Raw genomic sequence first — 115,343 nt, 5'->3', positions numbered from 1 at the left:
GACGCCATTGATGAAAAAGTTGACCACTACGATGAGTGCTGCTGCTGCCCACGCACTTCCTGCCTGAGCCAACACGAAAAGGAACAGTACCTGGCCGCAGTAGAAGAGGAAGGCCACGGGCGGTCGGCGGGAGCCAAAGACTTTGTCCGAGAGAAAGCCGCTGGCGAACCCCCCTGCAATCCCCGCCAACGGAATGCCGGTTGCCACAAACCTGAAAATGGCGGTGTCCTTGCCCACTTGAAACACGTTGTCCAGGTACTTGGTCCACCACGCCAGCACGCCCGAGCGAACAAAACCCGTGCAAAACTCGGCCATGGCAATGGTGATGAGAATGGGGTTGGTGAAGATTTTCTTGACGATAAATCCCCAGTCCACCGGTGCGTCATCGCCATAGGAGGCATCGTGCGTCTCCAATTCCGGGAAGCCGGCCTCCTGTGGTGTGTCTTTTAGGGCAAAGATGTCGATCAGTGCCATGAAGGCGATCGCGGCTGAGGGGATGAGAAAGACGTACTGCAAAGGGAGGTGGACCAGGATAAAGCCACCAACGCCGTAGGCGAGGTAGTAGCCACCCTGGATCATTGCGCCGAAGATGGCGCCGAACACGCCCCGCTCGCGCACGTGGAACCAGTGCGCATTGACCTTGACGATGGAGATGGCGCCAAAGCTCTGAAAGTAGCTGTTCACCGCGAAGAGCATGGCCATCGTGACTAGGACCTTGAACGGCCAGCCGGACAGCCCCAACATCACTCCTATGGCCAAATTCATGGCTACCGTGCCCGCGGCGCCAATGAGCATTGCTCGCTTGCCACCGATCTTGTCCGTAAGAGGCCCATTGAAGATCAAGCTCAAGGCGTAGGTCCAGAAGCCGGCAGTGATGATCCACCCGATCTGTTCGTTGCTCCAGTTGAACTGCTTACACAGCTCCGGATTGGCGTTGTATAGGTTGTAGCGCCCCATGTAAAAGGTGGCGTAAGTCAACCCTAAGGGGAACCAATTGGCAAACCGCCGCAAGCGGAATGCCCTCGAATGACGTGGGGGACCCTGACGTACCTTGGCCTCACTCATCTGCTCATCCCTTTCCGCTGCTGGTGTACGCTGCAAGTCATCGTCCCAACCTGACTCTCATCCCCAAATCCTGCAAACATCAGTCGATCCCTGAGCCACCGCGGGTGGAAGTAGTAGGGACTCAAGCGCATGTTGATGGCGTGCTCTCATGCCAGCTTCCGTACCTACGACTTCTTCCCCTCGTGGATATCCTTCATCTCCTCCTCGGAGGAGGGGACAGTCGCGAAGGGGTTGATGGTGTTGAGCGCTCCCTGCTGTTTCTCCTCGTGAGTACTGTACTCTTCCACAATAGTGTCCCCCGCGAACACAACCTGTTTGAAAAACAACGGTTGGGGCCCACTCACGCTCACTGGTGGCCACCGAGCGCATAGGAGGGACAATTCCACGACACCCAATCATGGACGCAAAGGCGGAACCATTCTCGTGCGGCTCGGGGGACTGCCAATTGGACTGAGAGCATGCGACGCTGTTAAGGCAGAGCAGCAATTCTTGCGCCGCTCGGTGAGTTGGACCACACCAGAGCCTAAACCGAGAATCTCCCAAGAGACGAAGACGGGATCGGAAGACCACGCACTATCCCACTCTCCTAAACCTGCCCTCCACCTTGGAGGAGACCCGGCGGTGCTTACTGATATAGTCGATGACCACATCGGAAAGCAGCAAGCCGGTGTTTTCCACATGCCTCGGCTCGAATCCGAGGTATCGCTGGGCCTGGCCGTAAATGACAAAGTCTACGGTTACCCCGCGGTAAGTGGCGCTGGGGCTGATGGGCTTTCCGCGCACAGAGGCAGCGACCACTTGCGCTTTCCCATTCACCGCTCGGTAGGCACACGTGATCCCTGACACCTGCATGAGCCCCCCCTGTTGCGACGCTACGTTGGTTGCGTTGAGCTCCAAAAAAGTGAGAAGCTCTTTTCCGCTACACTCAAAGACCACGAGGGTGTTGGCGAAGGGGAGGAGTTCCACGATATCCAGCTTGCGCAAACGTCCGGCTTTAATGCTCTTGCGGATTCCGCCGCTGTTAATGGTCGCAAAATCGGCCCCCACTGCTTTGCGCATAACGTCGGCCACAAAGTTGCCCACGTTGCTCTCCCCGTACCGGGAGCCGCGCCAGTCAGTGAGCAACTCGCCGATGACCTGCCCGTAGTCCTCCTCTATGCGGCGTTGGCAGCTTTGGACTAGCTCTGCCATTTGCGCGTCCGGGTTCTTGACGCTGTCCACCAGCAGGGGGATGAGCCATCCACGGAAGCTGACCACTGAGTCGGCGGCGACTTGGAGATCAAGTCGGCCGAGGCTCTGCAGATTTGAGCCTGCTTGGGCGACGATGACCCCATTGACACGCTCCGGATGTGGGACGCGGGTGTGGCTGTGGCCGCCAATGATGACGTCTGCCCCGTGGATTACCTTCGCTAAGGCTTGATCCTCCTCGTACCCTTGGTGTGTGAGAAGCACGATGAGGTCAGTGATTGGATCCAGCGCGTCGATGGCCCTTTGCGCTGCCTGGGCCACATCTTCCACGCGCAGACCTTCCACTTGCCGGCGTGCCACCTCCTCGAACAGCTTTTCAAGAGTGAGGCCGATGATGCCCACGCGGAGGGGACCTACCTCGTAGACTTTGTACGGCAGGGGGGCGAACAGGGAATCGCCCCGCCAAAGGTTTGCGCTCAAGACATCAAAGTGAGCCAGGGCGATGAGTTTCTTAAGGTTCTCCTGCCCATTGTCAAACTCGTGGTTGCCGATCGTAGAAGCGTCGTAGCCCACAAGGTTCATCATCTCGACCATGCTTCCGCCCCGTGCCCCATTGTACTCCATGTTCGAGATAGGAGTGCCAGTCATAAAGTCGCCCGCATCCAGGAGGAGCACCGGTTTGCCCTCAGCCCGTACCTTTTGGACGAAGTACTGTAAGGCCACCATGCCGCCTACCTGGGGCCGGCCTTGTTCAGAGGAGGGCGGAATGAACTGTGCGTGCATGTCATTGGTATGGAGAAGAATGAGCTCCGCAGGCGACTGAGCGCCCACAGTACCGACTATGGCGAGGAGGATCAGGAGCACTGAGACGATTCTTGTTTTCATCCACCCTTCCTTTCAATATAGCGATGCGGTTCCATGCAAGATTGTCGCAGCGCGTACGTAAGCGAAGTTAGAAAAGTCGGCGTAATTTTGCAATGAAAAAGTGGGCTGGCACACAACCGGCGATTCTTTTGGCTTGATTTTCTTTGCGCATTTTGGTAACTTGACAAGCGTTCCACTGAGGGACCCTGGACTAGTTGAGGAGGGATCAGAATGCGTGGGCAGGTCGTGTTTGTCGCGGCGCTTGCACTGCTATTTGTCGCGTCGTGCGCCAGGAAGGAGAAGAAAGTGGAGTGTCCTACTTTAACTGCGCAACAGATCGAGGAGCTCAAGGGAGCAGTGAAGGCGATGCCTCTTGAGCCGGTGAACGCCAACGAGGTGGCGGTCATGAAGACCAACCTCGGCACGATGGTCATAGGTTTCTTCCCGGATAAAGCCCCGCTGCATTGCGCCGCGTTCAAACGCCTGGTGAATGCGGGGTTCTACAACTGTACCAAGTTCCACCGGCTCATCAAAGACTTTGTAGTGCAGGGGGGCGACATTTTATCGCGTGACGCGGACCCTGGCAACGACGGCACGGGCAACCCAGGTTACACGCTACCGGCGGAGTTCAACGATGTGCCGCACGATAAGGGAATCTTATCCATGGCGCGGACGCCGGACCCCAACAGCGCCGGAAGCCAATTCTTTATCTGCTTGACGCGTGAGCGCACTGCATTTCTGGACGGCCAATACACCGTCTTCGGCCGGGTCATCGAGGGGATGGAAGTGTTAGACAAAATTAACGCCCTAGAGACGGTACAGGTGAGCCCCCAGATGGCAGTGCCAAAGACGCCATTGGTCCTAGAGGAAATCCACATGGAGCAGCGATAGGTGCGGTCGAGGCTCCTGGTGTTGACAGTGCTGTTCGGGGGCGTGGTCTCCGCATGGTCGTACGCCGCGAGCGGTGGTCATGCGCAGGCACGTTACTGGATTTTTTTTGTGGACAAAGGGCCGATGCCCAAGTCAGTGCGCGAGACGGTTCAGTTACCTCCGCGTGTACTATGGCGACGGGCGAAAGTGCTTCCCCCAGGACAACTGGTCGACGAATGCGACCGGCCTCTCTATGAGCCCTACCTGGAAAGGCTGCACAGTTTGGGCGTGCGCCCTGTGCTCAGTTCAAGATGGCTCAATGCCGTAAGTGCCCCCCTTGATGAGGGACAGCTCGCGGCGGTACGAAAGCTGCCCTTCGTCAAGAAGGTGCAGCCCGTGGCCATGCGTCGCCGCCTGCCAGAACCGGAGGCTGCCCCAGGGTTTCAACCCGTGCCCAAGCCTGGCGTGCAAACTTATGAGTACGGCCCTTCGTTACAGCAGAACGCGCTGGTGAGGGTGCCGGAGGTGCACAACCTGGGCATTGACGGCACAGGTGTGCGCATCGGGATGTTAGACACGGGGTTTCGCTACCAGCTCAGCGAGGCCTTCCAACGCCTGCGTGTGGTTGCCGAGTTTGACTTCATCAACGGCGACAGCGTCACCCATAATGAGGAAGGCCAGGATGTCTCCAGCCAAGAGGTGCATGGTACCGGTACGCTCTCGGTCATAGGCGGTTTCTCCCCGGGTCGGCTCATTGGCCCGGCGTTTGGCGCCGAGTACGTGCTTGCCAAGACGGAGTATGTGCCGAGCGAAACACCAGTTGAAGAGGACTTTTGGGTGGCCGGCCTGGAATGGTTGGAGTCCATGGGTGTGGACGTGGTATCCAGCTCGCTGGGTTACTTGGATTGGTACACGTACCAGGATATGGACGGTAACACGGCGGTGACCACCAGGGCTGCAGACATTGCGGTGCGCAAGGGTGTGGTGGTGGTGAACAGCGCCGGCAACGAGGGAAACAGTTCCTGGCGTTACGTGATCGCGCCGGCGGATGGAGATAGTGTGATTGCCGTGGGGGCGGTCGACGACAACGGCGTACTTGCCCCCTTTAGCTCGCGGGGGCCCACTGCTGATGGGCGTGTCAAACCCGACGTGGTAGCGATGGGAGTGCGGGTATACATGGCTGGGCCGCTCCATGCCACGGATTTCCGTTTGGGCAGCGGCACATCTTTCTCGTGCCCAATGGTGGCCGGAGTTGCCGCGCTGATCTTGGCCGCTCACCCTTGGCTCACGCCGATGCAGGTGGGAGAAGCACTCCGGCAGACCGCAGACCGCGCGGGTCATCCGGATAACGAGTACGGCTGGGGTCTGGTCGATGCCTGGAGAGCCGTCCTGTACTATGGCCCTGCGTTCACTCCGTTTCCGACGGTGCGTGCAATTGGAGAGGAGGACTCGGTGGAGGTCCTCCTTGCTGTAGCCGGGGACCCGCCTATCCGCCCAGACGGGGTTATGGTGTACTGGGGGGAAGACAGCACTGCGCTAGAAATGCTGGTAAAGATGGGCCCAACAGAAAGGGAACATCACTATGTAGCAAAGCTTCCGGCACCCCGGGAAGGCCGGGTGCTCTACGTGTGCTTTGCGGCACAGGACGTGCGGGGGCGCATAGCCGTGCACCCGCACGATGCCCCCCAAAGCCTGTTTTGCGCCCAGGCGGGCGACTCGAGCCTGCGCCTGTTGCGCTTGCCTCAGGACTCCACAGCGCCGCCCGGGCAGAGGGTGCCCACCAGCTTCATTGTGCATCCCCTTTACCCAAATCCGTTTCCCGCTGCCGGACGCCCCTACACGACGGTGGAGATCGAATTGCCTGAACCGCGAGTTGTTTCTGCAGCCATCTACGACTTGCTAGGGCGGCGCGTGGCGTCCCTCTTGGATTCAAGGCCCCTGCTGCCCAGGGTACATAGATTCAGCTGGCACGGCAAGGACGACCAGGGGAGGGAACTGCCCTCGGGCGTGTATTTTTGTCGGGTGGAGGCGGGCCAGCACGCAACAGTGCGCAAGCTCGTCAAGGTGCGGTAGGGGGGATTGCCAGGGTTTTGCATTGCCACATGGCGCGTGCCGTGGCGGTTATTTGTGGCTTGAAAAAGTGGCGGAGAATTCGTACATTTTGTTCAGCGACAGCCTAGGAACGGGGTAAAGGGAAGGCGGATGTGGACAGGGAGGTTACTCATTACCAACGCGCAAAGCTGATGCTCGGATGCGCCGAGGTGGTGGTGAGTATAGCGCTGTGGCCCGCGTTGGTATGGAGTGGGATTTCGGCCCATCTGGAGAAGGTGGCAACTCGCGCAGCAGGCCCCCATCTTCTGTCTTTTTTGTTTTTCGCGTGCGTGATGGGATGCGTGCAGTTGGCTGCCATTTTTCCCTTTGCCGTGACGAGTGAGGTGCTCGTTGAACGGCGCTATGGTCTTTCACGGCAGAGCTGGCGTGGTTGGCTTTGGGATCAGGCGAAGGCGATGGCCGTTGTGGCGGTCATCGCAATACCCGCGTTAGTGGTTTTTTTCTACCTCTGGAACGCTCTGCCGCAGTGGTGGTGGATTCCCTTTGCAACAGTGGTGATAGGGGCCGGGGTAGCGCTTTCTGTTGCAGGGCCGCGCCTTGTGTTGCCCCTGTTTCACCGCCTCGAGCCAGTGCAAGACCCCGAGTTAGTGAGGCGGTTGGGGAGCCTGCTGCGGCCTCTGGGGTTAGAGGTTGAGGCCGTGCTGCGTATGGAGCTAAGCAGCAAGTCGCGCAAAGCAAACGCCGCCCTAGTGGGCGCAGGCCCGACACGGCGGATCGTCCTCAGTGACACACTGCTGGATGCCTTTCCGCCCGATGAGATCGAGTGCGTGGTGGCTCACGAGATTGGGCACCACTACCACAAGCACATGCGGAAGCTTGTGGCTGCAGGAGCGATGCAGGTGAGCCTGGGGCTGGCGGTGAGCGCCCTCTTGTATCCACGGCTGAGCGCGGTATGCGGAGTGCCACATAAAACGCTTGCCGCTTTGCCACTCATGCCGTTCCTATTTATGCTTTGGAGCGTAGTCACTTCACCGATTCTGAACGCTCTGTCCCGCCGCTTTGAGTGGGAGGCGGACCGGTTTGTGTTGGACGGGCGTGGCAAGGCCCAGGCATTTTCCTCTGCCCTGCGACGGCTGGGGGCCATGAACATGGCTGATCCCACGCCACACCCGTTGGTTGAGTTCCTTTTCCACAGTCACCCTTCGTTGGCGCGCCGCATCAAGATGGCGGAGTGCTACGAGGGTAGCACAGTCAATTGACGACCATGTTGAAGCAGTCCTCAAAAAGATACCCAATAGCGGCCGAGCTCCTGAGCCTGACGCACGAGCAGATTGCCCAGTTGGACCAAGAGTGCACTGGTGGACGAGGGTGGGAGTTCTACGCCAACGGCTTCGTGAGCGGCGCCACGGTGTTTCGCGACACGCTCATCGGCCAGGTGCGAGAGTTCACCATGGTCAACATCGTGGAGATCAAGGTGCGGGGAAGGGAGATTTACACCTCGTGCACCTGCTCCCACCGTGGCGGCGTCTGCAACCATGCCGTTGCCCTTCTCTACTCGTGGACCAACGACGGCGAAAGCTTCCTGGACGTGGGGGAGTCCATGGACGAGCTGGAGAAGCTGGACAAGGGCGACTTGCTGCGCATTGTGCGGCGAATTCTGGTGCGGGAGCCAAAGTTTTTGGCACTGGCCTTGGGACGGGACGCCGCCGATGACGACGATTCGCTCATCGAGGACGACCCCCTGTTCGGCGAAGACGTTGAAGGCTGACTCGGCTTGTGTGAGGGTGACTGGAAGTGAGGCGGGGTGAGAGAGCATCCCGCGCGGGCCAGATGCGCCCTCGGGGCACGGCCATTGATCTACAAAGACAGAGGCCAAAGAAAGGAGAGGATCGGTTGGGAAACGCCATGAGAGCACAGGTCATTGCACGCCAACTGCGACGAGTGGTAGGGGTGGTGATGTGGGGCATGTGGGTGGGCATGGCCCTGGCCATGGGAACAGCCGACAGCGAGGAACTGTTTCCCGTACCACCCGCTCTTAAGGCGAACGTGGACTTTTGGATAAAGGTCTATGCTGTCTATGGCCGCCGCCAGATGGTGTTGCACGACGCGGAGCGGTTGGACATCATTTATGAGGTGGTGGACCTAGACACGCTGTGGCGGAGCAGTGAGAGCTCGCGCTATGCGCGCGTCCGGCCCATCGAGAACGAGTACCGCGCGATCCTCACCCACTTTGCGCACAATCCACCCATCGACACCCTCGGCCTAAAGGGGCGCGAAAAGCGCGCCTACCTGCTGTGGAAGGACAGCCAGGACCCATTCAAGTACCGTCAGGCTGCGGCCAACTTGCGTTGGCAGCAGGGGCAGCGGGAAGCCGTCATCGAGGGCCTGCGCCGCTCCGGCCGCTTCATGGAGGAAATGCGGCGTATTCTTCGCAAGTATGACGTGCCGGAGGAGTTGTCGTATCTGCCGTTGGTGGAGTCTTTGTACCACCCGCGTGCCTATTCTAAGATGGGTGCTGCCGGTTTATGGCAATTCACGCGCAGCACCGGCCGTCTTTTCTTGAAAATCAATTACGATATAGACGAGCGATTTGACCCTATCAAAGCAACTGAGGCCGCGGCCAGGCTTCTGCGAAAGAGCTATGAGGAACTGGGCAGCTGGCCGCTGGCCATCACTGCCTATAACCATGGCCTCAATGGGGTGAAGCGCGCCCAGCAGGTGCTCGAATCCTCAGACATGGGGCACATCGCCACCAATTACCGCGGGCGTGCGTTTGGCTTTGCCTCCCGGAATTTCTACGCGGAGTTTCTCGCCGCAAAACACGTTGTGGAAAACAAGGAAAAGTACTTTGGCCCACTGCCGAGCGATCCACCGCTGCGCTTTGCCGTATTCGAAGTGCCCCACTATGTGAAGGCCTCCACCTTGATGAAGAAGTTTGGCTTGAGCAAAGAGGAGTTCGTAGCTTACAACCCGGCCTTGCGCGGGCCGGTCTTAGATGATCGCCGGTACGTGCCAAAGGGCTACGAGTTAAGGTTACCGCCGGACAAACAGGAGCTTGCCGATGCGCTCTACGCCCAGATCCCGGCGGAGGAACTGGCCACCACCCAGGTGCACGAAAAAACTGCTTCCGGCTACTACCGCGTGCGGGAGGGGGACAACATGTGGAGCATTTCGCGCAGGTTTGGGGTGAGTGTGCAGGAGCTCATGGCCATCAATGGCATCGATGATCCGCGCCGCCTGCGACCCGGGCAGCTGCTGCAAGTGGTAGCCGAAACTAAGCTGGCCGCCGCTCCTGCAGTGGGCGCGAAGGAGACTCAGGGTGGGGGCACGCCGGCAGTTTCCTCCCCGCCTCTCGTGATCGTGGATACGGTGGGCCAGCCCGCGGTGAGCCTTGGGGCCCTTGCTCCTACGAGCGCGCCACCGCCCGGACCCTACGGGCCCGCACTCAGGCCTGATACCTTCTACGTCGATATTCCTGACCCCGTGGGAAGGACCGTCGTGGTGCTCAGCGATGAAACGATCGGCCACTTTGCTGACTGGCTCAATCTGCCCGTGCATCGTCTGCGCAGCCTGAATGGGCTCCGCCCGCACGAGGATATCTACGTCGGCCAGCGCATCTTGGTGAACTTTAGCAAGGTCACCGTGGATGAGTTCCGCCGCCGCAGGATCGAGTACCACCAGGGTATCCGCGAGGACTTTTTCCAGCGGTTCCGCGTGGACAGCGTGCGGACGCATCAGATTGCCCCAGGCGAGAACGTCTACTCCTTGTGCAAAGAAGTGTACGATGTGCCTTATTGGCTGGTCGTGGACTATAATGTGGGCAAGAATCTCCAGAAGCTTCGTCCGGGCGACACCGTGCGGATTCCGGTGGTTTCTGCCATCAACGGAAGGAACGAAAAGAGTGACGCTCGCTCGGTTTTGTAGCTGCGCCATGCTTCTGTTGGCCGCTATGAGCTGCGGCCCTTCCCGGAAGCTCGATGCCCCGGTTGTCGAAAGCGGCCTGGATGTGTTGGTCGCCGAAGACTTTGCCTTGCTCAAAGGCAAGCGCGTGGGGGTGGTGACCAACCACACGGCTATCGACCGGCAGGGACGCCACATTGCGGACCTCCTGCATGAAGCACCGGGTGTGACGTTGAGCAAACTCTTTGCGCCAGAGCATGGCATCCGTGGCACTGCCGAGGCCGGGGCGCACATTTCTTCGGAAGTGGATACCAAGACCGGGGTGCCCGTAATGAGCCTTTACGGCCCGACAAAGAAGCCTACCCCTGAGATGTTGCGCGACCTCGACGTGCTTGTGTTCGACATTCAGGACGTGGGCGCACGTTTCTACACCTACATCAGCACCATGGCCCTGGCAATGGAGGCGGCTGCTGAGCAAGGTCTCCCATTCGTGGTGCTGGATAGGCCAAACCCCATTGGTGGCGCCATCGTCGAAGGGCCGGTGCTGGAGCCCGAGAACCGTTCTTTTGTAGGCATCCATCCCATTGCCCTGCGCCATGGCATGACCGTTGGTGAGCTCGCGCGGATGTTCAACGAGGAAGGGTGGCTGGCAGGAGGAATAAGGGCGGACCTGACCGTGGTGACGATGAAGAACTGGCGACGGGCCATGCCTTTTGCCGAGACAGGGCTTCCCTGGGTGAAACCCTCTCCAAACATCGTGTCGCCCACCACCGCTTTCCTCTACCCGGGCATCGGTTTGCTGGAGGCAACCAACGTGGCTGAGGGACGCGGCACGCCGACGCCGTTTGAGGTGTGCGGCGCCCCCTGGATCGACAGTGGTCGTTTGCTGGCGACGTTGCGCACTCACTCTTTTCCTGGACTCGAGTGCGACACCACTTCCTTCGTACCGATGGACATGCCCGGGATGGCGACTGACCCAAAGTACGAAGGCGAACGCTGCAAGGGGCTGCGGCTGCGGGTTAGTGATCCGACAGTATTCAGAGTAGTGGATTTTGGCATGTACCTGTTGGCTGCGGTGCGCGACATGCACGCCGACCGTTTTGTCATCCGCGAGCCGGGCATGCGCCTGATGACCGGCTCCACTGCCGTGACCGCGGCCATGATGAAGGGAGACAAGCCGGAGAACATCATTGCTTCCTGGCAAAAGGACCTCCAACGATTCCTGGAGCTGCGGAAGAAGTATTTGTTGTACGATTGAGCCCGACGCAGCATAGCTACTCATAGGAGCCCCTCCTCCCTTTGGCCGATCGCATCCCACAGTACCCCAAGCTCAGGCCCATCGAAGTCACACCAGTGTTGCACGAGGGGAAGAAAGCCCTTGCTGTCTATGACCCGACTCGCCTTTCTGATGGGGTGGTGGTAGTGACCCAGGACCTGGCCTACGCCCTGCAGCTCATGGATGGGCAGCACTCTCTGCTTGACATTCGCGCAGCCTATCTACGCAAGTTCGGCTCGTTCCTGTTCGAGGACCAGCTGGTCAGATTGGTCAGTCTCCTGGATGAGCACCTCCTTTTGGACAATGAGCGATCTGCTGCTCATCGCCTGCAAGTGGAGGCGGAGTTCCGCAACGCGCCGGTGCGAGACAGCACGCACGCCGGGCAGAGCTACCCGGAAGGAGCGGAGGAGCTGCGGCAGTTCCTGGGGCACTTCTTCCCACCGGAAGGGGCGCAAGAGCCCCCGTTTGCCCCGAGCCTCCTCAGGGGGTGCGTGGTCCCGCACATCGATCTGCGCGCTGGAGGGCCCTCCTACGGCCGCGCCTATCGCTTCCTTTCGGCAGCAGGGCCCGTCGACCTGTTCGTAATCCTCGGCACCTGTCACGTGCCGATACCCGCGCCCTTTGCGGGGACGAGCAAAAACTTCCGCACGCCTTTGGGTCTGGCGCACACGGACGGCGATTTCATGTACTCGCTTGGGCGCCTTTGGGACGGAGACTTGTTTGCCGGCGAGATTGCCCATCGCTACGAACATACCATTGAGTTCCAAGTTATCTTTTTGCAGCACGTGTTTGGCGAGATCCGCATCGCGCCCCTCTTATGCGCCTTTTCGCCGCTGGAGCTGACCGCGGACGCTCAGCTGAGAACTCAGGTAGACCGGTTCGCTGAGGCGTTGAGGCAGGCGTTGAGCGCCTATGGTGGGAGGGTGATAGTAATGGCCAGTGCCGATCTTTCCCACGTGGGGCCGCGCTACGGAGACCCATGGGCAGTGGACAACACACGTCTGGCGCTCGTGCGCAGCCACGACCAAGAGTTCATTCAGGCCGTGCTCTCAGGAGATGCTGAAAGGGGGGCCAGCGTACTTGCGACAGCCGGAAATCGATTCCGAGTTTGCGGATTTCCACCCATCTACACGATGCTTCGCGCTCTGGAGGCAAAAGGAGGGGTGGTGCTCGACTACCACCACGCGGTCGTAGACGGGAGCGGCTCTGTGGTCACCTTCGCGAGCATCGCCCTCTATTGACCTCCCTTCACGGGGGAATTGCCTCAGTCCTTCCGTCTGGCGCGGACCTGAAGTGACGAAGCGCCAGCACCCCTTCTCTTGTGCTGCTGCCCGTAAAGGAACCGTTTTCCTTGTCGCTTTTCCTTGACTTCCTCATCCGCACGTGTTATATTAGGCCGGTAAGCTTGACAAGCCTGGCTCGGTACGAGTGGCTGGGTGCCGTCTAGTCAACATCATCCACAGGAGGAGGCCATGACGTATGTTCTACCCGAGCTGAAAGCCGTGGCAATTGCAGGCCTCGGCACGATCATCCTCGGGGGACTGATGCTGTTGGGTGTACTCCGTGGGCGACAGAACCCCTTGTCTTACATGATTGGCGGGGCAGTGTGTATCGCCACAGGCTTGTGGGTCTATTATCTTCGCAGCCCTGGCCGGGTGTTGCTCGGTGATGGCAAACTCGTGCTCAAGGTGCCGATGTATCGCGAGCGCGTGCTTACAGGCGCAGACGTGGAGCGCGCGTGGGTGGAGGAACTAACCGCAGCAAACCCATGGCGTCCCGTGAAGAAGAAGAGCGGTACGGCCACGCGTACCGTGCGCAGCGGCCACTTTGTTCTTGCTAACGGGCGGCGCGCATTTGTGGCCAGCGAGGGGAACCGAGTGCTATGCATCGAAGCAAAGCGGGGAGAGCTTTACCAGGTGGGCATCCCGGAGTTTGAGCGGTTCGTCCAGCTGTTTTCGCAGGAGGTGCACCTCATTGAGCCGGAGCCTGCACCTCTGCACCAGGAGGCTGCACCGAAAGGCTGAGGATCTCATGGTCTCGCGTGCGTCAAGGGGAGACCGGGGCCTGACGTGACTGTGCCCACCAAGGGAGGCGCTGATGGAGCATGACTACCAGCAGATTTTGGTGGCGTTGACCGCGGCTTTGGGCCTTGCCTTTGCCATCGAGCGCGTCTTGCAGGTGGTAAAGACACTATTTGACAAGGTCCTTTTTCATGCTCAGGAGCTGACGCCGCAGCGCAGCGCTGTGCCGGAGCGATTGCTGAATGAGCTGATTTCTCGCCACCAGCAGGAGGATGGCAGCCTGCTGGCCGAGGAGCTGGAAGCAACCAGGGCGCGCCTTGCGCGCGAAGGAGAAGCTTTGCCCCGTAAGGAGCGAGAGGCACTGGCAACCCGCGTTGCGCAGCTCGAACAGATGGGCCTGGACACGAGCAAGGCAGAGTTAGAAGAGGTCTGCCCCGAGGGGACCGCCTTGGTCGATGAAATGCCACCCCCGGACCGCCTCAAGGTACTGCGCACGTTCTGGTTGCAGATGGTGGGCGCATTCGCTGGCGTGGTGGTCTGTTCCGTGAGCCATTTTGGGCTCCTGGCACGACTTATTGGCGGGACCTCAGGCGTGCCCGTTCGCCTCGATTGGGTGCTGAGCGGCATTCTGATCGGCGCAGGAGCTCAGCCCATTCATTTCCTCATCGAGTTTATCACCCGCCGGAAGATAACTGCCCTCAAATCCGCAACCGCCGAAGAGGAGGCCGGAGCCGAGGAGCTGCGGGCGCGATCGCCCGGTGCAGTGGGCTCGTTATCCGCGACGAGCATAGTTCGCGTACCCTACGACGGTGGCGTTGATGTCCAGGAGCTGGAGTACATCCATCGCCGTCCTGCTAACCCAGACCTCATCGTGTTCCATCATACCGGCATGCACAGCGACACCTCCTTCGCGGAGGTGAGGAGTCTTATCAAGCAGAAAGGCTGGGTGACCGGCTACCACTGTGTGGTGCTGGCGGACGGCACCATCTGCGGGTTTTGCCGCTGGGACCGCTACGGCAATCATGTGCGCGGCTACAACCTGCGCTCGCTGGGCATCGCATTGCACGGCAACTTTGAAACAGACCCCGCCCAGCCTTTTGCCAATTGGGATGGCAGATATGGTCTCCTGGCTCCTTCGGAGGCCCAACTTGATGCAGCGGCGCGCGTGGTTGCCCTCTGGACTTTCCTCTACAATATCCCCTTGGCGTTCGATAGTGCCATTGTCCCGCATAGCGCGCTGGTGGATACTGCATGCCCTGGTTCAAATTTCCCGATAGCCCTGTTCCAGGAGCTCATCGCTACCTACAGACGGCAATGGGAGAGCTCAGAGCAGGCCCGGCAGGAGATCGTCCTGTTCCAGAAAAAGCCCTTCTTGTACGTCTGAGCCGGAGGTGTGTGGCTATGGAGAATCAGACCGTGAGCGAGGTCATTCTGCACGTGACCTACCTCTACCTGTTGATTCTGGTGCTGGCTCTATTGGTGGAGCGCACCATGGAGGTGCTGATGTCCTGCTACGAACTGCTGGAGTACAAGTGTGGCTGGTACAGGTGGTGGCAAAACCGGGCTGAGAGGCTGAGAGAGCGCTTTGCGAGGCGCGCCGCTGGCGCTCGCTTCTACCAGGCGGTTGACACCTCTGCGCTGCTCTATCTCATCCGCGACGCCCTCCTGGGCAAGAAGGCTGGCTACTCCGGCCGCATCCCCATTATCAGCCCGCAGCTGTTGCGCCATTTGGCTATTGCCACTGCTGCGCGCGTTGTAGCTAGCGGTATCGGCATCGGCCTCTGCGCCGTGACCAGGGTCGACGTGGTACGCACGTTCAACATCGACCTGCAGATCGACTACCTTAACAGTTGGCCGCGGGCTGCCACACTTGTGATGAGCGGCATCATCGTGGGTTTGGGCTCCGAGCCGGTGCATAGCCTCATCCAAGCGGTAGAGCGCCGGCGTAAGCGCAAGGAGGCGCAGGCTGAGGCTGGCGCACCCGGCACCTCTGGAGGGAGGTAGCTCATGGACGTCTATACAATCGCTCTGGTGGCCATCGGGGTGATCCTTCTTGGTGGCCTGGTGTGGCAGCTGCGCCTAACTGCAAGGACCGGATTGCTGTTCGCGTTGGCCGCTCTCAGTGCGGTATTGGGACTCTCTTTGTGGGCCGATGCAAGACGCCGTCGCCTCCTGCGGGCTCTGAACGCACGAGAAGCTGAGCTGGCAGAGCTTGAACAGCAACTTGAGGAGCTGCGCAAGAAGTACGCGATCTCAGAGGAAGAGTTACGGCAGGCAAAGGAGGCGATGCGTAAGGAGCGAGCCGCCTACATGAGGCGCATATTGATGATAGACGCGGAAAAGGAAAGGCGGACGGCTGCCATCGAACGGATGAGCCCAGAAGAGGTCCTCGAGGCCTTTACCAGGGCCTACGGAGGGAGTACACGATGAGTGCCACCTTCTCGGTGCAGGAGAGGACTATGATGCGTCGCGTTCGGTCGACGATGAATATGCTCACGCTGGTCTGCCTTGGTGGAGTGACATTGTCCGCCTATGCGCAGCACTGCTCGGTGCTAGATACTAGCGGAGCCAACTACCTGGTGAACATCAACGGGCAGACGTATCTGGCCATCCCTCTGTCCACCGCCAAGCAGGTGCTCAAGGCGCGCGAGGAGCTGAGCGCGGCCCTGAGTCGGGCCCAGGCCGCAGACTCGCTGCTTGCCTCCTATGAGCGCATCACCGCTGCCTACGAGCGCCACTTCCGCCTGCAGTCTGAGCTCATGGAGCAGACCCAGCTCCTCTACTCCGGCTATCGCCAGCTGGCACAGGACTATCGGCGCATCAAAGGGGAGGCACTCGTGCGCTTCGAGGCGGGCGTCGGCGCGATACGCGACTCCCAGCGCGATGAGCTGCTGCCGGTGGTGCTGGTGGGAGCGTCAGGCGGCCGGTTGAGCGTGTGGGCCTTTCTGAACAGTCGCGACTCTGGGTTCATTTTTGGCGGCAATCTGCCTGTGAGGTGGGGGGCGCTTTTCTGAGTCCTGAAGAGGCTGCTCCGCACGCCTGGCTACCCCCTGGGAGACCTGGTCTTCTGCCCGAAATTCGCTTGCTGCTGGCCTCTTACCCCGGCCGACGGCTCGCGACGAAGGGCACGCTGTGCTCTGCTGCGGAGGACGTGGACGCGAGACTCTTCGCGCGGAGGGGCACGGCTCCCCGTCCCCCGGACAAAGTGCCCATCCATCGAGGCTGCAGCCGCCGCTGCCTTTCAAGTGCATACAACCCTAGTTTCAGCGTACAGCCACCACCTCTCTCGCTGCCGGGTACTTCCCAGCCTCCAGCAGGACACCCCAGACCCCAGAGCCCTTTTGTTGTCCGGCCTGATTGCGGTCGTCCCTGACAGCCAGGTGCTCACCCTGGTCTGTTTGCTCTGATAGAAGTGGCGGCCGGCGGAGTATTGCTCCGGCAGCAGGATATGCACAACAAAGGCCCACGCCTTCCTCGAATGAGACATCACCGGATGGAGGCGTGGGCCTGCGCGTGCTTTCCTAAGGTGCGCCGTGACCAGAGATAGCTGCCTTAGGCCTCAAAGCTCAGCGTGAATGGGTGCTATCTGCGGCCGGGAGAACTTCAGAATTCCAGCCCAAGGCTAAATCGCTGCACGTTGTCCAAAACCCCAAAGTCAAGGTAGGCGTAATCCACTTTGAGCCGGACTCGCCCTAGAAGTTCGTAAGCAAGCCCTCCGCCCAATGTGACGCCTTCCTCGCCATCCCGCAAGAAGAGCGACTTGTACCCAGCGCGCAGAAAGACATTCTCGTTGAAAGCGTACTCGGTGCCAACATTAAGGTACTCGGTGTTGTTGTTTGGGTGGATCGCGTCCACGGCGAGGGTCAGGCGATTGGGCCCACCTTTGAGGATCTCCATCGCCACGCCCGCCCGGAAGATCAGCGGTAGTGACCACTTATCGGTGGCCAGGTGAGCGATAATCTTGTTGTTGTTGCCGTACTTCACCGGGTCGATGTCGTGCGTAACCTGAGTATCTTTGCCCTCGAGCTGCATCTTGCCACCGAAGTTGGAGATGCTGGCCCCGATGCGCATGCCGTTCAATTGGGTCACAAACAGCGTGCCCACGTCGATAGCGAAGCTAGAAGCGCTCATGTGCCAGATGCGCTGTTGAATGTACTTGCCGGTGAAGCCGATCGAAAACCTATCGGTCAAGGCGCGGGCGTAAGAGAGGCCGAGCGCTACGTCGCTGGCCCCAAAACGCTCGCCGGTCCCCTCGGGGTAGAAGACCGTGCGGACTTCCATTTCGTCCATGCCCAGGGCACAGAGGCTTGCCCCTAAGGTGCCAAAGGACCCCAAGGGGAGGGCGATTCCGGCGAAATCGTAGCGCATGTCTGCCAGCCACTGCGTGTGGCCCAGGTGGAGCTCGCTGCGGGACAGGCGTGCGAGACCGGCCGCGTTCCAGTACAAGGCGCTCGCGTCGTTGGCCGTGGCCACGAATGCGCCTCCCATGGCCAACGCCCGTGCGCCCACCTCGATCTCCAAAAAGCAGGCGCTTGTCGTTCCCACCTTGGAGACGTTTTCCACGAACTGCGCGTACGCCAAGCTCCACGCGCAGAGAGCTGCTCCCACGATCAAAGTGCGTGCACGTCTCATATCGGCATGCTCTCCTTGCTTACTTGATCACCGCGAACTTGCCAACTGTGCTGCCAAGACCCGGCGCCTCGATGTGGTAAATGTAAATACCGTAGGCTATTTCCATGCCGTCCTTGGACAGAAGATTCCACGACTCGGCACCGTTGTCGATTGGGCTGTCATGGTGGATCTCTTTGACCAGGTAGCCGCGGGTGGTGAAAATCTTTATTGTACACTTAGCGGGCAAGTGGATAAAGTCGATCTTCCTCTCCCCGCGCCCAGATTGGTAGAAGTGCTGGGGCTCCCACGAGGCGGTTACCACGTAGGGGTTGGGGACCACCGCGATACGGCTCAACATGCTGTCGATCTTTGCCTTGGCCTTAGGAAGGACTATCTTACTGCCCTCTGCGGTGAAGGTATACCTGTCGGCGGCCCTGAATGGCTTGGTGGTGTGGAGTAACCACACGTCGCCCGGCTCTGGGTGATTGATCTGGACAAACGTCGTGTCATAAGCCCACACGCTGTCAATGAGGGCAATCACCGTATCGATGCCGCCGATGGTCGTGTGGATGTAGCGTGTGTCCACGCGCACCAGAGTGGAGTCCACCAACAGTGAGTCTGGTTTTTGCAGAATGACCTCGTAGGTGACCGCCGTACCTGTTGGTGCGGGCAGGAGCACGATCGACTCGCCGGGATTCCAGTACTTGTTGCCGTCTTTGTCCATCAGTACGAAGCGGCACTCACGCTGCTCGCACACATTCCAGATGACGAAGGGCGCATGGGTGCCAGCGAAAACCTGCCCGTCGCGCACGCGTTCGCCTATCCGCCCTTCAAAACGGAACTCAAAGTCGCTCTCGTAGAGCTTTCCACCGGTATACAGCCGTACGGTGTGGGTGTAATTGCAATCGCCCTTGATCCAGCCGCTGTTCTGTTGGTCGATGGCAAGCGGCTGGTCCTGTACCACCACGCGCAGCCCATCAAAAATGGGGTTGTCCAGCTGCCCTTGCACGTAGGGGCTTCTGAAGACAGGGTAGTACAGGTAGGAGTACTCGTACTGTTGGCCGATGCTCATGGCTCCGCCCGGGAGGATGGCCACCTGACCGTTTCTGGCGTCCAGGCGAAAATCGACGCCTGGCACAAACAAGCGGCCTCCGCCCACTGGCGTAATGAGCACCGAGTCAGCTACTAGCGGCGCGGCCTCCAACGGCACCCAGGCGGTGTCGGCCACAAAGCGGCCCGTGCGCCTGGTGAGGTCCATGATAGAGAAAGTCTTTGTGGTGTCCGAGCCCTTCGGGTAGTCGTCTTTGAAGCTCACGGCATATTGTCTACCATCGGGCACGCGCATCGGGTCCACAGGCACGATCTGGATGGTGCCCGTGGCAAAGCCGCTGACATGTTCTAGCGAGCCGCTGAGGGTAGAAAGCTGCGGAGCCTCGCGATAGCCAGCAGCAGGCGCATTGGGCCTGACCACCACAGTGTTGAGGTCGGTGCTGAGCACCCGACCAGCAGCATCGGTGCGAATGCGCTTGGAGCACTCGGCAGGTGCCATGTTGGGCAAATAGGGGATAGGGCTAATGCCTCGCTCATAAAAGTCGGAGTAATACCCCTTGTCGTAGGAGCACACCGCGTAGTAGTAGGTCTGCCCATTTTCCACATTGGTATCGGTCCAAAAATGGAGGAGCCCGCTGTCGTTGCCCATGTCCATCTGCACGCCGTTAAAGGCCACCGGATGTGGTCCTTTCAGCCCGTCCTTGAGGTCGATAATCGCCACCGGCTTGTTGAAGGTCGGGTTTCCGTAGGCGTCGGTGATGGTGTAAGACTCCAAGAACCCCGGATCCGTGCTCCGGTAGATGCGGTAGCCCTCAAAGTCAAAACCGTAGATGGGGTCCCACGACTTTTCCGCGGCGCGATCCCAGTAGAGAGTCACCTTGTGGTCTCCTGGGACAGCAGTCACCTTGGGCTTGAGAGGAGGTTTGGTGAAATTGTAGTCCCGGTCGTAGATGATCTGCATGATGCGGGCATTGCGGAAAATGTCGTCCTGATCTTCGCCGAAGAGCATGGCGATGGCGAATTTGCGCATCCTACCGGGCTTGAGGGGGAAGTAGCCCGAGCCGTAGAGGAAGGTAATATCGGTGGTCTGCTCCGGGTTGTCGATGAAGTGACCAGGCGTGGTCAGCTGCCACATCTCTTCGTCATTGGCCAGATTCAGCCCTTTGCGCCAGTCCTTTGAGTCGAAACTGGTTAAACCGATCTGGTCGGCCTCGTCGTTATCGGTGTACTCAAAGTTGGGCTCACCGGGATCAGGCTGGCCATTGCCCTCGGTCCCGTCGGCGTCCGGACCGATGTACTCCGGCATCAGTGGGCCCACGCCATCGCTGCCGATGTCATCGGTCTCTGGATTCCAGTCACCATCGTTGTCAATGCCATCGTCCTGGCTTTCGTCTACCATGCCATCGCCGTCATTGTCCTTGCCGTCGAATGGATCGCCGGGGGATTCCAAGTATTTGAAGCCAAAGTAGGCTACTGGCCCGCCCCAGGCACCCACGTTATCGTGGTCATACTGGTAGACGATGTCATCCTGCTGGTCGAACCAGCTGTCATCGTCGCGCTGGTCGCCGTCATCGCCCACGTCAGCGTCGCCGTACATACCGAAGACCATTTTCTGGTACTCGGTCAGGCCGGTGTTTTTCACCCAATAGGTCCAAATGAGAATGTCCTCGGCCGCGGGGTGTGCCCACTGGTACCCGCGCACTTGGACCTCGATGGCCAGGCCTCGTTTGGTGGAATCGAAGGGGTCAGGATAGAACTTGAACTCATCGTTCACATAATCATTCATCACAAAGTACGACTCCTGGTCGGCGCGCGCATAGGCGCCGTACTGGCCGTTCCACAAAGGGACGCGCGTGACGGGATTGACCCATTCCGGCCTGTCCGGCCACACCCATGGCCAACTGTCCGGCTTGCCGTCACCGTCGTTATCAAGGGCGTCGCTCATGGCTACGCTGCTCTGATTGGGATCGGCGTAGCCAGGGAGCGGCTCAAAGCCCCACTGGTAGCCCAGTGGCGAGCGGTCGTTACGACTGGCGTCGGCATAACCATCGCTGAAGATATGCCGAATGTGCCCTTCGGCATCTACCACTTCCGCGCCGATGATAGGGGTGAATTCGGCAATGTAGGAATGGCCGGAACCCTTCGGGTAGACACCCGAGAGGTAACGGTACCCCCCGTACCAGTTGCCAATGGAGCCGTAGTTGTAGAAAATGGTCATGATCTTGTTGCCATCGTGGATGCCGCTCTTGCGGTCCTCGTGGCCGGTCGGCTTGGGTAACTGGGTGGCCCGAGAGCCCGCCGGCCCGCCGGATGCAGCCGTGCTGGGGCGCACACTCATTAGTAAGCACAAAGTGCACAAGAGGACAGTCCCGGTCTTGCTTGTGGCGCTCACGCTTGTCAACCTCCTTCGACTAAGAGTTCGCTACTCAGGTCTTGTTGCCTTGCTCAGAAGCCAATACCCAGTCCGACTTTTACCTCGCGCGGAGATGAATAAAAGTCCGGCCGCACCAAGTACTCCTCCAAGGTATTGGGCCCGTGCACCTCGCCGGTGTAGGTGGGAATCAGGGTATAGGTGGCTCGACCCGTGTCGCTGTACACATAGTCCTCGTTTCGGCGGTCAAGCAGATTGTACACGTTGCAGAACAACGACAAGCGCAGCCCGCGCAGGTAAAAGTCGTAATTGGCGCGCAGGTCCAGATTGTACTGGGTAGGCTTGCGCTCGCTGTTCTCGATGGCTGTGCGGATACCGCGGAACATGGGCGTGTAGGGCAAGCCGCTCCCATATTGCCCAATGAGACTTACCGCCCAGCGACGACCATCGCCTATGGTCACGCTGGCGTTGAGCGTGTGGGGCTGGTCCCAGTCGAGGTAGACCATCTGTTTTTCCGGCTCGCGGTTGCTCGCCGCGTCCTGAAAAGCGGCCTCCGGGTCGGAGGCATTCCCTTCCGCCACCGAGTAGGTGTAGTCCAGCGTGGCAGCCACATAGTTACTGGGCCGCTTGGTCAGCGAGAAGGTGATGCCGCGTACGTTGCCATAGTCCCGGTTGATGTACAGGCCGTACATGTCGCCACGGCTGTAGGTCTCGATGATTTTGGTGCCCAGCAGATTGCGCACATCCTTGTAGAACCCCGTGATGTTAATGGCGATGTCATCGGAGAGCTGCTGTTGCAGACCCATCTCATAGCTGGTAGTACGCTGCGGCTCCAGGTTGGCATTGCCCACGTAGGTGCTGAAACCGCTGGTGACCTCAAACTCGGGATTCGCGTACAGGTACGAGTAAGCAGGGATCTGCAGGAAATGGCCATAGGAGAAGTGGATCACACCCCTATCGGTGATGGGATAAGCGATGCCAACTCGTGGACTGATCTGGTACTTCTTGCTCGCCTTCTTGAACCAAGGCATGCTCCCCTTCTGAATTGGCGCACCTGTGGCCGGGTCCACCAGTGTGGCAGTGCCAGGGATAAGCCGTGGGTTCTTGCTCACCACGTCCACCAGACGAATGTCCTTCACCGTCGCCCCAAGCGGTTCACCCGTGTTCGGATTGATGTAGGTGACCGCACCGGAGGCCGGATCGATGCGCACCGGTACCTTCACGCGAATGGTGCCCGACTCAGTGACCGCATCCAGCAGCGCATACTTGTTGGGCAACCACAAGTTCGGGTCCTGCGGGTCGGTGAGGACTCGCCCGTCCGGCTCAAAGAGTTCAAAACGCACCCCCACATTCACGATCATCTCCTTGAGCTCGATCTTGTCCTGGAGGTAGGCTGAAAACTCCTTCGGGTAATTCCGATATCGGTCGTGTGCCGGTGAAGTGATGTCCGGGATCTGTGGCAAATAGTTGGTGCTTTGGTCCAAAAGGATGGTGAAGGTATCCAGGAAGATTTTGTTCCAGCGGTACTCGAACCCTCCCTTCAACTGGTGCGCGCGGTGCACTTGGCTCACAACCTCACCTTTGTACACGTGGGTGGTGGTGTTCCGGTAGTAGTGGTTCATGTTCGTGCCGCCAGAATAGAACATGTAACCACTCGAGGCGCGGAACCGGTTGGGGTGCACATACCCAGGATGGTCAGGGTCTTGATACTTCTGCAGTGGGTTCTTGTAGACGTAGCTCTTGTAGTCGTTGAAAAAGTTCGAATACTTGAGGCTGTAGAATGTAGTAGGCGAAAGCGTGTGGGTCCAGGTCAGGATCTGACTGTAGCTCCAGGTGTAGTTTGTCGGCCGCCCATCAGGATTGAGCTTGTACGCGTGGCTGTAGGTCTGGTAAGTGATGTCGTCGCCAATTAGGTTATAGGTCAGCTTCATGGACGGCCGCAAGGTATAGGCCAGTTTGATCTGCCCCGATAGCTTCTCGTACGGGTTCATGGCCACGGGCTTGTTGTCGCCCGTTTGCTCTATGTGCCACTTGCTGGGGTCGGGATTGCTAAAGTCGTTGGAATCCGCCGGCATGTAGCGCCGGATTCCGTAGAGGTAACCGTCACTGTCGTAGTAACGACCGCTCAGGAAAAAGGTTGCCTTGCCACGTAGACCGGGGATGGGGCCACTGAGTGTGGCGCGGGCATCGACAATGGCCAGCGGGTCCACATCATCGATGTGGTAGAAGATGGATGTGTCGCGACTCACATAGTCGCCCAGGTACACGGAAGCCTCGCCGCTGTAGTGACTCGCACCCTCCTTGGTGACGATATTCACCACCCCGGACATGGCCTGTCCGTACTCCGCGTTGAAGGTGCCACTCACCAGCTCCAGCTCCTGGATGGCGTTGTTTTCCACCGACACAGCCATGCTGGAGTTGAACCCGTCGGTGACCGAAATGCCGTCCACCAGGTACGCCACTTCGCCGGCGCGGCCGCCGCGGATGTGGATTTCACCTCCGCTACCACGGACCACCCCGGCCTGCAACTCCAGGACCTGGAAAAAGTTGTCCACCGGCATCTGCTGGATCTGCTCGGCGGCCACCACAGCCCTACTGGAGGTCGCGTCCATCTGGATGAGCGGCCGCTCTGCGGTAACAGTCACGGTCTCGCCCAGAAGCACGGTAGCCTCAAGCTGGGCATTGACCTCGGTGGTATGGTCCACGCTCACCCGGACTTCTACCAGACGCATACTCTTGTACCCCATCATGGTCATCTGCACCACATAGGTGCCCGGGGGCACATTGAGGATCACGTAGCGGCCCTGCGCATCGGTGGCCGCGCCCATCGTGGTCCCTTCCAATACTACGTTTACACCGGGAAGGGGCTCGTTGGTCTGGGCGTCGGTCACCCTACCGGCGATCTTGCCGGTGGTGCCGGCCACCAGCGTACCAGCACAAGCCCCAAGTACGGCAAGAAGCATTGCAAGTTTTCGCGTCATCCCTGTTAGCCTCCTCATCCGTCTAACCTTGAAACACACCAATGGATTACCTGTTGTGACCTCTGTCTGTCAAAAGCTCACCACGATCGAATAACGATGGACGCCTGTGAGTCGGCCAAAGTCTGCATAGGCATAGTCCACTGCGAGGCTTGCGGCACCGGGGAATGTCCAGCGTACCCCGCCGCCCACGGTCAGCCCGCCTTCCATTTCATCCATCCCCGCGCCTCGATAGCCGGCGCGCACGAAGACAAGCTCCTTGAGCGCGTACTCAAAGCCGGCGTTCACGTACTCGAGGTTGTCGTTGGGATGCACCGCGTCGGCGGCCAAGGTCAGGCGGTTGAAGCCGCTCTGCAACACGTCCAGGCTAATGCCTATCTTCAGGCTGAGCGGCAGGTCCCAGCGATTTACTTCCAGCGCCGCCCTGATTTGGTCGTTGTTCCCCTCGATGGTTCGGTCCGGGTCTACGTAGAGCAAATTGGCCCTGCCTTCCATCCTCGACTTGGTGCCAAAGTTGGACATGCAGACGCCAATCTTGAGGTCGCGGAACTTGCTGCGGAAGAAGGTGCCGATATCGAGGGCCACGGCACTGGAGGACATGCTCCAGATGTTCTGTCGAATAAACTTGCCATTGAAGCCGATGGCAAAACGGTCTGTGAGGGAGCGGGCATAGGACAGGCCCAGCGCCAGGTCATTGGCACCAAAAAGCTCCCCTGTCCCTTCCGGCTCAAACACGGTGCGGACTTTGTCGTCGGGCACGGCCAGCGAGGTCACGAACATGCCAATAGTACCGGCGTTGCCCAGTGGTACCGCCACCGCGGCAAAGTCATAGCTGATGTCGGCTAGCCACTCCACATGCATGAAGGTGGCCTGATTCCCCTTTAGTTGTGTCAGCCCAGCGGGGTTCCAGTAGATGGCGTTTACGTCGTTTGCCGTAGCCACAAAGGCTTCGCCCATGGCAGTGGCGCGCGCGCCGACGCCGATTTTCAGAAATTGCGCGCAGGTGGTGCCCGCCTTGGTCACCTGCGCAGTCACCGCCATAGGCCAGGCACTTGCTATGGCAACCAGGAGCGCTACACACGATGACTTCTTCATATCAGCCCTCCACGGAGAAAGGACCGTTCGTAGGTGCCCGTGACCTACTTAATGACGGCCAGGCGGCCGATCTTCTGCCCCCAGCCGGGTGCCTCCACGTGGTAAATGTAGATGCCGGAGGCAATATCCAGTCCGTCCTTAGACAAAAGGTTCCAACTCTCGGAGCCGTCGAACACCGTGCTGTGGTGCTCGATGGTGGCCACGTGCTCGCCGACTACGGTGTAGATGCGAATGGTGCACTCTTGCGGCAGGTGGATAAAGTCCACCCTGCGTTCACCCCGTCCCACAGAGAAGACTTCGGGCGGCGGCACTTCAAAGCTGGAGGCCGACACATAGGGGTTAGGCACTACTGCGATCATGTCCAGCAGCCTCTTCTTGGCATCCGCCTCTTTTGGAATCTCGATGTGCGCCGGTTGTCCCTGGATGACGTAGCGGTCGATGCTTTCCAACGGCTTGGCGATGAACAAACGGATCACCGACCCTGGGGGCGGCGTATTGTAGCTGGACGGTTGGCTTGGCCGGAGGAAAGTGACCTCCCAGGTGCCTTTGAGTGTGGTCCCGTCACGCATTAATGCCACTATGCGGTCGCCTACCGTCGGCGACTTGCTGTTGTCGTTATCATAGAAGACCATGTCCATCTTTTTCCCTTCGCTGGCATTCCACACCTCAAAGGTCACCGGCTGCGGGTTGATGAACATGGAAGTGTCGCGTATGGTGTCGAAAAAGCGGATCTCGATGTCTCTGGGCAGCTTCTTGCCGCCGGCGAACTCGGCCGCGCGCAGGTCAAAAACCGCCGGTCCGGAGGTCCATCGTGCCGAGTCGATGGCTACCACTCGCACGTCCTTGATCTGTGCCTCGTAGGGCCCAAAGCGGAACAGACCATTCCAGATGGATTCGATGTCCCCGACCGTGATCTGCGGCACCACCACATCGCCTGCTGCCGTGTGCACGCTGACGCGCGTGGGCTGATTTGTCGCCGCAGCAAAACCGACGACATAGGTGGTGGTGTCCACCATACCTCGGTCTAGCACTCTTACGTTGAAGGTGGCCGTGCTGTAACCAGCAGCGTGACGCAGAGTACATGAGGCGTCCACCAGACCGGCAGCCGGGGCAGTGGGCACAGCCGCCTTCACATTCGGCCCGTCTACGATGCGCGGGCATTCCAGCGGCGGCACATTGCCCTCCACGCTGCCCCGATCATACGCCGTCACCGCGTAGTAGTAGGTGAGGCCGTTGACCAGGCCGGTGTCGGTGTATGAGTGGACCAAACCGGTGTTCTTCCCAAGATAGAAGTGAAGACCGCTCTCGAACTCCACCGGGTGCGTCCCCTCGACATTGTTTATCAAGTCGTACTGTGCCAAGGGCACGAATGCCACCTGCACGCCCCGGTTGTTGGTGATCGGGTCTCCCCATTTGATCCTGTCGTTGCTTCGATAGATCTTGTAGCCCTCAAAGTCGGTGCCGAACACCGGATCCACAGACTTTTCCGCGGTGTCATCCCAGTAGATGGTCACACGGCGGTCGCCCGGCACGACCCATACGTTCGGCGGGTCAGGTGGCTTGGTGAACTGGAAATTGAGTTTGTAGATCCAGTCGGCCACGGCAGCATTTGCCAAAAGGTCTTCCTTGTTCTGCCCCAGGAGGATGGCAATCGACATCCGTTCGGTCTGTCCTGGCTTAAGGGAGAAGTAGCCGGAGCCGAAGATGAAGATGTTGTCCTGGTTCTGCTGGATGCCCGTGGGGTTGAAGGTGCCCGGGGTCATGCGCTGCCACATCTTGTCATCCATCGAGGCGGTCTCAGTGGCGTAGACTGGGGCGGCGAAGCTAGTCAGACCCAACTGGTCGCTCTCATCGGGGTCCAGATGTTCAAAGTCGGGTTCACCGGGGTCGGGTCGCCCGTTTCCCTCGGTGCCATCGGGATCCGGACCAGGGTAGGCTGGATGCCACCACCCCAGGCCGTCAGAACCCACGTCATCGGATTTGCCGTCCAGGTCGCCCAGGTCGTCGATGCGACCGTCGTGGTCGTCGTCGATGCCATTCCACCAATTCGTCTCGGGTACATCAGCCTTGGCCTGCTCATCGGTGGCCTGCCAGTCACCGTCATCGTCGATTCTGTTGCGCTGGGACTCGTCCACAAAGCCGTCCCTGTCGTTGTCGATGCCGTCGGTATCCACCCCCGGGCTTTCTAGGAACTTGAAGCCCAGCATACCCAGCTCCGACCACGGGATGCCAAAGTCGTTGCTGGAACCGGGATTGTCCCAGGAGTAGACCATGTTCCGCACGCGATGCGTCTCCCCAGTGAAGCTGTCTTTGCCCTCCGTGTCGATGAACCCGGCCCAGTCGTCGGAAAAGTCGCCCGCCCCACCGATGTGCGGGTCACCGATCATGCCCACCACGACCTTGTCCAGCGTCTTATCGCTGACGTTAGTGATTTCGAACTGGAAGAAGATAATGTCCTCGGCCACCGAGGCGGCGTACTGATAGCCGCGCGCGGTTACCTGAATCCCCAGTCCCCGGCGCGTCGGGTCGCTAACAAACGGGTAGTACTCAAACTCGGCATTCCAGCGGTCATCCATTACGTAGTAGCTTTCCAGGTCGGCAATGATGATGTTATTGCCGTATTGGCCTGGCCACATGAGCTTGCCATTCGCGTCTTTGGGGAAGAGCTCGCCCCAGGTCTCGGGTCGGTTGCTCATGGCGATGCCGCCCTTGTCGCGTTGGGCCTTGGGCCAGGTGGCGTAAACCTCTGGGGAGACGCTGTAGCCGGGCAGGGGCTCCCAGCCCCAGGCATTGATGCCGCCGGTGATGTCGTCGTCGCCGCCGTCCAACATGCCGTCGCTGAAAATCTGCACCGTGGCACCCTTGGCGTCCACTACCTCTGCCCCAACGAGAAGCCCAAACTCGTAGCCATACCCCCGGCCGCTGTAAATAGGCCATTCGACTGACGGCTCGGTGTTCGGGGCTCCTACAGAGCCATAATTGTAGAACAGCGTCCGCACTTTGTTGCCGTCATGGAGGCCGAACATGCGCTCATGGTGCGAGGTGGGCTTGGCCAGCGCTGCGGCTCGTGTCCGTTCCTCCTGCCATTGCCGAAACTCCTCTTTGCTCCAGTATTTCATGGGCTTGGCCCGCGACTGCCCGCTTGGCTGCTGCGCCATCGCCACCATGGCCAGAAGAAGTATCACCCCTACGACGAGTTGTGCGTGTGCTTTCCTCATAGTCACTCCCGCCTTTTGCAGGATTTGGCCGACAGCCTCTAAAACTCCATCGCAACGCCCATGAACAGCTCGCGCGGCTTGGAGTACCAGTGGGGCCGGTTTTCCCACGCGTCGGTCATCACGCCTCCGTAGCGTGCCAACCCGTACCCGGTACGTCCGGTGCTGTCCCACACGATATTCTCATTCTTCCGGTCCAGGAGATTGTAGGCCTTCACATAAAGCGTGAGGTACAGCCGCGTGGCGCTCACGCGCAACGGGAAGGTCTTGTAAGCATGGAGGTCAAACTTAACGATGGGGATCTTGCGGCCACTGTTTTCGGTGGCCACGCGCACGATCTCGTTTGCCCCCTTGGGCGTGTAGGGGTAGCCGCTCTCAAACCTTCCGATCACATTCACCCCCCAGTTGCGCGGCCTGGCAATGTTGCCGTTGATGCGCAAGGTGTGCGGCTGATCCCAATCCAGGTAGACCACCTGCTTCAGCGGCTCGATAGACAGCCGATAGTCGCGGCGCGTGCGCGTAGGGTCGGACTCGTTCCCCTCCGCCACCTGGTAGGTGTAATCCACCGAGGCGGAGAAAAAGTTGGAGAAGCGCTTGTCCAGCGTCAGCGTCACGCCCTTGACATGACCAAAGTCACGGTTGATGTAGAAAGCGTAGGCGTCGCCGCTGGCGAAACGATAGATGCGCTGACCAAGGAGGTTGCGAATATCGCGGAAATAGGCTTTCACGTAGACGGCCACGTCTTCGGCGAGCTGCTGCTCAAAGCCGAGCTCGTAGCTCACGGTCTTTTGCGGCTTCAAGTCTGCATTGCCGATGTCTGTTTCTATGACGCCCGGCTTGACCTCGAAATCCGGGTTGTGATACAAGCGGAAATAAGGCGGAATCTGAAAGAAATGGCCGTAAGAGAAGAAGAGCTTGCCTTTGTCGGTGATGGGATGTGCCAGTGAAAACCGCGGACTAAGCTGGGTCTTGACCGATGCCGGCTTGAGGATGGGCTGACCCTGGACCTCCCAGCCGGCGAGGTAGTCAGCCGCCGGGTCAAAGTAGTCAAAGCGCAGCCCCACGTTCAGCACCATGTCCGCCAGCTCGATCTTGTCCTGCACATAGGCTGCAAGCTCTAAGGGGAAGTGGTGGTACTTGTTATTGAACCGACCGGCAGCGTCGATAATGTCGCCGCGGATGCCGTTGCCGTTGTCGTCGCCGGCGTCAGTCCACGCGCCGTCTAAGTTGATATCGGTGAACGGCTCGCCAGGGGTGTACACCCCATCACCGTTTTGGTCCACAAATGGCTCGGCGCGTTGATCCACCAGCACATCGTAGTCGTGCTGATAAAGGTCGTGGCGCCTCACTTCCAAGCCGGCTTTCACTTCGTGGGCACTTCCCAGCTGAGCGGTGAGATCAAACTTGCCGGAGAGAGTGATGGCGTTTTGCACCAGGCGGCTGTTCACCGTGCCGCCGGTGTAGAATTCGTAGTTGGAGTCCTCTTTGTAATAGCCGCTCCACACGTAGCGGGGGTCCCTGGGGTCTTCGTAGGCGTAGTACCAGTAGCGATTCCAGAAGTAAGAGCCTACCACCGTGTAAAAGGTCCTGCTGGAAAGTTGGTGGGTGAGCTTCAAACTGTGGCGTTCGCCTCGTTCAAAGTGCTGCAATTGTCCTTCGACGATGAACTTGCGCGCGTGGTCATAGTTGCGCCAGTGGTCGTGCTGGTAGAGCCCGGTGTATTCCAGCTTAAGACCAGGAGACATAAAGTAGGACAACTTTCCCTGCAAGTTCCTACGCAGCGCCGGATTCATAGCTACGATCTTGCCGTCACCGGTGCGAATGGAATCGGCAAAATCGGTAGGGCTGTGCAGGCGGATGCCGTAGAGGTAACCGTCGTCGTCAAGGTAGCGGCCTGACAGGAAGAACGACAGCTTCCTGCCTGCACCCGGTACAGGGCCACCAAAGCTGAGCTCGAGCTCCTTGGTATTGAGCGGGCGATAGGCGTAATGGTCGCGGATCTGCCGATTGTATTCGATGGCATAGTCGGTCAGAATGTCCCCGCTTTGGAAGGAAAGGGCACCCGTGTAGTTTTGTCTGCCCTCTTTGGTTTGAATGTTGATCACGCCGGAAAGCGCTTGCCCGTACTCGGCGTTGAATGAGCCGCTGATGATGGAAAGCTCTTCGATGGCATTGGTGGCCACTTGGAGACCCAGGGTATTGTCGAACGGGTTGACGTTGGCCACGCCATCGACCAGGTAGACGATTTCGTCGGCGCGGCCACCGCGAATGTGAATGGCGCCGTCACGATCCACCGACACGCCAGCCTTGGTCTCTACCATCTGCTGGAAAGTCTCAATTGGCGCCGAGGCGATTTCATCGGCCGTGACCACCGCTGCGCTGGCCGTGGCATCCCGCTGGATCAGGGGGCGCTCGGCGACCACGGTCACCGTCTGCCCGAGGTCCAGGACGGTGAGCGAGAGCTGGAAGTTCACCTCCGTGGTCAGGTCGGTCTTGACGCGCACGTTCTCCACCACCGAGGTGGTATAACCCATCATGCTGGCGCGCAGCTGGTAGGTCCCTGGCGGCACGTTGAGGATGAAGTAGCGCCCTTGCACATCTGTGGCGGCACCCAATGTCGTGCCCTGTACGACCACATTGACCCCGGGGAGGGGTTCGCCTGTCTGGGTGTCGCGCACGATACCGCTGATCTTACCCGTGGTGCCTGGGTAGGCAAAAGGGAGAGAAGCGAGGAGCACCACTGCTACCACGAGAGCCGTAGTAGTTCTCATGACCCAATCTCCTCTTGATAGTGAGCCGGGGTGGGTTGCGCCCGTCCCACCTCTGCTGTAGATCTGAGCCGCTTTGCCCGGGGGGACCGCCAGGACAAGGCGACCACATACATGAAACGTTTGCAATATACGGAACGGAGGCGTTTTTGTCAAGACAAAAGTGCGCGTGGTAGACCTCGGTTTTTGGTGGGCTAGCTATGGTCTTGTGTCCCACCCCTTTGCGCGGTGCGGCGTGAGCCTTCTCGGCTGAGTGCTAGGATGTCCGCCTCCTCATCTTGAGCACGCTCGCACCCGCCGGTGGTGCACCCCGGCCATGGGACCAAAAGTCCCTTCCTGGGACTGGGAAAAAAAAGCGGAGCCCCCATTGCCAGAGGGCTCCGCTGCAAGCGGGACTAGCCCATTCTCACCGGACTAACGTCATGTGCCGAGTGAGGCTCAGCGACCCCATCTTCACGTGGCACAGGTACAGGCCGCTCGGCAGGCTCTGGCCCGTGTCATCGGTCGCGTCCCACACGACCTCATGGGAACCGGCAGGCATGAGCTTGTTCTCCACCAGCGTGCGCACCAGGCGGCCCATGCTGTCGTAGATCCGCACCGTGACATACTCCGCCCTGGGCATCTCGTAGACAATCGCCGTGGTCGGATTGAAGGGGTTGGGGTGATTCTGGTAGAGCTTAAAGCTCTTGAGCACCTGGGCGCCGGGGATGATCTCGACGGCAGTCACGCCCTTGCCCTCGATGATCATCAGCCAGTCCTGCGTGTCGGGGTCGCCGGTCTCGTGGGCGATCAGAAGCTCGGGCTCTCCGTCACCATCCATATCATGCACAGTGTTGTTCCCGGTTTCCCAGAGGTTCTTGTTGTCGCCAGGGAATGAGACGCAATACACGCGCGCCTCTGCCGTGTCCGGCGGGTACTGGTAGATCATCTCCCAAGTGTAGCTGGTGGAGTCGGCCTTGTCCCCGCTCACATACTCGATGCGGAACACCTTGCCACTCCAGTTGCCGCCCACAAAGATGTCGGTCTTGCCGTCGCCGTCGTAGTCACCGGCTGTCAGGCCACGCGTTCCGTTAGGCGAGGCCATGCCCACCTGGAAGAGATTGTCGGCGCCGATGGTTGCCAAATTGGTGACGTCACCAATAAAGCCGAAGTAGCCGCGGTTGTCGCCGCTCACCACTTCGTTCTTCCCGTCGCCGTCCAGGTCAACATTGACCGTGCCGTGGATGGCTGCCCACACGAGATCGCCTCCCAGGACAGTGTGGTAGGTGTAATTGTCCGGGCCATTGCCCTCGTAGAAGACAAAGAGGTCCTTGGAATAGGACGGAAAGAGTGCCTCCAACTTGCCGTCATTGTCGATGTCGGCGATGGCGGCGTCGTAGATGGAGTTGACGTCGGTGGTGGTGTCCATCACCTCGATCTTGAACTGGGTGAAGGGACCTGCGAACTCGCCCAACAGGGAAAAGATCATAAGGGCATCGTTCTTGGTGGCGCTGCTAAAGTTGCGGAAGGCACAGGCCACCTCGGCCACGCCGTCGCCGTCGATGTCAGCGGCCGCCATACCCGCAGGACGGGTATTCGTCCCCGGTTTGGCTTCGAAATTCCAGGTGGCAGTGGGCGAGTCCCAAGAAGGCAGACCGGAGGGCGATCCCTCGAAGACGTATAGACGCGCAGGGTTACCGTCGGGCGTCGGATACCCCGCACCGTAGGGAATCCCGATGAGCAACTCGTGCCAGCCGTCGCCGTCCATGTCCGTAACACCACAGGTGGGGAAGCTAGCAGCGCCAGTGGCAAGAGAGGTGTCCCGGAATGCCCAAATCAGTTCGTAGGTATCTTTGCCCGTAGCCTCATAGAGGTATACACAGGCACCATCGTCCAGCTCAGCGTAAGGGCCATTGGGTTGCGACTCGTCGGTCAGGACGAAGAACTCCAGCTTCCCGTCGTGGTCAAAGTCATAGGTGGCGTGCACTTCGTCCAGGCACGTCTGATGGTCCGGATCGAACTGGTGAACGCCCAGTTCTTTGTGAAAGCCCTGAGCAATGAACTGTTGCGCCCCCGCCGAGCCCATAAGCAGGAGCATGAAGCATCCCACCATTGCCGCGATAGTAGATGTTTTTTTCATCGTGCTACCTCCTCGCTACTTGGTACCGAACAGCAGCCCGCCACTCAACTGTAAGCCTGCGCTCTGGCTATCACCTCCTTCGCACAATATTCCCGCCTTCTATCTTTGACCTATTCAGGGAACAAGATAACGAAATCCTGCATATTTGTCAAGAATAAAATTCAAGGCCACAGAAAAATTCCCGCTCACTGCCACGTGTCCGCCCCGTGGGGGGGCGACTCGCCTAGCTGACCGCACCTCCCTCGCCCCCAGCTTTTTCTTCGCGGTTCTGGGGATCGTGATTGTCAATATGAAGGCCCCTCGTAGGCCTTTTGCACTGGCAGATTTCCGTGCAACTTGGTCGTTTTCTATCCAGCAAATCTCACAGATTCGTCACAGTTGTTGCAGTGGTGCAAGGTTCTACCGGCACAGGGTCTTTGCCCAGACTTTACATTCTCCTAACACGCAGAAAACCAATCGCGTAGCAGACAGAAAGCGGAGCCTTCTTCGCTACTCGATTTCATGGGCGACAGACTGGCCGTCGCCCTGGCACGCGAGTTGCGCACCAGGTTGCGAACACGTTCAAAGTAAGACGACTGTTTGCGGTACATGGAATCGCAGTACCAGGAGGAAGTGAGCTATGAGGACGCGGAGCGTGTTATTCTACGACCCCGCGAACGGCAAACCGAGTTCCTTTGGGAGTGAGTTCAGCGCAGCAGGGTATCGGTGCCACTACGCCACTACGCGCACCGCGGCGATGCAAATCGTCGAAGAGCACCGACCTGACGCGGTGGTGGTCTTCATCGACCACTGCGGGGAGGACGGTTATGCATTCTGCCGCCTGGTCAGACACCAACTCAACCTGCGGCGAGTGGCCCTGATCATGGTGTCGTCCCAGTGTGGCGAGGAGGACATCATCCGTGGCTATGAGGCCGGCGCCGACGAGTATGTGAGTAGCCTGAAGGGGCCCAGGGAGCTGGTGGCTCGGGTGGGTGCGGTCATCCGCCGCATCTCCGACTTTGACGCGGCTAAGATCAAGGTCAAGGACATCGAAATCGACTTGGACCAACAGCAGGTGCGAAAATCGGGCAAGCCCCTGGACCTCACTTACATTCAGTTCAAGCTTCTGTACCTATTGGCCTCACGGCGGGACAAGACCTTTTCGCGGGAAGAGATTCTCAATCGCGTGTGGGGCAGAAACGTGTGCGTGACTACGCGCACCGTGGACGTGCATGTGAAGCGCCTGCGGGAAAAATTGGGGGAACGAAAATATCCCTCTCGCTACATCGAAACCGTTCACGGCACTGGCTACCGCTTTATGCAGTAACCGTGCTTTTCCTCCCTCCAAAGAACCCCTGGCATCGTGCCAGGGGTTCTCCTTTTTCAGCCATCTTTGCTCGCGAGTTGGCTACCGAAGCAGGTATCTGAAAGTGATAATGCCGGTCACCTCATTTTGCGGCGCATGAGGGGGCAGAGGGTTAAAGCGCCATTGGCGAAGGGCTTCCAAAGTGAGGCGTTCCAGGGTCGCATCGCCTTTGAGCAGCGGCACCATTCCCCCTACAGTTCCGTCAGGAAGGACCACAAAGCGCACCCTGACCACCGCCTCCCGCTGCAGACCCGGTGGGTACTCCGGGATGACCTTGTAGAGGATCTTGCGCTGCGCCGCCTCGCCCTCGATCCTAAAGCTCTCCTGCGCACCGGCACTCGGGCCCGTCAAGGTAGGTGGGGTTTCCTTCTGCCCCACGCCGGCATTGCTCGGCGCACTTGCCTTGCCCTCTTGTCCTGTGCTGATTGTGTGCAGCCCACGCTCCTGGAGGCCAGGGGCAGGGACCTCCAGCTGGGGCATGGTTTGGGCTACATCGACCTTCTCCCCGCTCCTGGGGAGTTGTTCTGCAGGCTCGCGTTCGAGCATGCGGCGTGGTGGTAGTGTCACGGTCTCCTGTTGCGCTGGTTGCTGCTGGGTCGTTTGCTGCGGTGGCGGCGCCTGGCGACCTACTGGCGCCACAGCGGGACCTGCTGGGGGCGGTAGTACGCCGCGCTCCCCGGAAATGAAGGTGACCTCTGCGAACTCCGGAGGGAAAAACTCAATCTGCAGGGTCACCGATGCCAGGAGCAGGAAGACAAGGGCGTGCAGCAGGAGTGAGAGCACCGCGCTCCGACCCATTTCCCCCCGCAAGAACTGGCTTGTGCGTACGGCAATGTTCATCTCATATCCCCGGTTGCGTGGCGATCACGAATTGCTCCCCGCCGGCCAACTTGGCTATGTCCACAATCTGTATGGTACGCTCCAGCGTCAGGTCCTTGTCGGCACGGATGACCACCACGCGGTTGGGCCTCTCGTCAAGGAGCCTCTTCAGCTCTGCGCCCAACTCGGCCAGTGATACCTGGCGGGTGTTGAGAAAAATGCGCTCATCGCGCGTCACGGTGAGAAAGATGCGATCGGATTGTTCCGGCTGCCCGCTCACCGCTTTCGGCAGGCGCACCTTGATTCCTGGCTGGACCACGTACGAGGAGGACAGGAGGAAGAAGATGAGCAAAAGCAGCACGATGTCGGTCAGCGAAATGGCCGAAAAGAGCACCATCGGCTTACGCGTCGTGCGAAAGTCCATCGGTGGCCTCCTTTGGCTGCAGAAGCAAATCCATTAGCTCTGTTGAGGTTTCTGACATCTCGAACACAAAGCGCTCCACCTTGCCTTGCAGCCAGTTGTAAAAGATCAGGGCGGGAATGCCCACGCTTAGCCCCGCGGCAGTGGTAATCAGCGCCTCCCAGATGCCGCCTGCCAGCACGCTGGCGTCCACGTTGCCCCCGTGCACCTGGACTTGCATGAAGGCGCGGATCATGCCGGTGACCGTTCCAAGGAAGCCCAGAAGAGGCGCAACTGCGGCAATGGTGCCCAGCACTCCCAGGTACTTTTCCAAGAAGTAGATCTCCCGTCTCCCTGCGCTCTCAATCGCCTCCTTGATCTCCTGGCGGGGCCGGTCGATTTTCTCCAGGCCGGCTTTAGTGATACCAGCGATGGGCCCGGGCGTCTTCTTACACAAGGCGAGCGCTCCTTCCACATCCTTTCGCAACAGCAGGTACTTAATCTGCAGGACAAAGGTACTACTCTTCACGCGGATCTTGCGCAGGGCCACCAGCCGCTCGATGAGAATCGCCACGGCAATGATGGAGCAGAGCACGATGGGGATCATCAATACCCCGCCCTTGACTACGATGTCCAAAAGCGTCATGTCACCTCCACCAATCTGTTCAACTCGCTGCTCAACCTCTCTCTCACCAGGACGCAAATCCCCCTGCAAGAATACTCAGGCCCATTTCGCGATACCCCTGCCAGCGCTGGTAGCGGCGGTTGGTAAGGTTCTCACCCTGAAGGAACAAGGAGACTTGTCTGCCCAGGCGATGGGTCACCGTGCAGCCGAAAAGGGCGAACGGCCGAAGCGTGGTCTGTGAAAGCATGTCGGCCGCACGGCTGCTCATAACGTCGCTGCGGAACTCGACTCTGGTACGCCCACCCAGCCGATAGGGAACGCTTACAGCCAAACGGCGATGCGCAAGGTAAGGTACGTCTCCGTCCTGCGGCAACTGCGGCAAGTCGAAGAAATCATCACACAGGACGAATTGCGCGTCGAGGCCCAGCCGACTACTGGGTTCGCCGCGAAGAGTAAGCACGGCCCGGTTGAGCGCAAGAGTTGGCACCACCCCTGCGGTGAACAAACCGGTGGCAGGATCGCGCTGCCAGTACCACTGGTTCTGGAGCCACGAGCGGCTCACCTGGGCCCCTAGGACCAGGCGTGTGGCCAGGCGCCACTCCGCGCCGAGTGCCAGAGCGCACTTTGTAAACACTGGCCTCACTTGCATTCCAGGGTCAAAGTAGGGGTTTTCCTCCCAGCAATCGGACATCTGGCGGTAGTCGTGACCGCGCCGCACCTGCAACGTGAGGCCCACTTCCGGCGCCAGGGGAACCGCCATGCGCCCCACGACAATCAACGCGGTTTTGTGCGTCTGGTGGGAGGAAAACTCCTCCAGCCCCAGCCCGAGGTAAGCACGAGCTTTCTTCATGACTGCCCTGCTCGCGCCAAACTCAACCTTTGCCCATGAATTTCGCACGTCCCTGCCAGAGCCAGGGCTGTAACCTTCGCGCAAGTAGCTGGCTTGACCCGACACGTCGGTGGTGCCCAGGCGCTGGGAGAACCTCAAGGCAGCACGATGCGTTCCGCCGCTAATGCGGCTGAGCTGGGCCTGCAAGGTGTCGTCGCTGCTGCGTAGCGACAAGAAATCGTAGGAGGCGAACAACTGGCCGTGGGCGCCAGATCGAAGGTCTAACTCTGCACCAATGCCCACTGCGGACGTGTGCCGTTCCGCCTTCCTCGGTCTACTGCTGTCCGGGAGGGTGGCGCCTGAGAGACCATAGCCTTTTTGGGACAGGGAAAGATACCCGCGTACCGTGCCGCTAGGTGAGAACTGATAGCCGGAGCGCCCCACAAGGTCAAGCATGGCGTAGTGGCCGTTGATGACGGCGCCGTCGCTCCGACGGAAGGCCATCTCACCGCCGTACGTGAGACGGCGGCGCGCCTGACGGAACAGGGCCTCCACGTCGGTGGTCCAATAGCTTCCGACTCGCGAGCGGAGCAGCAGGGAACGCGGCCCCACCGGTTGACCACCGGGCGCTTCTTCACGGGCAGCCAGTACCGCGGTATCGGCAAGTACTTGCTCCCGGCGCGAAAGCTCTCGCGGTATTGGTGAAGGGGGCGTCACATCAAACTTGCGTCCGTCCAAACGCAGGCTCACATCTCGACCGTATACCAGCACCTCCGGAAGCTCCAATTGGGGGCGTTCTTGTCGCTCCGGTGCCGGCACGCGCACAGAATCTTGAGAAACAAAGGGACGCACCGGCGGCGTCTCCTTTTGTCCCTGGGCGGATGCAGTGACCGAGGCGCTTCCCACCAGCGCCATGCAAACGATCACACGGCCCACAACGGTTAGAAGAACCTTGACTTCCATGGACTGGCTCACCTGCACTCGGTTCCGCACGGCTACCTCCCTCGCAGCTCTTCTATGCGCTCCCTGGCCTTTGCCACGAGAGGGTGATCGGGGTAGGTGTTGAGCAAGTCCTGATAGAGCTTACGTGCCTCACTGTAGCGGGCTTGGGCCTCATAGGCTTGTGCTGCGCCGAACAGCCCGCGTGCGACATACTCCCGTTCCGCCGGGTAGAGATACTTGACTTTCAGAAACTCGGTGGCAGCCTGCAATGGACTCCCCATGCGGAGGTAGATCTCGCCTGTGAGGTATTGCGCCTCTGCGGCTACCGCAGAAGGAGCCGTGCTCGGCACGCCTTGTAGTTCCTGCAAGGCATTGGGGTAACGTTTCAGTTCCAAGTAGGCTCTGGCCAATCCAATCCGGGCATGTGCCTCGCCCTCGGTGCCGGCGAACCGTTTCTTCGCCTCCTCAAACTGCACTTGCGCCGCTTGCAGGTTGCCCGCTTCGAGGTGGCACATCCCTAATTGCGCGGCTGCCTGTGCAGCGAACTGACTCTGGGGGAATGCGCCCAGGAGTTTCTGCAAATAGGGGATGGCCTCGGATGGCCTGTTCTTTTTCCGCAGGTGCTCGGCGGCGCGGAACAAGGCCTCAGGCGCACGGGGGCTCTTTGGATAGTCCTCCCACTGGCGGCGCAAGGCCTCAAGCGCCGCACGCTCATCCCCCTGCTGCAGGTAACACATGCCCACCCAATACCAGCTCTCCTGCGCCTGCTCCGAGGAGGGGAACCGGTCCCGCAATCGCGCGAACTCTGTGGCTGCCGCTGCATAGTTCTTCATGTTGTAGTAGAGCTCGCCCTTTCGGAACTGGATGGCCGCCGCGGCCGCCGGGTCTTTGATCTGCCGCAAATAGAGGTCGGCTATGGCTATGGCCTCCTCGCTCTTGCCTTGCTGCAACAAGGCCCATTGGATCCCGCTCACGGCATCGTCCACAAAACGACTGTTGGGATAGCGTTCGATCAACACTTTGTACTGCGCAATCGCTTCGTCGTAGCGGCCCTGGTTGTAGTACGAGTCGCCCGCGGCATATGCGGCCTCCTCTGCCCAAGGGCTCGTGGGGAATCGCGTACCAACGGCGTGAAAGGAGGCGATGGCCTGCTGATAGTCACCGGCGCGGAACTGGGCGCGGCCGACCATGAACTGGGCCTCCGGCGCAGAAGGGCTCTGCGGCCACTGTCGGACCACGCGGTCGAATGCCGCCACCGCCGCGGCAAAGTCTCCGCTCCGATAGTAACAGTGGCCCACCTGGAGCTGCGCCTCCGCGGCAACATTCTCCTGTGCGCATTGTTCCACCACCCAGGCGTAGCTGCGGATTGCTGACTTGTAGTCCCTGAGGTTGAAATAGGCGTCTCCCTGGCGGAGCTTGGTGTCGCAGCGTAACTTGCCTGGCAGGGCTGCGGCGTGGGCCCGTTCAAACTGCCGGGCGGCCTCTGCATACTGTCCCAATTTGAAAGAAGACCATGCGCTACCATAGAGTGCCTCGGCGGCATGCGGCCCCTGAGGTTGCTCCCGGAGCAGGCGGCTATACAACGCGTTGGCCTGCAAATAGTCTCCGGCAGCGTAGACAGCCTCCGCCTTCCAGAAGAGAGCCTCATAAGCCAGAGGCGTATCCCGCTGGGCCACCAACACGGAATCAAATGCCGCCGCTGCTTGAATGTACCTTCCCGCGCGATGGTGCACCCAGCCAATGCGCAGCTGCGTCCGCGCGCGGAGATCCACACTTGCCGCAGAAGCGAGCGCGTCCTGATAGGCGCGCAGGGCATTGTCCAGCAGCCCTTCGGCCAGGTAGCATTCGCCAATCATGTAGGAGGCTTCGGGGGCCACATCGGATTGGGGATATGAGCTTCGGACCCGTTCGTACTGGGCGCGCGCCTCTGCTACTCGCTTTCCTACGAATGTTATGCCTGCCAGTTCGAATAGCGCTCGCGGTGCATGCTCGCTTTTCGGGTGTCGGTCCGCCACCAAGGCAAAGAGCTCACGTGCGCCTGTCGTGTCCTTCATTGCCAGACGGCATTTGCCGGCCTGGTACGCTGCGGCTGGCACTATGGGGCTCTGCGGGAATTGGGACATGACGCGCCGGAACGCTTCCTCGGCCTGCGTGTAGGCTTGCTGTTCGAAGTGGACCAGGCCCAGGCCGTAGTAGGCGCGGTCGGTGATATCGGCGCCCACGGCAGGGTCCAGCAGCGCGGTAAAGGCGGCAATGGCCTCTCGTCGTCTGCCGAGGCGCGCCAACGCATCCGCCACCGTCAGACGAGCCTGGCCGCTGAGCTTGTGTGCCGGGTGCTCCCTGAGGGCGGCGGAGAGTGCCGAAATGGCCTCTTCGTACTCACCTGCGCCAAAGGCCACAAAGCCGAGGCGATACCTGCTCGTGGCCGCCAGCTCCGAGCGGGGGTAGTCGCGGAGCAGCTTCTGGTAGGCCTTGCGCGCGTTCTCCCATTGGCTCCTTTCCTCCTCAAGCCAGGCGATTGAGTAGAGGGCGTAGGGGGCCAGAGGACTTTCGGGGTCCGCGTTGTAGGTACGACCGTATTGCTCGATGGCCTCCTGGTGGCGTCCCATGCGGTAGAAGGTCTCGCCGAGCCAGTAGCGTCCGTCGGCCGCAAGCCGGTCGCCAGGGAAGCGTTCGATGAAGGTGCGCAGCGTGCGCTCTGCAGCGGGGTAGTCGCCCGCGTGATAGTAGGCTTGGCCCATGCGGAGCGTGCTCTGCGCTGCGAACTGAGGGGGAGCCGATTGCGCGCTGAGCACCGTGTACTCTCTGATGGCCTGGCGGTACTGGCCTCGCATGAAGTAGCACTCGCCCAAGAGAAAGCGCGCTTCCGCAGCTCGCTCGCTTTGAGGATAGGCACGCAGGAACTTCGCCAATTCACCTGCGGCAAGCTCATAAAGACCATCGTTGAATAAACCCTTGGCTACGGCAAAGATCGCCTGTTCCTCAGCAAGGGGGACTTGTGCTAGTACCGGCCATGCCACCCACAGGCATAACAATACCTGCACACCCAGATGAAGAGGCGGTCGCTTTCTACCCTGCCTGTTCATGATCCTCCCGGACGTTCCTCATCTGACGCTGCCACGAGGCACTTTGCAAGGGCTACGCCACTTTTACGCAATCCTCGACCGCGTGTTCCAGTTGCTTGCGGCAAACTCCCCTGGGTGGCGTGAGCTTTCGCAAATATAGACAATTGCCGTCATCGGAGCAAAGGTTTTCGCGCGGGAAACCATTTCCCTTGTCCGGTGTTGGCTGCACAGGTCATAGCTTGTTCTGTCCGGAAGCGATGATTCGCATTGGGGGCGTAGGGGACAGTGAGTGTACGGCCCCTTTCTGAACTAGCCTGGCGCAACCCGGCCAGGGTGGAGAAGGGCCGGCGCCGCCATCAGTCCTAAGGAAGGCCGACCTTGCTACGGAGACTGCTCGCTGAGGCCCTTGCCAGGGGTGAGGCAGCAAATGCTTGCTGGTGACTGGGGCAAGGAAGCTTGCGCAGGGCCAGAGGTCATGACTCCGCGGGTATTGCTCATCGGCCAGGGCTTTTTGTGAGATGTGCTGACCTTGTAACCGCTTCCAGCTTGCGCCTGAAGCTTAGCCGACTTCCGTGAGACAAGTCGTCTGGAGACAGAGGGTTAATGTTGCTCCATAGAGCTGCCCGTGGGCCCGGCAGGGGCTGGAGTTCGTGGAAAGAGGGGGCGTCGGGCACCTCTCCGCTCAATAAGGTCTTGCCACCTGGATGAACAGCCAACCCCCAAGAATCCATTCCGGGGGTGCACTCCCGCTGCGGAGCGCTCTGCATCCGGCCACTTGCCTGGCTCTTTTCCAGGTCCCGGGGAGTACTTTGGTCCTGGGCCTTAGCCTAAGTCCTCGCGTGCCTCGGAGCTTGGCCTGAGGTGCCCCACGCGAAGCTGGCAACCACCTGAGGGGAGGCCTATAGCGGTGAAGGAGTGAGGTTAACGTGGTGGGCTCAAGCGCATATCGGGCAGAGGTCTTGATTGCGTGGAGCGATGTCAACAGATCACTGCCGCCCGGCCGTGCTTGTGGTAGGATGTCGTCAAGGCAGGTCACGTGGGCAGACGAGGGACTCGCACTGTTGCCTTTGGTGGTTGGCTTTGCGCGCCGCCCCAGAGTGTGAAAAGACCTCGCCCGGAATAGGGGCTCGCTGCCCGGCGACCCGCGGCAAAAGTAACTCTCGGACAAAAAAAACTTGACTTTTCCGCCTGGTGTTCTTAAATTGGGTCAGGCTCGGGGGAAGAGCTACGCCATGGGCGGCGAACCTAACTCCCACCCAGTGGACCGCGGGTCGTTCCACTACTGACTTACGGACCTCCCAACTGGTTCAGCCGGGCGGAGGGCGAGGGCCTGAACGCCCGAGGTGAAGAAGCAGTGAGGCCTGCGTTCACAAAGAACCGTGGGGCGATCCTGCGGTGCCTGGTGTCTGGACGGTTAGGGCAGCACAGCAGGCGCGGGGCGTGGCGACTGCTGAGGCAGAGGCCTGAGTGTATGATGCCAAAGGGTATCTTACACCCAGGCCTTTGCTTTTCTGAGCGAAGCCCTCCAGGAGGTGTTGGCGGGCTAACCGGAAGCGGCCATTGAGGATTTGTGGCACCGGAATTGATGGGCTTCGGAATCAAACTGCGAAAAGTGTTGAGGAGGAATTTGCCGATGAAGAGCACATCTAAGAGTCCGCCGCGAAGCTGGCGGAAGACAAGGAATGGACCTGGGGCCATGGGCGCCATGGTTATGGCTTTGGCCACCGCTCTGATCTTGCAGCACGATGCTGCCGCACAGTATCAAGTGGCGCAGAGCGTGGTGGGCAGTGGGGGTGGCGCCATTGGCAACGCCAGCTACCGCATCGTTAGCACGGTGGGTCAGCCGGCCATCGGCGTGCTGAGCGGCGTGAGCCACATCAACGGGGCGGGGTTCTGGTACGCCTCGGGCGGCCTCATCACCAGCGTGGAGCAAGCGGCAGAGACTCTGCCCAAGGAGTACCGGCTGGAGCAGAACTATCCCAATCCCTTCAATCCCGCCACCACCATTTGCTTTGCGCTTCCCAAGCGCTCGGCGGTGAGCTTGGTGCTAGTGGACGTGCTGGGCAGAGAGGTGGCAACCCTGGTGGACAAGGAGCTTGAGCCAGGCGAGTACAAGGTGGTCTTCAATGCCGAGGGACTGTCTACCGGGGTCTACTTCTACCGCCTTCACGCGAAGGATCCTTCGCCTGATTCGGGTGGAGGATTTTCTCAAACAAAGAGGCTCCTGTTGCTGAGGTAACGGGGCCAGAAGTGCGGCGAAAAAAGTTTGACCTTTTTCGGCTGGGAAGCGCAAGCGCGAATGGAGGAGAATGTCATGAGACGGACACTCTTTCTCTGGACACCTTGTGTGGCGTTGGTCGCGATTTCGACGGGGGGAATCGCTTGGGGACAGATTCCCCGGACCGTCAGTTACCAAGGGGTCTTGACCGATGCCACGGGTGCTGTGCTGCCTGACGGCAACTACTATCTTACTTTCAGGCTCTACGATGTGGCCACAGCAGGGAGTGTGCTATGGTGGGAGGGGCAATCGGTCGCGGTGAGCAAGGGAATCTTCAATGTGATTCTCGGCAGTTTCAGCCCCCTAACGCTTCCTTTTGACAGGCCCTATTGGCTTGGGGTGACGGTGGGGGGTGATTCGGAGCTCACTCCAAGGATAGCATTGACAGGTGTTCCATATAGCTTGCGGAGTGCGAACGCTGAGAGAGTCAACGGCATTGCGGCCAGCGCTACACCGACCGCCAACTCGCTCTTTCCCTTAGGGGCGGACGGAAAGTTTCCTGCGACAGTGCTGCCGCCGGGTCTGCCTCCGGGGCCGCATTCAAGCACCCACAACCAGGGCGGGTCAGATGTCATTACCGTGACCAGTGCAATGATCCAGGATGGCACAATCAAGGGTAACGACATCGACACCTCAACGACGATAACTGCCCTCAAGCTCCAAGGTGGTGGAACAACAACGGCGGCTTGTGGGGTGTACGGCTATGGGGAAAACACCTCATCTGGCCTTGCCCGCGGTGGCATATTTGAAACTTCTTTGGAGGGCACGGGCGATCACTACGGTGTGGAGGGGAGAGCGGGTAGTGCCTCGAGCGCCGGTGCGTTTGGCGTCAGGGGCATCGGCCATAACACCTCCTCGGGCCGCGCCTTCGGTGGCTTTTTTCAGACTACTCCAGAGGGCACGGGTATCCACTGCGGTGTGGAGGGGGGAGGGCTTGGTGCCTCAAACGCCTATGTCTTCGGGGTTTACGGCTATGGCAGCAACGTCTCCTCGGGCGAGGCCCACGGTGGCTATTTCGTCACTTCGGAGGAGGGCACGGGTATGCACTATGGTGTAAGGGCGGAAGGGTACGGTGCCTCAACCGGCCGGGTCTGCGGAGTCCACGGCTTCGGCACAAACTACGGCTCGGCACGGGTTTACGGTGGCAGATTTTTGGCTTCTTCAGAGGGCACGGGTGACCACTACGGTGTGGTAGGGGTGGCGTATGGTGCCGCAAGCGCCCCGGTCTACGGGGCCTATGCCTATGGCGAGAACACCTCCTCGGGCGACGTCTACGGTGCCTACTTTACTGCTTTGCCTGCGGGCACCGGCGTGCACTATGGCGTGTATGCTCAAGAGGCCGCCGGCGGCAGCGGTGCTGCGGTATACGCGGCGGGCGATCTCGTTGCCTCCGGTAACAAGAGCGCCGTGTTGAGGACCTCCCGCGGGCACAGGCTCATGAGCGTCATCGAGAGCCCGGAGGTGTGGTTTGAGGACTTTGGCGAGGGACAGCTGGTCAATGGGAGGGCCCACGTGGAACTTGACCCGCTCTTTTTGGAGACGGTAACCATCAATGCTGAGCATCCGATGAAGGTCTTCATCCAGCTCAGGGATGACTGCAGAGGGACTTACGTGAAGACCTCCACCACCGGGTTCGACGTCTTTGAGCTGCAGGGTGGGACGAGCAATGCCTCTTTTTCCTACCGGGTCGTGGCAAAGAGGAAAGGTTATGAGGGGCAACGGCTGGAGGAGACGGCAGTGGGCGAGGAGGACCCCACCCTGTATCCGGAGCTGCGGGAGAACATAGAGAGGATGTTTGAGGAGGAAAGACTGAAGGTGCAGCTGCATCAAGATGGGCTGATGCAGCCGGGGCAATGGTCGCATCCGGAGGGACAAAACAGCCAGGGCGAGGGGCGCCGGTTGGGGCAAGATGAAGTGCGAAAGTCCTCCAGGGAGGAGTGAGACAGGGTAAACTTTCAGGGCCCGTCTCGGTCCGGGGAGCGGGACGGGCCTTTGCAAGAGGAGCTAGTGCTCCATGCTTTGTGTGGTAGGCGGCGGCCTGGGTTGCTGTACGAGGGAGCGAGGACACTTTGTCCCTCCGTGCTATTATGGCCACGGGGGATGGAGGCTGCCGGTGGTGAGGCCAATCGGCCCGTGCTCAGGCACGATGGCTATGTGCTGGGGCTGAGCCGAGTCCCGACCGGGGCCAGGACAAGAGCGGTTCAGTTTCTGCCCTTTTGGCTACGGGCTTGCTCAGGCTCACAATAGCCGGCAGCCGCCGAGGCCGTTGGTACAAGACAAGCGCAGCGCTCCCCCTTTTGCTACACGAAAGGGGGAGCTTTTGTTCTAGGGCTTTTGGCCAGAAGCAGTCGGCTCGTCTCTTGGGGTCTGAGGCAGGGGCGGGTCCTGTCCGGCCTTATCGCGGGGATGATAGACGGGGGCGTCCATTTGCCGCGCTGCGGCCCATCCACGGTAGAGGCGAGGGGTTCCTTTGACCGGGAATTATGCTTCCCTTGATCGGTGATTGGAGCGTGGGCAGGTATGCGGGTTCATGTCACTGCTTGCTGCGCCAGGTAGGAAAAAGACCAACGTCTTGAGTGACTCCTTTCCTCCGTCGCACCGGGGGCAGTGCTCCTGGGCGAGGCGGAGGGCTTGTCATGTGTTGGCGGGTCCGTGGTGGGGGTTGACTCTTGTGGCGAGATGAGCTATGGTTCCCTGGCGATATCGGTTTGCTGTAGGGCACCCGGCCTGCTCGTTGGCACGGGCGGGAGAGACAATTGTGTCCCACGGATAAAGACGTTGTCTCGCAATTGTTCGCGGATTGGAATAAAAAGTGAGTAGGACACCGGCTCCAGTAGGGAACGAGCATCACATTTCCCTCCGCCAGAGCGTACCCGGCGTTTGTCTGAAAAGGTATGGGTCAGTGAGACTCCAAAGAGTCTCGGGTGCCACTACTCGGGGGGTGGTCGTATTTTTCACTGCGCCTGGTGAAAAGTGTCTGCTCTCTTGCAGGAATGAGAAGCCAGAACGGTGTCGGCAAGGGGCATGCCTCGTCTTCCTCGTGAGAGTTTCTTTCCCCAGCGGAAGACTTATCCTTCGATTCAAGCACTCGCTGAAAACTGCCTATTGAGGCGAGAAATGCGACCGCTGCCTTAAGCCGGCACACTTTGGTGTCAAAGCGGCCAAGTCGACCTGCCGCTGTCCGCTGGGGACCTTCCACATATCTGGGTGCCTTGGCAACTTCTGCTGCCGAAGAAAAAGCCCTTGACGGCTTCACCGGATTGTGCTATATTTGCGATACTGACCGGTCAGTCATTAGCTGAACGGTCAGTCACGATAGTGTTTGTTGTCATCTCAGACACAGGAGAAAGCTACGTGGGAGTCGAAGACCGTAAAGAGCGCGAGCGACAGGCGCGCCGCGCCGAAATCATGTGCGCTGCCGAGGCGCTCTTCTCGGAACGAGGTTATCATGAAGTCACCATGGAGGCCATTGCGGAGAGGGCGGAGCTCTCAAAAGGCGCCGTTTACCTCTACTTCGCAAGTAAGGAAGAGCTCTTCTTCAGCCTCCTCCGCGACAGGGCGCTAGCCTTCCTAGGCACCTTGGAAAGCGCCATGCAGGAACCAGGCTCCTTCATTGAGCGCCTCACCTGCATGGTTCAGCGCTACTTCGCCTTTTTTGAGAAGCACCGCCCGTTCTTTAAGCTCATCCACGCGGAAAAGTCGCGCATGGACGCCCAGGTTGCCGATGAGTTCCGTCGTGAAGTGACCGAGCTGTTCGCTCGCTTCATCGACTTCTGGGAGCGGGTGATGGAGACGGGGAAGAGAGAGGGAGTTCTGCGCGACCTCCCTGCCATCCATTTGGTCCACTGCCTAGCAGGGATGCTCGATTCCTTCGTGTTTCACTGGGTGCATGTGGGGACCGAGCCCAGCCTCGTGTCGGAGAGTGAAGCGGTGGTGGACCTATTTCTTCACGGAGGGGGCAAGTGAGACGCGGCGAAACCTTGCCGAGGTAGTCCGGTCTTGTGGGTATGACGGAGGTTCAAATGCGGAAAGCAATGTTTTTGGTTGTGGCTATTGGGACAATTGGCAGTACGGCCTCTTTTGCCGGCGGGCCAGGATTCGGGGTGCGCAGCGGGGGACTCGCCTCGCTGGCCGGCACGTACAACGAGTCGACCAGCACTGCCGAGCTGCTGCAACCCGGCTCGATCGCGGGTGTGTTCCTCCAGCAGCAGGTGGCACGGCACTATGGTATTGAGGCGGGGGTGGACCTAGGGTGGGCGCCCTTTGCCGATGCCTATCGTGAGGAGCCGGGAAAGAAGCCGATGTTTGTGGTGCCCGCGGTTACCTTCTGCAATCGGGTGAGCCTGCCCATGGGGCCGCTGGCGCCTTATGCGGTGGCAGGAGTGGGTGTGTTCCCGTGGCGCTTCACTCGTGACGGCCTGCGGGGCGACCCGGTGACCGTCGAGGGCGAGGCTCTGAAAAAGATGAGCGCCGGCCTGGTGGGTGGCGTCGGCCTTGAACTTCGATTCTCCCGGTGGGCAGCCGTCTTCGGCGAGGCGAGGGTAGCCTACGTCCTTTCCCGGGACCGTTTCTTATTCGGGAGCGGGTTCAGTGAGCAAACCCTTCTCTCCATTGGTGGGGGGGTGAGTGTTTTCCCTTGGGGCCGATGAGTGATGAACGCAAAGCAGAGTAGCAGAGGTGAGGTGCTCATGAGCAAAGTTCGGTTGTGGTGGGTTGCGGGTATTGGCTCCGTGCTCTTAGGCGTTGCCGCAGCGCTAGCGCAAGAGCGCGTTGCACTTGACCTGCAGAAGAGCGTGGAATTGGCGCTAACCCAGAACGAACGGCTGGTGGTGGCTCGCGAAAAAGTAGGCGAAGCCGCAGCACGGGTTGGAGAAGCCCGGACAGGCTTCTTCCCTCAGCTCCGCGGTTCGGCCAGCTATAGCCGGCTTGATGTCGCTCCCTTCATGCCGGGTCGCATCTTTGAGGGCTTTTCCAAGAACTTACCCCAAATCCCGGGCATGCCGCCGCAGACGTTTCCCAAACGTATCCCGATAGGTCGGGACGAGATCGTCGGCATCGGCATCACCTTACAGCAGCCTCTGTTCACCGGCGGGCGTCTGTTCAACGGCTACCGCATGGCGCAGGAGGGCGAGAAAATTGCCGAGGCGGGTCTGGAGAAGGACGAGGGCGATCTCATCTTAGAGGTGAAGAAGGCCTACTGGGGGGCAGTGAAGGCCGAGAAGATGGTAGAAGTGGCACACCAGGGGGTGCAGCGCATGGAGGCCTATCTCCAGGACTTGCAGAATATGTACGATGTGGGCATGCTCACCAAGAATGACCTGCTGAAGGCCAAGGTCCAGCTCGCTAATGTGCGCCTAATGGAAATCCAGGTGCAGCATGGCCGCCGTCTGGCCATGGAGGCTCTGTGCATGCTCCTGGGCCTCCCGTTGGACACTGAGCTCGAATTGACTGAACGGTTGGAGCATGTACCGCCTGTGGAGGTAGATCTTGCCGAGGCGCGGGAAATAGCCCTTCGGCAGCGCCCGGAGGTACGCATGATGGAGCACAACCAACGCATGAGCCAAAAGGCGGTACAGATGGCTTCTGCCGGTTGGCTACCTTCGGTCGCACTGGTGCTGGATTACGGGTACAAGCGCCCCGACCGTGAATACAACCCCGACTTTTACGCCACATGGACGGCCACGGTGGCGGCCCAGATTAACCTCTTTGACTGGGGCGCCACACGCTACAAGCAGGAGCAGGCCGAACGCCAGCTCCGCCAGGTACGGGCCAGTCTCAGCGCCCTTAAGGACGGCATCGCCCTGGAGGTGACGCAGGCGATTCTTGCCATCAACGAGGCCAAACAGAGCTTGGCAATCGCCGAAGAAAACGTGGCCCAGGCTGAAGAGAACTACAAGGTGACGCTGGACAAGTTTCACGAAGGGATGGTGACCAATACAGAGGTCCTGGACGCTAACTCGCTGTTGGTCAAGGCCAGGACCGACCATGTATCCGCGTTGGCCGATTATCAGATTGCCCTCGCGCGGCTGGACCGCGCCTTGGGGCGGACTGTGACGGAAAGAACAGCTAACTGACGTGATTTGTATGATGGAGGAACCGATGAGATCTGTCTGTCTTGTAGGGTGTGCCGCAGCGCTGTGTCTGGTGGCAATTGCCGGCTGTGGTTCAAAAGGGGACGGCCGGAGCGCCGAGACGGCGATAGTGCCGGTAAAAGTCGCCGCAGTGGCGCGAGGGCCGATTCGGGAGGTATTCACCTATACCGGAACTGTTGAGCCTTATCGCGAGATGCGCATCGTGCCGAGCGTTGGGGGCAAGATTGCCAGGATCAACGTGGAGATCGGCGATCGAGTGGCAGAGGGGCAGGTCCTGGCCGAGCTTGACAACGAGACCTTCTCGTTGCAATTGCGGCAGGCGCAGGCGGGGTTAGCCGTGGCCCAGGCCAACTTTGATGACGCCGAGCGCAATTGGAACCGCATGCAGGAGCTGAAACAGAAGGGCTCGGTCAGCGACCAGCAATATGAGAAGGTGCAGCTGGCTTATCAAGCTGCACAGGCGCAATTGCAGCAGGCGCAGGCAGCCCTGGCCTTGGCCGAGTGGCAGCTCCGCCACGCGGTGATGAAAGCCCCCTTTTCCGGCGTTGTGACAGGCAAGTACCTCAACGAGGGCGATATGATCAACCCGCAGATGCCGGGGGCGCAGGGCGTGGTCAGCCTGATGGACCTCTCGCGCGTCAAGATTCGCATCAATGCCTCGGACCGAGAAGTGACCAAGCTGCGCCAGGGGCTGCCCGTGGAGGTGCGCGCCGATGTCTACTCTGAGCAGGTCTTTGCCGGGCAGGTAATGGCGGTCAATGCCGCAGCAAACCCTGCGACCCGCACCTTCGAAGTGCAGGTGGTGGTCCCGAATCCGCGCGGCGAGCTCAAGCCAGGGATGTTCGCACGGGTGACCGTGGTGGTAGCCGCCAAAGAAGATGCAATCGTAGTGCCCACCGACGCGCTGCTGGGCAGCGAGACGGACCGCTACGTGTATGTGGTCGAGGGTGGGATTGCGGTGCGCAGAGCGGTGCGGACTGGCATTAGCCAGAATGGTTTGGCGGAGATAGTCAGCGGCTTGACCGAAGGTGAGCAGCTGGTAGTGACGGGCCAGCAGATGCTGCAGCAGGGCTCGCGGGTCATCGTGGAAGGAGGCGAGTAGTATGAACCTTCCGGAACTGGGCGTACGCAGACCTGTTACCACGATCGCGGTCTTTGTCGTCATTCTAATCTTGGGGCTCGTCAGCCTTTCCCAGCTCGGCATTGACCTGATGCCGGACATCACGCTGCCGGCAATCTCCATCACCACCACCTATCCCGGCGCGGGCCCGGAGGATGTGGAAACCCGCGTGACGCGGGTCATCGAGGACGCGGTCAGCACCGTGCCCAACGTGGATAAAGTGACGTCGACCAGCCAGGAGAACATTTCGGCAACGGTCGTCTACTTCAAGTGGGGTACGAACATCGATGCGGCGGCGATGGACGTGCGCGACAAGCTGGGCTTTTACGCCCCGTTCTTGCCGGAAGACGCAACTGACCCGCTCATTTTCAAGTTCGACGCCTCGCTCATGCCCATCCTCTTCTTGGGCATCAGCGCGGAGGAGAGTTTTCCTGACCTGCTCAAGCTCGTTGATGATCGGGTATGTGATCCGATACGCCGCGTGCCAGGGGTAGGCTCGGCCACCGCGTTCGGTGGGCTGGAGCGGCAGATCAACGTTAAGGTGGATGCCGCGGCGCTCCAGGCACGGGGTCTTTCCATCGACATGGTGACGCGCATGCTGCAGGCGTCCAACGTGAATCTTCCGGCGGGCTCCTTGAAGATGGGGACCAAGGAGTACATTGTTCGCCTGCCGGGGGAGTTCAGGAGCGTGCAAGAGATTGGCGACGTGGCCATTGGCAACGTGCGGGGCGTGCCCATCTACTTGCGCGACGTGGCGACTATTGAAGACGGCTACGCCGAGCCCACGCGCATCAGCCGCATGGATGGCAAGCGCAGCGTCATGGTCATCGTGCAGAAGCAGTCCGGCGCCAACACGGTGGAAGTGACCAACAATGTGTGGAAAAAGATAGAGGAAATCCGGCCTACGCTGCCCAAAGATGTGGTGGTGAGGAGCGTGTACGACGGCTCCACCTTCATCAAGCAGTCCATTGCTGGCCTGGCCATGACCGTCGTGTGGGCCTCCGTTCTGGTGGTGTTGGTGGTGTTGCTCTTTCTCCGGAACGTGCGCGCTAGTGTGATCATCGCCTTTATCATTCCATTTTCGTTAGTGGCGGCCTTCATCCTCTTGCGCGCGGCTAACTACACGATCAACATCATGTCGCTGTCGAGTTTAGCCATCGCCATCGGCATGGTAGTCGACAATGCGATTGTGATCTTTGAGAACATCTATCGGCACCGGACGGAGTTGGAGGAGGCGCCCGAAGAGGGGGCCGTATTCGGCGCGCGCGAGGTGGCCATGGCGGTCACGGCTTCCACGCTCACTACCATCGTCATCTTTGTTCCGTTGCTCTTCGTGCAAGGGATAGCGGGGATACTGTTTAGGCAGCTCGGGTATGTGCTCATGTTTGTGCTTGCTGCCTCCTTGTTTACTTCGCTCTATTTGACGCCGATGCTTTCGGCAAAGCTCCTCCGCATACGCAACGGCAACGGTGAGGAGAAAGGCTCGTTTTCCGCAAGGTTCTATGCGCGGAGCGAGAGAGCGTTTCGCGTTGTTGAGGAATCCTATCGCCGGCTCCTCGGCTGGGCCCTGCGGCACAAGCTGGTGGTCATACTCACGGGCTTGGCTGTATTTGCGATCAGCCTCGGAATGCTGCGTTTTGTCAACACGGAGTTTTTCCCGCAGACGGACGAGTCGCAGCTGCGGGGTTTTATCGAGCTGCCCGTGGGGACCAACTTGGAGACCACCGATGGGGTAATGCGGCAGGTGGAAGAGATCATTGCCAGGGAGGTGCCCGAGCGAGATGTCATCATCGCGCGTTGCGGTACCAGTCGCTTTGGCATGGGCGCGAGCATGGGCCAGCAGGAGGGGAGCAACATCATCTACGTGCAGGGGACCCTGGTGCCCAGGGCACGGCGATCCGCCAGCGATCGTGAGATCGGCCAACGCCTCAGTAAGGCCCTGCAAAATATTCCCGGCGTCAAGACGGTAGATTTTACCCCCACAGACCCATTCTTGGCTATGTTTGGTGGGGGCAAGCCCATTGAGGTGGAGGTGTACGGTTACGACCTGGAGAAGACCGAGCGAGTAGCGCGGCAGATCCAGGATATCATGGCCGGCATCAAGGGTACCACCGATGTGGTTGTCTCACGGGAAGAGGGTAAGCCGGAGTACTGGGTGGTGGTAGACCGCGCCAAGGCTGCTGCACTCGGGCTATCCGTGGCCCAGATTGGTATGGCGCTCCGCACGAGCTTCTACGGCAGCGACGTAGTGAAATACCGCGAGGCAGGAGACGAGTATTCAATCTTTGTGCAGCTGCGTGAGGCTGACCGGAAAAGCCCTGATGACATCGAGAATGTGTCGATTATGGGGCCGACAGGAACCTTGATTCCGCTGAAGAGCCTGGCGCGTATTGAGAAGCGGGTAGCCCCGGTAAAGATCGACCGCAAGAACCAGCAACGCCTCATCACCGTGGGGTGCGGTGTAGTGGGCAGGTCAAGCGGTGCGGTGGGCAGGGACTTGCGCAGAGCGTTGGCCACGCTTCCCCTGCCCGCGGACATTGAAGTGAAGATCACTGGCGCGGTGGAGCAGCAGGCAAGTTCCTTCAAGCAATTGCTCTTCGCCATGGCCCTCGGCATCCTGCTGGTGTACCTGGTGATGGCCGCTCAGTTTGAGTCGCTCATCGACCCGCTGGTGATCATGTTCTCGGTCCCCTTCGCAGTGGTAGGGGTCATCTGGGCGCTGCTTATCACCGGCACCACCCTCAGCGTGAACGCGTTCATCGGCATGATCATGTTAGTGGGCATCGTGGTGAATAACGCCATCGTGTTAGTGGACTACACGAACCTGCTAAGGGCCCGAGGGTTGTCTGTGGGCGAGGCGGTGCAAACCGCCGGCAAGCGTCGCTTGCGTCCGGTGTTGATGACCACGTTGACCACCATCTTCGGCCTCTTGCCCATGGCCCTTAGCCGTTCTGAAGGCTCGGAGACCTGGGTGCCGTTGGCAGTGGCGGTGATCGGAGGCCTCTTGGTGTCCACGGTCATCACCTTGGTTTTCGTGCCGACCCTTTACTCTGTCGCCGAGGCGCGCATCAAGCGCGCACGAGCCATGCAAAGATAACGGAGCATGACCATGGAAAAGATGTTGATCCTGATCTACAACACCGCACTGGAGCGGGTCATACTGGAGTACATAGATGACTGCAAGGTGACCTGTTTTACGCTCATTCCCAAAGTGTTTGGGCGCGGCGAAACCGGGGGGCCTCGGTTGGGCACTGCGGTGTGGCCCGGGGAGAACGCCATGCTACTCATCGTCGACAGTGAGGAGCGCATTCAAGCGCTGCTGAAGCGAGCAAAGACGCTCAAAGCACGCCACCACGGCAAGGGAGTGAAAGCCTTTGTCCTGCCAGTGGAGGCGAAACTTTAGGTGCGCAGGAAGGTTTTTTTCCGCTTGCATTCGTAGCTTGCCTTTCATATATTTACGCCGGCTATCGATGAAGGCATGCTGAGAGGAGGTTGACACGTTGAAGAAGGACATCCATCCTGAGTACAAGATAAGCACAGTCCGCTGCGCTTGCGGCAATTCGTGGCAGGTGCGCTCCACATTGGGTGACATGAAGTTGGAGATTTGCTCAAACTGCCACCCGTTCTTTACCGGCAAGCAGAAACTCGTGGACTCCGCCGGTCGCGTGGAAAAGTTCATGAAGAAATACGGTCGGGGAAAGGGAGCAGAGGCGAAGGATTCATAGCTGGTTGGGCCACAAGGAAACGGAATGCGCCAGGGCGTATTCCGTTTTTTTTCGCTCATGAAAACGCCAAAAGAAGACACATCCCGCGCAGCAGTGGGCGGGCAGGCCGTCATCGAGGGGGTGATGATGCGCTCGCCGGAGGCGGTGGTGGTAGCAGTGCGCAGGCCTGATGGCGCTATCGTCTATCGCCGGCGCTCGTTCCGATCGCTTAGTGCGTCCAGCAAGCTGTGGGGAGCCGCTGTACTCCGCGGCGCGGTAGTGCTGGTGGAGTCCCTGGTGCTGGGGATGGAGGCGCTCAGCTTCTCAAGCCGGGTTGTCATGGAGGACGAAACAAGCGCAACCCGCAACGGGCCCCAGGCCTTATGGTCGCGCCTGCTAACTATCTTTACCGTTGTGGCTGCGTTGGCAGTGGGTATCGGGCTCTTTTTCTACCTTCCACTCTTGGTTGCGCATGTGACCGGGGTACGGTCCGGGCTGGCGTTCAACCTTATCGACGGAGCGGTGCGTCTGCTTCTGTTTGTGGGCTACCTGGTGGCGGTGGGGCAATGGAAGGAGATTCGCCGCGTGTTTGAGTACCACGGCGCCGAGCACATGAGCATCCACGCCTACGAGGCAGGAGGTGCTCTCTCCATCGAGGAGGCAGCTCGTCACAGCCCGAGCCACCCGCGCTGCGGCACAAGCTTCCTGCTGGTGGTGGCGATGGTGAGCGTGATCGTCTTCGTCGTGCTGCCGAGGCCGCACACCCCTTTGGACCCGCTGGTGGCGCTGCGTCTGCTTCTGGTGCCGCTTGTCGCGGGACTCTCGTACGAGGTGCTGAAGTTGGCCGCCCGCTGGCCCGATAATCCGTTATTGCGCCCTCTGGTTGCCGCCGGCACCTGGCTGCAGCGTCTGACCACACGCATACCGGACCCGGGACAATTGGAGGTGGCGCTGGTCGCGCTCAAAAGCGCCCTGGGACATGACGTATCCGCCTTGGCGCAAGATTATGAAGAACTCATGCACAAGACAGAAGGGATCCTTTCAGCTCGCGTTGAAGCTTGAGGTTATGGAGCATGCTCGATAAGCTGCAAAAGATAGAACAGCGCTACGAGCAGGTGATGCACCAGTTGGCCGATCCGGCCACGTTGGAGGACCGGGAGCGGTATCGGCAGCTGGCAAAGGAGGAGCGCTATCTGGGCCCGATCGTGCAAAAGGCTGCGGAGTATCGTTCGGTCCTGGGGCGTCTTGAAGAGGATCGGCGGGTGCTGGCCGAGAGCAATGACGAAGAGTTGCGCGCCTTGGCCAAGTCCGAACTGGATGAGCTCACGGAGAAACAGGAGCGGCTCGAAGAAGAAATCAAGACGCTGCTTCTGCCGCCGGATGAGCAGGACTCGCGCAATGCCATTGTGGAGATCCGTGCCGGCACCGGCGGAGAGGAGGCAGGCCTGTTTGTCGGCGACCTATACCGCATGTATAGCCGGTACATCGAAGACAAAGGGTGGAAGAAGGAGGTGTTGAGCAGCCACCCGCAAGGCATCGGGGGATTCAAAGAGATCATCTTCTTGGTCACTGGACCGGATGCCTACGGCACCCTTAAGTACGAGTCCGGAGTGCATCGAGTGCAGCGGGTACCGGTGACCGAGGCCAGCGGCCGGATTCATACCTCTGCAGCTTCGGTGGCGGTACTGCCCGAGGCCGAGGAGATCGACATCCAGATCGATCCTGCCGACTTGCGCATCGATGTGTTTCGCTCTTCGGGCCCGGGCGGGCAAAGTGTGAACACCACCGACTCGGCGGTGCGCGTCACCCATCTGCCCACTGGTCTGGTGGTCACCTGCCAGGACGAAAAGTCGCAGCACAAGAACAAGGCCAAGGCGTTAAAGGTGCTGCGCGCACGGCTTTACGAGAGGAAGCTTCAGGAGGAGCGGGAGAAGATTGCTGCCAGCAGACGCTCCATGGTCGGCTCCGGCGACCGGAGCGCCAAGATCAGGACCTTCAATTTTCCGCAGAACCGGGTCACCGATCACCGCATCGGTCTGACTCTCTATCGCCTCAACGAAATCTTGCAGGGCGACCTTGACGAGCTCATCGAACAGCTGCGCCTGGCTGACCGGACGGAGAAGCTCAAGGCAGAGTTCCCCGCCGAAAAGTGAGACCCCCACGGCGGCTTCCCTGCTGCGGCAAGCGAGGGAGGCACTCCGGGCCGGGGGTATCGACAGCCCTGAGCTGACCGCAGAGCGATTGCTTGCCCACGTGCTGAAGTGCTCCAGAGCGGAGCTTTACGCCACGCTGCAAAGGCCGCTCACCGTCCAACAACGGCGGGCCTTCCAGCGCTTGCTGGCGCGCCGACTGCAGCGCGAGCCCCTCCAGTACGTGCTGGGCGAAGTAGACTTCATGGGCCTGGCCCTTCAGGTTGCCCCTGGGGTGCTGATACCGCGGCCAGAGACCGAAATATTGGTGGAGAAGGCTGTCGAGTTCTGCACCAAGCAGTTTGCAGAGGTAGAGAGTCTGCAATGCCTGGACGTGGGGACCGGCTCAGGGAACATCGCTCTTTCGCTTGCTGCCTTTCTCCCAAGAGCGCAAGTCGTGGGGGTTGACTGCAGCGCCGAAGCCCTGCGCATGGCCGAAGCCAACCTGACGCGGCTGGGTTTGGCAGGAAGGGTGCGGCTGATCGAGGCAGATGTCCGCGCGGCGGACTTTGTGCAAACCAGCGGCGGGGCCTTCCACTTGGTGACAGCTAACCTTCCTTACGTCCCCTCGAACGCGCTACCGACCCTTCAACCCGAAGTGAGAGACTACGAGCCCTGGCTGGCACTCGATGGCGGTGCAGATGGACTGGAGCTATACCGTGCCCTCGTGCCTAAACTCCCCGGGCTCTTGGATGAGAGGGGCGCGTTCTTTGCCGAAGTCGGGGAGGGTCAGGGCGCGGCGATCTCGGAGCTCCTGCGTGTGGCTGGCTTCTCCGACATTCAGGTGTTTGCTGACCTGGCAGGCAAGGAACGAGTTGTCTCTGCACGGAAATGAGAGGAATGGCGATGGTGAACGAAGCAATTTTTCGCGAGTACGACATTCGCGGTGTAGTGGCACAGGACTTCGATGATGCCACTGTCGAGGCCGTGGGCAGGGCAATCGGCACAGCAATGTGCGAGCGCAAAATAAGCCGGATCTCTGTGGGGCGAGACGTGCGGCTCACCTCTGAGCATCTGCAGGAGGTGCTCAGCTCCGGTCTCGTTTCTACAGGCCTGGAGGTGATCGATATCGGCGTAGTGCCCACGCCTGTCCAGTATTTCAGCATTGTTCACCTCAATTTGGGCGGTGGCGTCATGGTCACCGGAAGCCACAACCCCATCGAGTACAACGGCTTCAAGATCTCGGTCTTGGAGCCGGAGAAGGGGCTGATTTCCGTCTATGGCAAGGAGATACGGCAGCTGGCCGCGATCATTTCCCAGGGCGCATTTGCCCGGGGTAAAGGGCGGGTGATCCGGCAGGACGTGTTGCCGGCCTACGTGCGCACACTGAAAGATAAGCTTCGTTTCACGCGTCGACTCAAGGTGGTGGTCGATGCAGGCAACGGCACTGCTGGCCCCATTGCCGTGCAGCTGTGGGAGGACCTGGGCATGGAGGTGGTGCCACTTTACTGCGAGCCAGACGGGCGTTTCCCTCACCACCTGCCCGATCCCACGGTGCCAAAGTACGTGGTGGACCTGCAGAAGACTGTGCTGGCGCAAGGGGCTGACCTGGGCATCGGATACGACGGCGATGCGGACCGCATCGGCGCAATCGACGAGCAGGGGCAGATTGTGTTTGCCGATCGGCTGCTGGCCCTGTTCAGCAAGGATGTGCTGAGCAAGAGGCCGGGGGCGCCCATCGTCTTTGATGTCAAGTGCTCTCAGGCGTTGGAGGAGTTCATCCTGCGCCACGGGGGCAAGCCAGAGATGTGGAAGACTGGACACTCCCTCCTTAAGGCGCGCATGAAGGAGCTACACGCCCCGCTGGCCGGGGAAATGTCCGGGCACATGTTCTTTGCCGACGACTACTTCGGCTACGATGATGCGCTTTATGCCTCAGGACGGCTCATGCAATTGGTGGCCAACGATGGCCGGCCCTTGTCGCACATCGCGGCCGAAATCCCGCACTTTTTTGCAACACCGGAGATTCGGGTCCACTGCGCCGATAAGGCCAAATTCCAGGTGGTCAGCCAACTCGTTCAGCGGTTCAAAGCTTCCTACGAGGTTATCGATATCGACGGGGCGCGGGTCAAGTTTGGCGATGGTTGGGGCTTGGTGCGCGCCTCCAATACCCAGCCGGTGCTAGTGCTGCGCTTCGAGGCCCGCACCCCGGAGCGGCTGCAGGAAATCATCGAAGTGTTCAAGAGTGCATTGCGGGACTATCCAGAAGTGGAGTTCAGCGACCAGGACTTTGCATTTTAGCCTGCCTCCGCCCTACTTTTGGCTTGACATTGACGATTATTTGCCTATCTTATGAAGTGCAATCGTTCACTCGGACTCCGTTGCCAGCACAGGGCATGCGCTTGGAGGACAAATGCTGAGGTATGTGAGACAAAGGGATCCCTTTACCGGCGAAGAGTACGTGGCGGTGCCGTTCAAAGGCCATCGGCTTGTTGAACACCCGATGTACAACAAGGGGACGGCCTTTACCAACGAAGAACGAGAGGCTTTGGACCTGGTGGGGCTACTCCCGGAGCTGGTAGCCACTCTTGAGCTGCAGTGCACACGTGCTTACGAGAGCTTTTCCGCCAAACCGACCAATTTGGAGAAGTACATCTATCTGATCTCCCTGCAGGACCGCAATGAGACGCTCTTCTACCGCCTACTGCTGGATCATCTTGAGGAGATGCTCCCCATCGTCTACACCCCCACGGTGGGCGAAGCTTGCCTGCATTTCAGCCATATCTTTCGCCGACCGCGCGGTTTGTACGTCTCGGCGAACAACGTGCACAAGATCGACAAGGTGTTGGCAAATGTCCCTTTTGCGAACGTGTCGTTGATAGTGGTCACCGATGGCGAGCGCATTCTCGGCTTGGGCGATCAAGGGGCGGGCGGTATGGGCATCCCCATCGGCAAGAGCAGCCTCTATGTGGCGGCTGCTGGTCTGCATCCGGCCTTCTGTCTGCCCGTGCTCATCGACGTGGGGACCAACAACGAAGATGCCTTGCGCGATCCGCTGTACATCGGCCTCAGGCAGAAGCGGCTCACCGGTGAAAAGTACGACTATGTCATCGAGCAGTTTGTGATGGGCGTGCGTCGGACCTTCCCCAATGCCCTGGTGCAGTGGGAAGACTTTGGCAAGCACAACGCGTTTCGGCTGCTGGAGCGTTATCGCGAGCGTATCTGCTCGTTTGACGATGACATTCAGGGTACGGGGGCAGTAACGGTGGCGGCCCTGCTTGCGGCGATGCGCATCAAGAACGAGCGCCTCAGCGACCAACGCTTTGTCATCATGGGGCAGGGTCAAGCGGGCATTGGCATCGCTCGGCAAATCTACACGGGTTTGCTTGAGGAGGGGCTGAGCGAGGCGGAGGCCAGGGCACGCATTTTCGGTCTGGACAAAGATGGCCTGCTGGTGGAGGGCATGGAGGTGAGCGAAGAGCAGAGGCCGTGGGTCAAGCCCCGGGCGGCCATTGCCAATTGGGAGCTGACTGACCCCAACCGTATTGGCCTCCTGGACACGGTACGCAATGCCAAGGCCACGGTGCTCATCGGGGTGACAGGGCAAGCGGGCGTCTTTGACGAGGCGGTGCTGCGCCAGATGGCCGCCAATTGCCCTGTGCCGGTGATCATGCCGCTTTCCAACCCCACGACCAAGTCGGAATGCACGGCGGAGTTTGCCTTCAAGATGACCGAAGGCAGGTGCTTATGTGCGACGGGGAGCCCGTTCCCACCGGTCCAAGTCAACGGCGGCAAGCGGGTGGTCTCGCAGTGCAACAACCTGTACGTGTTTCCAGGAATGGGACTGGGGGCCTTGGTGTCCGGGACGCCGAAGGTGACGGACCAAATGTTCATGGCTGCCTCCCGCGCGTTGGCAGACATGCTTACGCCGGAGCAGTTGCGAGCCGGGCAGATGCTACCGTCAATTGCCGACATCAGGCAGGTGTCAGCATTGGTGGCGTGGGCAGTGGCCAAGGTGGCGCGCGACTCAGGTTTGGGCATGCGCACCGACGATGACCACATGCTGCGCATCATCACCGCCGCCATGTGGGAACCGAAGTACCTGCCTTACCGGTACGTGCGACCGGAGCCGGTGCTCTGAAGCTCCTGGTCACCCTGGTTCGAAGTCCTGGCAGTCGTCGAAGCAGAGCGAAAGGAGGTGTATGATGCGCGTTTGCACCATCCCGTTGGTTGCCCTGGCCGCACTAGCCCTCCAGTGCGGCACCGCGTATCAGGGGCTGGTGGAGCCTTCCTCGGACAACACCGTGCTTATTGTGGGTGCGGCCTTCGTGGTCAACAACTACTATAACGAGCGCTTCGAAGTCTATCGCCCCAGCATCGAGGTGGCAATCATGGGAAAGGTGACCGAGGGGGGCAAAGAGCAGATCAAGGGATACTGGACCCAGACCGATGAGAACGGCTACTTCGCCCTCGCCAACGTGCCGCCTGGGAGATATGCGCTCAAGGGTATCAGGTTTACCCTGTCCACTGGCGACCTGCTGACCATCAGCAACCCCCTGCGTTTTTCCGGCAGCACTTACATGTTGCAGCCTTCTTCCAAGACCATCATCCTCTTTGATGGCGACTACTTTGCCTTTGAGCCAAAGGGGCGGGTGGTGAACATGCTCACCAACCGCTTCATCATTGACCGGGCCACTGACCGTACGCGGCATGTGGAACACGAGGCGAGTGCCGAGGTGCCCGAGTTCCGCAGCCCCACTGGGCAGGTCATCAGTTTTCCCAAGCCGCCTGAGTATTTTATCAACAAACATCCACAGAGCGCCTGGGTGCCCGCGCTGAAAGCTCTGCTGTAGCAGGAATGGCAAACTTGCTGGCCAAGGCGGCAATGAGGTTGCGGCGGGTCATCCGGCGCACTTCTTTAGTGCTCCTCTGCCTCTCTGTTGGCTTTGCGTGCCAGAAGAGGCCGGAAGCCACCATCGTCAAACTGGCCCATATCTATGACCCGATGGGTGGTGCCTCCGGGAAAGCCAACACGGACTGGCTGTACGGCGTCGTGGCCGACTTTGAGCGGGACCATCCGGGGGTCAAAGTCGAGCTGGAGCAGATGAAGTGGGATCAAATCGACACCAAGTGCATGGCCGACTACAGGGCCAAGATCGCCCACGACGTGGTGTGGAGCTCCCCCCAGCTCTTGGCCAAGCATACAGCGGTTGGCGATTTGCTTGATTTGACCCCTTACTTGGGCTGGAGCGCAGAGGAGATCGCCGATTTTTCCTGGAACCCCGTGTGGAATGTGGGGGAGCGCGAGGGGAAGCGGATCGCCGTTTCCCTGGGTGCGCACACGCGCGTGGTGGTATACCGGCGGGATCTTTTCCAGGAAGTGGGACTTGACCCCGACTGCCCCCCCAAGACTCTGGAGGAGCTCGTGGCATTCGCGAGGCTGCTCACGCGCGACCGAGACGGAGACGGCACCGTGGACCAATGGGGCCTGGGGATGTACTTCGGCCCATCGCGTGCTACCATCGAGATCTACTTTGCGCCGTTGGTATGGCATTTTGGAGGTGTGCTCTGGGACGAACAGAGCAAGAAAGCCGTGTTCGCCGACAGTGCTGGCGTGCGTGCGGCTCAATTCCTTGCCGACTTAGTCCACGTCCACAAGGTCACCCCGACATGGGTGGCCAGCGGCGCTTACGACGACGTGCTCCTTGGCGGATTTTTTCAAGGGAAATTCGCTATGGCTTGGGGCTGGGGTAGCTACTGGATTCAGGCCTTGGAGGACAAGGGGTGGGTCAGCGGTGTATTTCCACCGACTCCGGAGGCACAGACGACGGTCGTGGACATCTTTGAGACCCCGACTCGCACCAAAGCTCAGTTCACCAACGCTTGGACAGTCTCCATTCACACGTTGTCCAAGAACCCTGAGCTGAGCGCAAAACTCTTGCACTACCTCGTGCGACCAGAGACGTTGCTCTCTTTCCCGGATGCAGGCCTCCCGACTCGCCTCTCGGCATGGCGGCGTCCCGAGTACCAGACCCGATTCTATCAAGTATGGTTCAATGCAGTCCAACACGGTGCCTCGATGCCGTACACGGCCTATTATGACGAACTGGCCAACACGGTAGCGGCGGCTTTGCAGGAGATATTGGTCAAACATGCCCCTGTTGCAGAGACACTGGCGCGCTTTGAAAACGAGTACAACGCCCGCTATGCCGGGCTTTAGCCCCCCCGTGCCTCGGGCGCGGCGACGACAGCTGCTGCCCTACGTGCTGCTTGCCCCCACTGTGCTCCTTTTGGGGGCGTTCATGGTGTCGCCGGTACTTTCGGGGGCCTTCCTGAGCATGTTCAGGACGGCGCTCGATGGCACCAGGAGTTTCGTGGGAGCAGCCAACTACCGTTTGCTTCTGGGGGAGACCAGATTCCGTTCTAATGTTACCCTTTCGCTTTTCTACGTGCTCGGCAATCTGAGTTTGTCTCTTCCTTTTGCCTACGCCGCGGCCCTGCTCATCACCAGGCCGGTGCGTGCCGCACGCGTGCTGCGGGGCATCTACCTTTTACCGTGGATCGTGGCTCCGGTGGTCAGTGCCCTGCTATTTCGTTCGTTGGTGGACCCGACGTTCGGCCCGCTGAGCTGGCTTGTAGAGAAGGTGAGCGGCCGGCCCCACGTCATCCTGACCGAACCTCCTTTGGCCATGGGCACCATCATTTTGCACAGCTTCTGGCGATCCTTCCCCTTCATGATGCTCTTTCTCGCGGCGGGTATTGCCAGCATTCCGCAAGAGCTTTACGAAGCAGCCAAGGTTGATGGTGGGGGCCGATGGACGCAGTTCCGCTACCTGACCTTGCCACTCACCAAGGTGCACCTGGGCGTGGTGTTGGTAGTCATCACGATGTGGACCTTGCAGGATGCGGAGACCGTGTATGCCATGACCGAGGGAGGGCCAGGGTACAGCACTGAGGTTGCCGCGGTGCGGCTATTCAAAATGTCGTTCATCAATTTTGACCTCAACACCGGCGCGACCATAGGGGTCATCCTGGTTGTCCTCGGGGTGTTATTCATGTTCGCCTATCTGCGCTTGACCGGCGGAGCGAGGGACTTGCAATGAGTTGCCGGCGCGACGTCCTTTTCTGGGGTGGAGCCGTGGTGGTCCTCGTGGTGACACTGTTTCCTTTCTTGTGGGGACTGCGCACCTCTTTCGCCGGTCGCCTGGACTATCAGTTTGTGCCGCGTACGTGGACCTTGGAGCACTATCGGCAGCTCTTGGTGCGCCCGGAGTTTTTTGTTTACCTGCGTAATAGCCTGGTGGTCTCGGCAGGGTCGATCGCCATCACGCTGGTCGCCTCGCTCCTTGGTGGTTATGCCCTGGCGCGCTTCCGCTTCCGGGGACAAGGGATTGGCGTGGTGCTGATGGTGCTGCCACTTTTGCCCCCGGTTGCGGTGCTGGTGCCGCTCATCGCGTACTTCAACGTCCTCGGCCTTTACAACACCCTGGCGGCGGTCGTCATGGCCAATGTGGTGTTCAATCTTCCGTTCACCGTGTGGATGCTGAGGAACTTTATTGCTGCCAATCCGGTGGAAACAGAAGAGGCCGCGATGCTGGACGGGTGCTCGCGCCTGGGACTGTTGTTCCGGGTTGCCATTCCCATGGCTGCCCCAGGGATGGTTGCGGTGGCGGTGTTTGTCTTTATCAACTCGTGGAACAACTACCTTTACGCGTTTGCCCTCACTTCTTCGCAGCATTTGCGGGTGCTGCCTCAAGGCATCCTCTCCTTCTTGGGGAGCTGGGGGACGTACTGGGGTGGCCTCTCGGCGGCAGGAATGATCGCGTTGCTGCCGCCGGTGACCCTCTTTTTCTTCTTTCAGAAGTGGTTCGTCGCTGGCGTCGTGGGCCAGCAGTTGAAGTGAACCCAGGGTAACCCTGAGGAATAGGTGCAATGAAGTACGGAACAGTGAAAAAGTGGGATCCGATCCGGGGCTTTGGCTTCATCGTCTCGGATGACGATGAAGACTTTTTCGTGCATGTGAATGACCTGGATCCGCGTGTGCGGTCGGGAGGGTTGGAGGAAGGTCAGCGGGTGGCTTTCGATGTCCGGCGCGAAGTGAAGGGTGACCGGGCTATCAACGTCCGCGTCATTGGGTAGGGACACCGAGCACGTGACCAGGGAGGAATTGCTCCGTGCAGTGCCAGAGGCAGGCGCGTTTCCCGTCCTGCCCCGGGCGGACAGGGCGGCGCTTTTGGTCATCGACATGCAGGAAGAGTTCCGGGCGGTGGCCGCGCCAATCATCCCCAAGGTCCGCACTGTGATTGACGCCTGTCGCACCGCCTCGGTGCCGGTCATCTACACGCAACACGGCCACACCGACCCTGTGCATGATGGCGGCATGTTGAGCCAATGGTGGGGCGAGCTCATCATCAAGGGGACGCCTGAATGGGAGATCTTGCCGGAAGTGGCCCCTCTGCCGGATGAGCTGGTTGTTGCCAAGTCCCGCTATAGTGCATTTTACCGCACGTCCCTGGCGCGGACGCTACGGCATCTGCGCATCCGTGACCTGCTCATCGCTGGTGTCATGAGCAACCTCTGCTGTGAGACGACTGCGCGTGAGGCCTTTGTGCGCGACTTCCGTGTCTTTTTCCTAGCGGATGGCACGGCCACAGAAGGCGAAGGGTACCATCACGCCACTCTCCGCAATTTGGCTTATGGCTTTGCCTATCTGCTCACCTGCGATGAGGCGGTAGGGGCCTTAGGGGGGCAGGGCGCAGGCGGCGCGGGCATTACCTGAGGGAAGAGGGTCGTATGCGCATCCGTCGCTTCATTGCCGAGCTATGTAGTTTTAGCCACAGGGCCAGCTGTAGCGCAAACGAGAAGCGGGCTGCTGAGCATCTGCTCACCACGCTGCGCGCCTTGGGAATTCGTGCGTGGATGGAACCCTTTCGCTCCCAAGCGCGGATGACGTGGGAATTGGTGACCATTGTCGCCCTACCCGCGGCGGGCGTCGTTCTTTCGTGGTGGTGGCCAGTGCCTGCGCTGATTGTTGCCATCGCGGGTCTGCTCCTGTTCTGGGGGCACTTTTCCGTTCGCTTCAAGCCGTTGGCTTACCTCTTCTCCCGTGCCACCTCCCACAATGTCCTGGGGAAGATAGAAAACCCGGCGGCTTCTGGGCACGTTGTCCTGAGTGCTCACTATGACACCGCGCGCTCGGGGTTCCTTTGGCATCCCAGGCAAGTGCGAAACTTCCGCCTGAACTTCTTGTTGGGGGCAGGGGTTCTTAGCCTTATTGTGCTGCTGCTTCTGGCGCGAGCCTTAGGGGTGCGCTGGGTAGTGGTGGATGTGCTTCTCGGTCTGGGTCTACTTTACGTGGTGGGGAATATTCTCGTCCTGCTTCACGCCGGTCTTGCCGCGCCGTTGGTGCAAGGGGCAGCAGACAACGCCACCGGTGTGGGGGTTCTCCTGGACCTGGCCGCAACGCTCAAGAAGGAGCCCCTGCACAACTACCAAGTGTGGGTGCTTGCAACTGGGAGCGAGGAAACCGGCCTGCTGGGCATGCGAGATTTTGTTCGCCGTCATGCGCATGAACTCCCGCCCACCAGGACCCACTTTCTCGTGTTCGATTCTCTGGGCAGCGGACAGCTCCACTACTGCGTGGGAGAAGGGATGTTGGATCTCTGTCGGTTTCGCGGTCCCCTGGTGGAGCTTGCGCGTGAGGTTGCCTCGCGGGAACCATTTCGGGAAGTCACCCCCTGGTTCTATCGACTCGCCCAAACCGACGCCCTGGTACCGGCGCGCAAAGGGTACCCCACTCTGCTGTTACTGGCTACGGATGCCGAGGGCCTATTGCCCCATTGGCATTGGCCCACCGATACATTGGACAACGTGGATTTCCGCGTCCCAGAATTGGCCTCACGCTATGCTTTAGAGCTCTTGCGCCGTCTGGATGCCGTAGCGCCCAAGTCCCCTCTGTCTTGACACGGCCAAGCCGGTCCAATCGAGCGGAGCCTGCAGGCCCACCACGCTCCATTTTTGGCCCAAGTCCCTTGGGCCGTGCCTACGTACGGGTGCGAGCCACCAGCACAATACTCACGAGCAAAAAGACCATGTTGCCTAACCAGGCGGCCAGAGCCGGTGGGAGCGTGCCGGTATGCCCCAAGGATTGCCCCATCTTCATCAGGCCGAAGTAGAGGAAGCAGATGACCAGGCTGAAGCCGAACCCAATGGTAACGCCGCTTCGTCGCTTGCTCGAGGCCAATGCCGCGCCGATAAGCAGAATGATGAGGTTGCTAAATGGGAAGGCCAGCTTGAGGTGCAGATCCACCAGCCAACGGTGTGGTTTCCCACCGTTGCGTCGCACTTCGTCGATGAACCGCCGCAGTTCGCCATAGGACATTTCCTCAGGTTCCAGCTGGATGCGTGCGAGCTCCTCGGGCATCAGCTTGAGATCGACTACGTCGCGGGTGGTGAAGGCGAGGGCGTGTTCTCCAAGTGCGGAGAATTCCCTCTCGTAGCCATTTTCCATGCGCCAGCACCCACCTGTCCAGCGCATCAGGGGTGCGTCCAGGCGCCGCCTGAGTGTCGAACCCTGGTACTCCTGGATGGTCACCCGGTAGGCAATGCGTTGCTTGGAGTCATAGTAGCGAATCAGCAGGCGGCGGTCGGCGCGGTCGCGCACGATGAGGTTGGTCATCCGCCGTCGCACATTAAAGTCGTGCTTTTCGATGTAATCGAGCTTTATTTCGCGCTTGCGCCGGTTCGCGGCCGGCGCCACCACCTCGCCTACGAATAGATCCGCCAGGCTCACCACTATGCCCAGTACCACCATGGGCAGTAGAAGGCGGTACAGGGAGATCCCGTTGGCCTTCATTGCCACGAGCTCGTTGTGCTTGGCTAACGTGCCCATGCAGAACAGACTGGCCAAAAGCACGGCCACCGGCAGGCTCATCACCACGATGAAAGGCAGGTAGAGCAGATAGTACTTTGCCACAATGGACCAAGGGACGTTGCGGTCCAGAAAAGCGTCCAGCTGTTCCACCAAGTCTACGATGATGAAAATGAGGGCGAAGGCAACCAGGGCGAAGGCCAGGTTGCTCAGAAAGCGGCGGGCTATGTAGCGGTCGAGGATGCGCACCTTGATCCTTCGGCGTATGCCATTATCCGCGGAAAAGCGATGTCAATGGGAAGCCCATGCGCTGGAGCCGTTCCTCGTGGGTGCGCAGGAAGTCGCCCACCACGTTGCTTGTCACGACAAATGTGATGCCGTAGTTGATCAGCTTGAGCTCCTCCACGAACACATCCCCCACATAGGGAACGTCAGACTCTGAGGCAGGCGGCACTGTCTCCGCAGCCGGCACCAGCAAATACTGAGAATCGTAGGCCGCTGAGGTGGCCATCCCCACGTATTCCATGGCTCTCTTGGCGCCGTCCAAACGCACCACTACGCCTCCGGAGTAGCCGCGATTGAAGGCGATGTCCAACATGAACCTCCCCTTGCCGCGCGAGGGACTCACCAGGCCACGGGTGACGGCGAAAAACCCTTTGGGGAAACCCAGCACGTACACTTCCTGCCCCAGCTTTAGACTTCCAGCATCCCCAAAGGGGCACGGCAGGGGTGCCTCGGCCAAATGCTGCTCTGACCTCGACGTCTTCAGGAGCGCGATGTCATTTTCCCGGTCGTTCGCAATTAACTCGCCGACTGTCCATTCGCCGCTCCGGTGAAAGATGAAGACATCCTGACGGTACCTCACTGAGAGCGCGCGGAGATGGTTGGTGGGACGCTTGTTCTCGTCCAAGTAGTAGTGGCGGATGGTGTCGGCAAAGTCCAGCACGTGATTGCAGGTGAGCACCACCATCTCGCGTTGATTCTGCAGAAGCACTACCCCTGTGCCTGCGACTGAGTTACTGGTAAGCTTTTGCTCGGCAGGAGGCGGCGCCGTAGCTGCCGGCAGCCGGAACGACGACGGTCGGGGATAGTACCAAGTGCGGTAGTAGGCGGAGGAGGTGATTTTTACCACGGACAATTCGAGCTCCGCCAATCGTCGAACGCGCCCCTCTTCGTTTGTTTGGACCCCGATGGTGGTGGGCGCGACGCGTGCGCAGGAGGCTACGGTGGCACAGAGCAGCAGCATACGAAAGGCACGCATGAACTGGCGGTTCATGAGGCCCCCTTTTTGAATATGGTCCGCAACTTAGCAAAGTCGATGAGTATTGTTTCTCGCGCTGAGCGCATCAGCAGCGCAATACCAGCCGCTCCCACCAGGATGTCCGCCGACCACATGGCCCAGAAGGGACTAATAATGCGCCTGTCGGCTAGCTCTTCGCCGCCAATGAGGAGCGCCCAGTACAACAGAAAGAAAAAGAGGCTAATACCCCCGCCCACTGCCCAACTCCCGCGATGAGCCATAATCCCCAAGGGAGCGCCAATAAGCACGAACACCACACACGCGACGGGGATGGAATACTTCTTGTGCACTTCGACCATGAGTTTGCTGATGCTTCTCTCGAGCGACTCGATATTCAAGAGGGCGTCGCGAATAGCAGTCAAGGTACGAACCTCCATCTGGGAAAGACCAGGTAGGTCGCCCTTTTCGCGGGTACCCGGATCCCGTGTGCGAAGTACTCTCTCAATGTCTTGTGCCCGCAGCTGACTGGGTTTCTTACCCCCGAGGAGAGAAGAGAGCTTGTCGCCGTGTGGCGCACTGAGCGCCTGCCGGATTCTGTCCGCTTGGGCAGCGATGAGCTCGCGTTTTTGTTTCACTTCCCGTAGCATGGTGCGGGCGCTCTTTTCGCGGTCGCCTCGGTATTCCGATTGGCTGCGGCTCAACACCAAACCAGGCACCTCGGGGGTTACTCGCAGGTGCGGAAAGTACACGTGCACGTACTCCCCTAGCTTGCGAAAGTCCACCTTCTCAATCCTGCCGTGGTAGAGATCAAGGGTAAGAGCGCCTTGCGTGCGATCCACGTGGATCTCCCCGCTGTCGGCGAATACTGTTTGGGTCACATCCGGCTCGCTGTAGTCGTCGACGACTACGCCCCAGAGTTTGGAGTATCCTTCTGACTCCTTGATGGCCCGCGCGCTCAGGTGCAATGTGGGACTGACTTCAAAGACCACGCCGGGTTCAAGCGTAAGCGTCGGGCGTTTGCGGGCGATGTCGCCGGTGAGCAGCCTGGCACGGTGGTTCATGTCCGGGAGGATGCTGTTGCCAAACCAGATGCAGAACACACACAATGCGCCTGCTGCCACCAGGACTGGTGCGGTGATACGGTAGAGGCTAACCCCACTGGCCTTGATGGCGACAATCTCGTTGTCCGATGACAGTCGTCCGAACGCCATCAACACGGCCGGCAACACGGCCATCGGAATGGTAAGCGCCAGGATCCAGCCCATGTGCAGCGCAAAGTACTCCACAATCACCCGGAACTCGAGGCCGCGGCTCAACAAACGGCCGAGCTCCCGAAAAAGGATGTTGAGCAGGAAGAACAGCGTGATGACGAAAAAGGAAAAGACGAATGGACCGATGTGTTCGCGAACGATATAACGCGGCAAGATTAGCATCTGCCATCTCGCTCCTTTGCTTTGCGCCAAAATATACCAAATCCCGCAGCTGTTTCCAAAGGATTTTTGCTGGGTTAGGTGGTTGCCATAGCCGAAGTTTTTGCTTGATAAAGTGCCTTGGTTTTGCCAAATTGCACAGGCAATCATCGGTCGGACAGTGACCCTGAGTGCTCGGTGCCTTATGAACCAAACCTATGAGCTTCAGCCTGTGTTTGAATCGGCGAAAGCTGAGGTGGTGACATACGACCTGGCGCTTGCCTTGGACTGGGAGTACGATTGGGACTTTGTCCGTTTGATCGAGCGCCACGCAAAAGCGCTGGGTCTAAGCACTTTCGTCGTCTGGAAGAACAACCTGGCGGCGACGGTGGAGCTGGTGCGCGCAGGAAGAATGCGCATCCGTTTTCTTATTGACCGGGCTAGCGATGCCGCGCACGAGTTTTACCCCCTGCAACTCTTAGTGGCCGAGCAAGGTGGCGAGGTGCTTGAACCGCTTGAAAAGCTGCGTTGGGCCTCAGACAAGGCCACCATGCATCTGGAGTTTATCGCCAATGGTCTACACACGCCCTTCACCATCATCCTGCCACCATTTGATTCCACCGAGGAAGTGCGCTTGTCCGTGGCTGAGTTGGCTCACCTTGGTCGGCCATTCGTGGTCAAGCCGGCCAACACCACTGGCGGGGGTATTGGCGTGGTGGAAGGGGCAGAGACTCTCCAGGATGTGCTAGAAGCACGCCAGGAGCACCGCTACGACAAGTACCTCTTGCAGCAAAAAGTGGTTCCCCTCGAGCGTGATGGTCACCAGTTCTGGTTCCGTGGCTACTTTGCTTGTGGGCTGACAGAGTGCGCGTGGTGGAATGACCGCACTCACCTCTACCAGGTGCTTACTCCCGACGAGGTGGAGCGGTATCAACTGGCGCAACTCTTTGCTATTGTCGAGAAGATAGCCGCAATATGCCGTTTGCGCTTCTTTTCCACCGAGATCGCCTTGGACCGGCAGGGGGTGTTTGTGGTGATCGACTATGTGAACGAGCTCTGCGACATGCGCCTGCAGTCGCGTTACGCGGACGGTGTTCCGGATGAGATAGTCGATCGCATCGCCAGCCGCTTGGCTGCATATGTGCGTGAGTTCCTGGACGGTTCAAGCAGGGCCCAGGCGACTAGCGCGGGTCACGCGAGGAAGGACGATCTCCACTCAGGGGGAGGCTTAGAGACGGAAGGCTAAGAGCGCACGCCGCGGGAGCGCGCGGTACACAGCTTTGGCGTCGGCGCGGGGAATCGTGATGCTCACCACCAGGGGTGCCATCGGTGGTTGCCTGCGGGAGAGGCCTGCCATGTCGGTGAGGAGCACCTTGAGGCGATGGTTTGCCTCGACGGTCCGCTTTCGCCACCGGCCCGCAGCCGACAGCTGTTCGCTCTGACAGACTTTGACAGTGAGGTTGCGCGTAAAGTCCAAGACAAATGCCACGTCGCCGCTGTCGGGGGGAGGAGTCATGTTGGCGAGCTTTTCTGCCTCGATGGTATCCTTTGGTGCATCCACCTTCTTGATGGGCGCTTTGGCGATGGTGCCATACTCCCGCTGCAGGACAAAAGGACGCGCAACCCAGTCGCCGAGCAGGGGGGAGCGCTGAGCCCTGTGCAGCGCGCCGCTCAACTTGTACCGCTCTATCCTGCACACGCGCACGGGTACCCCCTTGATATCTAGGGTCAGCAGGCTGTCCACGAGGTCGATACTCAAGGCCACGGAGTCGGTCTTGGCGATGACTAGTCGGTTCTTCAGGAATGCTTCTTCCACAAGAAGTGGAAGAAGCGATGGGTCTGGTTGGGGCCCTGTTTTCTGGTGTGCAGGACTGGTTCTCTCGAGAGGGAGTGGGCTTCGCACCGCCGGCCATACCACGAATAGAGCCAAGACGACTAGCGTCGGCAGAAGCAGGACTATCAGCCTCACCCAGAACAACACGCTGGGTTTTACTGCCTGCCTTTCTCCGGCCCTGGGGAGGTGGTCACTGTCCTGGCCTATGTTTCTCCTGTGGCGCCGCATCTCAGTATACGAATATCCGTGAGCCTTCCTGTAACTTGTGGTAGACGACGCGCAAATCTTCATCCCCAAGGCGCACACATCCGTGGGTGACGGGCATGCCCAGAAGGCGTTTGTAGAGGGTTCCGTGCACCAGGTAGCCATCACCAAAGGCAAGGGCGTATTCGCCGAGCACGCCGAATTCAAACCGGTCCGGATGCATGGGCGGCGGCGGCTCGCGTCCCTCCTCAATAAAGGCCCAGTCGGGTTTGCGCCAAACCGGAGCTTCCAGCTTGCTGTGGACCCGGAACATGCCGCGTGGCGTCCTGAAGACCCACGTGCGTTGGTCTCCGGCACGTAACATCACGTAGCTGCCGGTGGAGCAGATCCCTTCGTGTACCAGCCGGTCGCCCGCCTTGACGAAGATGCGGTTATTGGCCGTATCGACGATCAGATAGTGCCCAGAAGGCGTAAGCTGCTTAAACCTTCGACGAAGCTCTGTCACGCTGCGCTGTAGTTGACGCTGCTGGGCTTTCACCGATGATCCGGAAGCTGCTGACGTTTGTTTTGGCCGGACCCTCATTGTGAGCAGTTCGAGCGTACTCTCCGCTACTGGGGACACAAACAGCACCACCGCGCCAAGAAGCAGCCCTAAGCACGCAGTAAAGATCCAGTGTGCCGTGCCTCTTTTTGGCACAAGCGCTGGCGGGAGACCCTGCTCAGACAGAGGCCCTATTTCGGCATTCTCGAACATCGGCTGTTTTTCTGAGTTTTTGGGTTATGCCTTTTTTTACTTCATTTTGTGCCCAGCACACCTTGGTGGTTCCCGAAGAAAGCTTCCCACGATCGCAATGAGCCCACGATAGTCACTCGTGTTCCCACATCCACCATGCTGTAGAGCCGATCCATGTCCCTATTGGTGAGAGCCACGCAACCATTGGTCCAATCGAATCCTTTTCCTCCTTCGCCGTGGATCTCGATCAGGCCCCCGATCTGAGCCCCTGGCGGCAAAAGTCCCCTTTCCTTCTTAACCCTGAATTCGCGCATGTCATTTTCGTTGGGGTAATTCAACACGAGGGCCTTGTAATAGATGGTTGAACGGCCGGACTTCTTTCGGGTTACCAGGTAATGACCTTCTGGGGTGGCGTTGTCTCCGCGGCGTTGCTTGTGCCCCACCCAGTTAGCACCTAGCTCGACAGGAAACTCCGCTGCCACCTTGCCGTTCTGATACACTCGGCAAAGGTGTGCGAATTTGTCGATAATTATGACGGAGCAATGATTCTCGTTGGAATAGGAGATGGTTTCCTGCGCCCATTGTCGCCAGGTGGGGACATTGGCGAAATAGGCACGGAGGGCCGAGGCGGATCCGTTACCAGCAGCCTCGATTGCCTCTTTGGCCTCGCGCAGCCTTTGCCCAGCGCGAACGAGATCTCCGCGCGCCCGCGCATGCTGAGCCTCGTGCAACAATAATTCGCTGCGTACTGCGCGCTCCCGAAATTGGGTATTGCCCGGTAAGTCGCGGTAAGTGGTGCGGTAAAGTTCGATCTGTTGTTGTGCTGTTTTGGCCAGCCCCTCTGTGACCAGCGTGAGGGAATCTCGCACTGCGATGGCTCTTTCACGAGCTCGCATTGCCAATGCCTCAGTCTGCTGGGCCAGTCGTTCGGCTTCGGCAAAGTCCCTGAGAAAGAACCACTGGCGTCTTTGTTCGCGGAAAGCGCGTAAGGTGTAATTCCAGTAGCGCTCTGCTTGCGCCCAAAGCCGCGGGGCGTAAGTTTGGGCCTCCGCGGTGCTCGCAGCGGCCAAGGCAACCCTCGCCTTTTCCAAGGAGGCCACCGGTGGTCTGGGGCGCGTGAACCATAATATGGATATGGTGGCGAGGGTGCAAAGACACGAAATCAGTGCCAAGACAGGCAGCCAGCGGGTTAACCGCGATGCACCTTGAGGAGTTGTGTTGCGCTGAGTGTAAGGAGTCCACATCATCGATGGAGCGTTTCCGGTCCGGTAAGGGCGCAAAAAAGCCTCGTTCCGCAAAGCGAGGGTCCCCTGGGTCAACGGAACGAGGCTTTAGACTAATAGCCCACCAAAACTACTTCCTGGTCAGTGCAGCCTTCTTGCTGATGACTTCCTTCAGCTCTGCCGTGAGGGCATTGGCCTTATCCAAGGCAGCCTTTGCCTTGTCGCGAGCGGTCAGGTAGTCACCCTTCTCAATGGCAGCGGTCGCCTCGGCGATGGTGGTGTCCACCACATTGATGTCATTCTTGATCAGTTCCAAAGCCTGGCGGCCTTCCTTGCCACGCGGGGCTTTCACCAGCAGCTTCTTGGTCTCTTTCACTGCGTCGGTCGCCTGCTGAATCAGGCCGGTCGCTTCGTTCTTTACCTCTTCCTTCTTTGCAACTGCAGCCTCCGCTGCCTCTTTCGCCTTCTCTTCAGCAACCTGCAAGAGGTGGTTGGCTAAGGCGTACTTGCGGAAAAGGGCGAACTTGGAGTTCTGCTTCTCGATCTCCGCCATTGCGGCCTTCAGAGAGTCCGCAGCGGCGTTGTACTGCGCTGGGACGTACCGGTTAGCCTCCGCATCTTGCGCCGCCTTGAGGGCAGCGTTCACTGCGTCGATGCGCGCCTGATCGGGGGCCTTAGCACAACCGGCAATAAGCCCCAGCACCGCGACTGCGGCCACCAGCGACAACAGGATTCGGGTCTTCATGTCTCAACACTCCTTTCCTTTGATTCGACATCACATTACCAAGACCAGATGTTTCCCCCTGATCTCCCTCTATACAAAACATGCCCTCGCTTTTCCTCCCCAAAGGTACTTTCCCCTTTGCATTTTGCCAATTTTTTTCGTACCTTTGCCCCCGTCGCAGATGGCGACCTGAACAGCTGAAAGCCTAACAAAGAGCGTGCCACGTCCGCGATGTGGTCGGCTAACTGCTTACGTTGTCAAGCGGTTAGGGGTAGACCACCGCAGGGTTTTTGTCCGCCTTTGGCAACCGTTTCTTATCAAAATGAAAACCATGGCCCATTTTGGGCGAACAAACACTGTCAAACTGATAAACGCCTTTCTGTGTGGAGGGTTCCCGCCTGGCAAGCAAAAATCTCCGGGCCATGCAGGAGAATTGAAAGGCTTGGTGGGTTGCAGTTACTAAGCGAAAGGAGGAGGAACGTGCCTCACTGGCTTTGACGAGGTCAGTGAGGAAGACTATGCCTACATTGGACGAGATCGTCCGCGAGCATGTAGACACCCTGGTGGAGAGCGCTACGGAAACGTTAGTCACCTCCCGGTGGGGTGCCGATCTGGACCTGCCCAGTGAGCTGTACACGAAGATACTTCGGGGCATTTTCACCTATTTGGAGCGTGACCTGCGGGGTGCTCAGCGTCAGGGACCTGGCTATCAACTCACCAGGTTCTACCTGCGTGAGTTCCAGTCGAACCAGCGCCTGAAGCACAATTTCCACGCCCAATTGGCTATTCTCGGGGCTGCGCGCATTGTGCTCAACCACTTTCTGGTGAACACCACTCTTGATCTGAGTGGTGACTTTGAAGAACAGTTTGCTCTACTGCAGCGGGCTTTCGATACCACCCTCATCTTCCTCAGCGAGTGGTGGGGCAAAGTGTACCAAGAGCTGCGCGCCAAGGATCAGCAGCTCATCAATGAGCTGAAGATTGTCAAGAATGACTTGCAGCGGCAGCTTGACGTCATCTATCAAATCATCAAGGAGTATCCGCTGGGGGTGGCCGATTGCGACGCAGATCTGCACGTGCTGCACTGGAATCCCATGGCGGCTCGCCTTACCGGTTTTGCACCGGGCGATATCCTCAAAAGGAACATACTAGAGCTTTTCCATGGCCGTTCGCGCGAGCTGTTCCTGCGCGAAATTCAATCCGGACGCGGCCGGCGCCATAACCTTCAGCTCCACATCTATCGGAAAGGGGGGGACTACCTGCCAGCGATGGTGTCCATCGCCCGCCTGAGGCAGCCCTCTATCGGCAACGTGTACTACATCATCAGCTTTCAAGAGTTGGGAGAGCAGGTGCGATTTGCCTCGCGCATCCGGCAGATCGATCGCCTCACCGCCATCTCCCGCCTGACCAGTGCTATGATGCACGACATCCGCAACCCGCTCAACAACATCGGACTGCATGTGGAACTGCTGGAGCGGCTGCTCGCACAGAGCCCAAACGGGCTTAGCCCGGAGGTGTCGGAGCTTGCGCACAAGATCCAGGGCCAAATTCAGCAACTCACCGACAGCCTAAATCACTACTTGGCCTACACCCACCTTGCGGAGTTGAATATGGTGCCGGTGGAGTTAGTGGGGCAGATCGCCGCCTGGGTTCAGGATGCTACCTATGAGGCGGCAATCCGAAAGGTGCGCGTGCATTTTACGCAGCCATCGTGGTCCTGCTGGGTCATGGCCGACTGGGTGCAGTTGCGCAGGGTCTTTGTAAACATCTTTACCAACGCCCTGGAGGTGCTCAACGGCGCTGGCGACATCTGGATCTCCGTACGGAGGGCGGGGAGAAGGGTCGTAGTAGGAATACGTGACAACGGGCCTGGCATCGAAAGTGAACACCTGAAAAGGGTTTTTGAGCCTTTCTTCACCACCAAAGGGCGAGGCGTGGGGCTGGGCCTGTTCGTCTCGCGCGAAATCGTGGCCGCCCACGGGGGGCGCATCACGTGCAGCTCGCAGCCGGGGCGCGGGACTCTCTTTTCGGTGAGCTTGCCGCAGGTACAGCAAGGAGAAATACCGGGTGAGTGAGCTCCATATTTTGCTTGTCGACGACGACGTGGATGCGCTCCATGCCCTGGAAAAAGGGTTAGCTTCGGAGCGGTACCGGCTCAAGACGGCCACTTCCCTGACTGGCGCCTTAAAGGCCCTGGAAGCCGAAGATGTGGACATCGTGGTCACCGACCTGAAGCTGAGGGACGGCTCGGGGTTGGAGGTGGTGAACTATGTGCAGGAGCATCGTCCTCAAGTGGCCGTGATTGTGATCACCGCCTACGGCTCAGTGGAAACGGCAGTGGCCTCCATCCGGAGCGGCGCCTACGATTACCTGGTGAAGCCCTTCCGTATGGCCGATCTGCAGCGCCTCTTGGACCGGCTGGGGGAAACCATCATCCTGCGCCGTGAAAACGAACGCTTGCGTGAGCAACTTGAGCTTTCCCAGGCAGCCCCACGCTTGGTCGCCGTCAGTCCCCGTTTCAGGCGGGTGGTGGAATTGGCCAAAGAGGTTGCGTCTTCGCGCAGCACCGTGCTCATCACGGGCGAGACCGGAACAGGAAAGGAGCTCATCGCCGCCACCATTCACTACCACAGCCCCAGGGCCAGCAAAGCGTTTGTGAAAATCAACTGCGGCGCCATTCCCGAAAACCTGCTCGAGGCAGAGCTCTTTGGTTATGAGCGAGGAGCCTTCACTGGCGCGGTGCGCCAGAAAAAGGGCAAGATCGAGTTGGCCGAGGGCGGCTCGCTGTTCCTCGATGAGATCGGAGAGATCACTCCGCCAATGCAGGTGAAGCTGCTCCGTTTCTTACAAGACGGGGAGTTCGAACGCCTTGGCGGGACGGTCACCCTCAAGGTGGATGTTCGCATCATCGCCGCTACGAATGCCGATCTGGAAAAGAAGGTGGAAGAGGGTTCATTCCGGGAAGACCTCTACTACCGGCTTAACGTCATCGGAATCGAGGTTCCGCCGCTACGAGAACGGCAGGAGGATATACCCTTCTTGGTGCAGCACTTTATCGAAAAGTATAACAACTTGAACGGCAAGAACATTCAGGGTGTGGAACCAGAGGTGATGAAGCGCCTCATGAGCCACCCCTGGCGGGGCAATGTGCGGGAATTGGAAAACATGGTGGAGAGGGCTGTGGTGCTTTCCCGGGAAAACCTGCTCCGCCTGTACCATTTTCCTGCCCTTGCGGCTCGCCCGGACGCTGCGGAGCGAGACATGGGCCTGGAGGTGGGGATGTCATTCGCCGAAATCGAGCGCGTCGCCCTCCAGAAGACCCTCGAATTCCACAATTTCGACAAACAGAAGACGGCGCGCGTGCTCCAGATTGGCCTAGCCACGCTGTATCGGAAGATCAAGGAGTATAACCTGGAGCCGAAAGAGTGACGGGGTGCTCCTTCCTGCCCCCAGGAACGATGCCCGCCTTGCTGCGCAAGCCCCGATGTTTTCCATCATCTCAATTTGATAGCTTTGTGCCCCCCCACGGAGAAGTCATTTTCATTCTGAGAATTGCCCTTCCGCGTCATCTCTTTTTGTGCCCTGTGGACCTGCCCTAAACAGCTGATAAGTAATCGATTGAGGCAAGCCGAAAATTCTGGCACGGTCATTGTAAGCATAACAGTGACAAGAAAGGAGGGTAGATTCCGCCCCCTTGTAGGGCGGGCACTCACGCAATGAAGATAGTTGTCACCTTCAGCAGCAAAGAAGGACTCTTGGCGGAATACCGCAAGAGTTTCGGCGGCAATGGGGCAGATGCCATTCCCCCCGATTTTTTTGCGGAAGGAGATTCTTTCGAGACCATTCAGGCCGTGATAGAGGCCTTGCGCGCTGGGGGGCACCAGGTGGAAGGCGTGGAGGGTGATGGGAGAGTGGGGGCCGAATTGGAGCGATGGCGCCCCGACTTGGTCTTCAACATGGCCGAGGGGCTCTTTGGCGATTTCCGCGAATCGTATGTGCCCACGGTGTGCGAGCGTTTGGGTATCCCATATACCGGTTCTGACCCTTTGACTCTGGCCTTGTGCCTCAATAAGGCCAGGGCTAAGGAGATTCTGAGTTACTACGGCGTTGCCACCCCGCGTTTTACGGTGGTCCGGCCGGGTGAAGCCATAGAGCTCACGGACTTGCGCTTCCCGGTCATCGTCAAACCGGTCTCTGAAGGGAGCAGCAAGGGGGTGTTCAACGACTCGGTGGCGGATGACGCAACTCAGGCTCAGGAACGGGTGAAGATGTGCCTGGCTACCTACCGGCAGCCAGTTTTGGTGGAGGAGTTTCTCTCAGGCGACGAGTTTACGGTAGCGATGTGGGGCAACGGCAGTGAAGTAGAAGTGTTGCCCATCATTGAAATCGTGTATGACCAACTCCCTGCAGGCGCGCGTCCGCTGTACTCCTACGAAGCAAAGTGGATCTGGGACACGCCGGAGCGCCCCCTGCGGATGTTTGAATGTCCGGCACGCCTGCCTGAGGCCGCGAGGCAGGAGATTGAACAGATGGTGAAGCGTGCCTATCAGGTGTTACACGTGCGTGACTGGTGTCGGGTGGATGTCCGGGCAGACGAAGAAGGACGTCCGCACATTCTGGAGCTCAACCCGCTGCCAGGAATCCTGCCCAGGCCTGAGGACAATTCTTGCTTCCCGAAGGCGGCACGCACGGCGGGGTACACCTATCAGGAGATGATCAACAGGGTCGTTGAAATCGCTGCCGCGCGGTACGGGATGCAAGTTAAATGAGCGAGAAAGGCACGAAACTTCGGGTCCTGGTGGCCTATAACGAGGTGGACCTGGCGGGCGATAGCCATCCGGACCAAATCTCGGAGGCGGCCGTCAAGCAAGAGGCCCAGGCCGTGTACGAGGCCTTGCGCCGACTGGGGCATCGTGCCGGGTATTTGCCGGTCAGCGATATTCGGCGTGCAATGACCCAGGTGGAAAAGAGCCGGCCAGATGTCATTTTCAACCTGTGCGAGGGCTACCGGGGCCGGGCGCAGCATGAGTTAGCCGTTGCCGGCGTCTGGGAGCTGCTAGGCGTCCCGTACACGGGCAACCCGCCCTTGACCTTGGGCCTGGCGCAGAATAAGGTGGTGGCAAAGCGGCTTTTTGCAGCAGCCGGGATCCGTACGCCAGCATATCGCGTCTTTACCGCGCCACCGGAGGAAGGGATTCTCGGCCTCAATTTTCCAGTAATTGCCAAGCCCTCTCAAGAGGACGCAAGCCTGGGGATATCTCCTGACTCCGTAGTGCAGGACGTGCGGCAGCTTCGGCACGTGACGAAGGCTTTGCTGGAAAGGTATCGCCAGCCGGTTCTGGTAGAAGAGTTTATCGACGGGCGCGAGTTCAATGTCAGCCTGTTGGATGGCGATCCGCCAACAGTCCTGCCTATGTCGGAGATTGACTACTCCCAGGTACCTGTGGGTATACCGCGCATCACCAGCTACGAGGCTAAATGGCTGCCAGAACACCCGCTCTATCGCGGCACGCCGGCGATCTGTCCAGCCCAAGTGGAAGGAAGGCTCCGGCGCAAGTTGGAACAAATCGCTGTGCGGGTGTTCCAGCTCCTACACGGCCGGGACTACGGTAGGGTGGACATGCGTGTGGACGCCAAAGGCTCAGTGTATGTGTTGGAGTTCAATCCGAATCCGGACATATCGCCTGATGCCGGTTATGCACGCGCCCTGCGGGCAGCGGGAGTGACCTTTGAGGAGTTTGTGAGTCGCCTGCTTACCTACGCACTACAGAGGGGTCGGAATGGTCGTAATTAGAAAATTGCAGCCGGAGGATCGAGCTGCGGTGTACGAGATCCTCCAGCAGACAGACATGTTTACCATGGCCGAAGTGAACGTGGCTATGGAATTGATCGACACCTACCTCTTCAACAAGGAGCAGAAAGACTACCTCGTCTATGCAGCGATTGCCGACAATGACCAGGTGGTAGGATATGTGTGTTTTGGTCCAACGCCTGCAACTGAGGGGACTTTCGACCTGTATTGGATTGCGGTATCACCGACGATGCAAAACCGAGGCATTGGCAGGCAGCTTTTAGAATTCGTGGAGGACTATGTGAAGAGTCAGAACGGCCGCCTTATCATCATTGAGACCTCGTCCCAGAGGAAGTATCTGCCAACGCAGCAGTTCTACTTGCGCAACAACTACACCATCGAGGCGCGCATCAAGGATTTCTACCGTCCGGGTGACGATAGGCTGATCTTTGCCAAGCGCCTCAACGCACTGCCTGAAGGAGGGCAAAGACCACATGGAAAGTTGGCAACGACAACTGCAGCAGAGCATCAGTAGCGCAGAGCAACTGGCCAAGAAGTTTAACATTCCTGTGGAGGAGCTAGAGAGAGTAGCACGCCACTTCAAGATCCGCATTACCCCTTACTACCTCTCGTTGATAAAGAGCAAGGGGGATCCACTCTACAAGCAGGTGGTACCCGATGTACGCGAGCTGGAGGATAGTCAACTTTTCGAGGACCCGCTCGCCGAGGACAGGGACTCGCCGGTCAACAACATCGTGCATCGCTATCCGGACCGGTGTCTGTTCTTGATTTCCCACGTGTGTGCCTCTTACTGCCGTTTCTGCACGAGGAAACGGAAGGTGGGCGATCCGAGCAAAATCAGCATGAAGTACATTGACGAGGGGCTTGACTACATCGCCCAGCACCCCGAGATTCGCGATGTCATCCTCTCGGGCGGCGATCCGCTCCTGTTGAGCGATGAGATGCTCGGCTTCATTCTGCAGAAGCTTAGGCGCATCCCGCATGTGGAGATTATCCGCATTGGTACGCGCGTCCCTTGTTTCCTCCCGCAGCGCGTGACCGTAAAGCTCGCCAGGATGCTCAAGAAGTTCCACCCCCTGTACGTGAATGTTCACTTCAATCACCCCGATGAGCTGACCCCGATCGCCGTGAGGGCGCTGGCGCGCCTAGCTGACGCAGGGATTCCTTTGGGCAACCAGACCGTGCTGCTCAAGGGCGTCAATGATGACCCGGAGGTGATGAAGCGGCTGGTGCAAAAGCTCTTGCAGGCGCGGGTCCGCCCGTACTATATTTACCAGGCGGACATGGTGTTTGGCACGGAGCACTTCCGCACCAGGGTGGAGAAGGGGCTGGAGATCATCAAGGCATTGCGGGGCTGGACGTCGGGCCTGGCTGTGCCCCACTTCGTCATCGATGCCCCGGGTGGTGGGGGCAAGATTCCGCTCCTGCCTCACTATGTGTTGGCCATGAATGACGACGAGGTCGTGTTGCGCAACTATGAGGGGCGAGTATTCCGCTACCGTCAGCCCGGCCCAACCCGCTGCCCTGTAGAGCCGGCGCCTGTAGAGCTGGTCCACGAGGACGGCGAACTTGTCTCGTAGCGGGTGTCGCTTCACGGCTTCTTAATTGGCAAGTGTCTTTGTCGCGGCTCTTTGCCGGCGAGGTGAGGCAATGGAGAAGTACATCCGCCAGGCTTTGGAGGGCGGGGCAACGTTCTGTAGGGAGATTCCCGTCTCGGCAGTGAGCGTGGCAGAATGGGTACGGTTAAAGTGCCAGTTCGGATGCGGAGGGTACGGCGAATGCTTGACGTGCCCTCCTTACAGTCCCACCCCTGCGGTCACGCGTCGCTGGCTGAGCGAATACCACCGTGCCCTGCTTTTGCGCTTTGACCGCAATCCCGCCGAACGAGAGGAGGAGGTGCGCCTTCTTAGCCGCAAACTGGGAGCGGAGTTAGAACGCCAGCTTTTTCTTGATGGCTTCTACAAGGCCTTCGCCCTGGGGGCAGGACCTTGCCCACTTTGTGGCACGTGCGATACCACGCGGCCGTGTATCCACCCGCGGTTGGCGCGTCCGGCAATGGAGGCATGCGGCATTGACGTGTACGCGACCGTGCGCAATCTGGGCCTGAAGTTGGAGGTGGTCACCTCTGAGCAGGCCTGCTACGACTTGGTTTCGCTGGTGCTGGTCGACTGAATTGTGGTAGCCTGCGAGATTGCACGCTTTGCGCCTGTGAGGAGAAATGGCCTCATTTTTCGGACGGTGCAAAGGTGGACGGCGTCCGCATCTGGACGCCGATTCTGTATACAAGACGCGCACAAAAGTGCTGTAGATCGTGGGCCGACGATGGAGACACGCAAGGCAAAACTCATACTTGAAGACGGCACGCAGTTTACCGGCTGGTCTTTTGGGCATCCTGCCCCTGCGGTGGGGGAGGTGGTGTTTACCACCGGCATGGTGGGCTATCCGGAGTCGTTGACCGACCCGTCGTACGCCGGACAGATCCTGGTGTTGACCTATCCGTTGGTGGGGAACTATGGCGTGCCCCCCGACGAGCCCGAAGGTGTGGTCCATTCAAGCTTCGAGTCCGAGCGAATCCACGTGTCAGGACTGGTTGTGGCAGAGGTGTGCGAGGAGCCGAGCCATTGGCAAAGCGCGCGTTCCTTAGACGCATGGCTGAAGGCGGAAAGGGTACCCGGCATCTTTGGCGTGGATACCCGCATGCTCACCAAACGCCTGCGGGAAAGGGGGACCATGCTGGGCAAGCTTGTCGTAGGCACCGGACGCGAGCCAGCCTTCTGGGACCCGAACAAGGAGAACTTGGTGAGCCAGGTCAGCGTCAGGGCACCGCAGCAGCTGGGAGACGGGGACAAGAAGGTCGTCCTGATCGATTGCGGGTGCAAACACGGCATTCTGCGCAGCTTACTGGCGCGAGATGTGAGCGTGCTCCGTGTGCCCTGGGACTATGACCTGAGCGGACAGGACTTTGATGGCGTAGTCATCTCTAACGGACCTGGGGATCCCAAGATGGCTCGAGGCACAATCTTCAGGTTGCGTCGTTTGCTCGAAGGGCACAAACCCATCTTGGGCATTTGTCTGGGTAACCAGCTACTGGCGCTGGCTGCCGGCGCAAACACCTACAAGCTCAAATTTGGCCATCGTAGCCAAAATCAGCCTTGTATCGAGGTTGGCACCAAACGCTGCTTCATCACGTCACAAAACCACGGTTATGCGGTGGATACTCGGACCCTTCCAGAAGGCTGGGAGCCTTGGTTCGTGAATGCCAATGACGGCACCAATGAGGGGGTGCGCCATCGCAGCAAACCGTTCATGGGCGTCCAGTTTCATCCGGAGGCATCGCCGGGACCTGTAGACACCGCTTTCCTTTTTGACCAGTTCGTGAGTGTGCTGTGAGCGTGCAGTTGCCCAAAAAAGTCCTTGTTCTGGGAAGCTCGGCGCTGAAGATCGGCGAGGCCGGGGAGTTCGACTACTCCGGCAGCCAGGCGGTCAAAGCGCTCAAGCAAGAGGGGATTGCGGTGGTGTTGGTGAACCCCAACATCGCCACCATTCAGACGTCCGACTATTTGGCAGACGAGGTTTACTTCTTGCCGGTTACTGCCGAATTCGTAGGCAAGGTGATCGAGAAGGAACGGCCGGACGGCATCCTGTTGGGTTTTGGCGGGCAGACTGCACTCAACTGTGGGCTGCAACTTTACGACAGTGGAGTTCTGGAGCGCTATGGGGTGCGGGTGCTCGGTACGCCTGTGGAGGCGATTCGGAACACCGAGGACCGCGGGCTGTTCGTGGAGTGCCTCACGCGCATAGGTGTCAAGACACCGCGCAGCCAGGCGGTGACTTCCATAAATGAAGCCGTGAATGTAGCCGCCCAGATCGGCTATCCAGTCATGGTGCGTGTGGCCTACGCCTTGGGAGGTCTGGGCTCGGGTGTGTGTGAGGACGAACAGGCTCTGCGGGAGCGAACCAGCAAAGCCTTCTCCTTTACCCCCCAGGTGCTCATTGAAGAATTCCTGGAAGGGTGGAAGGAGATTGAATACGAGGTGGTGCGGGACCAGTATGATAACTGCATCACCGTGTGCAACATGGAAAACTTCGACCCGATGGGGATCCATACGGGCGAGAGCATCGTGGTCGCCCCGAGCCAGACCCTCAACAACCGCGAATACCACCTCCTCCGCGAGGTTGCCATTCAAGTGGTGCGCAATCTGGGGATTGTGGGCGAGTGTAACATCCAATTTGCGCTGCACCCCACCAAGGAAGACTATCGGGTGATCGAGGTGAACGCACGTCTTTCGCGCAGCTCTGCGCTCGCCTCCAAAGCCACTGGCTATCCCCTGGCGTTTGTAGCGGCGAAGCTTGCTTTGGGTCATGGCCTCACCGAATTGGACAACTCCATCACCAAAGTGACTCGAGCCTGCTTTGAACCGGCTCTTGACTATCTGGTGGTCAAGATTCCGCGGTGGGACTTGAGCAAGTTCCGCATGGTGTCGCGGCGCATTGGCTCAGGCATGAAGTCCGTGGGAGAGGTCATGGCCATCGGGCGCAAGTTCGAAGAGGCGCTCCAAAAGGCACTGCGCATGCTGGAGATCGGTGCCGTTGGGCTGGTGGCCAATGGCTGGAGAGAGAGCCCGGACATCGCCACTGAACTGCGGGAACCAACCGACCGGCGCATCTTTGTGATTGCTGAGGCGCTGCGCACCGGCATGTCCGTGGAGAGGATCTATGAGTTGACGCATATCGACCGGTGGTTCCTGTACAAGATCGCCAACATCGTGGCGATAGAAACGCGCCTGAGGACTGCGAAGAAACGTCTCAGCGCGCCGCTGGTGCGGCATGCAAAGGAACATGGTTTCAGCGACCTGCAGATTGCCCGCCTCAGCGGGTGCAGTGAAGAGGAGGTACGCGCACTCCGCAAGCGGTATGGAGTGATTCCGGTGGTCAAGCAGATTGATACTTTGGCCGCCGAGTACCCCGCACAGACCAACTACCTGTACCTCACCTATAACGGCAGCGAGGATGATGTGACACCCGCCCCGGGACAGTCGGTGATGGTGTTGGGTTCGGGTGCCTATCGCGTGGGGAGTTCTGTAGAGTTCGACTGGTGCTGCGTAAGCGCGGTGCGCACTCTGCGGGAACTGGGCTATCGCACGGTCATGGTGAACTACAATCCGGAGACCGTCAGCACCGACTATGACGAGTGCGACAGGCTTTATTTTGATGAGCTGAGTTTCGAGACGGTTCTGGAAATCTATGAGAAGGAAGACCCAGTAGGGGTGATCATCTCCACTGGGGGGCAGATTCCCAACAATCTGGCCATGAAGTGCCACCGCGCAGGAGTCCGCATCCTCGGCACCTCGCCAGTGGACATAGACCAGGCAGAGGATCGACGCAAGTTCTCCGCCCTCCTGGATCGCCTGGGCATCGATCAACCGGAGTGGGAGGAACTTGTCTCCATGGAGTCTGCCCAAGAGTTCGCGCGCACCGTGGGCTACCCGGTGCTGGTGCGACCTTCGTATGTCCTCAGCGGGGCCGCGATGAGCGTGGCTTCCAACGACACCGAGCTTTCTCGCTACTTGGAACGAGCGGCCGAGGTCTCCGTTGACCACCCAGTCGTGATTAGCAAGTTCTATGAGAATGCCAAGGAGATCGAGATCGACGCAGTGGCCAAACAAGGCCAGTTAGTGGTCTACGCGGTCACTGAACACGTGGAAAATGCGGGCGTGCATTCTGGCGACGCCACCATGGTCCTGCCGCCACAGCGGACCTACCTCGAGACGATGCGACGCATCCTCCAGATCACGCGCCGGGTCGCCGAGGCGCTGCGGATCAACGGACCGTTCAACATTCAATTTTTGGCAAAGGACAATGACGTTAAGGTCATTGAGTGCAACCTTCGAGCCTCGCGGAGTTTTCCCTTCGTGTCTAAGATTGCGAAGGTGAACTTTATTGACATCGCTACCCGGGTGGTGTTGGGACATGAAGTGCCGCGCAACGCGCGCTCGCTGCTGGATTTGGAGTACGTGGGGGTCAAAGCGCCGCAATTCTCCTTCACCCGTCTGGAGGGTGCTGACCCCACCCTGGGGGTAGAGATGGCCTCCACCGGCGAGGTGGCCTGCCTTGGCGACGATTTCGACGAGGCCTTCCTGAAGGCGCTCCTCTCAGTGGGGTACAGGTTGCCCATCAAGTCAGTGCTGCTCTCTACGGGACCGATTGAGAGCAAGGCGGAATTCTTAGGCAGCGCTCGCGTGCTGGCACGGATGGGCATTGATTTGTACGCCACAGGCGGTACCTGTCGCTTTCTTGAGGCAAATGGCGTCCAGGCGACCCACTTGCACTGGCCGCTCAGTGGCAAGTCCCCCAGCACCGTCGAATACATCCGGCGGGGCAAAATCGATTTGGTCATCAACATTCCAAAAAACTACCAGGAAGAAGAGCTCACCAACGACTACATAATCCGCCGCACTGCCGTCGATTACAACGTGCCGGTGATCACGAACATGCAGCTGGCGCGACGGTTTGTGGAAGCACTGGCGCGCAAGTCACTCCACCAACTTCACATCAAGAGCTGGCGCGAGTACGGCCACTAAGGGGGGAGCCTTGTTTCCCTCTGTGCGGGGGATAGCCTGCCCAACTCTTCCCAACACGAACACTCCTTTCTGCCTTGACTTTGTCATTTGCAGGTCTTAAATTACCACGTGCGAAGCAAGATGGGGCGGTCTCCCTTGGCAGAAGGAGAATGCATGTCGGGCAAGTTGGAGTCATCGCAGAGGGGGAAAGCCAGCGGCCAGGCGGTCGCAGCCTTTGTGTGTGGTTTGTGCGCATTGGTGTTCGGCAGCTGGTGTTGTTGCCTGTGGTTCCCATTGGGCCTCATCGCCATGGTTTTGGGCAAACAGGAAGAGCGAGCCATTGCCGAGGGGCGCTCCCCTGCCGAGGGGCGTGCCCTGGCGCAATGGGGTTTCTGGTTGGGTCTTGCCGGTGTTCTATTGGGCCTGCTGCTGATCACTCTTGGTGCGTCGTTTGTTGGCCGGTGGCTTAGATTCGCGGAGCGTTGGTCTGACCTGCGCACCTTCTGAGGCACCTGCAAGTCGACGTGCTGCCGGACCAGGCCGCGCGCAGGCGGCACATCCCCTTGGGTTTCAGCACAATGCGGTACGGGTCCAGGCCAGAGCATCGGAACAGGCATGGTTTGCAACGCCAGGGAGTGATGATGCCGGGGCGTATCCCCTGGGCGCTGGTCGCGCTGATCTGCACGGCAATGCTGGGCAGGGTCTGGGCTCAGCATTGGCAGGTACCTGAAGAAGGGCTGCAGAGCATCAATGCGGCTAAAGTGTTGAATTACGCCGGCTATTTTGCCGCGGACAGGATGCGCGGCCGCGACACGCCCAGCGCCGAACTGGATAGCTGTGCGGCATTCATCGCTCACAAGCTGCGGGCGGCAGGCTGGGTCGTTGAGATGCAGCCGTTCAACCTGCTCCGCGTGCGCCTCGGCGAGCCCAACTGCTTTGTTCTTGCGGTGGACGGCAAGAACGTGGTGTATCGGCTGCGCAAGGACTATAGTCCTGCCCATGTGAGCCACAGCGCCGAGGTGCAGGGAGGGGTCGCGTTTGTCGGCTACGGTATCACCGCGCCCGAATACGGCTACGATGATTACGCCTCCATTGACGTTCGCGGCAAGATCGTGCTCCTGTTTGCGCACGAACCGCAAGAGCACGATTCAAGCAGCGTCTTTGACGGGGCAAGGGAAACGGTGCACTCGTCGGTCCTGCAAAAGGTCGAGAATGCACGCCTCCACGGCGCCGTGGGTGTGCTGCTGGTGACTGACCCGCTGCACCATCGTTTCGAGCGGCCAGCCCACGAATGGCTGCCCGATTCCCAAGGCGCTCCTTTGGTGCTTGAAGAACGGGAGCCGATCCCCCTGGTGGTAATGCGCGTGGGCAAGAGATTGGCGGAGGACTTGGCGAGCCCCGGCGGGAAAACGCTCAGCCAGTTGCAGGCGGCCATCGACAGTACGCTGGTGCCGCAAAGCTTCCTTGTTCCTCAGGTGGAAGTGCGCATGCGCGCCACGCTGGTATACACGCGTTATGCCACGCAGAACCTGATCGGCGTGTGGGAGGGGGTAGATCCCGTACTCAGGCACGAAACAGTCGTGGTGGGGGCTCACTATGACCACATCGGCGCGCGCGGTGACACGCTCATCTTCCCCGGCGCAGACGACAACGCGTCGGGCACCGCGGCATTGCTGGCCATAGCTGAGGCGCTGGCGTCAGCCGGCGGGCGGCCCAAACGCACGGTGGTGTGCGTAGCCTTTGCTGGTGAGGAAAAAGGGCTGTTCGGCTCCCGATACTACGTGGCTAACCCACGCTTCCCTTTGTCCACCACTGTGGCCATGCTGAATATGGACATGATCGGCTGCAACGACACCGCTGGGGTGAAGATCGAGGGCTGCGCCCACGCCCCCGAACTCCAGGCAGTGGTCGAGCGTGCAAACGCTTTTGAGGGTCTCGCCCTCCATTTCAGCGAGAAAAAGGTCCCTGCCGGTTCTGACGCCATGCCCTTCCACTGGCGGGGCGTGCGTGCCGTGAACTTTACCACTGGGCTGCATGCCGACTACCACAAACCCACCGACACCGTGGACAAGCTTACGGGCGAGCATTTGGCACAGGTGGCGCGGCTGGTATTTGCGGTGACCTGGTTGTTGGCCAACGAGGAGCTTCCGCCACGCGCTGAGAAAGACTTTGGCCTGCGGGGGGACGAAGCAACAGGCCATGCTCCTGGGCAGAAACCTTGAGAGGGGCCTTTTGTATGGCTGAAGCACGGCAGAAAACATGCGCGAGTGCACGGCTCCGGTTGCCCAAGGATTATCGTCCCAGCCTGTGGCTCCGCGAGACCGAAAGGGCCATCAAGTTCATCAAGGACCGCTTTGAGACCCATTTGGCGCGAGCCCGCAACCTGACGCGCGAGGCGGCCACTCTTTTCGTGCTGGCGGGGAGCGAAGTGAACGATACCCTGACTGGCAGCGAGGAACTCATTGCATTCGAAGTGCCCGACCTTGGCGCGCGCCGAAGCGGTGCAGTCACTGGCCAAGTGGAAGCACCTGGTCTTGCCCGACTATGGCTTCCGCCTCCTATCTCGTTCGTAGCGAGCGAGGAGCTTGTGGAGCGCTACCCAGGTTCAACGCGCCGGGAACGAGAGGACGCAGTCTGCCAGGAGTGTGGCCCGGTGTTCTCAGCCACGGATCCCCTCATGACCTGGGCGCCCCGGACTATGACAACTGGACCACAGAGGTGGAGGGTCAGATCGAACTGAAGGGAAATATTCTCGTTTGATATTCCCTGCTAGGCTGCGCGATGGAATTGTGCTCGATGGGCATTAGGGTGGATGCGGAAGTGCTGCGCAACTTGCCTCATGCGGGAGGAGCGCCGGCGGAGTTTGTACTATCACCAACGGCTACTCGGGGCCAGATGCCGTTGTCAATTGGCGGCGGCATTGGCCAGCTGCGTCTGTGTATGTTCTACCTACGTAAGGCGCACATCGGCGAAGTACAGGTTTCGATCTGGCCAGCGGAAATCGCGGCGGCCTGGAGGGAACATGGCACCCCACTGCTTTGAACGTGGGGTAGGGTAATCGAAGAGGGAAAAAGCTATGGCAGGTCGGAAGATCGACAATCGGCAGAAGAAAGTGGTGACGCCCAAGCGCGAATACGGCAAGGACCGAAGTCAGTTCCAGCGCCAAAAACAGGTCCAACGAGGACAGAAGAAAGGCCTTCCGACACGGTAGGGAGGGTAATCGTGGAGCGCGTGCAGATCAATGCGAAAAATCCTCAGGGTCGGCTCATTCGCCGGGCCGCCACGGTGCTGGCGGAGGGCGGTGTGATCTGCTACCCCACCGATACGGTCTACGGGGTGGGTTGTGATATTTTCAACAAGAAAGCTATAGAGCGAATCTACCGGTTGAAGGGAAAAGGGAAGCGCGACCCGCTCAGTTTCATCTGTCCCAACCTCCAGGGCATTGCCCAGTATGCCCACGTGTCAGACTTTGCCTATCGTGTGATGCGCCGACTCTTACCCGGCCCATACACTGTGGTGTTACCCGCCACCAGGCTGGTGCCGAAGATTCTCATGTCCAACCGCAAGACCGTGGGCATCCGGGTACCAGATAACCGCATTTGCATGATGTTGTTGGAGGAGTTCGGAAAGCCCATAGTCAGCACCAGCGCCTCGCTACCGGGGGGCGAAATTCTTCATGAGCCGGACGAGATCGCTGAAGCATTGGCTCCTCACATTGACTTCTTCCTGGACTGCGGCCCTTTAGGGTTAGAGCCCTCCACGGTAGTGGATTTAACGGGCGAAGAGCCGGTGGTGTTGCGCAAAGGGAAGGGATCGGTAGACCTGCTGCTGTAAACATCAGGGAGGTACACAACGGTGCGAAAGCCATTTGCTTTGACCCCCGTCGGGGTTGCCCTCATTCTCCTGCTGTCCCAAGGCTGCATGCGGATTCCGACCGTCACACCGGAAATGCGCGCGGCCATTGAGGAGGTGAGAAAGGAGTTTTGCCCGGACCAGCGCCTGGCGCTGTTCAACGTGCAGGCCAGCGAGGGACCTAAGGGGGTTGTGCTCAGGGGGGCCACGACCTCAGCCGAGGCCAAGGAGGCGCTGCTCTCCTGGTTGCGTGCGCGGGGACAAACTGCCATCGTCGACAGCATTGTGGTACTTCCTCATCCCCGCCTGGGCCAGGAACACTTTGCTCTGGTGCGGGTGAGCGTTGCTGACCTGCGCAGCGAGCCCTCGTTCAAAGCCGAGCTGCTGGACCAGACCCTGCTTGGGCACAAGGTGGAGCTGCTGAATCGTGAGCGGGGGTGGTTTTTCTGCCGACTGGAGGACGGCTATCTCGGTTGGATGACTGACGAGTATCTGCTGCCGGTGGATGAGGCTAGACTGAGGGAGTGGGAGACGAAGCGACTCTTGGTGGTCAAGGAGCATTGGGCGCGTGCTTATGCGGCGCCTGCGACGGATGCGGCGTGCGTGAGCGATTTGGTGCGCGGGGACCTGTTGGCCGCCCTTGGTTCGCGCGAGGGTTGGCACGAAGTACTCTATCCGGATGGAAGGGTCGCCTTTGTCATGCGGCATGTTGCCGTTGACCGCGACTCGCTGCGCCGACACCAGCTGGTCACCCCGGAGGCGATCGTCGCCGACGCTCGGAGCTTCATCGGCTACCCCTACGTCTGGGGCGGCACTTCGCCCAAGGGCATGGACTGCTCAGGCCTCACCTTCATCGTGTTTGGCTGGCACGGTATCCTTCTGCCACGTGACGCCAATATGCAGGTAACAGTCGGAGAGCCAGTACCGATCGACTCGACCTTCAGCCAGGCACGCCCAGGAGACCTGGTCTTTTTTGGCCCCAACGCCGAGCGCATCACCCATGTGGGCATCTATGCAGGGAACTATCAGTTCATCCATAGCAGTGGTATGGTCAGCCAGGACAGCTTCAACCCGCAGCACCCCAACTTCAACGCGTACCGCGCGCGCACTTTGCGGCAGATCCGGCGCATTCTGAGGTAGAGGACGCAGTGAAGCTTGGCGTTAACATCCGGCCCTTGTTGCGCCAGGACTTGGAGCCGATCAGTCATCTGATCGCCGAGGCCTTCACGTACGGGCGCCAGGAGGACGGCTATGCAGAGGTGCAGGTGCCACCGTGCAGGGTGGAGATGTTGGACATGTACCTCTCCACATCGCCCCCGGGGTGTATGGTCGCAGAGAGGGGAGGGAGGTTGGTCGGGGTGGCTTTTTCCCACGTGTACGGCTCAACCGGTTGGGTTGGACCCGTTGCTGTCGCGCCGCAGGCGCAGGGCCGGGGCGTGGGCACCGAGCTAATGCGCCGGACCGTGGAGTTCCTGAGAGGAGCTGGCTGCACCACCATCGGCCTTGAGACAATGCCGCGGAGTTACCGTAACCTGGGCTTTTACCTCAAGCTGGGTTTTCTCCCGCAACAACTCACCTGCGAACTCGTGCGACCAGTAGGAGAAGATACCTCGCCGCCTGCCTCGGAGGCTTACCATGTGCGCATGTTCAGCCAGGAAGCAGGACAGGGAGTATGGTCCTTCTTGGGGAGGGCGGCCGAGCTGGCGAACGTGGTGGCAGAGGGGACTGATTACGCCCCGCTCATCCGCCAAACGGCTGCTTTCCGCTTTGGGGAGACACTTCTCTGGGAGCAAGATGGCCAAAACCTGGCGTTGGCCGTTGTGCACACAGAGCCGTATTTCGTGGGCCAGAAAAGGAATTTGGCCCGCCTAGTGGTTGCGGCGATTCCGGAACAATGGCGCGAGGAACTGTTTCCCGCTATGCTCGCTCAGCTGGAAGAATATGCGAGCCGGGAGGTGCTTGATCTCCTGTGCCTACGCGTGCCGGCCAACAGCCACTGGGCCCTTCGCTATGCGCTGACCCATGGTTTCAAGATCATCCATTCGGACTTGCGCATGACGCTGGAAGGTTATCCTGAGCGAGTAAGAGGCGGAGCCGTGCACCTGAATCGATGGGAGTGACCCATGAATACCCTACGGGGGGTCTTCGTCGCCGCCACTACGCCCTTTGTCGAGGACCGCGTAGCTCCGCGGTCATTGGCGGAAAACGTTGCCAAGTGGGAGGCGCTGGGGGTGTCCGGCTACCTCATCGCGGGAAGTACTGGCGAGGCGGTGTTTCTGGACGACGAAGAGGCCCTCGACTTGGTGCGTGCGGCACGGGACGCGATTGCGCAGGGCCGGCCGATGATTGTCGGCATTGGCAGGGAGTCAGTGCTGGCCACCTTGCGCTGGGGGGAGCGGGTGGCAGCCGCAGGCGCTGACTATGCGCTCTGCGTTACTCCGCACTATTTTAGGGCCGCCATGTCGCCGAAGGCGCTTGCGACCTATTACTCCAAAGTAGCAGAGGCCCTGCCCATACCAGTGATTCTGTACAGCATCCCACAGTGCACGGGGGTCCACCTCTCCCCAGAGACAATCGCTGAGTTGGCCGGGCATCCCAACATCGTCGGACTCAAAGATAGCAGCGGCGATCTGGCGCAATTGGCGCGCATAGTCCGTAGTGTGCCCCGAGATTTTTCGGTGTTGATCGGGCACGGCGACTTGTTGGTAGCGGGGCTCCTTGCTGGGGCGCACGGGGCAGTTCTGGCTATCGCCAATGTGGTGCCAGAGCTCTGCGTCCGCATCTTTCGCTTGTGTCAAGAGGGCAAATGGGACGAGGCCGCAGCCGAGCAGCGGCGGCTGAGCGAACTGGTGGAGAAGATTGACCTTGCATACGGTGTCGCCGGTATCAAGGCAGGCATGGCCATCCGCGGCTTTGCCGGAGGTGCCCCGCGCTTGCCATTGACCCCCCTGGAAAAGCCCGACGTGGAGGGAATCGCACACCTGTTGAGGTCCTTAGGGCTGTGAAGGTTATCTCCGCAAGCCGCCGAGTCGATATGGTGGCCGGCTATCCGGATGAGCTGGCTCACATCTTGGAGACGCGTTTTCCTCCTGATCAGGTGCACACGGTGGTGATATGGACGAAGAACGCGGCTAATCTGCTCCACCACCGCCGGCTACGGGCAGTTCTCTCCACGTTTGAGCAGCTCTATGTGCACTATAGCATCACCGGCATGGGGGGAACGTTTCTGGAACCTGGCATCCCGCCAACGGACGCAACCCTGGCGCACTTGCCCGGGGTTATTGCCCTGGCGGGGAATCCGGAGCGCGTCCGTTTGCGGTTCGATCCCATCGTGCACCTGCGTTTGCCCAACGGGAGGCGCTACACGAATCTTCCTCTTCTGCACGACATTGTGGAACGGTGCTCTGCGCTGGGTATCAGGGACGTGTCGGTGAGCTGGATGCAGCTCTACAACAAAGTGCGCACCCGCCTTTTGCGGGCAGGGGTGGAGCCGGAGGAGGTAGACCTCGCCACCTGGCAAGGAGAGGCGCAAGAGGTTCTCCAGGTGGCTGGCCAGCACGGGATGAGAGTCCACGGCTGTTGCGTGCCGGGCTGGCCTCGCTCCCGTTGCATCGACGGTGAGCTGTTGAACAGGCTCCACCCCCGTGGGATGCAGTGCTCCACCCGCAGGGCCAAGGGACAACGCCCATTGTGCGGCTGCACGGAGAGCATCGACATCGGTTGGTACAAGGGTTGCGTGGGAGGGTGTCTGTATTGCTACGCCAACCCGATGCAAGTTACAGGAAGGGGGACGGTACCTCTGGAGGCCTGACTTCCCCGGCCCCTGTTGGGGCACCTCAACGTTGGGCCGGTTCTCGGGTTCTGCGTGCCCATTTGCTCAATCTGCTCGGGCCAGCGGCTCCAGTTTCCAGCACATAGACCACATTACCGGATGAGCAGAGGGCCACATTCTTGGGCGCCCGGAGGGGCGGAGAGCCACCGCGCAGCAAGCCCAACACTTTCCCCTCGCCGTCCAGCACTGTGACCCTGCCCGCAGGCATGTGTGAGACGAAAATCGTTCCATTGGAGTCCGTGTGGACACCCCCTTTACCCACGTTGCGCGGCGCCAAGGGCGTCCGCTTCTCAAAGTAAATCCCAGCGGCCGTGAAAACACGCTCCCAGCACTGGACCAGCCCATCAGATTCGCTGGCAACGTAAACTTTTGCCCCATCGGGGGATGCCGCCAGGCTGTTTCCGGTCCCACTCTCACCGAACGGGCTGTGCTGGAGCTCACCCCATACCGGGTCGTACACGTGCCAGATCGCGCGACCGCTCTCCAGGACGTAGGCGCGGTCGAAGCGGTCAAAGTCGAGACTGCTCACAGCAAAGGAGAACTCGATGCCCAGAAAAGCTTGCCCGGTATGGTCGAACCGCAGAATGAATCCGGGCGACGTGCCGCACCCCACATGAATCTCCCCACGGCTGTTCACCGCCACGGTTGTGGGCCGTGTTATGGGTGTGGGCTCTCCGGTAGGCGAAAGACCCGTGCGTATTGGCGAAAAGGACGTTTCGCTCCCATCGGGATTGAGTACGTGGACGCAGCGGTCTTCGTATGATGTGACCCAAATCTGCCCACTGGAATCCACTCCGATCGCGGTAGCATTCCACACCAGCGGCCCGAATTCGCCTTCGCAGGTGAATAGGGGCTGCGCAAAATCTACCACCACACTGGCGAGCGGACTGTATCCCAGGTTGTGGTTCTTGCTATTGTCCCTGGCGAAAACCCTCAGGTGCAGCTCGGTGCCCGCCTTTTGTCCCGGGATTTCTGCATCGGAGATGAACCACCCTGGGTGTGAGGGTAGAGGCGACATGGTGAGCTCGTGCAGCGTGTCGCTTCGCTCGGGGATTGTCCAGACAAGATACACGCCTTGACCGTCGGAGCCCGTCTGGTCGTCATACACGCCATTCTCGTCGCTGATGGTGCACGTCACTTTGCAAGACTCACCCTCACGCACTACGGTGGGGAGAGTCGACAGCGCTGAGACAAGAGGGCCTTGCAGATCTTCTTCTGCCACCTTCCAGGTCAGCGTGGGTGCGGAGACCCTTTCCGGCTGTGCTGTCAGGAGTTCCTGCAAGGCGCGCGGCGAGACGTTATGGCCAGGGAAGAGCGCTTGGTAGGAGAAAAGGGCAAAACCCTTGGCCCCAAGCTCTCGCGCAATTCGTACCTGGTCGCTCCAAAGGACTGTGGCCTCGATCCCTGGACAGACGAGTCTACCTTTTGCATCGCTCAGGTGTTCTGCGGCCAGACGTCGAAACAGCGTGGTGTCGGTGGTGTAGAGCATCGGGAAAATGACATCGACAATCCCCATGGCAAGCCAGCGATGGCTGTCCTGGAAAAACAGCCGCTTGCCGTTGTGGAGGTCTCCAACCACCGCGCTTGACACCACCACGTGGGGCCACCGGCTCTTGACCGCTGAATATAGCACCGTGAGCAAGCGCGTGATGGCACTCCGCCGCCATTCGTCCCAAACCTCCGGGGCGTCGGCAGGCGACTGGCCGTTGTTGTGCAGACGGAAGTGCATCAAGGAACGCGGGTCGAAAGAGAACCCTGGGCCAGGAAAACGAAAATAGTCCAGGTGGATGCCGTCCACCTGATAACGCTCCAGAAGCTCAAGGAATAGATGTTGCAAGTAGGCCTGGACCTCAGGGTTGGTGGGAGACAGCCATACGTAGTGAGGATTGAGGCGCTGCAGTCGCCCATCTGGGTCGGTCATGAACCAGTCGCGGTGTCGATTCCACAGCTGGTCGGGGTTTGCTGGCGGTGTGGTGCCTCTCCACCCCGGATAGACATTGACCCATGCATGGAGGGCAATGCCCGCGGCGTGCGCCTCGTCGATGGCCGTTTGCAGGGGATCCCACCCTGGGTCCTGGCCGGCAAACTCCTCCGCCCAAGGCTCAATGTTGGACCGGTAGCACACGGTGCCGTTGCCGCGGACTTGGAACAGGAGCGTGTTAAAGTTGTGCTGGGCCGCGTTCCGTACGATGGCCCGCACGTCTGCGGGGGTGCGATAGTCCCAGCGCGTAACCCATAGGGCTCGCAGCTCACCCTCCTGTCCGCGGGCTCCCTCTAGGGACACGAGAGATAGGAACGTGAAAAGGAGCGCGCTTCCCCGGTTCCTCGTCTGCCCACCCTGCGCCATCACTAGTTCCTCCAGCCTTTTGGAATGCAATGGGGCTAACCTGTTCACACCCGAAAGCCTTTGGTTGGCCGTCAATATAGCAAAAAAGGGAAGATTTGCAAGGTCTTTGTACGCGGGCTTGCGCCCTTTTTTTGAAAAGAAATGCTTGGCGACCTGCGGCAAACGTGCTATATTTCAAGCAAGAAGGCTGCGGGGGCTCCGCCGGCTCTTTGCTGAGTCCCTGGTGGCTCGCGAGGCAAAGGAGGGCTTGACATGGTAACGCACGACGAAGTACGGCGAGTCAAGGCAAAGCACGAAAAGGCTTTGCTTCGAAAGAAGAACGTGGTAGGGGTGGGGATCGGCTACAAGGAAGTGGGCGGGCGCAAGACAGAACAGCTGAGCCTGGTGGTACTGGTGGAAAAGAAGCTGCCAGAGGCAGAATTGGCGCCCAAAGACCTTGTGGACAAGGAGCTGGACGGTGTGGTGACCGATGTGAAAGAGGTGGGCAAGATCGTGGCGCAAAAGGCGCGGACCGAGCGGTGGCGGCCGGCCCCGCCTGGCGTGAGCATCGGCCATTATGCCATCACTGCCGGTACTTTTGGCGCGGTGGTCGCGGATGCCACCACCGGCGAGAAGCTCATCCTTTCCAACAACCATGTGCTCGCAAACTGCAATGGTGCGCGCCCGGGCGACGCTATTCTGCAGCCCGGGCCCGCAGATGGCGGGCAGGCGCCCCAGGACCGCATCGGGGAGCTCTTACGTTTTGTGCCCATTGCCTTCGAAGGGGGCAACGGGGGAGATGGCGGTTGCCGTATTGCACGCGCAGTAACTGGCTTGCTGAATCTCTTAGCGGCGGCGCTGGGCTCTGCGCAGCGCGTCATTGCCTTCCGCACCGCGGCTACCAATCAGGTGGATGCCGCCGTGGCCAGACCCCTCAGCTTGGATGCGGTCAGCGAAGAGATCCTCGAAGTTGGCTTGGTCAGCGGAAGCAGACAGCCAGAACTGGGAATGGCGGTGGCGAAGAGTGGACGCACCACCGGAGTGACCACGGGGTTGATCGAGGTGGTGGAAGCGACAACCCAGGTGAGTTACGGTGGCGGCCGAACGGCAACGTTTGTGGGACAAGTGCTCACTGGCAATATGTCCAGTCCTGGCGATTCCGGCTCCCTGTTGGTGGAGGCGGGAACCAATCTGGCCGTGGGGCTGCTGTTTGCCGGCTCAGACCAGGTCACGGTCTACAACCCCATTAGCGCAGTGATGAGCGAGCTGGGGGTTAGTTTTGGGTAGGGGCCTCGCTTCTGCCGGAGGCAGCTTCCGTTGATGAAGGGACAGGTGAGGTCTTTTGCGGCAGGCGGGCACTGCATCTTCTCAGGCAGTGCCCGCCGCCGGCCCTTCATACCGGCACTTCTCCCCTAACCGATTCCCATTTGTGACGCAGCAGGACAGCGTGGCTCAGTCAGGACCAAAAACTGACTGTCCTGGAGAGCCTGTCGCAGACTCCATAGACCCCTACCTCTCAAGTACCAGCTTCCTGGTGCAGACATACTCCTTCGTCGCCATGCGACAGAAGTAGATGCCGCTGGGCAGGTCGTAAGGGCAAAACTGGACCTTGTGGACGCCTGGTCCCAACCGTCTCCGAGATCCACCGTGCGCGCGGCATGGAGGTATGCCGGGATCATAGCTTACCTCGCAAGCAGAAGTTTTCGGGTGTGACGCTGCTGTGGTGTCTCGAGTCTGACAAGGTAAACGCCACTTGCCGCCGGATCGCCGCTGGCCGTTGTTCCATCCCAGTGCACAAAGTAGTAACCCGCTGGTTGGTTCCCTGCTACTAATTGGCGTACCTCCCTCCCCAGCAAGTCGATGATGCTCAGATGGACCTCAGATACTTGGGGAAGCTGATAGCGGACCACGGTATAATGAGTGAAGGGGTTGGGGTGACATGGCTCAAGGAAGTAGGTGCGCGGGGCGGCCGGGCCCGATACGGAACCGTTTGTGATCGCCGTCAGGGACTTGCAGTCTGAGAAAATCAGTAGACCGTTCGCCCCCGCTGGGCCATTGGTTCGGACGACCATGACAACTTCTCTCCGGTCGCCGATGTAGGACGAGAAATCAAGAGCGACTCCTCCACACTCAGGCACGAAAAAGACATCCCGTTCTTGGTTTCGTCTAGTCGGATGCGCAATAAGCCGAAACTGGTGATCGTTGAGGGATAGTTCTACTGAGCTGAGACCATTGTTTGTAAACCAGAGATAATGCTCACTTGCCAAGAAGCGCAGCTCATAGATTGAGCTCGGCTCTAAGGTCAAGACGTAAGGGTCCATCGACCTCCTGGTTTCGTTGCCGGCTACGTCCCACGCGCTGACCTCCAGGCTAAACGACGTGGGTACGGAGATGTCGCGCGAGCGGGTGTCGATCCCGCCCAAGTGCTCGTCCATTAGGCATGTTCCGTCAACCCAATAGTGGATCTCCTCCAGGCCGCTGTTCTGTCTCCTGTTGGGGTCATCAACCGTCACAGACACGGTTCCCGCACCTAAAGTCCAGCTTATGTTCGGACAGGTGCGGTCGATGTTCACGTCCCTCTTCCCTATCGCTACGTGGTTCGCTAGCGCGCGTCCCCCGATGACCGCCTCGAGCGTCTTCCACACGTTCTCCGGGAGGGAGATGGATAGGCCGTCTCCGGAACCAACATGAATCACGTCCAGCAGTACGCCTAACGCGTTTTCCAGGGTCGGGCCGACGTTTTTTACCTCTAACAGAGCCAAGATCCCTTTTAGGTCGCATAGATACCAGCGCACCCTGTGCATTCCTTCGCTGGTGACGGTTTTCTCCCATTTCCCCCTTGACAATGTGGGCCCAAGAAAGCAGAATTCGTCATCTACTTGAACAGCCCCAAGCACTGCTGAGGCGTCGGAGATAGTCATCTGCACGTCCACATTGTACCAATCGCTTGTCCTGCTGGGATTGAAGACTACAGCGGGCGCCTCACCGTCAAATATTATGTCGGCGAGGCTACCGAGAACACTCCTTGCCCAATCCATGGCTCGTAGTGCGGCAGCCTTCAGCCACGTACCAATCGGCAAAAGGACTGCTTCTAAGGGGGATCCTGAAAATGAGATCATCACATCTGTAGCGGAGACCCACCCAATGTCAATAGAGGGCCTGCTTGTGGCTGGGGGTGTGGCGGCGAAAATGTGCAAGAATGCAGCTTTGCATTGCTGGGCACTTGCGAGGGTCGCTCCGAAGTCCACTCTGTAGACGCCGAGGCCAGGCGGCTGAGGCAGTGTCTTCTGGACATCAAAGGTTAGCACGTGACGTGTTCCTGCACTGTCCTCAGTGCCAAGCGCCAGCACGAAGTTGTCCGGGAAACCCCAGCCGACGGCCATAGCCTGGACGCTGGACGTTCTGATTTCGGTTTCGTGGGCTGCCAAGACCTCAGAGATGTGCGTCTGCATTGTCTCCAGCAGGCTCCAAGCGTAGCTCAGAAACGCACTGTCGGGTAGCTGTACGGTTGGGAAAGGATTGTACAGCCGAACCGATAGGGCATCTTCTTGTAGCTCCGTGATAAAGCCGCGGCTCGAATCGAGGACGGTGATGGTTGCCAAGTCCGGTTCCGAAAGAAGCTCCCCGTCGTGTACAGCAAGGCTTACGATGTTCGTGCCGCAGGGAAGCCGAAGAGTCGGCGTAGCCCCCGTGGCCTCGCCTCCTTCCCAGCTCCAACGGTAGCTTAGGGGGTCTCCGTCCGGGTCGTAGGAGGCGGTGCCGTCGAGCACCACTTCGGCCCCATCAGGCCAGCGCCCCACGACGATTCTCTCTGGACCCGCGTGGGCAACAGGGGCCTGGTTGAAAACTATGTGAGCGTGCTCCGCGATCTCTTCGTCGCTGAGCTGTGCCTTCGCTATGTGGAGCTCGTCGATCAGGCCCAGCTGGTCGCCTCCCCAGTGGTTCACGTATACGTAGGTCCACGTCAAGAGGTACGGTACCCCTGACCACCCGGCACCCTCAGCTCTCCAGGCATCGAGGACACCGTTGATGTAGATTTTGGTGCCTGCGGGCCCCCAACTCGTAGCAACGTGCGTCCACTCATTGGCCCTAATGGGGGTGTTGCCATCGAGCGGCTGCAACCATGCGCCTGGCCAGGCCGCATGCCGATACACGTGATCGGTTGTGATGTACGGCATGTAAACGGCGCCGGAGGCCGGGGGCGTTGTGGTGAGGTACCAGTTGAACTGCAATACCTCCCCATAATCCCGAGGGAGCTTGACCCAAAACTCGACTGTCCCCTCAACACCGGGATGGGCCGGACCGTCCCCAGTGTACCATGACTTGACGTCATACCTCAGGTAGGACCCTAATGGCAACCTGGCTGCCTTTCCCAATCCCGGTAGACTTTTCTCGTAGGTGATGGGGCCAAAGGCGTTCCCCACCGTCGTCCCCTCGAAGCTGTCGTAAAGAACCGTGCGGTCGTCAGGAACGATTTTCCCGGCGATAGCAACCGAGGTCACGGCGGCCACAAACACCGCGTAGCCGCACAGCTTCCACAGTTTCATAACACACCTCCTGTGGGGTCTTGTGCAGAAAGCTTCGGTTCCTCAACAGTACAACGAGATCTTCCCTCACCACCGAGTCCATCAGTTTCACTTGACTCCTGGCGTCTCCACTTCACATTTCGGTATTCACAGGGTTCGCCGTCACCACCTCCTTGACGTGCTCGTCTTTTGCCCTGGTGGATTTCCACTCCATTGGGCATCAGCCCCGACGTTTAGCCGACGCTACCAAATCGGAAGAGATCCTCTGCATCACTAGATCGCTCGTACCACCTGAGTTGGGACGCACAGCTTTTCTCGGGGTGCCTACCTCGCCAGCACGAGCTTCCTGGTGAAAACTGACTGGTTTGTCGTCATGCGACAAAAGTAGACGCCGCTCGGCAGCTCATGCGGGCAAAACAGCACCTTGTGCAGACCTGCTGCCAGCCGGTCATCCACCAGTGTTACCACCTCGCGACCTAAGACGTCATAGAGCTTGAGCGTCACATGCGCGGCCTCGGGCAACGCGAAGCAGATGGTGGTTGACGGATTGAACGGGTTGGGATAGTTCTGCTCCAAGCGGAACTCCTTCGGGACCTCGTGGGCGAGGGCCTTGACGCTGGTGAGCAGGGCGGCGGCCTGATGCCAGAAACCACTGCGCGCAGTATGGGTGGCGCTGCTAGTGACTCCCGCTGTCGCCTGGCCCACAGTGGCAATAAGCCTGAAGGCGCTGTCGGCCGCCGTTGCCGTACCGTTGCCAAAGACGCTCTGCTGGATGGCATACTGGGTGTGAGCCACTGGCGAAGAGGCAAAGACTACCACCGCTACGCCGGCGATGGTTGTTTTGATGAGCAAGGGTAGTTCCTCCCTCTGCGTGACCCCTGCCGGCCTCTCATGGAGCGGGGGCTCCCTCGCTCCATACGGGCGTGAGGAACGCTATCCGGCAGAGGGTTTCTTTCCTGTCTACTTGACCCCGGTGAGCGCGTTGAGTTGTGCTTTGAGTTGGTCGATCTGCGCCTGCTGTTCCTTGATTGCTTCGATCAACACCGCCACCAGGCGGGCATAGTCGACCGATTTGGCATCTTTGCCGTTGTCTTCGTACGCCACGACCTCTGGAACTACTTCGCCCACCTCCTCGGCCACCAGCCCAATGTCGTGCTTGCCGTCGGCCTTCCAATCAAACGCCACACCGCGCAGCCGCTGGACTTTCGCCAAGGCTCCTTCGAGTGGCCTGATATTCGTCTTCCACCTTCTTGAGCTGTAGGTTGTCCAGGCGTCGGCGATGGGATCGGTGGAGGAGTTTTGTTCAATCGTGAGAATGTTAGCTGGGTTTAGTACCAAGCCTATCCCTACATTGCTGCCCGTACCGTAGTTTATCACTGTCGGCCCGCCTCGAATCCATAGTGTCTTGTAGCTGCTGGTGCCACGGTCGTATGCCGAGATGCTGGCCATGTCAGTCGCAGAGGAGTAACCCATCTCCAGGCCTTTTCCTGAGGTCGGATAGTACGTTCCTGTGCCGGGAAGTACTCTGATGCTACCCACTGCATCCAGCTTCGCACTTGGAGTCGTGGTCCCTATGCCCACCCTGCCCCCGGTTTCATATACCACTGAGTTGCCAAGAGTCGACGTGGCCGTAAACTTCGGGATATAGTTGGCCGAACCGGAGCCTCCTATGCCGGCGGCCGGTGCTTGCCATGTTCCGACCCCTGATGCGTCCGAGGTCAGTACGTAGCCGTTCGCTGCACCGGTGGGCATCTTGAAGCCGGTCATCTTTACGGTTCCATCTACTTCCAACCTCTCGGTAGGGTCGGTGACGAGGCCGATGCCAACGTTCTGGCCGGGTCCGCCATAGTTGATAATCGTCGGATTTCCCCTTAGCCAAAGGCGTTTGTAGGCCGATGTGCTGCGATCATAGGCCGCTAGAGTGCCGATGTCTGTACTCTCAGAGTAGCTGAGTTCCAAGCCCTTGCCCGTAGTGGGATAGTAGGTCCCGGTGCCCGGTAGAACGCGCATGCTGCCTACGGCCTCCAACTTCGCTGAAGGCGCGGTCGTGCCTATGCCGATTTTGCCTGCTGCACTCTCGAAAATACCCGAATTCCCGAGGGTGGTTGCACCGGTGAATTTGGAAAGATAGTTCGCAGTCCCACCGCCTCCAATACCCGCTGGCGGCGCCTGCCAGGTACCCACGCCGGAGGCGTCCGAAGTCAGCACCCGCCCGGCGGCTGCGCCGGTGGGCATCTTGAAGCCGGTCATTTGTGCAGTGCCGGCCACGTCCAGCTTCTGCGCGGGAGTGATCGTGCCGATGCCCACATAGCCAGTGGTTTTCTCCAGGTGCATGAGGGTGCTCGCCCCGCTGACGAGCTGAATGTCGTCACCGCTCTGGAGCTGCATCCCGCCTGTGGCGCTGCTGTTTCCCACCAGCACCGCATCAGAAGCATTGAGTTCCAGGATGCGGGGGAAGGCTGTACCTGCGGCGTTTCTCCAGCAGAGGTTAAGGTCGTTCTCCAAGTAGACATTTCCGCCAGCAACATGGAGTTTTGCGCCGGGATTGGTCAACCCAATGCCCACAGGGCCGTTGACCGTCAAACCATCCGGTCCGGCGATATTCACCGGGCCGGCGTCAGCGGTAATCGTGCGCCCGGCCCCCGGCCCGCCCTGGTCATAGGCCTGGTCGAGGGTGTTACCCGCAGTGCCGCCCGCAGCCGAAATGGTGAGTGTGTTGCCGGAAGGCGTGATGGTCACATTGTCTCCGGCGACCAGCGCCACGTCGTCTTTCAAGGAGTTGAGGCTCTTCACCACCTGGCCGGCCGCGATCTTCCCGCCTGTGACAGCGTTGTCCTGAATCATCCCTGTAGTTATGGCGTTGGCCTGCCCCTCGTTGACGTACTTGTCGCTCAACTTTGTCGTGCCTTCGTAGAGATCGGTTGCCACCCCTGAGCGGCCAAAGTCGTTTGCGGTACCCAGAAACTCTGCCGCGTGTTTACCGTCGACCATGTCCGCATCAATGGTGCGCACCGCGTTGGAAATCTTGGATTGCGCAATGCCAGCCTCTGGCGAGATGTGCAGGTCTGCGATTTGAGCGGGAGCAATTTTGGCGGCGGTGACCGCCTCGTTGGCAATCTTTGCCGCACTCACTCCACCGTCGGCAATGCCCAGGGTAACGTCACCGGAGGTGCCCCCTCCCTCCAGGCCTGCTCCCGGATTGACTGCCGTGATGTCCCCGCCGGCAGTGGCCGCCGCGATGGTGAGCGTGTCCGCGCTCGCGGTAATCGTGACATTGGCCCCGCCCGCCAAGACCACATCGTCTCGCAACCAGTTGATGCTCTTGACGACCTGCGAGTCGGCGATCTTGCCACTCGTCACCGCCCCATCTGCAAGCTTGGCCGAGCTGACCGCGCCTTCGGCAAGCTTTTCTGAGGTGACCGCACCGTTCTGAATCATGGGGGTGATAACGCCCCCAGTGGCAATCGCCAGGCTGACATCGCCCGAGGTCCCGCCCCCTTCCAGACCGGCTCCCGCAATAACGCCGGTAATGTCGCCGCCAGGGCCCCCTGCCGCGGCAATGGTCAGCGTCTTCCCGGCAGGGGTGATGGTGATGTTGGCACCTTCAGCGAGCGTCACGTCCTCGGTGAGACCGTTGATGCTTCTCACCACGACTCCATTGGCGATTTTGGTGGCGGTTACCGCGCTGTCTGCCACTGTCCGGGCGTTGAGGCTGTACGCAGAGGAAGTCACTTCAATGCGCGGAATTAACTCGGAGCCGCCGTTCACGGTCACCCCTAGCCAGTAGGGCCGATCGAATGGCAACGCGAGTGGATTCACCCTGCCAAGGATAGCGCTAAAGATCCCCTTGCTGACGGCGACCGACTGCGTCTCTGACCACAGCGGGGTGCCGTCATTAGCCACATCGTAGAGGGCAAAACTTAAGTTGTAGTTACCGTCGGCCACGGCGGCTCCGCTGGCATCGGTGAGCACACCCTGATAGCTAATGGTCTGTGGAACTTGTCCCCATGCTGTGCTCGCGACAAACCACACGAGCAGTGCCGCAAAGGAAAATGCGGATTTCATCCCAGAACCTCCATGATTTATTCACGCCCCTGCATGCATGGTACCGACGGTTGCCTCCCGGGGCCATGCTATTGGCTTGGACATGCTGCTCGGTCAATTTTCTGGTGCCGTAAGGCCTGCCAGGACGCAAGCTCGGGCGTCGGCGACACGTGAGACTCTCGGAGACGCAGACGCTGCGTCGCTGCTCACTTGATAAGTGCTGCCTTTCTCACCATTGGCGCAAAGCCTTCTCCTGACAGCCGGAGGAAGTAGACACCACTCGGCAAATCGCGCCCGAAATCGTCTCTCCCATCCCACACAGCGCTGTAGTAGCCTGGCTCGTGGCTATCTTGCACCAGCCGCCGCACCTCACGCCCCAGGGGATCGCTGACTATCAGCACGATGCGCGTTCGCCTGGCGAGTTCATAGCGAATAGTCGTCTCCATGTTGAACGGGTTCGGGTAGTTCTGGTGGAGCTGGAAAGCACGAGGCGCAGGGATATCAACCCGGATAGGCGCCGAATAGCTCATCGTTCCGTCTTGATGTAACTGCTTGAGGCGGTAGTACGTCACGCCAGAGGCGGCGGCGAAGTCGACGAACTCGTAGCTCGTTGCTTCTCGCCCGGATGGCTGAGCATTTACCCGACCGATTGTGACGAAAGTGACGTTGTCACGGCTCCGTTCAACCTCGTAGGCGAACGCGCCGTGCTCTGCGGCGGCGATCCAGTTCAGGCGCACTCGATTGTGCTCAAATTGTGCCTGAAAGGAGATCAGCTCAACGGGAAGGCTCACCCGACCCGGGATGAACAGTATCTCGGCGGCTCTTATGTCATAGAGGTTTGGTGTCGTCAGAAAGGTGCGCTCTGGTTCAGAATCAATCACCAGAGGGGACCATTGTTCTGCAGTTCCTATGCCGGAAATATGAAGCAAGGCTACTTCGGCGCTGTCGCCGGTGAAGCCTTGCGAGGGGTCTGCTGACCAGACTTGCACCAGGAGGTTCTTGCCATTGGGGAACGAAGCAGAAAAAGGCAAGGAAGTGTTCGAGCGCAGGAAAAAGTTTGCGGCGTTGCGCCCTACGCGCACGCTGTCGACTCTTATGGCCGTGGAGTCGTAGTTGATAACAAACTGAGCGAGGGCGATGACCGAATCGGTGGTCACAAGAATCGGCAGGGCTACCTTCGAGCCAGGCACGATGGTTGTGTCTGGCAAAATCACCTTCGCTTTAGTGGTCCACTGCGCGCCCACGTTTTCACTTTCAGTGGGAAGGGACGTTTCGGATGCCAGGGGGCTGATTCGCTCCAGGCCTGTGGGCGAGGAGGCCCAATTCTGGGTTACGTCCCCCAGAAGATTGGCCACAAACTCCTGTCGTGTGTCTGGCGGGCCCGAAACAAGAGCCGCATCAGGTTCGAAAACCCAGATGCCCGCGCGGCCGGTGCCAGTGGTGAAGAAGGCCAGGTACCGCAGCAATGCGATGGCGTCGGCTCCAGAGATGTTTCCGTCCCCCGTGAGGTCTCCGGCGCGCAGCTGGCACTGGTTCAAAGGGGGCGGCAAGAAAGCAAGATGTCGTAACAAGGCCAGTGCGTCGGCTCCAGATATGGCACCGCGCAGGTCGCCATGTTTCTGAACATTAAGAGAGTAGGTGCCCGCGAGCAGTGTCGGGATGAGGTAGTTGCCCGCATAGTCCGTGGTTGCCACGACCTGACCATCGAGCAGCACCTGCGCTTGTGGCACGGGCCTGGCGGAAGTACAGTAGGATACCTGCCCGGAAATGGCGTACTCATTCAGCACAGAAACGGAGCCGTGCCGGAAACGGATGTTTCCTGCGCCTATGTCCTTCAGGTTCGAGGTAGTCAGGAAGCAGTGGGAGGGCCTCGTGTCAAAGCGGAGCCAGGTCATCCATCCTGGTGCTCCCAGCACGGTGAACTGAAGAAGAACGACGCGCTTTTCTGAGCCAGAGAAGCATGCAGCGCCGCCGCCTGAAATCTGCACGAGCACGTTCTTGTTGAGCGGCCCATATCCCTCGGGCGCAAACGGCAAATTGTCATTGACCGAACTCACCGCAAATCCAGGAGCGTCGGCTCCCACTTGTGCGCCTACGAAGGCCACGCATGCAGAGTCGAAGTCGATTACGAATTGAGCCAATGCAATGGAGGAGTCCGTGGAAACAGTGACTGGGATGCCAATGGATGCCCCAGACTGAACAGAAGTGTCCGGCAAAAAGAGTACAGCACCCAAACCGCTCGGTGTGGCCTCGGCTGTATTGCCGTAGGCGCCCATATCAATGCGCCCGCCATTTGGCTCCGGTTCCAGGGAGTAGTCGTCACTCGGATCGCCGGCATCGATGCAAGGACTGGTGGGGAGCAGGTGATAATCATAGTCGGGATAGTGAGGAGCGACAAACAGCGGGTTTGTGCCATAAGGGAGATTTGTGCCGCCTTGGGAGCAATCTCTGTAGTAAGCACCCGGGACATGCTCCAAACCGCCGAAGCACGAGTACTCAACTTGACACTCCTCTGTTTTCCCTTTCACTGCCCAGCCGCAATTCCAGATGATGGTGTTGCGGATAGTGACTGGTCCATTAAGAATCTCAATTGCCGGCACAGAATAGTCCTCCCCGTAGTGTTCCCCAAAGGTGCAGTTGACAATCTCCACCGTTCCGTCAGCGACGACCCCTGCGTCGCCAGCATGGTCCAGTCCAATGCGTTCGAAGAGTATGTTGGTGAGCCGGATTGGAAGATGTTCGCCGCCGTGTACGCCGATCTGGCAGTGGGAGATTCTCCCTCTCCGCGCGTCGATTTCTGCATCAATACCCGAGGTGTTCAAACCGCGCCTGCAGTACTCTATCAGAAAGTTCTCGAGGCGCAAGCCAGCTTTCTTCCCGAGGTCAATAGCGCAATCGGCCCCGTGAAAGGCCATCCCTTGCACCGCGACCTTGGATTGCTCGCCAACCCTCAACGCGGCCCCCGCGTAGGTCTGAGGCCAGACGACGGTCCGGCTGGGGCCGGCCCCAACAAGCGTCACATCGCTGTCCCAGCCTACCTCGAGGTGCTCGCGGTAAGTGCCCGCGGCGACCCGCACAGTGTCGCCGAGGCCGGCGGCGTTGATCCCCTCCTGGACAGTGTTGAATGGGTGCTCAGCGGAACCATCCTCTATGCCGGAGACGTTGGCGCTGTCCACGAACCACGTGTGTCGGGCTAATGGGACCTGGAGATCGTGCCAGGCGACGTTGTGGGCTGGATCTGAGATCGCCAAGAGGACGGACGCCGGTCGGCTGCCATCCATGAGGGTGACCTCAAGGCTGAACTCGCCGAGTTCGTTAGGGCCGGTCAGAGCCACCGGCTGGAGCACGTTCTCGTATCTCCCCGGCCGCGCCGTGACATAGACACGACAGGCAGGAGCAAGGTCGTCACGCACCCTACCGCCGAGCCTGATCGTCCCTCCTGGCAGGATTTGGTCCGTGAGTCCGAAGAGTTCGGGCGGAAGCGTGTCGGGTGGTACCTCCTGGTATGGGGGAAAGGAGTAGTCGGCGCTGTCGCCATCGACCCACACGGGGCCATGGACTACGCCTGCACTGTCGATGACTGCCCGCTGGCAATGACCGTCGCCGGTGGCCCATAAGGTAGCAAGCACTTCGCCGTCACTTGAGCTGAGGATGTCCACGGTATCCTCGAACACGGTGACCACCGTGCTGGGGCCAGTCGAGTCCACCGAGACGCTAAAGGCCGTGCCTCTCACCCCCAAGACGCAAGTAGGCGTGTGGATCTCAAACTTGCTTGGCGGGCGGAGGAGCCTCTTCAATCTCTTGAAGAACCCCTCCCCTTTGTTCATTTTTCCACGCGTTTGGAGCTCACATGCTGCCGAGGCAGAGATCTCTAAGGTGAAGTCAGTGGAACTTGCCGTACGGACCTGGTAGCCATTGGAGAGATCGGCTTGTGCAGAGCCATTCGCCCCGGTTGCGATTCTGTCCTTGTGGTAGGCGGGCGTTCCGCTCATGGCTCCGAAACCGCTGAGCCACACCTGCCCCGTGATGGCGCGCAGCATTCCCAAGGGTGAAAAGAGCAGTTCTCTCGCTTGCAGCTGAGCGGTGACCTGAAAGGCCCCTCCATTGTCACAGTAGCCGTCGTCATTAACGGCAAGGAGCAGCCGCCGTGCCCCCTTTGGGATGGAGAGCTCGGCCGACGAGCCCACTTGAAAGGGTCTCCCAAGGGCTTCAAGTTTCTCACCGACAAACAGGCCTATCAGGCTGCCAAAACACCCAGAGGGAACCGGGAGACCCCGCGCTGCTTTGCTGCCGGGCACGCAGCTCCCTGGGCCATAGGTGACGCCCCCCGCCGCTCGGTAGGTGCCGCTGAGGATCATTCCGTCCGGATTGTGGGAGGCTTGCCCTGCAGCCACCACTGAGCCACTGGCGGATATCGCGACCATACAGGTGTCGAGACCACTGAGATTGAGACCCACGTCCACAGGTGCCCCACCCGGTCCGCAAAATAACCCACCATACCCGTAAGACCGGAAGGAGGCATCGCCGGGTACCGTTACGGTGCTTGTCACTTGTGCGCGAGAGGTGCTCACAATGAGGAGCACCCACGCGACGATGAAAAGTACGAGCACCGCGGAGACGGATAGGGAACCATGGCGGTGGTTCATCTTGTGCTCCTTCTTGCTAACCGGTTGTGTGTGCTTCCAGACTGATAAAACGGACAAACGCAGAAAATTTGCGCAAAAAGAAAAGGGCAGCGGGAGATCCGGCTGCCCTTTTCACTGCGCGAGTGTTCCCTATCGCTCGTCGCCGATCAAGACAAAGGGGGCCCAGTAGAAGGGGTGGGCATAGGCCTTGTCCCGCCGCAGTTCCGTCTGGGCCCTGTGGAGGGCATCGGCCTTGGTCACTCCTTGGGCTAGATGGCGGTAGAAAGCCTCCATCAGCCTCTGGGTGGAGCGATCGTCCACGTTCCAGAGGCTTACAAGCACGGAGGATGCCCCGGCGTAGAGAAAGGCGCTTGTCAAGCCACGGACCCCTTCGCCGCGGAACAGTCGGCCGCGCGCCGTCTGGCACGCCGAGAGAACCACCAGCTCTGCGTCAAGCCGCAAGTCAAAGACCTCGCTCATGCGCAGGTGGCCGTCCTCGCCGGCCTCCTTGTCCGGCGCAAGCAGCAGACCCGAGCGGCAAAGCACCGTTTCGTCCAGCACGGAATGGGTAGCAAAGTGAACGAATCGTGCATGGCGGACTTGCTGGCCTTTGGCAAAGCTCTCGTTAGCATCGTGCCCCACTCTCGCCAAAGCCGTGTGCTGCGGGAAAAGTCTGGCAACCCGTTTCACCTCGTGACGCGCGTGCTTGAGCCTCTTGAGGTTGAACGAGGAGGCAGACTCCCAGGTCTGGCGCGGGAGCTCCGGGTCCCCCAAAGCGACAATCTGGTATTGCCAGCTGCCAGGGCGCTCGTCGTACCATTGGCGCAGCATGTGCCGGGCTGAAGCGGAGGGAGCATAGGAGATGGCACAGTCATTGGCAAGAAAGTAGTCCGGCGTCTGAATCAGCAGTGCGCCAAAGGGAAGGTAGTTGAGTACCCCGTCCGGCGCAATGATGAGGTGCCTCTCTCGCAGCATTTCGCGCGGGAGCTGTCCGAAAAGCTCGCAGAAGAGGTGGTGCCCTGCCTCTGCCCAACTCGCAATAGGAGGCGTTGCCGATAGCAGGTCGACGTAAAACGCCGCGTGCCGCTCGATGTCACCGCGGGAAGGCAGTGCGTACATCAATACTGTATCGCGCGTGACTGCCCAAAGGTAGGAACGTTGGTCGCCGAGGAAGAATTGGAGAAAGACCGCACGCTCGGGCAGGTCCCCCTGGAGGGCGTCCATGGGTAATGGTTCAGGATACAGGAGTTGGGCGTAGCGGGGATTCTCATGCGCGAGCTCACTGCGCAGATTACCCAGTCCGGCAATCGTTTGGGAAAGTTCCTGTGCGGCGCTGCGTTTGTGGCCCTCGGAAAGGTCCTTTCTGGAAAGACGCTCCTCCAATTCTGCAAGGCGTTCCAGCAATTGGTGCTGACGGGCTGTCAGGCCGGAGGATACCTCGTCGTGCGCGTGCACTTTGCCTTCGGCCAGAAGTTGCAAGAAGGCACGAGCTTTTGCCCGCTCCGCATACCGGAAGGCCTCTCGCTGATAGCCCTTGTGTGGGTAGCGCTGGTGAAGCTCCCATAGGACCGCCATAACCTGTTCATAAACCCACATTCTGCTCGCCACAAAACGAGCTTTGAATTCATCATCGATGAGGTGCGGCGTCACCTCCTCGGTTTCTTTGACCAACCGCTCGAGGTGCGCAAGGCGCGTGCTAATAGAGGTGTGTGTCCGAGTGCCAAGACGTGGTTCCTCCGCGCAGACCACCTGTTCGGGCAGTGCCACCTCCGAGGAGTATAGCTGGCCCGCTGGCACCACCGCCACGTAGTCATAGTCGGCGTAAGAGCCGGAAGGCGTGAACCAGGCCGAACCGCTTATCGATATCCACTGTTCCCTTGTCAGCTCCGAAGCCATGGTGAAGACCAGAGCGGTAGCGTAGGAGCTCCCGTCGGCGCTCCATTGCACGGTCAGTGTCCTATCTTCTCGCACCACCCGATAGTAGTAGGTAAAAACCTCCCTGTCCCAGCGATCCTCCGCGTGCAATATGGAGGCCTGAAGGGACTGCTCAGCGCCGGAAATGGTCACCGTGTGGACGTCGAACTGCGGCTCAATGTCGCGGCTGCGTAGGAAGCGCAACAAGAGACCAGGGTGGTCTGGCGACCCAAAGCGGATGTCAGTGTAGAACTCGCGCATGTTCGCCAGGGGTAAGAAGTAGGTGACCTTGATCAAACAACCCCAGGAAGTGCCGTGAATGCGGCGCCGGAGTGAAAGAGAAGGGTAGTACCAATAGCCAGCGAAAGAAGGTTGGGGTGAATCCATCACCATGGCGCCCAGCCGAAAACGGAGATGTCCTGGGTGCTCAGTCAGGGAGAACTGTGACGGCACATGGTAGGACCACGGTGACCCTGTCCATCGGATGACATGCCAGGCAGGCCCCAATCGCCGCCCAGCAAAGTCCTCCACGAATCCCTGCTCTATGCCCTGGCTCCAGCCGAGAGCCGTGAGCAGCAACAGGAGCGATGCAGGCCCGCATCGCCACATGGGTGCCCCTCAGCCAACTACTTCGACGTTATGCCAAAACAACCGAGCCCGGAAGAAACGGCAGAACCGTCCTCAAGGTGTGCCTCCACGGTCCAGAAATACGTCGCGCCGACCCGAAACTCCACCATCCCAGGAGGTGGCACCGCCTCCGCACGCGTGCTCAGCACGGTCCATGTGGTGTCGCCTATTGCGTCCAAGACCACGACTCGATACTCTCGCGCTTTCGATATCGCTTGCCATCGAAAGCGGAGCTCTTCTGGCTGCACCCATGCGGTGGACCGTGGCGCATAAAGCTTCAATTGTCCACTTGCCACTTGTCCGCGGCGTGCAATCTGCTTGGGCGACAGGGGGCCGAGCACGCTGGTCAATGCGACTAGCGCGATCAGGGTTGCCGCAGCTCCAGCCCATCGCCACCCGACCGGCACGTTCGTGAATGCTCCACGCCAGCCCGCGAGGAGGTGTCGTAGTCGTTGACCAAACTTGGGGCGCACCATCGCCTGTGCTTTCCGAAGCGCCCAGACAGGCACCTCTTCCGGTTCGCCGCTCGCCGGCGCGTGGAGCAATCGGTACGAATCGAGCACCGCATGCAGGCAGCGCCGGCACGAAAGCAAGTGCTCTTCCACGGCGTGGCGTTGGGACTCGCTTTCGCCCTCCAAGTAGGAGGCGACTTCGGCCTCTTTCAAACAAGTTCGGCCGGCCTGCAGAAACTCTCTCCGGTCGCTTCTTGACCATTGTGTGGCGATCGCATTCAGAAGAAGGTAGAGCTCTCGACATCGACCACACCGTTGAAGGTGCTCTGCGGCCTCGGTTGCCAAGGCTTTGCTCCCACCCAGCTCCTGCAACTCCAGGAGCTGATGTATCGTCAAGTGAGGCATGGGCTGTTACCTTCCTCTGTTAGCCAACTAACCGCTTTGCAAATGTATTGAACGGACAGAACCAAAGAATTAGGGTGGCGTTTCTTGTGTCAGAGCAGCAAAGTCATCAGATTTCCACCCCTCCTTGCGCAGTCGTACGCGCAGATGGTGTACGGCTTGCCTAATCCCTTGGTAAACAACCCGTACATGCGGATACCGGAGGAGCCCAGCAATCTCGGCTGGCGAGAGCCCCTCGTCGAACCGCAGGCGGAGGAGCAATTTTTCCTGCGGAGGGAGTTCCTCAATCAGGCGGTGTAACACCGCGCGCAGCTGCTCTCTGTCCGCCTGAGCGTCGGGGGGAGGCTGTCCGTCAGTTAGCTCCACACCCGCCCGTTCTTCTTCGCCCACGCCACTTTCGGCTGGCAGCATGGGGGCGCCTCGTTGGGATGCCTGTAGAACTTCCCACACTCTGCTCCCGCCAAGCGCCTCTCGGATTTGACCTATGGCAGCCCGTACTTCGTCAAAGCGCACAGTGGGTGCGTGGCGTTGCCGAATGAGCTCGAAGGCCTCTGCCGGAGCGTACCCGAGCTGAAAGCAGTACCTGAAGACCCACTGCGCCGGCGGAGGAAGCGCGGCCACCGCCTTGCTGAGGCGCTTCCGCCCCCTCTTGTGCCGGAACCAATCGATGACCAAATTGCGGACCACCGGGACGAGCCAGGTGGTGAACTTGCAGGGAACGTCGGGGTCCTTTCTGAACCCCTTGAGGCGTTTCAGGCGGTTGGCAGCCAGCCCTTGACACACAAAAAGGAACGCATCCATCTTGTCGTCATAGTCGGTGACAAAGTGACCGACAATCCGCAGGACAAACCGCGAGTAGGTGGTGACGAAGAACTGCCACGCCTGGCAATCATCTTCGTCGAGGAGGCGGAGGAAGAGTTCCTCGCTCATTGCGCAGGTCTCGGAGCTGGGAAAGGTGCCGGCGTCTGTCGAGCGGAGCACTCGAGAGAGGTCAGACTTTGGCGCATGCGCGACAGGATAATGGGCGCACTGGGCAGACCGGGAACGATGAGTCGCGGATGCTCAGGGTCACCTCTTGGGAGAATCGGTGTCCTTCCCTCACCCGTGGTGACGCCGCTACAAAAATGTGCGAAAATTTCTCCTCTGTGTCAAGAAGAATTTACGGCGGTGGGGCAAAGCGGCACCAGGCGCCACGCGGGCGCCTGGTGCCAAATTCTCTCTTCGTGTTCCCGGCTACTTGAGGAGCGCGGCCTTGCGGAGAGCAGTGAACGTGCCCGCTTCGAGTCTATAGAAGTACACACCACTGGGGAGGGTGCTGGCATCTACCGTGACCGTGTGGTGGC

General features: G+C 59.6%; 85 protein-coding genes (1 of these 85 running past the window's edge). 55 read left to right on the top strand and 30 right to left on the bottom strand.

All coding sequences use genetic code 11. From position 1 onward, the window contains the following. The 3 genes from ONB25_03350 to ONB25_03340 all read right to left on the bottom strand — a co-directional run. Nucleotides 1-1,065 carry the 5' portion of an MFS transporter gene (locus tag ONB25_03350; protein ID MDZ7391923.1) on the bottom strand. It extends 246 nt beyond the left edge of the window, so only the first 1,065 of its 1,311 coding nucleotides appear in the window; the start codon lies at nucleotides 1,063-1,065; its stop codon lies beyond the left edge, outside the window. 164 nt (nucleotides 1,066-1,229) lie between these two features. Next, a complete protein-coding gene (locus ONB25_03345; GenBank protein MDZ7391922.1) occupies nucleotides 1,230-1,415 on the bottom strand; it encodes a hypothetical protein in 186 nt (61 codons plus the stop codon). A 223-nt stretch (nucleotides 1,416-1,638) separates the two neighbouring features. After that, the gene (locus tag ONB25_03340) at nucleotides 1,639-3,138 is read right to left on the bottom strand and encodes a bifunctional metallophosphatase/5'-nucleotidase (GenBank protein ID MDZ7391921.1); all 1,500 of its coding nucleotides are present in this window, start codon (nucleotides 3,136-3,138) and stop codon (nucleotides 1,639-1,641) included. Nucleotides 3,139-3,348: 210 nt separating this feature from the next. Between ONB25_03340 and ONB25_03335 the strand changes: the two genes are divergently transcribed. The 12 genes from ONB25_03335 to ONB25_03280 all read left to right on the top strand — a co-directional run bounded on the left by ONB25_03335 (nucleotide 3,349) and on the right by ONB25_03280 (nucleotide 16,250). Next, nucleotides 3,349-4,008 carry a peptidylprolyl isomerase gene (locus ONB25_03335; GenBank protein ID MDZ7391920.1) on the top strand — a complete coding sequence of 220 codons (660 nt, stop codon included), beginning with the start codon at nucleotides 3,349-3,351 and terminating at the stop codon, nucleotides 4,006-4,008. Further along, the gene (locus ONB25_03330) at nucleotides 4,009-6,060 is read left to right on the top strand and encodes a S8 family serine peptidase (GenBank protein MDZ7391919.1); all 2,052 of its coding nucleotides are present in this window, start codon (nucleotides 4,009-4,011) and stop codon (nucleotides 6,058-6,060) included. 131 nt (nucleotides 6,061-6,191) lie between these two features. Further along, nucleotides 6,192-7,298, top strand: a complete 1,107-nt coding sequence (locus ONB25_03325) for a M48 family metallopeptidase (GenBank protein MDZ7391918.1) — start codon at nucleotides 6,192-6,194, stop codon at nucleotides 7,296-7,298. Next, on the top strand, nucleotides 7,295-7,807 hold the full coding sequence (locus ONB25_03320; protein ID MDZ7391917.1) for a hypothetical protein: 513 nt from the start codon (nucleotides 7,295-7,297) through the stop codon (nucleotides 7,805-7,807). The genes ONB25_03325 and ONB25_03320 overlap by 4 nt, the downstream gene beginning before the upstream one ends. 137 nt (nucleotides 7,808-7,944) lie before the next feature. Next, nucleotides 7,945-9,963, top strand: coding sequence for a LysM peptidoglycan-binding domain-containing protein (locus tag ONB25_03315; protein MDZ7391916.1), 2,019 nt, complete (start codon nucleotides 7,945-7,947; stop codon nucleotides 9,961-9,963). After that, the gene (locus tag ONB25_03310) at nucleotides 9,941-11,197 is read left to right on the top strand and encodes a DUF1343 domain-containing protein (GenBank protein MDZ7391915.1); all 1,257 of its coding nucleotides are present in this window, start codon (nucleotides 9,941-9,943) and stop codon (nucleotides 11,195-11,197) included. The genes ONB25_03315 and ONB25_03310 overlap by 23 nt, the downstream gene beginning before the upstream one ends. A gap of 41 nt (nucleotides 11,198-11,238) precedes the next feature. Beyond that, nucleotides 11,239-12,456, top strand: a complete 1,218-nt coding sequence (amrB, locus tag ONB25_03305) for an AmmeMemoRadiSam system protein B (protein MDZ7391914.1) — start codon at nucleotides 11,239-11,241, stop codon at nucleotides 12,454-12,456. Nucleotides 12,457-12,687: 231 nt separating this feature from the next. Beyond that, entirely contained in the window at nucleotides 12,688-13,239 is a 552-nt protein-coding gene (locus ONB25_03300; protein MDZ7391913.1) for a hypothetical protein, read from the top strand. A gap of 73 nt (nucleotides 13,240-13,312) precedes the next feature. Next, on the top strand, nucleotides 13,313-14,620 hold the full coding sequence (locus ONB25_03295) for an N-acetylmuramoyl-L-alanine amidase (GenBank protein MDZ7391912.1): 1,308 nt from the start codon (nucleotides 13,313-13,315) through the stop codon (nucleotides 14,618-14,620). A gap of 17 nt (nucleotides 14,621-14,637) precedes the next feature. Continuing rightward, on the top strand, nucleotides 14,638-15,240 hold the full coding sequence (locus ONB25_03290; protein ID MDZ7391911.1) for a hypothetical protein: 603 nt from the start codon (nucleotides 14,638-14,640) through the stop codon (nucleotides 15,238-15,240). Nucleotides 15,241-15,243: 3 nt separating this feature from the next. Continuing rightward, on the top strand, nucleotides 15,244-15,666 hold the full coding sequence (locus tag ONB25_03285; GenBank protein MDZ7391910.1) for a hypothetical protein: 423 nt from the start codon (nucleotides 15,244-15,246) through the stop codon (nucleotides 15,664-15,666). 29 nt (nucleotides 15,667-15,695) lie between these two features. Further along, complete coding sequence (locus tag ONB25_03280; protein MDZ7391909.1) at nucleotides 15,696-16,250, top strand: hypothetical protein; 555 nt, start codon at nucleotides 15,696-15,698, stop codon at nucleotides 16,248-16,250. Between the two features lie 589 nt (nucleotides 16,251-16,839). Here the strand turns inward: ONB25_03280 and ONB25_03275 are convergent. The 7 genes from ONB25_03275 to ONB25_03245 all read right to left on the bottom strand — a co-directional run bounded on the left by ONB25_03275 (nucleotide 16,840) and on the right by ONB25_03245 (nucleotide 33,443). Further along, complete coding sequence (locus ONB25_03275; protein ID MDZ7391908.1) at nucleotides 16,840-17,868, bottom strand: PorV/PorQ family protein; 1,029 nt, start codon at nucleotides 17,866-17,868, stop codon at nucleotides 16,840-16,842. 19 nt (nucleotides 17,869-17,887) lie between these two features. After that, complete coding sequence (locus tag ONB25_03270; GenBank protein MDZ7391907.1) at nucleotides 17,888-21,289, bottom strand: hypothetical protein; 3,402 nt, start codon at nucleotides 21,287-21,289, stop codon at nucleotides 17,888-17,890. Between the two features lie 53 nt (nucleotides 21,290-21,342). Then, a complete protein-coding gene (locus ONB25_03265) occupies nucleotides 21,343-24,249 on the bottom strand; it encodes a TonB-dependent receptor (GenBank protein ID MDZ7391906.1) in 2,907 nt (968 codons plus the stop codon). Between the two features lie 69 nt (nucleotides 24,250-24,318). Beyond that, nucleotides 24,319-25,341: a PorV/PorQ family protein gene (locus ONB25_03260; GenBank protein ID MDZ7391905.1), complete on the bottom strand. Its 1,023-nt coding sequence runs from the start codon at nucleotides 25,339-25,341 to the stop codon at nucleotides 24,319-24,321. 44 nt (nucleotides 25,342-25,385) lie between these two features. Then, nucleotides 25,386-28,559 (bottom strand): hypothetical protein, encoded by a 3,174-nt coding sequence (locus tag ONB25_03255; protein MDZ7391904.1) that lies wholly within the window; start codon nucleotides 28,557-28,559, stop codon nucleotides 25,386-25,388. A 38-nt stretch (nucleotides 28,560-28,597) separates the two neighbouring features. Beyond that, the gene (locus ONB25_03250) at nucleotides 28,598-31,327 is read right to left on the bottom strand and encodes a TonB-dependent receptor (protein ID MDZ7391903.1); all 2,730 of its coding nucleotides are present in this window, start codon (nucleotides 31,325-31,327) and stop codon (nucleotides 28,598-28,600) included. Nucleotides 31,328-31,730: 403 nt separating this feature from the next. Next, nucleotides 31,731-33,443 carry an FG-GAP-like repeat-containing protein gene (locus ONB25_03245; GenBank protein MDZ7391902.1) on the bottom strand — a complete coding sequence of 571 codons (1,713 nt, stop codon included), beginning with the start codon at nucleotides 33,441-33,443 and terminating at the stop codon, nucleotides 31,731-31,733. 619 nt (nucleotides 33,444-34,062) lie between these two features. On the opposite strand from ONB25_03245, the gene ONB25_03240 reads away from it, so the two are divergent. Next, nucleotides 34,063-34,749, top strand: coding sequence for a response regulator transcription factor (locus ONB25_03240; GenBank protein MDZ7391901.1), 687 nt, complete (start codon nucleotides 34,063-34,065; stop codon nucleotides 34,747-34,749). A gap of 81 nt (nucleotides 34,750-34,830) precedes the next feature. On the opposite strand, the gene ONB25_03235 is transcribed toward ONB25_03240, so the two are convergent. Genes ONB25_03235 through ONB25_03215 form a run of 5 tightly spaced genes read right to left on the bottom strand, consistent with a single transcriptional unit; the run spans nucleotide 34,831 to nucleotide 41,489 of the window. Then, on the bottom strand, nucleotides 34,831-35,628 hold the full coding sequence (locus ONB25_03235; GenBank protein ID MDZ7391900.1) for a TonB family protein: 798 nt from the start codon (nucleotides 35,626-35,628) through the stop codon (nucleotides 34,831-34,833). Between the two features lies 1 nt (nucleotide 35,629). Next, nucleotides 35,630-36,031: a biopolymer transporter ExbD gene (locus ONB25_03230; protein MDZ7391899.1), complete on the bottom strand. Its 402-nt coding sequence runs from the start codon at nucleotides 36,029-36,031 to the stop codon at nucleotides 35,630-35,632. Then, nucleotides 36,009-36,653, bottom strand: a complete 645-nt coding sequence (locus tag ONB25_03225; protein ID MDZ7391898.1) for a MotA/TolQ/ExbB proton channel family protein — start codon at nucleotides 36,651-36,653, stop codon at nucleotides 36,009-36,011. Before ONB25_03225 ends, ONB25_03230 begins: the two co-directional genes overlap by 23 nt. Before the next feature lie 43 nt (nucleotides 36,654-36,696). Beyond that, nucleotides 36,697-38,454, bottom strand: a complete 1,758-nt coding sequence (locus tag ONB25_03220) for a hypothetical protein (protein MDZ7391897.1) — start codon at nucleotides 38,452-38,454, stop codon at nucleotides 36,697-36,699. A gap of 2 nt (nucleotides 38,455-38,456) precedes the next feature. Beyond that, nucleotides 38,457-41,489, bottom strand: coding sequence for a tetratricopeptide repeat protein (locus tag ONB25_03215; GenBank protein MDZ7391896.1), 3,033 nt, complete (start codon nucleotides 41,487-41,489; stop codon nucleotides 38,457-38,459). A 1,612-nt stretch (nucleotides 41,490-43,101) separates the two neighbouring features. On the opposite strand from ONB25_03215, the gene ONB25_03210 reads away from it, so the two are divergent. From ONB25_03210 to ONB25_03110, 21 genes are all read left to right on the top strand, one after another. Next, a complete protein-coding gene (locus ONB25_03210) occupies nucleotides 43,102-43,707 on the top strand; it encodes a T9SS type A sorting domain-containing protein (protein ID MDZ7391895.1) in 606 nt (201 codons plus the stop codon). A gap of 75 nt (nucleotides 43,708-43,782) precedes the next feature. Next, entirely contained in the window at nucleotides 43,783-45,687 is a 1,905-nt protein-coding gene (locus ONB25_03205) for a hypothetical protein (GenBank protein MDZ7391894.1), read from the top strand. Between the two features lie 1,413 nt (nucleotides 45,688-47,100). Further along, nucleotides 47,101-47,712: a TetR/AcrR family transcriptional regulator gene (locus ONB25_03200; protein MDZ7391893.1), complete on the top strand. Its 612-nt coding sequence runs from the start codon at nucleotides 47,101-47,103 to the stop codon at nucleotides 47,710-47,712. Nucleotides 47,713-47,768: 56 nt separating this feature from the next. Next, nucleotides 47,769-48,395, top strand: coding sequence for a hypothetical protein (locus ONB25_03195; protein ID MDZ7391892.1), 627 nt, complete (start codon nucleotides 47,769-47,771; stop codon nucleotides 48,393-48,395). Nucleotides 48,396-48,434: 39 nt separating this feature from the next. Then, nucleotides 48,435-49,820 carry a TolC family protein gene (locus ONB25_03190; GenBank protein ID MDZ7391891.1) on the top strand — a complete coding sequence of 462 codons (1,386 nt, stop codon included), beginning with the start codon at nucleotides 48,435-48,437 and terminating at the stop codon, nucleotides 49,818-49,820. A 25-nt stretch (nucleotides 49,821-49,845) separates the two neighbouring features. After that, the gene (locus tag ONB25_03185) at nucleotides 49,846-50,940 is read left to right on the top strand and encodes an efflux RND transporter periplasmic adaptor subunit (protein MDZ7391890.1); all 1,095 of its coding nucleotides are present in this window, start codon (nucleotides 49,846-49,848) and stop codon (nucleotides 50,938-50,940) included. A gap of 1 nt (nucleotide 50,941) precedes the next feature. Next, entirely contained in the window at nucleotides 50,942-54,055 is a 3,114-nt protein-coding gene (locus tag ONB25_03180; protein MDZ7391889.1) for an efflux RND transporter permease subunit, read from the top strand. 12 nt (nucleotides 54,056-54,067) lie between these two features. Continuing rightward, entirely contained in the window at nucleotides 54,068-54,361 is a 294-nt protein-coding gene (locus ONB25_03175; GenBank protein MDZ7391888.1) for a hypothetical protein, read from the top strand. Nucleotides 54,362-54,458: 97 nt separating this feature from the next. Next, a complete protein-coding gene (gene rpmE / locus ONB25_03170) occupies nucleotides 54,459-54,683 on the top strand; it encodes a 50S ribosomal protein L31 (protein ID MDZ7391887.1) in 225 nt (74 codons plus the stop codon). Between the two features lie 24 nt (nucleotides 54,684-54,707). After that, a complete protein-coding gene (locus tag ONB25_03165; protein ID MDZ7391886.1) occupies nucleotides 54,708-55,724 on the top strand; it encodes a DUF1385 domain-containing protein in 1,017 nt (338 codons plus the stop codon). A gap of 11 nt (nucleotides 55,725-55,735) precedes the next feature. Beyond that, nucleotides 55,736-56,815 carry a peptide chain release factor 1 gene (gene prfA / locus ONB25_03160; GenBank protein MDZ7391885.1) on the top strand — a complete coding sequence of 360 codons (1,080 nt, stop codon included), beginning with the start codon at nucleotides 55,736-55,738 and terminating at the stop codon, nucleotides 56,813-56,815. After that, on the top strand, nucleotides 56,739-57,686 hold the full coding sequence (prmC, locus tag ONB25_03155; protein MDZ7391884.1) for a peptide chain release factor N(5)-glutamine methyltransferase: 948 nt from the start codon (nucleotides 56,739-56,741) through the stop codon (nucleotides 57,684-57,686). The genes prfA and prmC overlap by 77 nt, the downstream gene beginning before the upstream one ends. A gap of 11 nt (nucleotides 57,687-57,697) precedes the next feature. Beyond that, entirely contained in the window at nucleotides 57,698-59,092 is a 1,395-nt protein-coding gene (locus ONB25_03150; GenBank protein ID MDZ7391883.1) for a phosphomannomutase/phosphoglucomutase, read from the top strand. 112 nt (nucleotides 59,093-59,204) lie between these two features. Continuing rightward, nucleotides 59,205-60,932 (top strand): NAD-dependent malic enzyme, encoded by a 1,728-nt coding sequence (locus ONB25_03145; GenBank protein MDZ7391882.1) that lies wholly within the window; start codon nucleotides 59,205-59,207, stop codon nucleotides 60,930-60,932. A 61-nt stretch (nucleotides 60,933-60,993) separates the two neighbouring features. Then, the gene (locus ONB25_03140) at nucleotides 60,994-61,644 is read left to right on the top strand and encodes a hypothetical protein (protein MDZ7391881.1); all 651 of its coding nucleotides are present in this window, start codon (nucleotides 60,994-60,996) and stop codon (nucleotides 61,642-61,644) included. A 5-nt stretch (nucleotides 61,645-61,649) separates the two neighbouring features. Next, on the top strand, nucleotides 61,650-63,011 hold the full coding sequence (locus ONB25_03135) for an extracellular solute-binding protein (protein ID MDZ7391880.1): 1,362 nt from the start codon (nucleotides 61,650-61,652) through the stop codon (nucleotides 63,009-63,011). Then, complete coding sequence (locus ONB25_03130; protein MDZ7391879.1) at nucleotides 62,998-63,894, top strand: sugar ABC transporter permease; 897 nt, start codon at nucleotides 62,998-63,000, stop codon at nucleotides 63,892-63,894. Before ONB25_03135 ends, ONB25_03130 begins: the two co-directional genes overlap by 14 nt. Beyond that, a complete protein-coding gene (locus ONB25_03125) occupies nucleotides 63,891-64,694 on the top strand; it encodes a carbohydrate ABC transporter permease (protein MDZ7391878.1) in 804 nt (267 codons plus the stop codon). Before ONB25_03130 ends, ONB25_03125 begins: the two co-directional genes overlap by 4 nt. A gap of 29 nt (nucleotides 64,695-64,723) precedes the next feature. Then, nucleotides 64,724-64,930 (top strand): cold shock domain-containing protein, encoded by a 207-nt coding sequence (locus tag ONB25_03120; GenBank protein MDZ7391877.1) that lies wholly within the window; start codon nucleotides 64,724-64,726, stop codon nucleotides 64,928-64,930. A 13-nt stretch (nucleotides 64,931-64,943) separates the two neighbouring features. Beyond that, complete coding sequence (locus tag ONB25_03115; GenBank protein ID MDZ7391876.1) at nucleotides 64,944-65,570, top strand: isochorismatase family protein; 627 nt, start codon at nucleotides 64,944-64,946, stop codon at nucleotides 65,568-65,570. Nucleotides 65,571-65,584: 14 nt separating this feature from the next. Then, on the top strand, nucleotides 65,585-66,754 hold the full coding sequence (locus ONB25_03110; protein MDZ7391875.1) for a M28 family metallopeptidase: 1,170 nt from the start codon (nucleotides 65,585-65,587) through the stop codon (nucleotides 66,752-66,754). 79 nt (nucleotides 66,755-66,833) lie between these two features. Here ONB25_03110 and lptG read toward each other — a convergent pair whose 3' ends face one another. From lptG to ONB25_03095, 3 genes are read right to left on the bottom strand one after another with little or no spacing between them, the layout of a single operon-like run. Continuing rightward, the gene (gene lptG, locus ONB25_03105; GenBank protein MDZ7391874.1) at nucleotides 66,834-67,910 is read right to left on the bottom strand and encodes an LPS export ABC transporter permease LptG; all 1,077 of its coding nucleotides are present in this window, start codon (nucleotides 67,908-67,910) and stop codon (nucleotides 66,834-66,836) included. Between the two features lie 22 nt (nucleotides 67,911-67,932). Next, nucleotides 67,933-68,937 (bottom strand): serine protease, encoded by a 1,005-nt coding sequence (locus tag ONB25_03100; protein MDZ7391873.1) that lies wholly within the window; start codon nucleotides 68,935-68,937, stop codon nucleotides 67,933-67,935. After that, nucleotides 68,934-70,334 carry an LptF/LptG family permease gene (locus ONB25_03095; GenBank protein ID MDZ7391872.1) on the bottom strand — a complete coding sequence of 467 codons (1,401 nt, stop codon included), beginning with the start codon at nucleotides 70,332-70,334 and terminating at the stop codon, nucleotides 68,934-68,936. Before ONB25_03095 ends, ONB25_03100 begins: the two co-directional genes overlap by 4 nt. 181 nt (nucleotides 70,335-70,515) lie before the next feature. Between ONB25_03095 and ONB25_03090 the strand changes: the two genes are divergently transcribed. Then, a complete protein-coding gene (locus ONB25_03090; GenBank protein ID MDZ7391871.1) occupies nucleotides 70,516-71,556 on the top strand; it encodes a hypothetical protein in 1,041 nt (346 codons plus the stop codon). Here ONB25_03090 and ONB25_03085 read toward each other — a convergent pair. The 4 genes from ONB25_03085 to ONB25_03070 all read right to left on the bottom strand — a co-directional run bounded on the left by ONB25_03085 (nucleotide 71,539) and on the right by ONB25_03070 (nucleotide 75,049). Continuing rightward, entirely contained in the window at nucleotides 71,539-72,126 is a 588-nt protein-coding gene (locus tag ONB25_03085; protein ID MDZ7391870.1) for a hypothetical protein, read from the bottom strand. The two genes, ONB25_03090 and ONB25_03085, sit on opposite strands and share 18 nt — an antisense overlap. Before the next feature lie 247 nt (nucleotides 72,127-72,373). Beyond that, nucleotides 72,374-72,886 carry a L,D-transpeptidase gene (locus ONB25_03080; GenBank protein MDZ7391869.1) on the bottom strand — a complete coding sequence of 171 codons (513 nt, stop codon included), beginning with the start codon at nucleotides 72,884-72,886 and terminating at the stop codon, nucleotides 72,374-72,376. 257 nt (nucleotides 72,887-73,143) lie between these two features. Further along, nucleotides 73,144-74,172 carry a L,D-transpeptidase family protein gene (locus ONB25_03075; GenBank protein ID MDZ7391868.1) on the bottom strand — a complete coding sequence of 343 codons (1,029 nt, stop codon included), beginning with the start codon at nucleotides 74,170-74,172 and terminating at the stop codon, nucleotides 73,144-73,146. Between the two features lie 262 nt (nucleotides 74,173-74,434). Next, entirely contained in the window at nucleotides 74,435-75,049 is a 615-nt protein-coding gene (locus tag ONB25_03070; protein ID MDZ7391867.1) for a DUF4398 domain-containing protein, read from the bottom strand. Between the two features lie 497 nt (nucleotides 75,050-75,546). Here ONB25_03070 and ONB25_03065 point away from each other — a divergent pair, with 497 nt between their 5' ends. The 19 genes from ONB25_03065 to ONB25_02975 all read left to right on the top strand — a co-directional run bounded on the left by ONB25_03065 (nucleotide 75,547) and on the right by ONB25_02975 (nucleotide 95,063). Next, nucleotides 75,547-77,103 (top strand): ATP-binding protein, encoded by a 1,557-nt coding sequence (locus ONB25_03065; protein MDZ7391866.1) that lies wholly within the window; start codon nucleotides 75,547-75,549, stop codon nucleotides 77,101-77,103. After that, nucleotides 77,096-78,457, top strand: a complete 1,362-nt coding sequence (locus tag ONB25_03060; GenBank protein MDZ7391865.1) for a sigma-54 dependent transcriptional regulator — start codon at nucleotides 77,096-77,098, stop codon at nucleotides 78,455-78,457. Before ONB25_03065 ends, ONB25_03060 begins: the two co-directional genes overlap by 8 nt. A gap of 287 nt (nucleotides 78,458-78,744) precedes the next feature. Further along, the gene (locus ONB25_03055; protein MDZ7391864.1) at nucleotides 78,745-79,797 is read left to right on the top strand and encodes an ATP-grasp domain-containing protein; all 1,053 of its coding nucleotides are present in this window, start codon (nucleotides 78,745-78,747) and stop codon (nucleotides 79,795-79,797) included. Then, nucleotides 79,794-80,822 carry a D-alanine--D-alanine ligase gene (locus tag ONB25_03050; protein MDZ7391863.1) on the top strand — a complete coding sequence of 343 codons (1,029 nt, stop codon included), beginning with the start codon at nucleotides 79,794-79,796 and terminating at the stop codon, nucleotides 80,820-80,822. Before ONB25_03055 ends, ONB25_03050 begins: the two co-directional genes overlap by 4 nt. Continuing rightward, nucleotides 80,809-81,354, top strand: coding sequence for a GNAT family N-acetyltransferase (locus ONB25_03045; protein MDZ7391862.1), 546 nt, complete (start codon nucleotides 80,809-80,811; stop codon nucleotides 81,352-81,354). Before ONB25_03050 ends, ONB25_03045 begins: the two co-directional genes overlap by 14 nt. After that, nucleotides 81,314-82,420: a KamA family radical SAM protein gene (locus ONB25_03040; GenBank protein ID MDZ7391861.1), complete on the top strand. Its 1,107-nt coding sequence runs from the start codon at nucleotides 81,314-81,316 to the stop codon at nucleotides 82,418-82,420. Before ONB25_03045 ends, ONB25_03040 begins: the two co-directional genes overlap by 41 nt. A 70-nt stretch (nucleotides 82,421-82,490) precedes the next feature. Next, nucleotides 82,491-83,012, top strand: coding sequence for a DUF2284 domain-containing protein (locus ONB25_03035; GenBank protein MDZ7391860.1), 522 nt, complete (start codon nucleotides 82,491-82,493; stop codon nucleotides 83,010-83,012). 150 nt (nucleotides 83,013-83,162) lie between these two features. Beyond that, complete coding sequence (carA, locus tag ONB25_03030; GenBank protein MDZ7391859.1) at nucleotides 83,163-84,230, top strand: glutamine-hydrolyzing carbamoyl-phosphate synthase small subunit; 1,068 nt, start codon at nucleotides 83,163-83,165, stop codon at nucleotides 84,228-84,230. Then, complete coding sequence (gene carB / locus ONB25_03025) at nucleotides 84,227-87,421, top strand: carbamoyl-phosphate synthase (glutamine-hydrolyzing) large subunit (GenBank protein ID MDZ7391858.1); 3,195 nt, start codon at nucleotides 84,227-84,229, stop codon at nucleotides 87,419-87,421. The genes carA and carB overlap by 4 nt, the downstream gene beginning before the upstream one ends. 153 nt (nucleotides 87,422-87,574) lie before the next feature. Continuing rightward, nucleotides 87,575-87,907, top strand: coding sequence for a hypothetical protein (locus tag ONB25_03020; protein MDZ7391857.1), 333 nt, complete (start codon nucleotides 87,575-87,577; stop codon nucleotides 87,905-87,907). A gap of 113 nt (nucleotides 87,908-88,020) precedes the next feature. Continuing rightward, on the top strand, nucleotides 88,021-89,622 hold the full coding sequence (locus ONB25_03015) for a M20/M25/M40 family metallo-hydrolase (protein MDZ7391856.1): 1,602 nt from the start codon (nucleotides 88,021-88,023) through the stop codon (nucleotides 89,620-89,622). A 14-nt stretch (nucleotides 89,623-89,636) separates the two neighbouring features. Continuing rightward, nucleotides 89,637-90,140, top strand: a complete 504-nt coding sequence (locus ONB25_03010; GenBank protein MDZ7391855.1) for a hypothetical protein — start codon at nucleotides 89,637-89,639, stop codon at nucleotides 90,138-90,140. A 56-nt stretch (nucleotides 90,141-90,196) separates the two neighbouring features. Beyond that, complete coding sequence (locus ONB25_03005; protein ID MDZ7391854.1) at nucleotides 90,197-90,442, top strand: hypothetical protein; 246 nt, start codon at nucleotides 90,197-90,199, stop codon at nucleotides 90,440-90,442. Between the two features lie 34 nt (nucleotides 90,443-90,476). Continuing rightward, on the top strand, nucleotides 90,477-90,611 hold the full coding sequence (locus ONB25_03000) for a hypothetical protein (GenBank protein MDZ7391853.1): 135 nt from the start codon (nucleotides 90,477-90,479) through the stop codon (nucleotides 90,609-90,611). Nucleotides 90,612-90,622: 11 nt separating this feature from the next. Next, nucleotides 90,623-91,234: an L-threonylcarbamoyladenylate synthase gene (locus ONB25_02995; protein MDZ7391852.1), complete on the top strand. Its 612-nt coding sequence runs from the start codon at nucleotides 90,623-90,625 to the stop codon at nucleotides 91,232-91,234. Between the two features lie 21 nt (nucleotides 91,235-91,255). After that, the gene (locus ONB25_02990) at nucleotides 91,256-92,392 is read left to right on the top strand and encodes a C40 family peptidase (protein MDZ7391851.1); all 1,137 of its coding nucleotides are present in this window, start codon (nucleotides 91,256-91,258) and stop codon (nucleotides 92,390-92,392) included. 8 nt (nucleotides 92,393-92,400) lie between these two features. Then, entirely contained in the window at nucleotides 92,401-93,372 is a 972-nt protein-coding gene (locus ONB25_02985) for a GNAT family N-acetyltransferase (protein MDZ7391850.1), read from the top strand. Between the two features lie 3 nt (nucleotides 93,373-93,375). After that, entirely contained in the window at nucleotides 93,376-94,257 is an 882-nt protein-coding gene (locus tag ONB25_02980) for a dihydrodipicolinate synthase family protein (protein ID MDZ7391849.1), read from the top strand. Next, nucleotides 94,254-95,063 carry a DUF1848 domain-containing protein gene (locus ONB25_02975; GenBank protein ID MDZ7391848.1) on the top strand — a complete coding sequence of 270 codons (810 nt, stop codon included), beginning with the start codon at nucleotides 94,254-94,256 and terminating at the stop codon, nucleotides 95,061-95,063. The genes ONB25_02980 and ONB25_02975 overlap by 4 nt, the downstream gene beginning before the upstream one ends. A gap of 25 nt (nucleotides 95,064-95,088) precedes the next feature. Here ONB25_02975 and ONB25_02970 read toward each other — a convergent pair whose 3' ends face one another. Continuing rightward, complete coding sequence (locus tag ONB25_02970; GenBank protein ID MDZ7391847.1) at nucleotides 95,089-97,431, bottom strand: family 10 glycosylhydrolase; 2,343 nt, start codon at nucleotides 97,429-97,431, stop codon at nucleotides 95,089-95,091. Between the two features lie 252 nt (nucleotides 97,432-97,683). Between ONB25_02970 and ONB25_02965 the strand changes: the two genes are divergently transcribed. Further along, a complete protein-coding gene (locus ONB25_02965) occupies nucleotides 97,684-98,697 on the top strand; it encodes a S1 family peptidase (GenBank protein MDZ7391846.1) in 1,014 nt (337 codons plus the stop codon). 395 nt (nucleotides 98,698-99,092) lie between these two features. Here ONB25_02965 and ONB25_02960 read toward each other — a convergent pair whose 3' ends face one another. From ONB25_02960 to ONB25_02930, 7 genes are all read right to left on the bottom strand, one after another. Next, complete coding sequence (locus ONB25_02960) at nucleotides 99,093-101,957, bottom strand: T9SS type A sorting domain-containing protein (GenBank protein ID MDZ7391845.1); 2,865 nt, start codon at nucleotides 101,955-101,957, stop codon at nucleotides 99,093-99,095. Between the two features lie 303 nt (nucleotides 101,958-102,260). Then, entirely contained in the window at nucleotides 102,261-102,788 is a 528-nt protein-coding gene (locus ONB25_02955) for a T9SS type A sorting domain-containing protein (protein ID MDZ7391844.1), read from the bottom strand. Nucleotides 102,789-102,896: 108 nt separating this feature from the next. Then, on the bottom strand, nucleotides 102,897-106,001 hold the full coding sequence (locus tag ONB25_02950) for a tail fiber domain-containing protein (protein ID MDZ7391843.1): 3,105 nt from the start codon (nucleotides 105,999-106,001) through the stop codon (nucleotides 102,897-102,899). Nucleotides 106,002-106,186: 185 nt separating this feature from the next. Next, complete coding sequence (locus tag ONB25_02945; protein ID MDZ7391842.1) at nucleotides 106,187-110,626, bottom strand: FecR domain-containing protein; 4,440 nt, start codon at nucleotides 110,624-110,626, stop codon at nucleotides 106,187-106,189. Between the two features lie 129 nt (nucleotides 110,627-110,755). After that, nucleotides 110,756-113,128 (bottom strand): CHAT domain-containing protein, encoded by a 2,373-nt coding sequence (locus ONB25_02940; protein MDZ7391841.1) that lies wholly within the window; start codon nucleotides 113,126-113,128, stop codon nucleotides 110,756-110,758. A 17-nt stretch (nucleotides 113,129-113,145) separates the two neighbouring features. Then, nucleotides 113,146-114,003 carry a zf-HC2 domain-containing protein gene (locus ONB25_02935; GenBank protein ID MDZ7391840.1) on the bottom strand — a complete coding sequence of 286 codons (858 nt, stop codon included), beginning with the start codon at nucleotides 114,001-114,003 and terminating at the stop codon, nucleotides 113,146-113,148. 69 nt (nucleotides 114,004-114,072) lie between these two features. Then, nucleotides 114,073-114,930: a sigma-70 family RNA polymerase sigma factor gene (locus ONB25_02930; GenBank protein ID MDZ7391839.1), complete on the bottom strand. Its 858-nt coding sequence runs from the start codon at nucleotides 114,928-114,930 to the stop codon at nucleotides 114,073-114,075. Nucleotides 114,931-115,343 lie beyond the last annotated feature (413 nt).

The sequence above is a fragment of the candidate division KSB1 bacterium genome, assembly GCA_034506335.1.
Taxonomy (GTDB): Bacteria; Zhuqueibacterota; Zhuqueibacteria; order JANLFK01; family Oleimicrobiaceae; genus Oleimicrobium.
This window is presented reverse-complemented; position numbering and strand designations above follow the sequence as displayed.

Coding starts and splice junctions, on each gene's coding strand:
- ONB25_03340 (MDZ7391921.1), bottom strand. CDS start 3,138: ATGAAAACAAGAATCGTCTCAGTGCTCCTGATCCTCCTCGCCATAGTC.
- ONB25_03335 (MDZ7391920.1), top strand. CDS start 3,349: ATGCGTGGGCAGGTCGTGTTTGTCGCGGCGCTTGCACTGCTATTTGTC.
- ONB25_03315 (MDZ7391916.1), top strand. CDS start 7,945: ATGAGAGCACAGGTCATTGCACGCCAACTGCGACGAGTGGTAGGGGTG.
- ONB25_03300 (MDZ7391913.1), top strand. CDS start 12,688: ATGACGTATGTTCTACCCGAGCTGAAAGCCGTGGCAATTGCAGGCCTC.
- ONB25_03295 (MDZ7391912.1), top strand. CDS start 13,313: ATGGAGCATGACTACCAGCAGATTTTGGTGGCGTTGACCGCGGCTTTG.
- ONB25_03290 (MDZ7391911.1), top strand. CDS start 14,638: ATGGAGAATCAGACCGTGAGCGAGGTCATTCTGCACGTGACCTACCTC.
- ONB25_03285 (MDZ7391910.1), top strand. CDS start 15,244: ATGGACGTCTATACAATCGCTCTGGTGGCCATCGGGGTGATCCTTCTT.
- ONB25_03280 (MDZ7391909.1), top strand. CDS start 15,696: ATGATGCGTCGCGTTCGGTCGACGATGAATATGCTCACGCTGGTCTGC.
- ONB25_03275 (MDZ7391908.1), bottom strand. CDS start 17,868: ATGAGACGTGCACGCACTTTGATCGTGGGAGCAGCTCTCTGCGCGTGG.
- ONB25_03265 (MDZ7391906.1), bottom strand. CDS start 24,249: ATGACGCGAAAACTTGCAATGCTTCTTGCCGTACTTGGGGCTTGTGCT.
- ONB25_03260 (MDZ7391905.1), bottom strand. CDS start 25,341: ATGAAGAAGTCATCGTGTGTAGCGCTCCTGGTTGCCATAGCAAGTGCC.
- ONB25_03255 (MDZ7391904.1), bottom strand. CDS start 28,559: ATGAGGAAAGCACACGCACAACTCGTCGTAGGGGTGATACTTCTTCTG.
- ONB25_03250 (MDZ7391903.1), bottom strand. CDS start 31,327: ATGAGAACTACTACGGCTCTCGTGGTAGCAGTGGTGCTCCTCGCTTCT.
- ONB25_03245 (MDZ7391902.1), bottom strand. CDS start 33,443: ATGAAAAAAACATCTACTATCGCGGCAATGGTGGGATGCTTCATGCTC.
- ONB25_03240 (MDZ7391901.1), top strand. CDS start 34,063: ATGAGGACGCGGAGCGTGTTATTCTACGACCCCGCGAACGGCAAACCG.
- ONB25_03235 (MDZ7391900.1), bottom strand. CDS start 35,628: ATGAACATTGCCGTACGCACAAGCCAGTTCTTGCGGGGGGAAATGGGT.
- ONB25_03230 (MDZ7391899.1), bottom strand. CDS start 36,031: ATGGACTTTCGCACGACGCGTAAGCCGATGGTGCTCTTTTCGGCCATT.
- ONB25_03225 (MDZ7391898.1), bottom strand. CDS start 36,653: ATGACGCTTTTGGACATCGTAGTCAAGGGCGGGGTATTGATGATCCCC.
- ONB25_03215 (MDZ7391896.1), bottom strand. CDS start 41,489: ATGAACAGGCAGGGTAGAAAGCGACCGCCTCTTCATCTGGGTGTGCAG.
- ONB25_03210 (MDZ7391895.1), top strand. CDS start 43,102: ATGAAGAGCACATCTAAGAGTCCGCCGCGAAGCTGGCGGAAGACAAGG.
- ONB25_03205 (MDZ7391894.1), top strand. CDS start 43,783: ATGAGACGGACACTCTTTCTCTGGACACCTTGTGTGGCGTTGGTCGCG.
- ONB25_03195 (MDZ7391892.1), top strand. CDS start 47,769: ATGCGGAAAGCAATGTTTTTGGTTGTGGCTATTGGGACAATTGGCAGT.
- ONB25_03190 (MDZ7391891.1), top strand. CDS start 48,435: ATGAGCAAAGTTCGGTTGTGGTGGGTTGCGGGTATTGGCTCCGTGCTC.
- ONB25_03185 (MDZ7391890.1), top strand. CDS start 49,846: ATGAGATCTGTCTGTCTTGTAGGGTGTGCCGCAGCGCTGTGTCTGGTG.
- ONB25_03180 (MDZ7391889.1), top strand. CDS start 50,942: ATGAACCTTCCGGAACTGGGCGTACGCAGACCTGTTACCACGATCGCG.
- ONB25_03175 (MDZ7391888.1), top strand. CDS start 54,068: ATGGAAAAGATGTTGATCCTGATCTACAACACCGCACTGGAGCGGGTC.
- ONB25_03165 (MDZ7391886.1), top strand. CDS start 54,708: ATGCGCCAGGGCGTATTCCGTTTTTTTTCGCTCATGAAAACGCCAAAA.
- prfA (MDZ7391885.1), top strand. CDS start 55,736: ATGCTCGATAAGCTGCAAAAGATAGAACAGCGCTACGAGCAGGTGATG.
- ONB25_03150 (MDZ7391883.1), top strand. CDS start 57,698: ATGGTGAACGAAGCAATTTTTCGCGAGTACGACATTCGCGGTGTAGTG.
- ONB25_03145 (MDZ7391882.1), top strand. CDS start 59,205: ATGCTGAGGTATGTGAGACAAAGGGATCCCTTTACCGGCGAAGAGTAC.
- ONB25_03140 (MDZ7391881.1), top strand. CDS start 60,994: ATGATGCGCGTTTGCACCATCCCGTTGGTTGCCCTGGCCGCACTAGCC.
- ONB25_03135 (MDZ7391880.1), top strand. CDS start 61,650: ATGGCAAACTTGCTGGCCAAGGCGGCAATGAGGTTGCGGCGGGTCATC.
- ONB25_03130 (MDZ7391879.1), top strand. CDS start 62,998: ATGCCGGGCTTTAGCCCCCCCGTGCCTCGGGCGCGGCGACGACAGCTG.
- ONB25_03125 (MDZ7391878.1), top strand. CDS start 63,891: ATGAGTTGCCGGCGCGACGTCCTTTTCTGGGGTGGAGCCGTGGTGGTC.
- ONB25_03120 (MDZ7391877.1), top strand. CDS start 64,724: ATGAAGTACGGAACAGTGAAAAAGTGGGATCCGATCCGGGGCTTTGGC.
- ONB25_03110 (MDZ7391875.1), top strand. CDS start 65,585: ATGCGCATCCGTCGCTTCATTGCCGAGCTATGTAGTTTTAGCCACAGG.
- ONB25_03100 (MDZ7391873.1), bottom strand. CDS start 68,937: ATGAACCGCCAGTTCATGCGTGCCTTTCGTATGCTGCTGCTCTGTGCC.
- ONB25_03095 (MDZ7391872.1), bottom strand. CDS start 70,334: ATGCTAATCTTGCCGCGTTATATCGTTCGCGAACACATCGGTCCATTC.
- ONB25_03090 (MDZ7391871.1), top strand. CDS start 70,516: ATGAACCAAACCTATGAGCTTCAGCCTGTGTTTGAATCGGCGAAAGCT.
- ONB25_03070 (MDZ7391867.1), bottom strand. CDS start 75,049: ATGAAGACCCGAATCCTGTTGTCGCTGGTGGCCGCAGTCGCGGTGCTG.
- ONB25_03065 (MDZ7391866.1), top strand. CDS start 75,547: ATGCCTACATTGGACGAGATCGTCCGCGAGCATGTAGACACCCTGGTG.
- ONB25_03055 (MDZ7391864.1), top strand. CDS start 78,745: ATGAAGATAGTTGTCACCTTCAGCAGCAAAGAAGGACTCTTGGCGGAA.
- ONB25_03050 (MDZ7391863.1), top strand. CDS start 79,794: ATGAGCGAGAAAGGCACGAAACTTCGGGTCCTGGTGGCCTATAACGAG.
- ONB25_03045 (MDZ7391862.1), top strand. CDS start 80,809: ATGGTCGTAATTAGAAAATTGCAGCCGGAGGATCGAGCTGCGGTGTAC.
- ONB25_03040 (MDZ7391861.1), top strand. CDS start 81,314: ATGGAAAGTTGGCAACGACAACTGCAGCAGAGCATCAGTAGCGCAGAG.
- ONB25_03035 (MDZ7391860.1), top strand. CDS start 82,491: ATGGAGAAGTACATCCGCCAGGCTTTGGAGGGCGGGGCAACGTTCTGT.
- carA (MDZ7391859.1), top strand. CDS start 83,163: ATGGAGACACGCAAGGCAAAACTCATACTTGAAGACGGCACGCAGTTT.
- ONB25_03020 (MDZ7391857.1), top strand. CDS start 87,575: ATGTCGGGCAAGTTGGAGTCATCGCAGAGGGGGAAAGCCAGCGGCCAG.
- ONB25_03010 (MDZ7391855.1), top strand. CDS start 89,637: ATGGCTGAAGCACGGCAGAAAACATGCGCGAGTGCACGGCTCCGGTTG.
- ONB25_03005 (MDZ7391854.1), top strand. CDS start 90,197: ATGGGCATTAGGGTGGATGCGGAAGTGCTGCGCAACTTGCCTCATGCG.
- ONB25_03000 (MDZ7391853.1), top strand. CDS start 90,477: ATGGCAGGTCGGAAGATCGACAATCGGCAGAAGAAAGTGGTGACGCCC.
- ONB25_02980 (MDZ7391849.1), top strand. CDS start 93,376: ATGAATACCCTACGGGGGGTCTTCGTCGCCGCCACTACGCCCTTTGTC.
- ONB25_02970 (MDZ7391847.1), bottom strand. CDS start 97,431: ATGGCGCAGGGTGGGCAGACGAGGAACCGGGGAAGCGCGCTCCTTTTC.
- ONB25_02965 (MDZ7391846.1), top strand. CDS start 97,684: ATGGTAACGCACGACGAAGTACGGCGAGTCAAGGCAAAGCACGAAAAG.
- ONB25_02960 (MDZ7391845.1), bottom strand. CDS start 101,957: ATGAAACTGTGGAAGCTGTGCGGCTACGCGGTGTTTGTGGCCGCCGTG.
- ONB25_02950 (MDZ7391843.1), bottom strand. CDS start 106,001: ATGAAATCCGCATTTTCCTTTGCGGCACTGCTCGTGTGGTTTGTCGCG.
- ONB25_02945 (MDZ7391842.1), bottom strand. CDS start 110,626: ATGAACCACCGCCATGGTTCCCTATCCGTCTCCGCGGTGCTCGTACTT.
- ONB25_02940 (MDZ7391841.1), bottom strand. CDS start 113,128: ATGTGGCGATGCGGGCCTGCATCGCTCCTGTTGCTGCTCACGGCTCTC.
- ONB25_02935 (MDZ7391840.1), bottom strand. CDS start 114,003: ATGCCTCACTTGACGATACATCAGCTCCTGGAGTTGCAGGAGCTGGGT.
- ONB25_02930 (MDZ7391839.1), bottom strand. CDS start 114,930: ATGAGCGAGGAACTCTTCCTCCGCCTCCTCGACGAAGATGATTGCCAG.